Genomic DNA, 113,671 nt, shown 5'->3' on the forward strand with positions numbered 1-113,671 from the left:
GGAGCGCCGTTCCAGCTGCTCTACAACGAACTCGGTGTGGTCATCGGCACCACCTCCATGATGCTGCCCTACACCGTGCTGCTGCTGTACGGGGTCATGCGCGGGGTGGACCGCCGCCTGCTGGCGGCCGCGTCCAGCATGGGCGCCGGCCGGGTGACGATCTTCCGCCGGGTCTATCTGCCGCTGGTCGCCCCCGGCCTGGCCAGTGCCGGACTGCTCAGCTTCATCCTCTCGCTGGGCTACTACATCACCCCGGCCCTGATGGGCGGACCCAACCAGACCATGATCGCCACCCTCATCAACCAGCAGGTCACCAAGGAAAACCAGTGGAACGGAGCGGCCGCACAAGGCGTCATCCTGCTGCTGCTCACCTTCGCCGGACTGCTGCTGGTCAAGCTCGTGACCTCGCTGGGCGCCAGCCGTAGGAAGAGGAGCGCGTCATGATGGAGCTGCGCAAGACCCTCGCCGGGCGGATCGCCCTGACCGCCATCGCCACCGTGATCCTGCTGTTCCTGGCGCTGCCGATCGTCGTCATCCTGGTCACCTCCTTCAGCAACAACGCCTTCGCGGCGTTCCCGCCCGAGGCGTGGACGCTGAACTGGTACAAGGCACTGTTCGCCGACGGCAGCAAATGGCCGGCCGCCCTGTCGCTGAGTGCGTTCGTCGCGTGCCTGAGCACCGTGTTCTCCCTCATCATCGGCGTGACCGCGGCGACCGCCCTGACCCGCAGCGAACTCCCCCTGCGTTCGGCCGTCTACGCCCTGGTCCTCGGGCCGCTGGTCATCCCGCAGATCGTCACCGCGCTGGGCCTGTTCCTGCTCTTCGAGCCGGCCGCGATGCTGGGCAGCCCGATCGCGATCGCCCTCGGACACACCGTGCTGGCCTCGCCGATCGCGGTGCTCATCCTGATCGCGACCCTGCGCGGCATCGACGAACGCCTCGAGGACGCCGCCGCCAGCATGGGCGCCGGACGCCTGACCATCGCCCGGAAGATCACCTTCCCCCTCGCCGCTCCCGGCATGATCGCGGCGGCGATCTTCTCCTTCATCACCAGCTTCGACGAGTTCTACATCTCCCAGTTCCTCTCCTCCGTCGGCACCGTCACCCTGCCCGTGCAGGTCTACAACTCCCTCACCTTCGACATCGACCCCAGCGTGACCGCCGTCAGCGCCATCCTCATCGCCTTCGCCATCCTCGCCCTCGCCCTGGTGGCCCTGGTGCGCTGGCTCGGCTCCGGACGGCAGAACGCCCTGCTCTCCGTCGAAACCGCGACCGGGGTCGCCACCCCGGGAGGCGAGGCCGTATGACCGCCGCCACCGCTCAGCTGCACCTGCTGCTGCCTCTCACCTGCGCCTTGCGCCGGCACGGGCCGCGCTACCGCTGACGGCACCGTCGGCCGGGCCCCGAGTGGGTGCCCGGCCGGGCCCCCCGAAAACTTCCCCGCAGGAGACCCGCAATGAAGACGATCCCGTACTGGATAGATACCGCTGGGGCGTTTCCCGACCGGTCCGGCAAGCCGCTGACCGAGGACACCGACCTGGTGGTCGTCGGTGCCGGCCTGACGGGTCTGTCCACCGCTCTGCACTCCGCCCGCAAGGGCGCCCGTGTCACCCTCGTCGAGAAGGGCCAGATCGGTTCCGGGGCCTCGGCGCGCAACGGCGGCATGGCGAACCTGGGCTTCACCATCGGTGTGAACCAGGCCATCCGCCGGTACGGACTCGAGCGGGCCCGCGAGATCTACAACTCCTACGGCGAGGCCGTGGACACCGTTGAGCGGCTCGTGAACGAGGAGTCCATCGACTGCCAGTTCAACCGCGTCGGACGCCTGGGCGTGGCCTCCCGCCCCGCGCACTTCGAGAGCAAGAAGGCCCAGCAGCGCGACCTGGCCAAGTACTTCGGACACGAGACCACACTGGTCAGCAAGTCCGAGCTGCGTTCCGAGATCGGCTCCGACGCCTACCACGGCGGCCTGCTCGACCCGTTCAGCGCGGCCCTGCACGTCGGCCGCTTCGTGCGCGGGATGGCCGAGGCGTGCGAGCGCACCGGTGTCGAGATCCACGAGCGCAACGCGGCCATCGGGGTGCGGCGTACCGCCGCCGGCCGTTTCGAGGTCAGCACCGAGCGCGGTGTGATCCGCGCCGGGCAGGTCATGATGGCCACCGACGCCTACACCGACAAGAACTTCCCGTGGCTGCGCCGCCAGCAGGTCTGTCTGGGCAGCTTCATCATCGTGACCGAGCCGCTCGGTGAGCAGCTCGCCCGGGACATCATTCCCAAGGCCCGCCTCATCGTCGACTCCAACCAGGTCTGCCACTACTTCCGGCTCACCCCGGACAACCGGCTGCTGTTCGGCGGCCGTGCCCGCTTCGCACCGTCGGACCCCACCTCGGACAAGAAGAGCGGGGCCGTGCTGTTCCGTGAGATGTGCGAGATCTTCCCCCAGCTCTCCCGGACGAAGGTCGAGTACGTATGGGGCGGCTCCGTCGGCTTCGCCATGGACCGCATCGTGCACGCCGGGCAGACCGACGACGGCGTCTACTACTCCATGGGATACGCCGGCCACGGCGTGCAGATGGCCACGCACATGGGGCAGGTCATGGCCGAGGTGATGGACGGCCACCCCGAGGTCAGCCCGGTGCGCGACATCGCCCCGCCTCGCATCCCCCTCTACAACGGCACCGCCTGGTTCCTGCCCTTCGCGGGCGCCTACTACAAGACGCTGGACCGCATCCGCTGACCGTGCGGCAGCGAACCTCTGCGCATACAAGGAGACCTCGAGATGACTGTTGTCCATGACGTTCCCAAGCAGCTTTTCATCGGCGGTAGTTGGCAGGACGCGGAGTCCGGCCGGACGCTGTCCGTCGACAACCCGGCCACCGGGGAGGAACTGTGCCGCGTCGCCGACGCCTCACCCGCGGATGGCCGGCGTGCTGTCGAGGCGGCGGTCGCCGCGCAGGCCGACTGGGCCGCCACCCCGCCCCGCGTGCGCAGCGAGATCCTGCGCCGCGCCTACGACCTCATCATCGCGCGCACCGAGGACCTCGCGCTGCTGATGACGCTGGAGATGGGCAAGCCCCTGGCGGAGGCGCGGGCCGAAGTCGCCTACGGGGCCGAGTTCTTCCGCTGGTTCTCCGAGGAAGCCGTCCGTATCGACGGCGGCATGATGACCGCCCCGGACGGCAAGAACCGCCTCCTGGTCACCCGCCAGCCGGTCGGGCCCTGCCTGCTGATCACCCCGTGGAACTTCCCCCTGGCCATGGGCACCCGCAAGATCGGCCCCGCCATCGCCGCCGGCTGCACCATCGTCCTCAAACCCGCCCCCCAGACCCCCCTGACCAGCCTCGCCCTGGCCGCGATCCTGAAGGAAGCCGGTCTGCCCGACGGCGTCCTCAACATCGTCGTCACGACCGACGCCGCCGGTGTCGTCGAACCCCTGCTGCGCGGCGGGCAGATCCGCAAGCTCTCCTTCACCGGCTCCACCCAGGTCGGCCGCATCCTGCTGGCCCAGTGCGCCGACACCGTCATCCGCACCAGCATGGAACTGGGCGGCAACGCCCCCCTCATCGTCTTCGACGACGCCGACCTCGACGTCGCCGTCGAAGGCACCCTGGTCGCCAAGATGCGCAACATGGGCGAGTCCTGCTGCGCCGCCAACCGCATCTACGTCCACACCTCCATCGCCGAGGAGTTCGCCACCCGCCTCGCCACCCGCATGGCCGCCCTCAAGGTCGGCGACGGCACCGAACCCGGCACCGACGTCGGACCCCTCATCGACGCCGCCGGCCGCAGCAAGGCCCACGACGTGGTGCGCGACGCCGTCAAGCGCGGCGCCACCGTCCTCACCGGCGGCGAACTGCCCGAAGGCCCCGGCTGCTTCTACCCGCCCACCGTCCTCACGGGCATCTCCACCGACGCCGCCATCAACGACACCGAGGTCTTCGGCCCCGTCGCCGCCCTCCTCACCTTCGAGACCGAGGACGAGGCCATCACGGCCGCCAACGACACCGAATTCGGCCTGGCCGCCTACCTGTTCACCCAGAACCTCGACCGTGCCCTGCGCGTCGCCGAACGCCTCGAAAGCGGCATGATCGGCCTCAACACCGGCCTGGTCTCCAACCCCGCCGCCCCCTTCGGCGGCGTCAAGCAGTCCGGCCTCGGACGCGAAGGCGGACGTGTCGGCATCAGCGAGTTCCTCGAGTACAAGTACATCGCAGTTCCCGTCGGAGCATGACATGCCTGACCGACTCGTCGTCCTCTACCGGGGCAACCGGCCACCCGCCACCGGGCTCATCGAACGCCTCGCGGACACCGTCTACGCCACCGAGGAGGAACTGCCCTACCTCCTCCCCGGCGCCGACGCCCTCCTGGCCTGGGTCACCATCACCCCGGCCATCCGCGAGGCCTGGCCCGACAGCCCCGAGAAGGCACCCCGCTGGGTCCACGCGTCCTCCGCGGGCGTGGATTCCTTCCTCTTCCCCGCCCTGGTGGACGATCCGGGTGTCGTCCTCACCAATGCCCGCGGGGTGTACGACGAGCCGACCGCCGAGTATGTCCTCGGTCTGGTCCTCGCCCTCGCCAAGGACTTCCCCGGGACCTGGGAGCACCAGCGGCGTCGCGAGTGGCGTCCGCGCCTCAGTGACGGCATCACCGGACGCACGGTGCTGGTGTGGGGGACGGGGCCGATCGGCAGGGCCATCGCCCGGCTGCTGGGCGCCGTCGGGATGCGGGTCTGCGGCGCCGGCCGCAGGGCCCGCACGGACGATCCCGACTTCGGCACGGTCCACGGCTCGACGACCTTGACCTCGGCCCTGAGGGAGGCGGATTACGTCGTCCTGGCCGCGCCCCTCACCAACAGCACCCGGGGCATGGTCGACGCCTGCGTGCTGGCGGCCATGAAGCCGGGGGCACGGCTGATCAACGTGGGCCGGGGCGGACTCGTCGACGAGGAGGCGCTCATCGACCACCTGGCCGCCGGCCGGCTCGCCGGCGCCGCCCTCGACGTCTTCGGCCAGGAGCCGCTGCCGGCCGAATCACCCCTGTGGGACATGCCCGGCGTGATGATCTCCCCGCACACGGCGGGCGAGACCACCAGCGAGCGGGAGGCGCTCGTCGAGGTGTTCCTCGACAACCTCACCCGGCACGTCGAGGGCCGCCCTCTGCGCAACGTCGTGGACAAGCGGCGGGGCTACGTGGTCGACGAGACGCGCCCCGTCTGAAAGGCGAGTAGCAGGCCGGCTCGTGGACTCCACCGGCCGGGGCGCCTGCTACTCGCCTTTCCCGCGTCCCAGCGCGCTCCCCGTCACCGCCACCACGGACAGCACCACCAGCGCGGCGGCCGGGCCCAGCACTGTCCAGGGGGCCAGTTCGGCGTACGGCTGGTTCTCCGACAGGAGCCGGCCCCACTCGGGGGTGGGCGGTTGTTCACCCAGGCCGAGGAAGCCGAGGGAGGCCAGGACCAGGACGGTGGTCGGCAGCCGCAGCAGGGCGTTGCGCAGGAGGGCCGGCAGCACCGCGGGGAGCAGGTGGCGGCGCAGCAGGTGCAGCCGTCCCGCGCCGAGCGCGACGGACGCCGCGATGTGACCGCTCGCGCGTTCCTGTTCGAGCAGCGCGGCGGTCTGGGCGGCGTACGGGCTCCAGCCGACCACGCAGACCGCGCACGCCGCGCCCCACACCGACGGCCCGGTCACGCCCGCGATCAGCAGTCCGGTGAGGACGGCGGGCAGGGTCGACACGACCTCCGTGGGACCGGCGCTCGCCCGCGGTGCCATGCCCAGCAGGAGTCCGGTGACGGCGCTGACCGCCGTCACGGCGAGGGCGACACCGGCCGTGCGCAGCGCCCCGTGGCCCAGCCGGGCCAGCAGATCCCGGCCCAGCGCGTCCGTGCCCAGGGGATGTCCGAGGGACGGCGGCAGCAGCCGCGCCGCCGTGTCGACCTGCAAGGGGTCGCGCAGCAGACCCGCCGTGACGAGGGCGAGCAGGGCCACGGAACACGCGGCGGTGATCCAGCGCAGGGAACGCGGCGGGACGAGCGGGGGCCGGTGCAGGGCCGGCAGGGCGCCGTCGCGCAGGGGGCGTCCGAGGAGCGCGTGGCGCAGGGCCCGGATCAGGATGCCGGCGCTCACGCCGAGCAGGACCAGCGCCAGGGTCGCGGTCTGGAGCACCGGGAGGTCCTGCGCGACGGCGGCCTCCAGGGCGAGCCGGCCGAGCCCGGGGATGTCGAAGATCTTCTCCACCGCGACCGCACCGCCGACCAGGGCCACGACGGTCGGCAGCACCTGGGGCAGCATGCCGGGCAGGGTGCGGCGCAGCGCGTTGCGGGCGATGTGGCCGGGCGGCAGCCCGACGGCGTACGCCGTGCGCGCCCACGGTTCGTGGAAGGCGGCGGGCAGCGCCTGGTCGAGCAGCCCACCGAGCATGGCGCCCGAGGGGATGCCGAGGGCGAGCGAGGGCAGCACCATCGACTGCGGCCCCTCCCAGCCGCTGGACGGGAACCACCCCCACCAGACGCCGCACACGGTGGCCAGCACCGAGGCGAGCAGGAACTTCGGCAGCGCGGCCAGCACGGCGGCCGTGGCGCCCGCCCGGTCCCTGCGCAGCCGCCGCCGGGAGCCGAGGAAGACCGTACGGGCACAGACCAGCCCGGCCACCACAACCGTGACCGCGAGCGCGCCCAGCATCAGCGTCAGGGAGACCGACAGGGCGGTCCCCACCTGCGGCATGACCGGTTCGCCGGAGACCCATGAGACGCCCGCGTCCCCGCGCGGCAGGCCGCCCAGCCAGTGCGCGAGATGCGCGAGCGGCCCCTCGTCCAGTCCCAACTGCTCGCGTACGGCGGCCAGGTCCGCGGCTGTCGGGTTCTGGTCGGCGGAGCGGGCGCGCAGCACCGTGCGGGCCGGGTCGGCGCCGGTCAGCCACGGCAGCAGGGCCACCGCACCGAGCAGCACGGCTCCGGCGAGCACCCGGCCGGCCGCCGCCGGCCAGAGGGAGGGGCGGGCGCCGAGGGTGTGGGCGACGCTCATGCGTTACCCGACGCGGGTGTCGACGTCGACGAGAGAGCGCTCGCGCGGATCGAGGAGCACGCCCTCGACACCGGTGGCGATGCCCTGCACCGCCTGCTCGTGGACCAGCGGTACGACGGCGTCCGTGCGCAGGATCGCCGCCTCCGCCCGCATGACCTTCTCCTGGCGGCGCTCGGTGTCACGCTCCGCGGCGGCGGCCCGGATGGCCTTGTCCACCGCGGCGTCCTTCAGCCCGGCGATGTTGTAGACGCCGTCGCTGGTGAAGTCGCTGGCGAGGTAGTCGACCGCGTCACCGGTGTCGAGGAGCGTCACCCGGGAGAAGACGAGGGCGTCGTACTTCCCGGCGAGCAGGTCGGCCTCCATCTGCGTGTACTCGCGCACGTCCTGCTTCACGGTGAACCCGGCCTTCTCCAGCTGCTGCTGGAGCACGGTCGCGGCCTCGGGGAGCTCGGCCCGGTTGGTGTAGGTGGCCAGCCGCAGCGTCCTGCCCTTGGTCTCGGTCTTCACCTGCGCGGTGGTCGCCGCCTTGGCACGGCCGGTCACCTCCACGCGCTTGCCGGCGGCCCACGGCACGGCGGGTCCGAACAGGCCCTGCGCCGGGTCGGCGTAGCCGCCGAAGACGGAGTCGACGAGGGTGGAGCCGTCGACGGCCTCGCGGGCGGCCGCGCGCAGGCCGGCGTCGGTGAACAGGCCGCCGCCGGTGTTGAGGACGAGGCTGTCGGTGCGTACCGAGGGCACCTCGTGCAGCGTGTCCTTGTCGAGCAGCTTCGCCTGGGCGGTGGGGATCCACTCGGCGATGTCGGCCTCGCCGCCGCGCAGCGCGTTGGCGCGGGCGGTGCCGTCCGCGATCCAGCTGACGTCGATGCCGGGCGCCTTCGCCTTGCCGCCCCAGTAGCCGTCGAAGCGGTCGAGTCTCGCCTTGGTCTTGCCGCCGAGCCGGGTGATCTCGAAGGGGCCGGTGCCGGTGCCGACCGGGCTGACGGCGCCGTCCTCGCCGTACGCCTTCGCCGAAAGGATCGCCAGTGCGGGACTGGCCAGTCGCAGCGGCAGCACCGGGTCGGGCGACTTGGTGGTGAGGGTGACGGTGTCGGCGTCCTCGGCCTTGGCGGTGAGGGCCACGTCGCTGAGCACGCGGGGCCTGGGCTTGGCCGCGCTCGCGTGGTCGAGCGCGTTGACGACGGCCTTGGCGGTGAGCTCGGTGCCGTCCTGGAACCCGGCCTTGCGCAGTTCGAAGGTCCAGGTGGTGTCGTCGTCCTGCTTCCAGGACTTCGCGAGCGCGGGCTTGGCCGTGCCGTTGTCGTCGAGGGCGGTGAGGCCCTCGGCGACGGACAGCTTGCTCAGCACGGTGGCGTCGTTGCTGTACGGGGACAGCGCCTGCACCGGCGGCACGGCCAGCGCGACCCGCAGCCGCCCGCCCGGTCCCGCCCCGGAGCCGTCGTCGCTGTCGCCCGGCGCGAAGCAGCCGGCCAGCAGAGGCGTGAGAGCGAGCGCCGCTATGAGGCCGCGGGAGGTGGTGCGCATGTCAGTCCTGTCGTGCGGGGGCCGGGCAGGCCGCAGCGGCCCGGAGGGAGCTTGATCGGCGGCGACAGCATATAAGGAGAGCCTTACCAAACCTCGTATCGGGTGGGTGAAATCTCACGACCGGACGGCGCGGGGGCGAAGCCGACGGTGTCGACCGGGAGTTCGGACTGTGTCATCGTGGGCCCCGGGCGGAGGTGAGTCGCATGACCGGCGCGGACCCCGGGCTGTTCGGTCCAAGTTCGGTGACCTGGCAGATGCACGGCGACCCCATGATGTGGATCGCCGGCATCCGGGCGCTCTACCTCCAGGCCCTGCACCCCCGCGCGGTACGCGGCGTCATGCAGAACTCGGACTTCCGGCGTGACGCCTGGGGCCGCCTGATGCGCACCGCGAACTTCGTCGGCACCACGACCTACGGCACCACCGAGGCCGCCGAGCGGGCGGGCGCCCGCGTCCGGAAGATCCACAGCATGCTGAGGGCGACCGACCCGGACACCGGCGAGCGCTACGGCGTCGACGAACCCGGCCTGCTCCGCTGGGTGCACTGCGCCGAGATCGACTCCTACCTGGACGTCCTGCGCAGGTCCGGATTCCGGCTCACCGACGCCGAGGCCGACCGCTACATCGACGAACACCGGCAGAGCGCACGCCTGGTGGGCCTCGACCCCGACACCGTGCCCGCCGACCGGGCCGAACTGGCGGCGTACTTCGAGAAGGTGCGCCCCGAACTCGCCGCCGGGCCCGAGGCACGCGACGTGGACGACTTCCTGCTCCGCCCGCCGACGCATCCCCTCCTCGTACCGTTGCGCGAGGTGCTGTGGCGGCGCGTGGCACAACTGGCGTACGCCTCCCTGCCTCCGTACGCCCATGAGTTGTACGGCAGACCGGCCCCCGCACCCGCCACCGCCACCCGGCAACTGCGTCTCACCGGCCTCCTGCTGCGCCGCGTTCCCGCACGTGTGCGGTGGCAACTCCCGCCCAAACACATCCTGCGCGCCATGGCGAGGCTCGGCCCCAACGCGCGCCCGGCACCGTACAAACTCGGACGATAAGCCGCCATACTGGGTGGGCCAAGGAGGGGCGGGCGAACAGCTACCGGGGGGAGCGTCGCGCGAAATGGGGGAGACCAGGCTCATCCACGGCCGGTACCGGCTGCTCGACCTGATCGGGCGCGGCGGCATGGGCGAGGTGTGGCGGGCACGGGACGAGTCCCTCGGCCGGCACGTCGCGGTCAAGTGCCTCAAACCGCTGGGCCACAACCACGACCACGCGTTCACCCGCGTGCTGCGGGAGCGGTTCCGCCGGGAGGCCCGCGTGGCCGCCGCGCTCCAGCACCGCGGCATCACCGTCGTGCACGACTTCGGCGAGTCCGACGGCGTCCTCTACCTCGTCATGGAGCTGCTGGACGGCCGCAACCTCAGCCAGCTCCTGGAGGACAACAAGCAGCATCCGCTGCCCGTCGCCGACGTCGAGGAGATCGCCGAGCAGGTCGCCGCCGCCCTCGCCTACTGCCACGAGCAGGGCATCGTGCACCGCGACCTGAAGCCCGCCAACATCATGCGGATCGGCGACGGCACGGTGAAGATCTGCGACTTCGGCATAGCCCGGCTCGGCCACGACATCGGCTTCACCTCCCGGCTGACCGGCACCGGCATCGCCATGGGCACGCCGCACTACATGTCCCCGGAGCAGATCGGCGGCACCGAGGTCGACCAGCGCAGCGACCTGTACTCGTTCGGCTGCGTGCTGTACGAGATCGCCACCGGCGTACCGCCGTTCGACCTCGACGACGCCTGGGCGATCCTCCTCGGCCACCGCGACACCCCGCCCCGCCCACCGGGCGAGCACCGCCCCGAACTGCCCGGGTACCTCGAGCGAGTCATCCTGGACCTGCTCGCCAAGGAACCCGGTGAACGCCCAGGCGACGCCCGCGAGCTGGCCCGCCGGATCAGCGCGCACCGCGCCGCGCCCGCCTACGTGCCGACGGTCCTGGCGGCGCGGCCCGCTCCCGAGGCGCAGGCGCACGCGGGCCGGCTGCCGTCCTGGACCCGCGGCATGACCACGGGCCACAAGGCGGCCGGCACCGGACTGCGCGGCACGCCGCCCGACCCGGCGGCCGGACTGTCCGGCGAGTGGATCGCGCGGCCCGCCACCGGCCGCGCCGAGGAACCCGTCCCCGAGGAGCGGCCCGCCCCGGCCCCGGAGGTCCTGACCGCCCTGGCCGGCCGGCACAACGCCGGCCTGAGCCTCGGCAGACTCGGCCGCTGGGCGGAGGCGGGGGAGGTGCACCGGGCGGTCGCCGCCGAACGCGAGCACCTCCTCGGCCCCGACCACCCCGACACCCTCGCCAGCCGCTACGAGGTCGCCTTCACGCTCAGCCGCACCGGCCGCGCCCCGGACGCCCTGCGCGAGTACAAGCACGTCACCGAGGCCCGGATCCGCACGCTCGGCGCCGACCACCCCGACACGCTCGCGGCCCGCCAGGAGATGGCCTACGTCCTCGGCCAGCTCGGCCGCCCCTTCGACGCGCACCGGGTGTACACGTCCGTGCTCACCGCCCGGGAGCGCACGATGGGGCCCGACCATCCGGACACCCTGCGCTGCCGGCACAACCTGGCCTTCAACCTCAGCCGTCTGGGCCGCCTGGAGGACTCCTACCGCCTGGCCCGCGAGGTGGCCGCCGCCCGCGCCCGGGTGCTCGGCCCCGACCACCCCGACACCCTGGTCACCCGCTACGAAGTCGCCTACGCGCTCGGCCAGCTGGGCCGCTGGGCCGAGGCCCTGGAAACGTACCGCGAGGTCGCCGAGGCCCGCGGCCGTGCCCTCGGCCCCGACCACCCCGACACGCTCGCCGCCCGGCACGAGATCGGCATCAGCCTGGGCCGCCTCGGCCGCGGCGCGGAAGCCCTGGCCCTCTACAGCGCCCTGGCCGACGACCGCGCCCGGGCCCAGGGCCCCACCCACCCCGAGACCCTGCGCGCCCGCCACGGCCGCTGCGTCAACCTCGGCCGGCTCGGCCGCTGGGAGGAGGCCCTCGCCGAGTCCCGCGCCGTCAGCGCCGTCCGCGAGCGGGTCCTCGGCCCCGACCACCCCGACACCCTGGTCAGCCGCCGCGAGGTCGCCGTCGGCCTGGGCTGGCTGGGCCGCTGGTCCGACGCGCTCACCGAGTACCGCCGGGTCGCCGCGGCCCGCGAACGCGTCCTCGGCCCGGACCACCCCGACACCCTCGCCAGCCGCAACGACGAGGCACACTGCCTCCAGCAACTGGGCCGCGGTGAGGAGGCCGTGGCCCTGTACCGCAGGGTGGCGGCTCTGCGAGGACAGGGGGCGGTGGTGGGGCGGTGACGAGGTGCGTGCGGGGGTGATGGCCGTACGGGGAGCGGGCGTCGGGTGGGTGGTGACGGGGTGCCGTGCGGTGGCGTGTGCGGGAGAGTGCCCCGTCGGCTGAGTGGCGTCGGGTGCCGGGGGAGCGCCCCGTCGCCCAGGCGGTGACGGGCACGGGTGCGGCGTTGCCCCGCGGCGGCTGGGCGGTGACGGGCGGGGTGGGCTGGGCGTGGTGTGGACGGGATGGGGGCGCCGGCGCCCCGGACCGCTGCCCCCGGCTCGGGCTCCTCGACCGACTGGTCTGCCGGGCCCGTCCGGGGCGACGCGCGTACGCAGTCCGCTCCGGCGGGGCGCTTCGGCCGTGGGCCGGGCGGCTCCTCGCGGCGACGCGCGTCGGCATGCCGCCGGCGCGTGCGGCCGGGCGCCGTTCGTCTGGCCGATGCGGATCACCCCGTGTTACGAAGGACCATGACCGCACCCCTGGGACCCCGCGCACACCGGACGTACGACGCCGTCATCGTCGGCGGCGGCCACAACGGCCTGGTCGCCGCCGCCTACCTGGCCCGGGCCGGCCGTTCCGTGCTGGTGCTGGAGCGACTGGACCACACCGGCGGCGCGGCGGTGTCCACCCGGCCCTTCGCCGGGGTCGACGCCCGGCTGTCGCGCTACTCGTACCTGGTCAGCCTGCTGCCGAAGAAGATCGTGCGGGACCTCGGCCTGGACTTCCGGGTCCGCACCCGGACCATCTCCTCGTACACGCCCGCCGAACGCGACGGCCGCCCCACCGGCCTCCTCGTCGGCGGCGGCGAACGGCGGACCAGGGAGGCGTTCACCCGGCTCACCGGCTCCGACCGCGAGTACCGGGCCTGGCAGGAGTTCTACGGCATGACCGGCCGCGTCGCCCAGCGGGTCTTCCCGACCCTCACCGAGCCGCTGCCCACCCGCGAGGAACTGCGCCGCCGCCTCGACGACGAGGAAGCCTGGCGGATCCTGTTCGAGGAGCCGATCGGGGTCGCCGTCGAGGAGCGCTTCACGGACGACCTGGTGCGCGGCGTGGTCCTCACCGACGCGCTCATCGGCACCTTCGCCGACGCCCACGACCCCTCACTCAAGCAGAACCGCTGCTTCCTCTACCACGTGATCGGCGGCGGCACCGGCGACTGGGACGTACCGGTGGGCGGCATGGGCGCCCTCACCGACGCACTGGCCGACGCGGCACGCGCCGCGGGCGCGGTCCTCGCCACCGGCCACGAGGCGCTGCGCATCGCCACGGACGGTCAGACGTCCGAAGTCACCTACCGCACCGCCGACCGTGAGGGCACCGTCGCCGCCCGGCACGTCCTGGTCAACGCCTCTCCGCAGACTCTGGCGGAGCTGATCGGCGACACACCCCCGGCCCCCGCCGAGGGCGCCCAGCTGAAGGTGAACATGCTGCTCACGCGGCTGCCGCGACTGCGTGACAGCGCCATCGACCCACGCGAGGCGTTCGCCGGCACCTTCCACATCGCCGAGGGCTACGAGCAGCTGGCCACCGCCCACGCCCAGGCCGCCGCCGGTGACCTCCCGGCCGCGCCGCCCTCCGAGATCTACTGCCACTCCCTCACCGACCCGACCATCCTCGGCCCGGACCTGGCCGACCAGGGCTTCCAGACGCTCACCCTGTTCGGCCTGCACACCCCGGCCCGCCTGTTCGAGCGGGACAACGACACCGTCCGCGAGGAGCTGCTGAAGTCGACACTCGCCCAGCTCGACGCCCACCTGGCCGAACCCCTCGCCGACTGCCTGGCCACCGACGCGGACGGACGGCCCTGCATCGAGGCCAGGACCCCGCTCGACCTGGAGCGGGACCTCGGGCTGCCCGGGGGCAACATCTTCCACCGCGAACTGAGCTGGCCCCACGCCCAGGACGGCACCGGCCGCTGGGGCGTGGAGACCCGGCACCCGAACGTGCTGCTGTGCGGGGCCGGCGCAGTGCGCGGGGGCGGGGTCAGCGGGGTGCCGGGGCACAACGCGGCCATGGCGGTGCTCGAAAGCGGGAGCGACTGAAACACTGCCGCATCGCGGGGCACTCCGACAGACGAAGCGCCAGTGACCCGACCCGCTCAGTCGGCCGACGGCGTCCACCCCACCGCTTCGACGCGCGACGCGTCCGCCGGGCGTGCCTCGTCGAAGAGGACGCCGCCGGCCGCGTCCACGCGCAGCCCGTCCACGTAGGCCCCGCGGCCGACATACAGCCGGTCCGTCGCGTACCGCCACCGCAGGGCGAGCCGGCGCGCGGCGGGCAGGTCGGCGGTGAGCCCGTGCCAGACGCGGCCGGACCAGCCGGTCACCGAGCCGGACGGATGCGGCCGGGGATCTTCGTCCCGGCGGGAGGTCGTGAAGGGCACGGGCTGCCAGGTCGTGCCGCCGTCGGTCGTGGCCTGAAGGACCAGGACGTCGGCCGTGGGCTCGGTGTCCCACCACAGCGCGCAGCGCAGCCGCGCCCGGCCGGACGACGTGTCGAGCGTGGGCAGCGTGAGCGTCGCGGTGGCGGAGACGGCCATGCCGGAGAACCAGGCCCTGCGTCCCCGTGCCGGCCGGACCGGGACGGCCCGCGCCAGGTTGTTCGCGGCGGCCACCCGGGGAGCCGACCCGGATCGCCACTTGCGCACCGGATGCACCGAGTTGCCCAGGACGACGAGGAACGAGTCGGTCGTCGGGTCCAGCACCAGCGAGGTGCCTGTGAAGCCGGTGTGCCCGGCACTGCGCGGGGTGGCCATCGCGCCCATGTACCAGTGCTGGTAGAGCTCGAAGCCGAGACCGTGTTCGTCCCCGGGGAACGCGGTGTTGAAGTCGGTGAACATCAGCTCCACCGACTCGGGCGCCAGGATCCGCGCCCGTCCGTACACGCCGCCGTTGAGGAGCGTACGGCCGAGGACCGCGAGGTCCCACGCGTCGGTGAACACGCCCGCGTGGCCCGCGACCCCGCCCAGGCTGAAGGCGTTCTCGTCGTGCACCTCGCCCCACACCAGGCCCCGGTCCAGGCCGGACCACGGGGCACGCGCGTCCTCCGTGGCCGCGATCCCCGGCCGCCAGGAGGCGGGCGGGTTGTAGCGGGTGCGGCGCAGACCGAGCGGTGCCGTGATCTCCTCACGCAGGAGGACGTCCAGGGAGCGGCCCGTGATCCGCTCCAGCACGAGCTGGAGCGAGATGAGGTTCAGGTCCGAGTACAGGTACGCCGTGCCCGGCGCGCTGACCGGCGCCTCGTCCCAGATGAGCCGGAGCTTGTCCTCGTACGTGGGCGCGCTGTACAGCGGGATCCACGCCCGGAAGCCCGAGGTGTGCGTGAGGAGCTGACGGATCGTGATGTCCTGCTTGCCCGCGCGCCCGAAGTCCGGCAGGTACGAGGCGACCTTCGCCTCCAGCTCCAGCCCGCCCCGCTCCATCTGCTGCACGGCCAGGATCGACGTGAACAGCTTTGACACCGACGCCAGGTCGAAGACGGTGTCCTCGGCCATGGGGATCTGCTCGTCGGCCGGGAACTCGACGCCGGTGTCGGTCTTCTCGTCGTAGGCCCGGTAGCGCACCGCCATGCCGATGGGCCGGTGCAGGGCGACGGTGCCGCCCCGTCCGGCGAGCAGGACGGCGCCCGCGTACCAGGGGTGCTCGGGGGAGGGGCCGAGAAACGCCTCGGCGTCGGTGACGAGTTGCCGCAGATGGGCGGAGAGCAGCCCGGCGCGTGCGGCCGAGCCGTGCCGCAGCGTGGGACGCCCCGTGACCGGGGCGGCCTCGGCGGGTAACGGGGCGAGGGCCAGGGCGCCACCCAGGACCAGTGCACGTCTGCGCGTCAGCCCGCCGTTCGTCGTTGCTCTGTCTGCCGTGCCTTCGGTCACCGCGCATCCTCCCGCCGAACCGCCTTGGACGTCCCGGACAGTATGTCCCAGGGCACCGCCCATAAATCTGACGGGGCATCAGGAAACCCCTTCCCTCCTCCGGAAGAGTCCGGCATCCTGCGCCCATGCAGACGGAGCTGAGCCAGAAACTGGGAATCGAGCACGCCGTCTTCGGCTTCACGCCGTTCCCCGCCGTCGCCGCGGCCATCAGCCGGGCCGGCGGCTTCGGGGTGCTCGGCGCGGTCCGCTACACCGCCCCCGACGAGCTCAAACGTGACCTCGACTGGATCGAGGCGCACATCGACGGCCGCCCGTACGGACTGGACGTCGTCATGCCGGCCAAGAAGGTCGAGGGCGTCACCGAGGCGGATGTGGAGGCGATGATCCCCGAGGGGCACCGGCGGTTCGTCCGGGACACCCTCGCCCGACACGGCGTGCCCGAACTCGCCGAGGGCGAGGCGTCCGGCTGGCGCATCACCGGCTGGATGGAGCAGGTCGCCCGCACCCAGCTCGACGTCGCCTTCGAGTATCCGATCCGGCTCCTCGCCAACGCCCTCGGCTCCCCGCCCGCCGACGTCATCGCCCGCGCCCACGACCAGGACGTCCTCGTCGCCGCCCTCGCGGGCAGCGCCCGGCACGCCCGCAAGCACCAGGAGGCCGGGATCGACATCGTCGTCGCGCAGGGCTACGAGGCCGGCGGCCACACCGGCGAGATCGCCTCCATGGTGCTCACCCCCGAGGTCGTCGATGCCGTCGCCCCCCTGCCCGTGCTGGCCGCCGGCGGCATCGGCAGCGGACAGCAGGTGGCGGCCGCATTCACGCTCGGCGCGCAAGGTGTGTGGCTTGGCTCCATATGGCTGACCACCACGGAAGCGGACCTCCACTCGCCCGCCCTCACTCGCAAGCTGCTCGCGGCCGGCTCCGGCGACACCGTCCGCTCCCGCGCGCTGACCGGAAAACCCGCACGCCAGCTGCGCACCGAGTGGACTGATGCCTGGGACGACCCGGCCGGGCCCGGCCCGCTGCCCATGCCGCTGCAGGGCCTGCTGGTCGCCGAGGCCGTCTCGCGTATCCAGAAGTACGAGGTCGATCCCCTGCTCGGCACCCCGGTCGGGCAGATCGTCGGCCGGATGACCAGCGAACGCAGCGTCCAGGCCGTCTTCGACGACCTCACCCGCGGCTTCGAACAGGCCGTGGACCGCGTCAACCGCATCGCCGGAAGGAGCGGCCAGTGAGCAGCAGCGTTCCCGTGGGCTTCTGGGCCCAGGCCACCGCCGACCCCGACCGCGCCGTCCTGATCGCCCCCGACGGCCAGGAGTGGACCGCCGGCCGCCTGCACGCCGCCGCCAACCGGCTCGTCCACGGCCTGCGCGCGGCCGGGCTGGAACGCGGCGACACCTTCGCGGTGGTCCTGCCCAACGGCGTCGAGTTCCTCACCGCGTACCTGGCCGCCAGCCAGGCCGGGTTCTACCTCGTCCCCGTCAACCACCACCTGGTCGGACCGGAGATCGCCTGGATCGTCTCCGACTCCGGCGCCAAGGTCCTCCTCGCCCACGCACGCTACGCCGACGCGGCACGCCACGCCGCCGACGAGGCCGGCCTCCCGGCCACCCACCGGTACGCCGCGGGCCGGGTGGAGGGCTTCCGCCCGTACGCCGAACTCCTCGACGGACAGCCCGAGTCGGCGCCCGACGGCCGCACCCTCGGCTGGGTCATGAACTACACCTCCGGCACCACCGGCCGCCCCCGCGGCATCCGCCGCCCACTGCCCGGCAAACCGCCGGAGGAGGCGTACCTCGGCGGCTTCCTCGGCATCTTCGGCATCCGGCCGTTCGACGACAACGTGCACCTGGTGTGCTCGCCGCTCTACCACACGGCCGTCCTCCAGTTCGCGGGCGCGTCCCTGCACATCGGCCACCGGCTGGTCCTGATGGACAAGTGGACACCCGAGGAGATGCTCCGCCTCATCGCCCGCCACCGCTGCACCCACACCCACATGGTCCCCACCCAGTTCCACCGCCTGCTGGCCCTGCCCGACGAGGTGAAGGACCGCTACGACGTCTCCTCCATGCGGCACGCCATCCACGGCGCCGCGCCCTGCCCCGACCACGTGAAACGGGCCATGCTCGACTGGTGGGGCCCCTGTGTGGAGGAGTACTACGCGGCCAGCGAGGGCGGCGGCGCCTTCGCCACCGCCGAGGACTGGCTGAAGAAACCCGGCACCGTCGGCAAGGCCTGGCCCATCAGCGAACTGGCGATCTTCGACGACGACGGCAACCGGCTGCCGCCCGGCCAACTCGGCACCGTCTACATGAAGATGAACACCGGCGGCTTTTCCTACCACAAGGACGAGGCCAAGACCCGCAAGAACCGCATCGGCGACTTCTTCACCGTCGGCGACCTCGGCCACCTCGACGAGGACGGCTACCTCTTCCTGCGTGACCGCAAGATCGACCTGATCATCTCCGGCGGCGTCAACATCTACCCGGCGGAGATCGAGTCGGCCCTGCTCGCCCACCCCGCCGTCGCGGACGCCGCCGTCTTCGGCATCCCGCACGACGACTGGGGCGAGGAGGTCAAGGCCGTCGTCGAACCGGCCCCCGGGCACCGCCCGGGGCCCGCCCTCGCGGCCGACCTCCTCGACCACTGCGCGCACCGGCTCGCCGGCTACAAGCGGCCCCGAAGCGTCGACTTCATCCCCGAGATGCCCCGCGACCCCAACGGCAAGCTGTACAAGCGACGCCTGAGGGAGCCGTACTGGGAGGGCCGCACCCGGCCGGTGTGAGACGGCGGTCGCCGCTTGGGCCGCGCGAGCCGGCGGGCCCCGGGCCGGCCGGGTGTGACGAGACGAACGGGGTGCCGTCCCACCGGGAGCGGCACCCCGTCGGCCCTGGGGTCAGCGGGTCTCGCGGACCCGGACGACCTTCAGCTTCGGCGAGGCGAGGATGTCCTTCTCGCAGAAGCGCGACGTCACCCACTTCTCACCGGCGTACAGCCGGGTCTGGTCGGCGTAGTGCGGCGACTTGGGGTTCGACGACTGGGAGTACGTCAGTAGGGTGCGGGCCACCGGGCAGCGGCCGCCGTCCCAGCCCACCGCCTGGAGGTGACTGCTGCCGAACGGCACCTCGGTGTAGCCGCCCTGGGCCGCGTTCCACGTCGGTTCGAGCACGTTCCACACGCCGAGCCTGCCCGAGCCGCCGGGCATCGGAAGGCGCTCACCGTCGCGGACGACGAACTGGTGCGCGCCGAGGGGAGCGTCGAGCGCGATGCCCGCCGCGCGCAGTTCCGCCACCGTGTCGGCGAGGGCGACGGCGAAGCCGGGCGCGTCCGTGTTCAGCGTGTTCGGCGTCCGCACCGGGTCCGCCGCCGAGAACGGCACCTTCCACAACTCGCCCTGCGGCACCGCCTGTTCCAGCTTCCGCCAGAACCGGTCGAACAGCAGCGCTCCCCGGCTCCCGGTGTCCATGGTGCGGTCCCACTCCGTCAGCACGGCACACGCCTGCGACACGTCGACGGCCTTGCCGTCACTGCCCGTCGCCGTGCCGCCGGGCAGGGCGGCGCACGCCCGGGCCACGTCCGTCGCGGTGAGATCGCCCGCGGGCACCCGGTTGGCGAGCTGCTGCCGTTGCAGGTCGCGCACGGTCAGCCCGCCCCGGTCCGCCATCGCCGCCACGTCCTCGATCGCGCCGCGGGTGCGCAGGCCGAGCTGCGTGCCCACCGTGCCGAAGATCCGCTCGTATCCGGTGATCGGCCGGTCGGCGTTGGTCATCCACGCGGTGCCGTTGGAGTTCTCCACGTACGGCGCGTCCTTGAGTGTCGGCATCCGCGCCGGACCGAAGATGCCCGGGGCCACCGCGTCGGGATCGCTGCCGAGCGCGCAGTCGCCGCGCGAGCCGTCGAGGATCGCGATCCCGGACGCCGGATACGTGGTCCGGCCCAGCGCCGTCGAGCAGCGCTCCGCCAACGCGTCGGTGATACGCGGTAGGACCTGGGACTGGGTGAAGAGGGAATGGCCCGCGCGGTCGGCGGCGATCGTGTTCACCCAGGGGATGCCCTGGTGCCGGGCGAGCGACGCTTGGACGTCGTCCGTGCTCCGCGCCTTGCCGAAGCCGAGCGAGGTGTCGGTGAAGCGGAGGTTCGCGGCGTTCGGGTCGTGCAGGGCGTACGCCGTCGTGCTCGTCCACGGCAGCGGGACCTGAGAGTTGAGGGAGGTGACGACCGGGCCGTAGCGGGTCCACCACTGGGTGCGGGTCATCGGCGCGCCGTCCTTCACCGCGACCGTCACGGTCCGCTTCTTCATACGCTCCGGCTCGCCGTCCACGAGGTATGCCGTGGGGTCGGCCGGATCCAGCGTGAGCTGGTGGAGGTTGGCCGGCACACCCGTCGATACGGTGTGGCTCCACGCCACATGTGCGTTGAAGCCGATGGAGACCGCCGGGAGGCCGAGCAGCGAGCCACCCGAGACGTTCAGCTCGCCGGGGATCGTCTGCTGCGACTGCCAGAACCGGCGCCCGCCCTGCCACGGGTAGTGCGGGTTGCCCAGCAGCAGACCGCTGCCGCCGGCCGTGGTGTCGCCGCGGAACGCGACCGCGTTGGAGCCCATGCCGGGGTCGCCCCACAGCTCGTCGGCCGCCTTCGCCACCGCCTTCGCGTCCGGTGTGCGGGAGGACGGGGCGGGGGTGCCGGTGCCCGTCGGCGGCTGCGCGGACGTGATCGTGTCCACGAAGCGCCCCTCTCCGGAGATCGAGGCGATGGCGAGACCGCGGGCGGCCACGTCCAGCTCGGTGACCGGACGGACCCAGGCGGCCCCCGCACAGGCAGGGTCTGTGATCTTCTTCTGCTCCAGCCAGGCGTTGTAACCGGCCGCCCAGCCGCGCATCAGGTCCCGGACCTCACGGCTCGGGCCCACGGGCGCGGGCGCCGCGAGCAGCTTCTCCACCGTGCGCGTCTCACGGACCCCGTGGAAGTACAGGTCACTGGCGAGATTCGTCCTGGCCCCGGAGAGGGCGCCGTCGGCGGCCGTGCCGGCGCCGAAGTACCGCGAGCGCTCGCCCCGCAGGGTCACGAACCCGTCGGCGAGCGTGCAGACCTCGTCGGCGGCCTGGGCCCAGCCCGTACCGAAGCCCAGGCCGGCGTAGTTCTTCGCCTGGATGTGCGGGATGCCGTACTCGGTGTAGCGGATGACGGCGGACAGGCCGTCGCGGGACGGGTGCTGCTCCGCTCGTCCCGGGCCAGGGGCTGCGGCCGCGGGTAACGCGGACGCGGCCGTGAACAGGGCCGTGGCCCCGAGAACGAGTCGTCTCAGGCGGCTGCGCATCGTGCCCTCCAACATCAGTGAGGGAAAGGAGACTCGGGGGTACGGAGGTGCCGCGTGCGCACATCCGTACCATGATCTCGGACGCCTCCGGCGGCGTCAGGGTTGAGCCGGTCGGTCCTTGACCTGGCCCGGCGGTCAACCGAGGATCAGGTGTCATGACGACGCCCGGACACGGCAGCACGGTCGACGGAGTCCTGCGACGCAGCGCCCGGCGCACCCCGGCGCGCGTCGCGGTGGAGTACGGCGACCGCACCTGGACGTACGACGAACTGGACGGTGCCGTCTCCCGCGCGGCGAGCGTCCTCCTCGGTCAGGGGCTGTCCCCGGGCGACCGGGTGGGCGCGTACGGCCACAACTCCGATGCCTACCTGATCGCCTTCCTGGCCTGTGCCCGCGCGGGCCTGGTGCACGTCCCCGTCAACCAGAACCTGACCGGCGACGACCTGGCCTACATCGTCGCCCAGTCCGGCAGCTCCCTGGTCCTCTCCGACCCGGACCTCGCCGGGCAACTCCCCGATGATGTACGGACGTTGCCGCTGCGCGACGCCGACGACTCACTCCTCGCCCGGCTCACCGGGGCGCCCCCGTACGACGGCCCCGAGCCGCGCACCGAGGACTTGGTGCAACTGCTGTACACATCCGGGACGACCGCCCTGCCCAAGGGCGCGATGATGACGCACCGGGCCCTGGTGCACGAGTACCTGAGCGCGATCACCGCTCTCGACCTCAGCGCGGGCGACCGTCCCGCGCACGCGCTGCCCCTCTACCACTCGGCGCAGACGCACGTCTTTCTGCTGCCCTACCTCGCGGTCGGCGCGACGAACATCATCCTCGACGCGCCCGACGGCGACCTGCTCTTCGACCTGGTCGAAGCGGGCCGCGTGGACAGCCTGTTCGCCCCGCCCACCGTCTGGATCGCCCTGTCCAACCGCCCCGACTTCGCGACCCGCGACCTGAGCGGCCTGCGCAAGGCGTACTGCGGGGCCTCGATCATGCCGGTCCCCGTACTGGAACGGCTGCGCGAACGCCTGCCGGACCTGGCGTTCTACAACTGCTTCGGACAGAGCGAGATCGGCCCCCTGGCCACCGTCCTCGCGCCCGACGAACACAAGGGGCGCATGGACTCCTGCGGCCGCCCCGTGCTGTTCGTCGACGCGCGGGTCGTCGACGAGGACGGCAAGGACGTACCGGACGGCACCCCCGGCGAGATCGTCTACCGCTCTCCGCAACTGTGCGAGGGCTACTGGGACAAGCCCGAGGAGACCGCCGAGGCCTTCCGCGACGGCTGGTTCCGCTCCGGCGACCTTGCCGTACGGGACGCGCACGGCTACTACACGATCGTCGACCGGGTGAAGGACGTCATCAACTCCGGTGGCGTACTGGTCGCGTCACGCCAGGTCGAGGACGCCCTCTACACCCATCCGCAGGTCGCCGAGGCCGCGGTCGTCGGCCTGCCCGACGAACGCTGGATCGAGGCCGTCACGGCCGTCGTCGTCCCCCGCGGCGAGGTCACCGAGGCGGAACTCATCGCCCACACCCGCGAGAAGCTCACCCCCCTTCAAGGCCCCGAAGCGGGTGGTGTTCCTGGAGAGCCTCCCGCGCAACGCCAGCGGGAAGATCCTCAAGCGGGAGCTCAGGAAGAGCCTCGGAGGCGAGCCGGGCCTCGCGGCCCCGGACGGCTGACGCCGCGCGGCCCCTCCGCGAAACCCGTTGTGCCGAAGACCCCGAGAGCGTGAGGATCGACGCCATGCCGATCTTCACAGCCCCGGACGGAACCCGGCTCGCCTGTCACCTGCGTGGTACGGGGAAGCCGCTGGTCGTGCTGCCCGGCGGGCCCATGCGCGCCTCCGCCTATCTGGGGAACCTGGGCGGACTGGACGCCCACCGGCAGCTGGTCTTCCTCGACCTGCGCGGCACGGGGGAGTCCGAGGCACCGGCGGATCCGGCCACGTACCGCTGCGACCGGCTCGTGGAAGACGTCGAGGCGCTGCGCCGCCACCTGGGCCTGGAGCGGATGGATGTGCTCGCCCACTCGGCGGGCGGCAGCCTCGCCATGCTGTACGCGGCCCGGTACCCGGACCGGCTGGGACGGCTCGCGCTCATCACCGCCACCCCGTGGGCCCTGGGCCTGCCCGCGACGGCCGAGGACCGGCTGGCGGCGGCGCGGCTGCGCACGTCGGAACCTTGGTTCGCCGAGGCGTTCCCGGTGTTCGAGGCCTGGCTGTCCGGTACCGGTGACTTCGACCCCGTGTTCCTGCCGTTCTTCCACGGCCGTTGGGACCACACCGCCCGGGCCCACGCCGAACGCGAGGAGGACGAGACCAACGACGACGCGGCCGACCGCTACGGGGCGGACGGCGCCTACGACCCGGACGCGACACGGGCCGCGCTCGCCCGCGTCACCGCCCCGGTGCTCGTCCTCGCCGGTGAGGTGGACGGCGGCCCGTGTCCCGGGCTTGCCCGGCGTGCCGCCGACGTCTTCGAGGCGGCCGAGTTCGCGGTGCAGCCGGGCGCGGGACACTACCCGTGGCTCGACGACCCGCAGTGGTTCGTGCGACGCGTCGCAGACTTCTTCGGCGCACGGAACTGAGATCCTCTGCTGTCCGCAGAACGGGTCCGACCCGGGGCCCTCACCCCGCTAGCGTGCCCGGCATGGACACCGAACCGCGCACCGTACGGGCGAACGGCATCACCCAGGCCTACCGAGTCTGGGGGCCGGACGACGCGCCGCCCGTCGTCCTCCTGCACGCCCGCGGGGCCGACGGCGCCGACTGGGCGGAGATCGCCCCCGCGCTGGCCGCCGGACCCCGCCGGGTGTACGCCCCCGACCTGCGCGGGCACGGCCGCAGCGACTGGCCCGGCGGATACGCCTACGAGGCCATGCGCGACGACGTGCTCGCCTTCCTCGGCGCGCTCGGCATCGCCCGCGCCGACGTCGTGGGCCACTCGCTCGGCGGCGCCGTCGCCTGCCTGCTCTCCCAGCACAGCCCGGGGCTGGTGCGGCGGCTCGTCCTGGAGGACGTACCCGCGCCGTTTCCACTGGACCCGCCGCGCCCGCCCGCCGAACGTCCCGACGGGGACCTGCCCTACGACTGGGCGATGATCCTCGCCACCGACGCACAGCGCAACGCCCCGGATCCCCTGTGGTGGGACCACATGGGGCGGATCACCATGCCCACGCTGCTGATCGGGGGAGGGCCGACAAGCCTGATCCCCCAGGACCAGATCGGCGCCCTCGCCGAGCTGCTTCCCGATGCCCGGCGCGTCACCATCGACGCCGGGCATCTCGTGCACGAGGCGCGGCCCGAGGAGTTCCTCGTGGCCGTGACGGAGTTCCTCAGCCCTGGGGACCGTACGCCGTCATGAAACGGTCGCGGAAGGTGTCCATGCCCCACCGGGGCGCGTCCGGGGCCGGTTTGAGGCCGTCGGTCCAGCCCCAGTCGGCGACCCGGTCCAGGACCTTCTTGTCGTGCGCGACGATCGTGACCGGCACGTCCTTGCCGGTGTCCCCGGCGGTGACCGTCGGCACCGGCTGGTGGTCGCCGAGGAAGACCAGCACCGTGTCGTCGTCGCCGTAGCGCTCGACCCACTCGGTCAGGCTGCGGATCGAGTACTCGATGGCCTTGCGGTACTCGGCGCGCACCTTCTCCGGGTCCTTCCAGACCTCCGTGGGGTTGGTGCCCTCCTTCTTGATGCGGTGGAACACCGAACCGTCGCCGAGGTCGTCCCAGTCGATCATGTGGGCGATGGGGGACCACGGGTTGTGGCTGGAGGCCAGGATGATCTCCGCCATGATCGGCTCACGGTCCTTCTTGCCGTGCTCCAGGCGCTGGAAGGCCTCCATGCTGAACTGGTCGGGCACGGGCGTCCAGCTGAAGTACGGGCCCTGGTAGCCGAGGTGCTCGGAGTCGTAGATGTGGTCCAGCCCGAAGTACTTCCCCTCCGGCCAGGCGCGGCGCACGCCCGGCACGATGCCGACGGTCCGCCAGGCGCCCGTCTTCCCGAAGTACTTGGTCAGCGTCATGCGGTCGCTGGTGGTCAGGCTGCGGTACCGCTGCTGGTTCTTGATCCACAGACCGGACAGGAAGGTCGAGTGGGCGAGCCAGCTGCCCGCGCCCGTCACCGGCGACTGCAACCAGCCGCTGCGCGACTCGAACCCGGCCGCCTTCAACCGGCCCGTGCCCTCCTTCAGCACGGCGTCGGTCTGCTTCGCCATCGCCGGGTCGTCGATCGCGACGCGGCCGTAGCTCTCGATGAAGGTGAACAGGACGTCCTTGCCGCGCAGGCCCGTGAGCAACTGGTCCGGCGGCGTCTTCGCGAAGGCGTCCACCGCGGCCTGCTTCTGGAAGACCCGGGCGTCCTTCAGACCCGCGCGCACCTGGTCCACGCGGTTGCCGAGGAACTCCGCGTTGCCCTTGGTGGCGATCGGCACGGTGCCGACCTGCACGCCCAGGGTCATACAGGTGATCCACGCCGTGCCGAGGACCAGCGTCGTCCGGGCGGCGACGGGGCGGTGCCGGACCATCAGGTTCGTCAGCCGCACCACGGCGAGCGTCGTGAGGACCAGCACCGCGACGAGCAGCACGATCACCCCGATCACGGCCAGCACCTGGCCCGTACGGCCGAACGTCTCCCTCAGGAATTCCGTGCCGTTCCCGATCAGGATCCAGTCCAGGACCAGATCGAACGGCCGGGCCAGCACCTGGTAGAAGCCCATGTCGACGCACTTCAGCACCGTGACCAGCCCGAGGAACACGCCGGAGACGACCGCCATGATCCGCCGGGGCCTCGGCGGCAGCGCGAGCAGCAGACCGGCGAGCAGCACGCCCTCGGCGGGGATACGGAGGAACGAGGCGAACTCGATCCGCTCGATCCGGTTCGGCAGCAGCAGCGCGACGACCACGAGCACGCCGGCGAGCACGGTCGTCCCCACGGAGACGCCACGCGCGGCACGGGGGTAGCGCCGCCGCCATCCGAACCACCCGGGCCTGGTCGCGCCCGACACCCCGGCCGACCTGGCGTCGGCACCGCCGTTCGGGCCTGTCGTGCCGGTGCCGGTGTCCGGTTCTGCCGCGTCCGCCTGGGTGTCTGCGCCTGCCGGGGCTGTGTCGCTGCCGTCCGGTTCCGTCGTGCCGGTGTCGCCGTCTGGGCTTGCGGTGCCGGTGTCGGTGTCCGGTTCTGCCGCGTCCGCCTGGGTGTCTGCGCCTGCCGGGGCCGTGTCGCTGCCGTCCGGTTCCGCTGCGGCGCCGTCCGGCCCCGTCGTGCCCGTGTCGGTATCCGGTTCCGCCCCGCTCCCGGTCGTGCCCGATTGCTGTTGGGAGCGAGTGAAGAGCGACACCCGGTGGTCCTTCCGTGCGGTCTTGCTGGCATGGCAAGCAGAGCCCGGTGAACGAGCCTGCCACCACCAGTACGTCCGCACGCCACCTTGGGTTCAACCGGCCGGCCGGAGAATCAGCCGTCCGCGGCCACCGCCACCTCCCGCGCCCAGCGATAGTCCGCCTTGCCGCTCGGCGACCGCTGGACCGACTCCGTGATCACCAGCTGGCGCGGGATCTTGTACCCGGCCAGCCGGTCCCGGCAGTGGCTCTGGATGTCCCGCAGCGACGGGCGCGCCGCACCCTCCCGCAACTGCACCACCGCCGCCACATGGTGGCCCCACTGCGGGTCCGGCACCCCGGCCACCAGCGCGTCGTAGACGTCCGGGTGGGACTTGAGGGCCTGCTCGACCTCCTCCGGGTACACCTTCTCGCCGCCGGTGTTGATGCACTGCGAGCCACGGCCCAGGACGGTGACCACGCCCTCCTCGTCGACGGTGGCCATGTCGCCCAGCAGCACCCAGCGCTCGCCGTCCTTCTCGAAGAAGGTCGCGGTGGTCTTGGCCGGGTCGTTGTAGTAGCCGAGCGGCACATGTCCGCACTGGGCGATCCGGCCGACCTCCCCGGCCGCCACCGGTTCGTACGTGGCCGGGTCCACCACCTGCGTACGGGCGTTGACACGCACCCGGAAGCCCCGCTCGGGCCCCGAGTCCTCGGTCGCCGTCCCGTTGAAACCGGACTCCGACGAGCCGAAGTTGTTCAGCAGCATGGCGTTCGGCACCAGCTCCCGGAACTGCCGGCGCACCGTGTCCGACATGATCGCGCCGGACGACGACACACTGAACAGCGACGAGCGGTCGATGTGCCGCAGCGGGCCGCTCAGCGCGTCGATCAGCGGCCGCAGCATCGCGTCTCCCACCAGCGAGATGCTGCTGACCTTCTCCTTCTCCACCGTCCGCAGCACCTCCTCCGGCACGAACTTGCGGTGGATCACCACCCGCTGCCCGAAGTTGAAGCCGATGAACGCGGTGAGGGTGGAGGTGCCGTGCATCAGCGGCGCCGTGGGGAAGAAGGTGATCCCCGCCCCGCCGGCCGCGACCCGCTCGGCCAACTCCTCCGGCTTCTTCACCGGTTCACCGGTCGGCGCACCGCCGCCGAGCCCCGCGAAGAACAGATCCTCCTGCCGCCACATCACACCTTTGGGCATGCCGGTCGTACCGCCGGTGTAGATGATGAACTGGTCGTCGCCCGAGCGGGCCGGGAAACCCCGCTCGGGCGCCCCACCGGCCTCCGCATGGGCGAAGTCCACACAGGGCACCTCGGCGGCCCCCGGCGCCGCCGCCCCCACCCGGATCAGATGCCGCAGCTTCTCCGCCCGGGGCCGCGCGGCCGCCACCCGGTCCGTGAACTCCGCGTCGAAGACCAGCGCGACCAGATCCGCGTCCCGGTAGAGGTACACCAACTCCTCTTCCACGTACCGGTAGTTGACGTTGACCGGGACGATCCGTGCCTTCAGGCAGCCCAGTACGGTCTGGAGGTACTCCACGCCGTTGTAGAGGTGCAGCCCGAGGTGCTCACCGGGCCGTATCCCGCTGTCGAGCAGATGGTGGCCGACGCGATCGGCCGCCGCGTCCAGCTCCGCGTACGTCAGGCGGCGTTCCGCGCCCGTGCCCGGATGGTCGACGTACACCAGCGCCTCACGGTCGGGAACCACGTCGACGACCGACTCGAACAGGTCGGCAAGGTTGTACTCCACCGCTCCTCCTGACCCCGGGACGTGCCTGGCATCGGACGGTTCGCCGGTCATCAGAGCAAAGGGCGCTCCAACTGTGAAGGGCTCGGGCGAAGAAATCTGACTGCCTGTCAGAAAACCCTTGAAGTGCCTTCCTCCCTACTGCAACCTGTTCTCGTTCCACGAGAGGGGAGTTGGCCATGGGTGGGACCGAACACCTCACCGTGCGGCGCGAAGGCGCCACACTGGTGCTCACGCTCAACAGGCCCGAAGTTAGGAACGCGCTCTCGCTGCCGATGCTCGTCGGCCTCTACGACGGCTGGCTGGAAGCAGACGCCGACGACTCGGTCCGCTCGATCGTGTTCACCGGCGCGGGCGGCTCGTTCTGCTCGGGCATGGACCTCAAGGCGCTCGCCGGCGACGGCATGGCGGGCGAGGAGTACCGCGACCGGCTCAAGGCCGACCCCGACCTGCACTGGAAGGCGATGCTGCGCCACCACCGACCGCGCAAGCCGGTGATCGCGGCCGTCGAGGGCCACTGCGTCGCGGGCGGCACCGAGATGCTTCAGGGCACCGACATCCGCGTCGCCGGCGAGTCCGCGACCTTCGGCCTGTTCGAGGTGAGGCGCGGCCTGTTCCCCATCGGCGGCTCCACGGTCCGGCTGCCACGCCAGATCCCGCGCACCCACGCCCTGGAGATGCTCCTCACCGGCCGCCCCTACAGCGCCCGCGAGGCCGCCGCCGTCGGACTGATCGGCCATGTCGTCCCCGACGGCACGGCGCTCGCGAAGGCACTGGAGATCGCCGAGCGGATCAACTCCTGCGGCCCGCTCGCCGTCGAGGCCGTCAAGGCCTCCGTCTACGAGACGGCCGAGATGACCGAGTCCGACGGTCTCGCGGCCGAACTCACCCGGGGATGGCCCGTCTTCGACACCGCCGACGCCAAGGAGGGCGCCCGCGCCTTCGCGGAGAAGCGACCGCCCGTCTACAAGCGCGCGTAGGCGCTGCGCTGGCCTGGGCCGGTCGGAGGCTGCGGGCTGCATGCGGCTGGTCGCGCCCACACGGCGGAGCCGCACATGTCACCTTCCCGCGCCCCTGACCGGGCGCCCTGGCACCCCCGACCTCCCAAGGAGGCAAGCCCTCGATGCCCGAAGTCCTCAAAGCCCCGCTCGTCGTCGAGTTCCCCTTCACCCGCTCCCTCGGCCCCGTCCAGAGCGCCTTCCTGACCGGCCTGCGCGAGCGTGCCGTCCTGGGCGTGCGGGCGAGCGACGGCCGCGTTCTCGTCCCGCCCGCCGAGTACGACCCCGTCACCGCCGAGGAGATCCGCGACCTCGTCGAGGTCGCCCCGACCGGCACGGTCACCACCTGGGCCTGGAATCACGCCCCCCGCCGCGGTCAGCCCCTCGCCACCCCCTTCGCCTGGGCCCTGGTCCGCCTCGACGGCGCCGACACCGCCCTGCTGCACGCCCTCGACGCCCCGGGCCCCGACGCCGTGCACACCGGCATGCGCGTCCGCGTCCGCTGGGCGGCGGAACGCACCGGAGCCATCACGGACATCGCCTGCTTCGAGCCGTACGACGGCGACCCACCACAACTGACAGGAACCACCGGGCAGTTCGAGGAACCGGTGTCCGGCATCGTGGCCGCCGCCCGCCTCGACTACACCTACTCACCCGGCCGCGCCCAGACCGCCTACATCAACGCCCTCGGCGACCAGCGGACTGTCGGCGAGCGCTGCCCGGCCTGCCGGAAGGTCTACGTTCCGCCCCGGGGTGCCTGCCCCACATGTGGGGTGGCCACATCAGAACAGGTCGAGGTGGGGCCGCGCGGCACCGTGACCACGTTCTGCATCGTCAACATCAAGGCGAAGAACCTCGACATCGAGGTGCCCTACGTCTACGCCCACATCGCCCTCGACGGCGCGGACCTCGCCCTGCACGGCCGGATCGGCGGCATCCCGTACGACGAGGTCCGCATGGGCCTGCGCGTCGAGCCCGTCTGGACCGAGGGCGGCCGCCATCCCGACCACTACCGGCCCACGGGCGAACCGGACGCGGACTACGACACCTACAAGGAGCTGCTGTGACGAGCGCACCCGGGGGCCGCGAGATCGCCGTCGTCGCCTTCGCCCAGACCGTCCACCGGCGCACCAGCGACGAGCTCTCCGAGGTGGAGATGCTCATGCCGGTGCTGCACCAGGTCCTCGACCGGACCGGCATGAAGACCGCCGACATCGACTTCACCTGCTCCGGCTCCAGCGACTACCTCGCCGGCCGCGCCTTCTCCTTCACCCTCGCCCTCGACGGGGTCGGCGCCTGGCCGCCCGTCTCCGAGTCGCACGTCGAGATGGACGGGGCCTGGGCCCTGTACGAGGCCTGGACCAAACTCCTCACCGGCGACGCCGACACCGCCCTGGTCTACGCATACGGCAAGTCCTCGCCCGGCTCGGTCCGCGACGTCCTCACCCGCCAGCTCGACCCGTACTACCTCGCACCCCTGTGGCCCGACTCCGTCGCGCTCGCCGCCCTCCAGGCGCAGGCCCTCATCGACGCCGGCGACACCGACGAACCGGCGCTCGCGGCCGTCGCCGCCGGCAACCGGGAGGCGGCGGCCGCCAACCCGCACGCACAGCTCAAGGGGCCCGTCCCACAGGGCGACTACCTCGTACGCCCGCTGCGCACCGGCGACTGCCCGCCCATCGGCGACGGGGCCGCCGCCGTGATCCTCGCGGCGGGCGACCGGGCCCGCGACCTGTGCGCACGCCCCGCCTGGATCCGCGGCGTCGACCACCGCATCGAGGCCCACGGCCTCGGCGTGCGCGACCTGACCGACTCGCCCTCCACCCGCCTGGCCGCCGAGCGGGCCGGAGCCTTCGAACGGCCCGTCGACACCGCCGAACTGCACGCGCCCTTCACCGCCCAGGAGATCGTCCTGCGCAAGGCCCTCCGCCTCGACGACGGCGTCGTCGTCAATCCCTCCGGCGGCGCCCTCGCCGCCAACCCGGTCATGGCCGCCGGTCTCATCCGCATCGGCGAGGCCGCCGCCCGCATCCACCGCGGCGCGTCCGACCGCGCCCTCGCCCACGCCACCTCCGGCCCCTGCCTCCAGCAGAACCTGGTCGCCGTCCTCGAAGGGGAGCCCCGATGAGCAAGGAGCCCGTGGCCGTCGTAGGCATCGGCCAGACCAAGCACGTCGCGGCGCGCCGGGACGTCTCCCTCGCGGGACTGGTCCGGGAGGCGGCCCGCCGGGCCCTGGACGACGCCGAGCTGACCTGGGCCGACATCGACGCCGTCGTGATCGGCAAGGCGCCCGACTTCTTCGAGGGCGTCATGATGCCCGAGCTCTACCTCGCCGACGCCCTCGGCGCCGTCGGCAAGCCCATGCTCCGGGTGCACACGGCGGGCTCGGTCGGCGGCTCCACCGCCCTCGTCGCCGCGAACCTCGTCGCGGCCCGCGTCCACGGCACCGTCCTCACCCTCGCCTTCGAAAAGCAGTCCGAGTCGAACGCCATGTGGGGCCTGTCCCTGCCCATCCCCTTCCAGCAGCCCCTGCTCGCCGGAGCCGGCGGGTTCTTCGCCCCGCACATCCGCGCCTACATGCGGCGCAGCGGCGCCCCCGAGACGATCGGCGCCCTCGTCGCCTACAAGGACCGCCGCAACGCGCTGAAGAACCCCTACGCCCACCTGCACGAGCACGACATCACCCTCGACAAGGTCATGGCCTCGCCCATGCTGTGGGACCCGGTCCGCTACTCGGAGACCTGCCCCTCCTCCGACGGCGCCTGCGCCATGATCCTCACCGGCCGCGCCGGAGCCGCCCGGGCCCCGCGACCGCCCGCCTGGATGCTCGGCGGCGCGATGCGCAGCGAACCGACCCTCTTCGCCGGCAAGGACTTCGTCTCCCCGCAGGCCGGCCGGGACTGCGCGGCCGACGTCTACCGGCAGGCCGGCATCACCGACCCCCGCCGCGAGATCGACGGCGCCGAGATCTACGTCCCGTTCTCCTGGTACGAGCCGATGTGGCTGGAGAACCTCGGCTTCGCCGGCGAGGGCGAAGGATGGAAGCTCACCGAGGCGGGCGTGACCGAACTCGACGGGGACCTGCCCGTGAACATGTCGGGCGGTGTGCTGTCCACCAACCCCATCGGCGCCTCCGGCATGATCCGCTTCGCGGAGGCGGCGCTCCAGGTGCGTGGACAGGCCGGGGAACACCAGGTGGACGGCGCCCGCCGGGTCCTCGGACACGCCTACGGCGGCGGCTCGCAGTTCTTCTCCATGTGGCTGGTGGGAGCCGAGCCCCCGGACTCCTGAAAGGTCCCCCTCACGTGCCCTGTCGGCCGTGGGACGCGATCGCTAGGCTGGCCGCGGACGACGAACCGGGAGGAGCACGGACGTGGCCGAGACCACCACCCAGCAGCGCCCGCTCACGGGCTGGGACAAGCCGGAGCTGGACCTCACCAACGCACAGTGGCAGTCCAGCAGCCGGGGGCGGGGCGATGTCCAGATCGCCTTCGTCGAGGGCTTCATCGCCATGCGCAACAGTGCCCGCCCGGAGAGCCCCTCCCTGATCTTCACGCCCGCGGAGTGGGGCGCGTTCGTGTCGGGAGCGCGGGAAGGGGAGTTCGACCTCACCTGACGCCACGCCACGCCACCGCGACCGCGGCAACCGCGTGAACCGTCCCGGACCGGCCGTGGCCCCACGGCCGATCCGGGGGTGTTCCGCCCGCGTTTTCCGGACACGCGATCCGAGACTCCTCCCGGGACCCGCGCCTGAGCCAGGCTGGCCGCTTGAGGCACGGTCGTATCCCGGAAGGCGAGGAACCCATGAGCACCCTGCCGGTCATCGCGGCGGTCGACGGTTCGGACGGCAGCCTGCGCGCCCTGGAGTGGGCCCTCGACGCGGCCCGCCGGCGTTCGGCACCCCTGCGTGTCGTGCACGTACGCCAGTACGCCCACTGGGCGCAGCCCGAGGTGCTCGCGGCCGGAGGGCCGGACCCGCAGGAAGACCCGGTGCTCGACCGGGTCCGCGAACATGTGGAGAGCCTCTCCGCCCGGCCGGACACGCAGTACGTCGCACTGGAGGGCGCGCCCGGCGCCGTCCTGCCCGAACTGGGCTCTTCCGCCCAGCTGCTGGTCCTCGGCTCCCGGGGCCGCGGCGGCTTCGCCAGCCTGCTGCTCGGCTCCAACGGCATGGCCGCCGCCCGTGACGCCGAGTGCCCCGTCGTGGTGGTGCCCCGGCCCGGACGCGACGTCCCCGGCGAGGCGCCGTCCGGTCCCGGCCCGCGCGTGGTCGTGGGCCTGAAGGTGGACGGTCCCGACGAGGCCACACTGGAGTTCGCCTTCGCCGAGGCCGCCCGGCGCGGCGCCCGGCTCCAGGTGGTCGCCGCCTACCCGTGGCCCGCCCAGCCCTGGATGATGCCCGGCGACATGCCCCCGGCGATCGTCGACCAGGACGTCATCGAGGACGAGACCCGGGTCCTCGCCGAGGGCTTCCTCGCCCCGCACCGCGAACGGCACCCCGACGTCCGGGCCGAGACGCTCCCGGCGGCGGGCGACGCCGCCGGACACCTCGTGGCGGCGTCCCCGGGCGCCGACCTCGTCGTCGTGGGCCGTCACCGGCGGCACCTGCTGGCACCCGCCCGCATGATGGGCTCGGTCACCCACGCCGTCCTGCTGCACGCCGCGAGCCCCGTCGCGGTGGTCCCGCCGGCACCGCCGGAGGACTGACCCCGCGGTCATGGATACCGGCAGGCCTATCATCGGGATCATGCGGGAACCGATCAGCGGGGACGCCCGGCTCGCGCTGGACCTGGCCCTCACCATCCGGCACGACGGCAACGGCGGGGTCGCCGACGACCTGACCGACCCGGCAGGCCTGACCGCCTGGGTCCGGGCACACCCCGAGGTCCTGCCGGACGCCGGCCGTTTCACCGCCGGCGCCGCCCAGCTCGCCACCGTCCGGGACCTTCGGGCCGCCGTCCGCGCCCTCTTCGCCCACGCCGTGCGTCCCGGCACGCCGAGCCCTGCCGACGCGGCCCGCCTCCTGCCCGTACCCGAAGCCGTACGGCGCCTCAACGAAGCCGCCGCCCGCACCCCCACCGTGCCCGTACTGGACTGGCCCGAGGGCACCGGACCCGACGTCCGTCACCAGCCCGCACACGGCGGCGACGACCTGGCGTCCGCCCTCGCGCACGCCGTGATCGCGTTCCTCACCGGCCCCGACCGCGACCGGCTGCGGGCCTGCCACGCTCCCCGCTGCGTGCGGTACTTCCTCAAGGGCCACCCGCGCCAGGAGTGGTGCACACCGTCCTGCGGCAACCGCGCCAGGGTGGCCCGCCACCACCAACGGCACCGGACGCCGGCCTGATCCGGATCGGGTCGTCGCCCGAGCGGCGCTTCGCAGGCCGGGCCACGTACCATGGCGGCATGTCGTTCCTCCGCCGCCGCAGCGCCACGCCCGCCGGGCCCGACTTCGACGTACTGGCCATGGACCCGGGCGACTGGCCCGGCAACCTCGGTGCGGGACTGCTGCCCGCTCCCGACGGCACCTGCCAGGGCGTCTTCCTGCGTTACGACCTGTTCGGCGGCCGCGGCCCCGCGATGATCATCGGCAATCTGCCGGAGGGCTCCCCGGCCCGCGAGGTCCCCGAGGGGCAGGTCCCCTTCGAGGTGGGGCAGCTGCTGCTGGCACTGGAGAACGACGAGGAGGTCACCGTCGTCGGCACCGAGGACGTGCCGGTGATGCAGGGCGACAACCTCCTGATCGTGCGCCGCGTCAAGCTCTCCGAGGGCCGCATCTCCTGCGTGCAGTTCGACCGCAGCGACAACGTCCTGGTGACCATCGCCGCCTGGGACCGCCCCATCACGGACGACCTCTACGCCCTTCTCAAACCGCTGCCCGCGGAGCTGTTCCAGCAGGACTGAGCCGACGGGCGGCACCGCCGCACACACGAAGGGGCCGCTGTGGGCGGGCCCCGCCACACAGCGGCCCCTTCGTCCCCGTCAGCGAGTGCCGACCGCCGCGCGCACGGCCCGCCGGGCCATCTGGCAGTCGTCGTGCAGCCGCCGCAGCAGCAGCCGCTGCTCCTCGCCGGACGGCGCAGCACCAGGGTGGGCCGTACCCGGTGCCGCCGGGGTCGCGTCGTGCATCGAACGCTGCACGGCCGTCTCGTAGGTGCGGATCTCCCGGGTCAGCACCAGCATCAGGTTCACCAGGAAGGCATCCCTGGACGCCGGACCCGCCGACTGGGCGATCTGGCTGATCTGGCGACGGGCCACCGGTGCGTCCCCGAGCACCGACCACAGCGTCGCCAGGTCGTACCCCGGCAGATACCAGCCCGCGTGCTCCCAGTCCACCAGCACTGGACCGGCCGGTGACAGGAGGATGTTCGACAGCAGTGCGTCGCCGTGGCAGAACTGGCCCATGCTCTGCCGCCCGGCCGCCTGCGCGATGCCGTGCAGCAGCTTCTGGAGATCACCCAGGTCCCGGTCGGTGAGCAGGCCCAGCTCGTGGTACCGCGAGATCCGGGCCGCGTAGTCCAGCGGGGCGCCGAACGTGCCCGCCGGCGGCCGCCAGGCGTTCAGCCGGCAGAGCGCGCCGAGCGCCGCCCTGATGTCCGCCCGCGGCGGCGCCTCGGCCGGGTGCCGCTGGAGCGCCGCCACCCGCCCCGGCATCCGCTCGATCACCAGTGTGCAGTTGTCCGGGTCCGCCGCGATCAGTCTCGGCACCCGCACCGGAGGGCGGTGCCGGACGAACGAGCGGTACGCCGCTATCTCGTGGCGGATCCGCTCGGACCAGGCGGGGGAGTGGTCCAGTAAGCACTTGGCGACGGCCGAGCTGCGACCGGTCGTGCCGACCAGGAGCACGGACCGCCCGGTGCGGCGCAGGACCTGCACCGGGGCGAACTCCGGGCAGATGCGGTGCACCGCCGCGATCGCCGTGCGCAACTGCGCGCCCTGGGGGCCGGACAAGTCGAGTCTCCCGCTGAGCGGTTGGGTGCCGAGTACCGCGCCGCGCCGTGCCCTGCCCGCACCGAGCACGGGGGCCGCCGGCCGCGCGGGGGCGAGGTAGGGGCCGCTGTCCATGGGACGGGGGTGCAGCGACCGGGGCGGTGCGGACACGGAGGACGATGCTGCGTACATGGGCTGAACAGATCCCTTCGTGTGCCTGCGACGACAGCGCACCACCCGGCCCGGGCTCCCGGGATCACCCTGGGGAATGTCCCTGCGGCGACCGGGTCGGGGTGGCGCGTTCCTACCTGACACCCGATGACCAGTGGCACACCATCTGGCGCACCCTGGCGAACCCTGGCGAATAGTCGCCCGGCAAGTCTCCCCGGGCTACTGTCAACTCAGCCGAGAACCTGGGGGCTTGACGTGGGCGGACAACCCAACACCCGGCTCGCGGACCTGTTCGGCCTGGCCGGCTGGTCCAAGGGCGAACTCGCGAGGCTGGTCAACCGGAAGGCGGCGGCCATGGGCCACCCCCAGCTGGCGACCGACACCTCCCGGGTGCGGCGGTGGATCGACATGGGAGAGATCCCGCGCGATCCCGTGCCGCGGGTGCTGGCGGCTCTGTTCACCGAGCGTCTCGGCCGTGTCGTGACCATCGAGGACCTCGGTCTGGTCCGGCACGGGCGTACGGGGAAGCGGCAGGGCGGCGGGAGTGCGGAGTCTCCCGACGGAGTGCCGTGGGCGCCCGAGCGGACCGCCGCGGTCCTCACCGAATTCACGGGAATGGACCTCATGCTCAACCGACGCGGCTTGGTGGGCGCGGGCGCCGCGCTCGCCGCGGGATCCGCACTCAGCAGCGCCATGTACGACTGGCTGCACACCGACCCGGCCCTGGCTGCCGACGCTCCCGACCTCGACCATCCCCTGCACGCCGACCCCGCTGGGTTCGACCGTTACGAGGCCGCCCCCATCGGGTCGCAGGAGATCGAGGAACTGGAGCGCTCGGTCGAGGTGTTCCGCGCCTGGGACGCGGCCCGCGGCGGCGGGCTCCAGCGCAAGGCCGTGGTGGGCCAGCTCAACGAGGTGGGCGGCATGCTCGCCTACCGTCACCCACCCCATCTCCAGCGGCGCCTGTGGGGCGTCGCCGCCAACCTGGCCGTCCTCGCGGGCTGGATGTCGCACGACGTCGGCCTGGAGCCCACGGCCCAGAAGTACTTCGTCATCGCCGCGCACGCGGCCAGAGAGGGCGGGGACCGGCCCCGCGCGGGCGAGGCACTCTCCCGCGCGGCCCGCCAGATGGTCCACCTGGGCGAGCCGGACGAGGCCCTGGACCTGATGAAGCTCGCCACGTCCGGCTCAGGCGACGAGGTGCTGCCCCGTACCCGGGCGATGCTCTGCACCATCGAGGCCTGGGCACAGGCCTCCATGGGCAAGGGCCAGGCCATGCGCCGCACGCTGGGGCAGGCCGAGGACCTGTTCGTCTCCGACAAGGCCGACGTACCACCGCCGGACTGGATGCAGACCTTCAAGGAGGAGGACCTCTACGGCATGCAGGCCCTGGCCTACCGCACGCTCGCCGAGTTCGAGCCGGGCGCGGCCGCGCATGCCCAGCACTACGCGGAGAAGGCGCTCGCCCTGCGGGTCGACGGCCGGCAGCGGTCGAAGATCTTCGACTATCTGTCCATGGCCTCGGCGTGTTTCATCGCGGACGACCCCGAACAGGCCGACCGGTACGCGCGACTGGCGCTGGTGTCGATGGGCTCCAACTCCTCCCACCGCACCTGGGACCGGCTGCGCCAGATGTACCGGCTCACCGCCCAGTACTCCGGTTATCCGAAGATCCAACAGCTGCGGGAGGAGATCGAGCTCGCCCTGCCGAAGACGAAGGGCAGGGGCGGCAACCACGCACGGGCCTGAGTTTCCTACGACGTGACCCTGGCGACGAGCACGCAGGCGTTGTCCGCGCGCTCGCCCTCGCCGAACTCCTGGACCACCGTCCGCAGACAGTCCTCTGCGCCGGAGGTCCCGGCCAGCCGCGGCGCCAAGTCGAGGAGGAGGTTCGCGGCCGCCGTTCCGGTGTGCCCGGGTACCAGCCCGTCGGTGTGCAGGAGCAGCAGGTCGCCCACCTGAAGGGTCTCCTCGGCCTGCCCGTAGGCGGCGCCCGTGGTGGCGCCGAGCAGGACGCCGTCGGGTGCGTTCAGCACGCGCCCCGTCCCGTCGCGGAACAGCAGCGGGGCGGGGTGTCCGGCCTGCGCCCAGACCAGGGTGCGGGTCGCGGGGCGGTAGCGGCAGCAGACGGCGCTGCCGAGGGCCGGCTGCACGGTGGCGTCGAGTAACTGGTTCAGCCAGCCCATCAGCCGGCCGGGCGGGGCGCCGGCCATCGCCATGCCGCGAACGGCGCCGAGCAGCATCGTCATGTTCGACGTGACACCGACGCCGTGTCCGGTGAGGTCGCCGACGCTGAGGAGCGTCTCGCCGTCGGCCAGTTCGAGTGCGTCGTACCAGTCACCGCCGATCAGCGTGTGCGTGGACGCCGGCAGACGCCGAGCCGCGAGGTCGAGGGCCTCGGGACCCCGGTGCGGGAGCCGCAGGGAGCCGAGCCACGGGGGCAGCACGGCCTCCTGCAACTCGGCCGCGAGCCGCTGTTCGGTCCGCTCGTCCCGCTGCCGGTCGGTGAGCGAGTCACGGGTCTCGCTCACCACCCGCTGGCTGCGGCGCAGTTCACTGACGTCCCGCAGCACGGCCCACATCGAGGCGGTGCTGCCGTCGGCGTCGAGCACCGGTTCGCCCATCATGTGCACGGTCCGTACGTCGCCGCCCTGGCGCGCGATGCGGAACTCGCCGTCGATGGGGCGGGCGTCGACGAGGCAGTTCGTGACCATCGCCGTCAGCTTCGGCCGGTCCTCGTCGAGCACCAGGGCCGGCAGCTCGTCGAGGGTGAGCGGGGGAGCGGCGGGGTCGCGGCCCAGGATCCGGTACAGCTCCCCGGACCAACTGGCCTCGTCCGTCAGCAGGTTCCACTCGGCGCTGCCGACCCGGCTGAGCAGTGAACCGGGTGCGGGCGCGGCGGGTTCCGGGGCCGCTGGGGGCAGGGGTCCGTCCCGCAGCTGGGCCAGGTGCTCGTCGAGGTCGTTGAGCTGGTGCAGGGCCAGGTCGTACAGGGCGCGCTGCCAGCGTCCCCGGGGGTGGTCCGATTCCGCTCCCTCGGTGTCGCGCCGCACGGCGTCCACGTCGCCCTTGAGCCGCCGCGTCTGCGAGATCAGCGCGTCGACCGACCCGCGTCCGGGCGGCTGGGCGGCTGGGCGGTCCGCGGAGAGGTGGGACGGCATGACGCACTCCGATGCGGGGACGGTACGACCAAGGCGGACGGAGGGACCGGTTACGACTGTCGCACAGCCCGCCACGCCCTGTAAGGGATTCGGCGACACACGATACGGTGGTGCTTCTGGCATATGCCACAGTCTCACGGAGTTACTCCGAGGTAGGTGCGGAGTACGCCCTCCGGAGGATCAAGTCGTAGATTACACAGGGAGTTTGACGACCCGTCGGGACGCCGCGGCCCGGTTGCCGCGTGTGTTCGACGGCTCTGTGTTCGAGGACTTCAGTACCGCAGGACGCCGGCGATGCCCTCCGCCTCACCCAGGGCGCCGTCCGGGACGAAGCGGACGTCGGCTCCGGTCTCCAGGCACTGTTCGACGATCTCGTCCACGATGTCCTCGCGGGACCCGGTGCCGGCATCCTCGGCGAGGACCAGATGGTCCCCGGCGTCGCTGACCGTCACACGGTAGTTCTCCTCGACGGCCAGCAGCCGGACGCGCCCGTCCCGGGCACTCTGCCAGAGCTCGTCGACACCGGCGGCGAACTCCCGGCGCCCACGGGCCGTTTCGAGAGCGCGGGCCACCGCGTCCGTGTCCCTGCGGGCCTCCGCCTCGATCACCGGCCGGACGGCCTGCCACACGGAGTCGGGCGTCCCGTGCGCGAGGCCGCCGTGCGGGACGTGCACCGCCCCCTTGGTGACGCTGCCGACCTCGTCCAGCAGGGCGAGGGCGGCCGGCGGGCCGGTGACGTACAGCGGTCGCGGGTGCTCGCGCAGGACGGTGCTCATCGCGGTGTCGGTCTCGCGCAGGAACTGGCGCGTGCGCTCCTCCCGGAAGGCGCTCGGCAGGTCGCCGATCCGTTCCTGCCGTTCCGGGTCGAAGTTCTCCACGCGGCGGGTCAGCGGGAAGCCGTCGGCGCGTTGCTCGACGACGCGGTCGAGGCCGCCGTTCCACAGGGTCGCGCGGTCGGCGGAGAGGGACAGCACCCAGAACGGCCGCTCCGCTGTCTGGGCGGAGACGAGGTTGCGGGTGAGGAAGGTGTCCGAGAGCACCACGCGTTCGGGCACGGACCGGGCGAGCGACCACACCTGGTGCTCACCGGAGGCGGCGAAGATCGCCAGACCGTCCTCGGCGTGGGTCAGATCGACCTCGGACAGGGCCTGGTCGAGGTGGTGGGCGACCTCGGCCCGCCGTTCGCGGCCGACCGCCGGATCTGCCTCCAGCTGTCGCTTGGCCTCGGCCACCGCATTGCGCAGCCGGACCTGGTCCTGGGCCTTGTGGGGATCGCGCCGGTGGGTCGGCGTCAGCACGGAGACCGCGGGGTACGGGCGCGGGCGCCGCAGCTCGGCAAGGGTCGCGGGACTCAGAACGTGCTCCATGACAGAACGATAGAGCGGATTCACCCTTAGGGCATTCGGGGCAATCCGCATCCACCAGCCGGGGCGTCGCCGTCGGGGAGTTGGGGAAATCTTTGCCGCTGGCCGATTTCCGGCGGGGGTCTCCCGTTGTGCGGCGGGTCCGCGGATATCGCGCGTGCAAAGTGCGGCTGGATCTGAGGGGTGACCGGGGCCGCTCGCGCCGCGGGCGAGTTGACCTCGGGCCGCGGGCGTAACACGCTCGAAATCTAGATGGCCAATACAACTGATTTGCGGGAGGTACGTGTATGTGCGGCATCACCGGCTGGGTCTCCTTCGACCGCGAGCTGAGTGCCGAGACGGCGACCCTGGACGCGATGACCGAGACGATGGCCTGCCGCGGCCCGGACGACCGCGGCGTCTGGACCGAGGGACCCGCCGCCCTCGGACACCGCAGGCTCGCGATCATCGACCTGCCCGGCGGCCGCCAGCCCATGACAGCCGCCACCCCGCACGGCACCGTCGCCCTCGTCTACTCGGGCGAGGCCTACAACTTCACCGAACTGCGCGGCGAGCTCGCCGCCCGGGGCCACCGCTTCACCACCGACTCCGACACCGAGGTCGTCCTGCGGGGCTACCTCGAATGGGGCGACGCCGTCGCCGAGCGCCTCAACGGCATGTACGCCTTCGCCGTCTGGGACGGCCGCACCGGCCGGCTCCTGCTGATCCGCGACCGCATGGGCATCAAGCCCCTCTACTACCACCCCACTCCCGACGGCGTCCTGTTCGGCTCCGAGCCCAAGGCGATCCTCGCCAACCCGCTGGCCCGCCGACGCGTCGGCCTCGACGGCCTGCGCGAGCTGTTCACCATGGTCAAGACCCCGGGACACGCCGTGTGGGAGGGCATGCGCGAGGTCGAGCCCGGCACCGTCGTCACCGTCGACCGCACGGGCGTGCGCCACCGCACCTACTGGGAGCTGCGGACCCGCCCCCACACCGACGACCGCGACACCACCGTCGCCACCGTCCGCTCACTCCTCGACGACATCGTGCGCCGCCAGCTCGTCGCCGACGTGCCCCGCTGCACCCTGCTCTCTGGCGGCCTCGACTCCTCCGCCATGACGGCCCTCGCCGCCCGGCAGCTCGCCGAGCACGGCGAGCGGGTCCGCAGCTTCGCCGTCGACTTCGCGGGTCAGGCCGACAACTTCGTCGCCGACGACCTGCGCGCCACCCCCGACACACCCTTCGTGCACGACGTGGCCCGGGACGCCGGCACCGACCACCAGGACATCGTGCTGGACGCGGACGCCCTCGCCGACCCCGGCGTGCGGGAGAAGGTGATCAGGGCCCGTGACCTGCCGGCCGGTCTCGGCGACATGGACGCCTCGCTCTACCTGCTCTTCCGGGCCATCCGGGAACGGTCCACGGTGGCCCTGTCCGGCGAGTCCGCCGACGAGGTCTTCGGCGGCTACCAGCAGTTCTTCGACGAGGAGGCCCGCCGGGCCGACACCTTCCCCTGGCTGGTGAGCCTCGGCCGGCACTTCGGCGACGACGCCGACGTCCTGCGCCCGGAACTGGTCAAGGCCCTCGACCTGGAGTCGTACGTCGCCGACAGCTACCGCTCCGCCGTCGCCGGCGTCCGGCGCCTCGACGGCGAGAGCGACTTCGAGTTCCGGATGCGGCAGATCAGCCACCTGCACCTGACCCGGTTCGTACGGATCCTGCTCGACCGCAAGGACCGCGCCAGCATGGCCGTCGGCCTGGAGGTCCGGGTGCCGTTCTGCGACCACCGGCTCGTCGAGTACGTCTACAACGCGCCCTGGGCGCTGAAGTCCTTCGACGGCCGGGAGAAGAGCCTGCTCAGGGAGGCGACCGCAGACCTCATCCCCCGGTCCGTGTACGACCGGGTCAAGAGCCCCTACCCGTCCACGCAGGACCCGAAGTACGCGGTGGCCCTGCGCAACCAGGCGAAGGACCTGCTGGCGCGGCCGGACCACCCGGTCTTCGACCTCGTCGACCCCGAGCGGCTCCGGCAGGCCGCGCACCGCGACACGCCCGTGAGCAGCCAGGCCGCACGCCGGGGCCTGGAGCGGGCCCTCGACCTGGCGATGTGGCGGGACCTCTACGCGCCGGAGGTCTCACTCCGCTGACCGGGGGATCCGTGGCCGCACCGGCTCACCCGGTGTCGTTCTCGGAGCCGCAGGAGCTGCCGTCCGGCGGGAGCGTGCCGTACAGCAGGAACGCGTCGACCTTGCGGTGCACACAGGTGGAGGAGCCGTAGCCCGTGTGGCCCTCGCCCCGGTTGTCGAGCACCACGGCCGACGAGCCGAGCCGCTCGGCCGTCTCCACCGTCCAGCGGTACGGCGTGGCCGGGTCGCCCCGGGTGCCGACGAGCAGCATCCGCGGGGTGTCGAGGTCCTTGACCTCGTCACGGATGAAGTCGGTGCCCTTGGGGCGGCCGTAGCACATCAGCACCTGGGTGAGCCGGTACCGGCCGAAGACCGGCGACGCCCGCTCGTACCGGGCGCGCAGCCGGCCGAGGTCCCTGCCGATCTGCTCGGCGGCCGGGCGGTCGGGATCGTCCGCGCAGTTCACGGCCATCAGCGCCGCCGGCAGGTTGTCCAGGGGCACGTCCTGCGGGTCGGTGAGCCCGCCGTGCGCCGCCCGCCACGGCGGGTGGGCGACGCCCCCGGACGCGAAGGCCTCCATACGGCTGGTGTCGCCGTCCTCGAGCAGTTGCGCGACGGCCCGCTCCAGCGAGGGCCACAGCTCCCTGCTGAACAGCCCCTGCGCGAGCGCGCCCGCGAAGTCCTGGCCTGAGAACGCCTCGCCGAAGTCGGTCGGCACCGGATCCCGGTCGAGCGACTCGACCACCTTGACGACGTGCTCCCTGGCCTCCCGCGGGTTCTGCCCGAACGGGCAGGCGATGTCCTGCGTGCACCAGGCGAGGAAGTTCTCCAGCGCGGTCTGCTGTCCCTGTGCGGTCACCACGCCCTGCTCGGACAGCGGCTCGGTGAGCGTGTCGACGCCGTCCAGCACCATCCGGCCGACCTTGCCGGGGAACTGGGCCGCGTACACCGCGCCGAGCCGGCTGCCGTAGGAGAAGCCCAGGTAGTTGAGCTTGTCGTCGCCGAGCGAGTCGCGAATGACGTCCAGGTCGCGGGCGGCGTTCACCGTGCCGATGTGGCGCAGGACGGGGCCCGAGTGCTCGGTGCACTCGGCCGCCGCGTCGCGCAGCTTTTCGAGTGCGGCCTGCGGGTCGGCCAGGACCGTGTCGCCGTCCGCCCCGTCCAGGGGGTCGTCCGGGGCGTTGCCGCAGCTGACCGGCGAGGAGCGGCCGACGCCCCGGGGGTCGAAGCCGACCACGTCGTAGCCGTTCGTCAGGCCCATGAAGTCCTTGCCGGCCAGGGCGAGCTGGCCCACGCCCTGACCGCCCGGACCGCCGAAGTTCAGCAGCACCGAGCCCCGGGGCTTTCCCGTGGCCCGGTAACGGGCCAGGGCGAGATCGAGGGTCTCTTTCCCGGGCCGGGCGTAGTCGAGGGGGACGGTGACCTTGCCGCACTGGAGGTCCTTCGGCATGTCCTCGCCCTCGCATGCCGACCACGTGACCTTCTGGCCGTAGAAACGCGCCAGGTCCGGCGCGGGCTCGTCCGCGGCCGGCAGCCCCGCACCCAGCAGGGCCAGCCCGGCCGCACAGGGGAGTGCGCAGCGCCTCATCGAGGGGCGCGTGGACAGCTTGGCCAGCATCGATGCCTCCAGGGGCGCCCCACAGCGGACCGGGACCGGCGCCCTCGCCCACCATAAGCGGGCACCGGAAGCCGCGCCTGCGCACGAGCGGGCGGGGGGAGGAGTGCCTTGTCCTGCACGGCCGCGTCGCGGGACGGCAGGGAACCTATGAAACGGGTTACCCGAAACGGTGTGATCGCCGTCGCCGCCGCCTCGGGCGCGATGGTCCTGACCGTGCCCGCGTACGCCGGTTCCGGAGCGGAGGGTCCGGCGGCCGGTTCACCCGGTGTGGTCTCCGGCAACACCATCCAGCTGCCGGTGCCCAGGGTGTCGCGGTGGTCCTCGGTGGAGTCGTAATGCTCCGGAGGAGGTGCCCTCAGACCGCCTCCGCCACCCCCGTCAGCAGCACCATCCCGGAATCGCCGTAGTCCGGCAGGGTCGGGTCCGGGTCGATGTGGGTGACGTCCAGGTCGCGGGTCAGCGGGGTGAAGACCTCGGTCACGGTGGCCGGACTCACCGGGCAGCCGGGCCAGCGGGACGCCGGCCCGATGCGGTACGTCGGCATGTTCTCCATGAACGCGGCGATCACGTGGCCGCCCGGCTCGACGGTGCGGACGAACGTGCGGCAGAAGTCGGCGAACTCGGCGAAGTCCTCCGTCGCGCCCTCGGCGACGAAGTGCATGGAGGCGAGTTCGTACGAGCCGGCCGGCAGGGTCCGGACGTCGGCGTGCACGACGTTCACATGCGCCAGCGCCCCGGCCAGGGTCGCCGGCACATCGGGGTTGAGCCGCCGGCACAGCGCGTGGAAGGGGAGCCAGCTCGTGTCGAGGCGGTGGCAGATCTGGTCCTGGAGGTAGGCGACGTTGCTCGCGCCCGCCTCCACGGCGTCGATCCGGCGGCTCACGGCGGACGCGAGGATCAGCGGGTAGAGGTTGGGCCCAGCCCCGAACTCCACCGAGCGGGCGACGGCGCCGGGCCGGAAGCGACGGTAGAAGGCGCTGTGGTGCGCGATGACCGCCGCGTCCGCGGGGTGCACCTCGCGGTAGTTCTCGCGGAGGTAGTCGGCGACCGGCCAGCGGTCCCAGTCCACGTCGTCGTTGTGCGTCGTCATGGCCCTCTAGCCCTTCAGCCGCAGGGGGAAACGCTCGGACAGCCGGGTCAGGGTCCCGTTGAGGCGGTCGATGTCGTGGTCCGAGTTGAGCGCCGTGATCTGGATGCGGAAGCCGACCCGGTCGCGCGGCACGAGCGGATAGGCGGCGAGCGTCACATAGATGCCCTCCTCCCACAGGTAGGCGGCGACCGCGTCCAGATCCGCGGGATTGGCCAGCGGAACCTCCACGATGGGCAGCCGGTCCGTGTTGAGGGTGTTCACCCCGAGTCTCTCCAGGTGATCGAGCACCCGGACCGTCTTGCGGTACAGGTCGGCCCGGATGACGTCGCCCCGCCGCTCGTTGACGTCCAGCCCGGCCAGCGCGGTGGCCAGCGACGCCGTCGGGGACGGTCCCGAGTAGAGATAGGGGGCCGCGGCGGTCTTGAGGCGGTTCTTGAGCTCCGGCGGCAGCGCCAGGAACGCGAGCAGCGACGAGTACGCCTTGGAGAAACCGGCCACGAGCACGATCCCGTCGTACGACTCCCCGGTGTGCCGCACCACGCAGTTGCCGCGCATGCCGTACGGGCAGGACTCGTCCGGCCCGCGTTCCCCGATCACGCCGAAGCCGTGCGCGTCGTCGACGTACAGCGTCGCTCCTTCGGCCCGGCACACCGCGGCCAGCGCGGGCAGGTCGGGGATGTTGCCGCTCATGCTGTTGACACCGTCCAGGCACACCAGCCGGGGCGTGCCCGGCGGCACCCCGGCCAGCAGGGCGCGCAGCTCGTCGAGCCGCTCGGCATGGAAGCGGTGCAGGGTCGCGCCCTGTGCGCGCGCCACCACGCAGCCGTCGTAGACGGTCCGGTGCGCGGTCGCCTCCACGAAGACGTGCCCGTCCTCGGCCAGCGCCGGAATCACCGAGGAGTGCACCAGCGTCAAGGTCGGCAGCAGCAGCGTGTCCGGCGCGCCCAGCAGCGCGGCGAGCCGCTCCTCGATGTCGGGGTACAGCCGCGGACTGCCCAGCAGCCGCGACCAGCTGGGGTGCGTGCCCCACTCGCGTACCGCGGGATCGACGGCCTCCATGATCTCCGGGTCCCAGTCGAAGCCCAGGTAGTTGCAGGACGCGAAGTCGATCAGCCAGTGGTCGCCGCTGCGGATGTGCCGGCCGCGCACCTCGTCGAGGACCGCGTCACTCATCGGGCTGGTGCGCCGCAGATGCTCCAGGTCGGCCCAGCGTGCCTCCCGGCGTCCCCGGGCGCCGTCGAGAAGCGGCCGCCGCGGCCGGGGCGGCGCGAAGGGGCGGGTGCTCGGCTCGCGCAGCACGTGCGCGCTCTGCTCCACGGTCATGGGCTGGGCGAAGAGGTAGCCCTGCCCGAACCGGCAGCCCATCCCGGCCAGCAGGTCCCGCTGCGCGGTGTCCTCGATGCCCTCCGCGATGACCTGGAGGCCCAGGGTGTCGGCGATCCGCACGATGCCCTCGACCAGGGCGACCTGCTGGGCGTCGCGGGCGATGTCGTCGATGAACGATTTGTCGATCTTCAGCACGTCGATGGGGAAGTCCCGCAGATAGCGCAGCGAGGAGAAGCCGGTGCCGAAGTCGTCGACCGCGATGTGCACCCCGAGTTCCTTCAGCGTGTGCAGCACCGTCTGAAGGCGGTCGTCTCGGTGCAGCAGCACCGTCTCGGTCAGCTCCAGCTGCAAGGACCCGGGCTCCAGCCCGGGGGTGGTCAGCGCCTGGCCGACCTGCTCGACGAAGCCGGCGTCGCGGAACTGACGCGCGGAGACGTTCACACTGACGTACGGCGGCCGGGCGGGACCCGGCAGCCGTTGCAGGTCCGCGATGTCGCTGACCGCGTTCTGAAGCACCCACGAGCCCAGCGGGGCGATCTGCCCGGTCTCCTCGGCCAGGCTGATGAACTGGTCGGGGGTGATGGTCGGCTGCTGCTCCTGCGGCCAGCGGACCAGGGCCTCGAACCCGACGACCTCGCCTCCGGCGATGTCCACGACGGGCTGATAACGCAGCGCGAACGACTTGTCGGCGACCGCCTGGGCCAGCTGGGACTGGAGGTCGTGCCGCTCGACCATGCGGCTGCGCAGCAGCGGCCGGTAGCGGCGCCACTGACGCTTGCCCGCCGCCTTCGCCGCGTACAGCGCCAGGTCGGCGTGGCCCAGCAGGTCCTCGGCGTCCGTACTGTCGCGCGCGGTGGCCACGCCCACACTGGCGGACACCGTCACCGACTCGTCGTCGAGATCGAACGGCCGGCTCAGCGTCTGGATCACCTGGGCCGCCAGCAGCTCGGCGTCGAGCGGCTGCTTGGCGTCCTCCATCAGGACGGCGAACTCGTCGCCGCCGAGCCGCGCCGCGGTGTCGGTGCGTCGCAGCGTCCGGGACAGCCGGTTGCCGACGGTGATCAGCAGCTGGTCGCCCGCCCGGTGCCCCATCGTGTCGTTGACCAGTTTGAAGTCGTCCAGGTCGATGAAGAGCAGACAGGTCAGGGACGACTCGCGGCGGCCGCGCAGCAGGGCACGCTCGATGCGTTCCAGCAGCAGCATGCGGTTGGGCAGGCCGGTCAGCGGGTCGTGGAAGGCCCGCTGTGTCAGCTCCTGTTCCAGCCGCCGCTGCTCGGTCACGTCCCGCAGCGTCACCACCAGGCCGGAGACGGTCCGCTCGTCCCGGAAGTCGCTGCACCGCACCTCCACCTCGACCCGGCCGTCCTGGCGCCGCACCCACCAGTGGTCGTGTCCGGCCCGCGCTCCGCGCTCCCGTACGGCGGCCAGTTCCCGGGCGGCCCGCTCCCGGTCCCCGGGATCCACCAGGTACGGCAGCGGCATGCCGATGAGGTTGTCGGTGCCGAAGACGGACCGAGCGGACGGGCTGGCGTAGCGGATCGTGTCGTCGTCCTCGAGGATCAGGATGACGTCGGAGGCGTTGCGGACGAGGGTGCGGAAGTACGCCTCGTTCTCCCGCCGCACGACCTCCTGGCGCAGCGTGACCCGTTCCATGGCCAGGCCCGCGTGCGACGCCAGGATCTCCAGTGAGCCCCAGGTCTCGGTGAGCTGCTGTTCGGGGGCGGCGACCAGCAGGACTCCCGGGGCGGTCCCGGTCGGACGGTCGGGCTGGGTCATGGGGCAGACCAGGACGGAGGGCAGGCCGTCCAGTTCTGCGGCGATGCCGGGTTCGAGGGCGGCCGGGCTCACCAGGTAAGAGCCGCGCGCGCCGAGGTCGGCCGCGCGCTCCGTCGGCAGCAGCAGGGTCCGGTGCGCTACGTCCGGCCCCATCAGCAGATCGACCGCCGCACGGCAGGACTGGTCGACTTCCTCCTGCCGGAAGGCCGACACCAGCGAGGCGGCGGCCCCGCGCAGCGCGAGCTCTCGCGTCACCGCATGGCGATGGGCCACCACCATCCCCGCCAGCCGCAGGATCACCAGCAGGAACAGCACGCTGGAGAAGGCCGCGATCACGGCGGCGTCCCGGGTCTGCTTGCTCAGCCCCTCGTACAGCAGGATCGCCGGCGCGATGAACGTGGCCACGGTGAGCACGACCAGCCGCCGCGGCGGCGGCAGCAGGGACTCCCGCTGCGGCACGGACGCGGTCAGCGCGACCATCGAGGGGTGCAGGGCGGCCAGGCCCCAGGCGGTGTAGAAGGCGATCCAGCCGAGGTCCAGCAGGGTGCCGGTCTGCCACAGGTTGTTCAGCTGCAGGATCCCGTACGCGATGTCGAAGCCGAGCAGGGTCACCGTGCCCACGACCAGCAGCCGCACGGCTCGGTTGGGACCGTCGAGCGGACTCGGGGTCAGCAGCCGGGCCAGCAGGGCCAGTACGAGCACGTCGCCGAGGGGGTAGGCGATGCTGATGGCGCGCTGCTGCCAGGTCAGTCCTTGCACCACCGTCAGCGGCTGCACCAGGTACACCCACACCGGCAGCGCGAGGCCCGCGGTGATGATCAGCGCGTCGAGCAGGCTCGGCAGGTCGCGGTCGGCCCACCGGTGCCGGACGAGCCCCGACAGTCCGATCGCGAAGAGCGGGTAGGTGGCGAGATAGCAGGCGTCGGCGGGGGAGGGGAAGGGGTTGGAGGCGCCGAAGTACTCCTCCATCACGTTGTAGTACGTGTCGCCCGCGATGAAGGTGAGCAGCCCGCCGGCCAGGAACCACCACGGCCACTGGTGGGTGGGCCGGTGGACACGGATGCCGGTCACCACGGCGACGACGCCGGAGAGCCCGATGACGGCCCAGAGGGCGGGAGCCGCCGCCGGGACGGTCATGTACAGGATGGTGGCACCCGTGACGAGGGCGATCTGGGCCGCCATCAGCCGACGTGCTGACAGCAAGGACATGCGCCTCCCCCCGTCGGGGAGACCGAGGCGTAGGCCTGGTCTGTTGAATTCGATCGTAAGTTCGCTCGCGCGGCCCTGCATCTTGGGCGGCCGGCCCGCAACGCCCCGGCGGCGGCGAACTTCCCGGTGGGCCGGGACCCCCGGGTGCCTCAGTCGCGTCCACGGTGGAACCGCACGTGCAGCTCCCTCACCCGTTCCGTCAGCTCGGGCACCGGACCGTCCACGACCACACCCGGTGCGATCTCATGGACGGGGAGTGTCCGCACCGGCGGCGCCGGGACCCCCAACTCACCCAGCCAGGACGCGAGTTGTGCGGACGAGGCGACGTAGACGATGCGTCCCAGACCGACCCAGGCGTGCGCGGCCGCACACATCGGGCAGTGCTCGCCGGAGGTGTAGACCGTGGCCGCCGCCCGCTCCTCGGGGGTGAGCCGGGCCGCCGACCAGCGCGCCAGGGCGAACTCGGGATGCCGCGTGCGATCACCCGAGGCCACCCGGTTGTGGTCCTCGCCGAGGACCGTGCCGTCCCCGCCGACCAGGACCGAACCGAACGGCTCGTCCCCGGCTTCGAGCGCCTCGGCCGCGAGCTCCACGCAGCGGCGCAGATACGGCAGTTCCGCGTCCTTCACGACCATGGTGCCGGATCCTTCCTGATGACGACGTGATCAACAGGACTGTACGGCGGCGGGTACGTACGGCCGTACCGGATAATCGCGTTGCCCGGCTGCCCGGCGCGTGCTGGGGTAGGCCCATGACTCAGGTGGATCGCACCGCGCTGCTCGCCCTGTTCGACCGCGAGCTGCGCGAGGGGGCGCGGCCGGACGGCCCCGGCGTCCGCGTCGAGCGGACCGGCGACGTGGTGCGCCAGGTCGCCACGGCGCAGGGCTGGAACGGCGTCCTGTGGTCCGCCCTCGACGAGGCCGCGGCGGACGTGGCCATCGCCGGGCAGATCGCCCACTACACCGGGCTCGGCCTCGGCTTCGAGTGGAAGCTGTACGGGCACGACCGGCCGGCGGACCTGGGGCCGCGGCTGCGCGCGGCCGGGTTCCGGCCCGAACCCGAGGAGACGCTGATGATCGGCGAGATCGGCGAGCTGGTTCTCGACGCCGAACCGCCGCCGGGCGTCCGCGTGGAGCCGGTCACCGGCCCGACGGGCGTCGACCTCGTGGCCGACGTGCACGAGAAGGCGTTCGGTACGGACAGCTCCCGGCTGCGCGACGAGCTCCTCGCCCGGCTCTCGGCCGACCCGGACACCGTCGTCGCCGTCGTGGCCATGGCCGGCGACGAGCCGGTGAGCGCGGCCCGCATGGAACTCGTGCCCGGCACGCGGTTCGCCGGCCTGTGGGGCGGCGGCACCGTCGAGGGCTGGCGTGGCCGCGGCATCTACCGCGCCCTGGTGGCCCACCGGGCCCACGCCGCCGCGGCACGCGGCTACCGCTACCTCCAGGTCGACGCCTCCAGCCAGAGCCGCCCCATCCTGGAACGCCTGGGCTTCACACCGCTGACCACGACGACGCCGTACGTGTACACGCCGTAGCCGACGGGGCCTCCGCCACCCAGCCGCCATGGCGCGTACGGGCACACGCCGTAGCGGACCTGCCGGTCCCGCCCCGATGTCACATCAGGGCCCGTCCGATCCGTCGCAAGGGCATGACGACGATCCAGAAGAACCAGAGCATCCTCCTCGCCGGCGCGAGCGGCGTCCTCGGCCGGCACCTCACCCGCGCCCTGACCGAGGCGGGCCACAAGGTCACCGGACTCGGCCGCAGCCCGGACAACGGCGTCCGCGCCGACCTCATGGACCGCGACGCGACTCTGCGCGCCGTCGACGGACACCACTTCGACACCGTGATCCACGCCGCGACCGCCCTGCGCAAGCCCCCCATGCGCGACCGCGACATGTTCGCCACCGACGCGCTGCGCACCGAGGGCACGGCCCACCTCGTCGAAGCCGCCCAGGTCACCGGCGCCCGCCGCTTCGTCGTGGAGTCGATGGTCTTCGGCTACGGCTACGGGGACCACGGCGACCGCCCGGTCACCGAGGACGACCCCTTCGGCCCGCGCGGCAGTACCCCGCAGCGGGAGCGGCACATCACGGCCATGCGGACCAAGGAGCGGCTCGCCTTCGAGACGGCGGCGCTGGACGGCGTCGCGCTCCGCTTCGGCCTGTTCTACGGCCCCGGCGGCACCGACGCCCTGCTGCCCCTGCTGCGCAGGCGACAACTGCCCGTGCCGGCCGACCGCGGCCGGGTGCTGCCGTGGGTGGAACTCACCGACGCGGCCCGCGCGGTGGTCGCCGCGGTGGAACGCGGCCGGCCCGGGCAGGCGTACAACATCGCCGACCGCACCCCGCTCGGCTTCCGCGCCCACGTCGAGACCGTGGCCGGGGTGTTCGGACTGCCGAAGCCGATGACCGTGCCGCTGTGGCTGATGCGACCCATGTCGTACGCCCACACGATGATGTCGTCGCGGCTGGTGGTCTCCTGCGCCAAGGCGGAACGCGAGCTGGGGTGGACGCCGCGATACCCGTCCAGCCGTGACGGCCTCGCCGCGATGCGGTCGGCGGGCCGCTGATGCCGGGGGACGCACGGCGTGCCCGAAGGGCCGGGAGGCCACGGGGCGGACATGGAGAGGCCGGTCCGGAATGCGGACCGGCCTTCGGGTTTCCTTCCGGTGGGGCTACCGCCTCGTAGATGCCTTCACCGCGGTGGCGGTGCACGCCAGACCCAGAATCACGGCCAGCGCACCGATGACGACGTTGTTCCACACGACGCCGGCGTCCGGACTGTCGCCGACGACCCACGGCGAAATGATCATCCACACCCCGAGTGCGCACATGGCCCAGCTCAGGCCGTACATGCGCTCCGGAGCGCGAGTGAACCCGAGCGCCAGCAGGCCGATCGCGATGCCCATGATCAGGTTGTGGGTCACGAGCGGCGGCTGGCTGGTCGTGTAGTGGACTATCCACGGGGAGGCCGCGCAGTACAGACCGAGCAGGAACACCGGTCCGTCCACGAGCGCCACATCGCGACCACCGAGCACACGGGCGTACCGTTCCCGCATCTCGGAGGCATCCGGGTGGCTGGTGATGTCACCCCTGGTGTGCGAGACGTTGGCCATGACTCGTCTCCTTCGTCTTGCAGGGCGACCGCGTCTGGTGGGGTGTGCGGTTAGCGCCGACTAAGCACATTCTGCTCTTATTTTTTCCTTATGTGTAGAGCTTGGTAAAGGCTTGAACTTCTACCGGGCGGTACATGTCCGGGGGGATCCGGGGCAAGCGGATGTAGAGGACAGTGATCGATCGATGCCGCCGGCCGGCGGCGCGGGACAGGGGAGGGCAGCGGAGGTGTCTGCGGCCATCGGCGCGAAGGTGTTGGAGCGGTTCCCGGCGGGGTCTCCGCGCGGATCATGGCCGGCGGAGGAGTACGCGGCACGCCGCCGCGCCGAGGGTGAACCGGCCACCGTCGTGATGGACCTGGAGTCGGACGCGTTCCTCGTGGTGGTTCCGTCGGACGAGGACTGAGACGAGGACTGAACGGACCTCGGTGTCGACGAGTGCCTCCGGCATCCCGCGCCAACGATCAACCCGGGAGCCCGCGTTGGGCGTCATCCGCACCGAGGGGCAGCCCTGCCCCTCGGTGAACGGAAGGCGGACATCATGAGGCAGCGGGCTTCGCGCACCCTCTCATTCGGACTGGCCGTGGCGTTATGCGCCGGAGCGGCGGCACTCGCCCCGTCCGCACACGCGGCACAGTCGCCGCGCGGCCACGAGGCGACCCGGACGGCGCTGCGTGATCTCGTCGAGAAGGGCGGACTGCCCGGCGTGGCCGCCAAGGTCCAGGACCGCGAGGGGAGTTGGTTCGCCCAGGCCGGCCACGCCGACACCGCCACAGGGCGCGAACGTTCCCCCGGCGACCACTTCCGCGGGGCCAGCATCACCAAGACGTTCGTCGCGACCGTCCTGCTCCAGCTGGAGGCGGAAGGCAGGCTGAGCCTCGACGACACCGTCGAGCGATGGCTGCCGGGCCTGGTGCGGGGCAACGGCTACGACGGCGACGAGATCACGCTGCGGCAGCTCCTCAACCACACCAGCGGCATCGCCAACTACACCGACGACCCGGCGTTCCTCCACGACGCCGCCGGTCCCGGCTTCCCGGAGCACCGCTACGACACGCACACGCCCGAGGAGCTCGTGGCGATCGCGCTGAAGTACCCGCCGCTGCCCGACCCGGAGACCAAGCCGGTGTACTCCAACACCAACTTCGTCATCGCCGGGATGGTCGTCGAGAAAGTGACGGGCCGCTCGTACGCGCAGGAGATCACCCGCCGTGTCGTCCGGCCCCTGAAGTTGCGCGGCACATCCTTCCCCGGCACCTCACCCCACATGCCGAAACCCCACCCCGTCGGCTACTCGCGGCTGCATCAGGAGGCCCCGGACGCCCCGGTCCACGACGCCACCGAACACAACATGACCTGGCTGGGCGCGGCCGGCGACGTCATCTCCACCGGAGGCGACCTCAACCGCTTCCAACGAGCCCTGCTGAAGGGCGAGTTGCTGCCTCCGAAGCAGATGGAGGAGATGCTGGTCGAGGTGCCCGCGGGCGGCGGGCTCGGATACGGGCTCGGGGTCGAGTTCGCGCAGCTGTCCTGCGGTGTGAAGGTCGTGGGCAAGAGCGGCCGTACGAACGGCTCCCTGTCCGCGATGGTCGGCACGAAGGACGGGACACACCAGCTGACCTTCAACATCAACGGCGACTGGCTCCCGGACCCGTCGCTCTACACCGACGTGATCGAAGCGGAGTTCTGCGGCAGCATCCCGTCCCGCACGGCCAAGCCCCCGACGCCGCCCCGGCTGGGCCAGGGCCTGTCGTTTGGATCCTAGCCGGACGCCAGCGCGCCGAGGTGCGCCCGGCGTGACTCGGCCGTCTGGGCCTGCACCAGCAGGAACATCCCCTCGCGTGCCAGCCGCTGCGCCCGGCTGTCCAGGGCCATGGACCGGCCGCCGCCGGCCACGATCGCCGCGGTCGTGGCCGCCCGCAGCACGGCGAACGCCCGGGTCTTCAGCGCCAGCCGTTCCGCGACGCACTCGTGCGGTACGGGATGGTCGGCCAGGGCGTAGGCCTCCCGTCGCACTTCGTCGAGCCTGGCCCGCAGCGCCCGGGCCGGCTCCCGGCCGTCCGGGGTGTCCGCCACCAGGTCCAGCGCCGCGCTCGCCACCCCGAACACGGCCGGACTGGTGTTGGCGGCCCTGGGCAGGTCGATCAGGGCGAACTGCTCCTGCGGGGTGCGCAGCACGACGGCGTCCTGCGGCACCGACAGGCCGTCCAGCTCCAGGGAGACCGTACGGGCGGCGGTGAGGGCCGCGAGCCGCATCGGCGCCGACGGACGCATCCCCGGCTGTTCGCGGGCTTCGGCGACGACGAACAGCACCTCGGCCGTGTCCGTCATACCGGCCAGCAGCATCACGTCGTTCAGACCCCAGCCCGTGTACCAGGGCACCGTGCCCTCGAAGCGCCAGCCGCCCCGCTCGGGAATCGCCCGCACGGGTACGCGGGGGAAGGCGCGGACGTGCGCGTACGCGATGCCGGCCAGCGACTCGCCGGTCGCCAGCGGGCGCAGCAGCCTCTCCCGGGCCGGCGAGTCGTAGGCGGCGAGCAGCTTCACCGGCGTGTGGTGCTGTGTCTGCACGAACCATGTGGAGCAGCACGCCCCCGCCAGGATCTCCGCGACCTCCCGCGCCACGGCGACGGGCGCGTCCGCCCCGCCGTACTCCTTCGGCGCGCCCAGCCCGAGCAGCCCCGACCGTCGCACCGCCTCGATGTGGCCCGCCGGCACCCCCTCCTGGTCGACGCGCTCGGCGTGCGGGACGAGGAGATCGCGCGCCAGTCGCTGGGCGCGGGTGACGAGGGGGTGGGGCGGCGAGGCGAGGGGTGTGGCGCTCATGGGACTGATTCTCGCGGTCGCGCGGCGCGGGGGTGCCGCCCCCGGGCTGTGTCGTTCGCCCCAGCCCGTCAGGGATGCGCGCCGCGCAGATCCAGTTCCGTCAGCACGTCGAAGTCGAGCCCGTCGGCGCGTGCCAGGTAGATGCGCTGGCGGACATGGCTGTCCCGCAGGTGCAGCAGCCCGCGCGGGCCCTCGTACGACACCGCGCCGGCCGCCGCACCGATCGCCGACACGTCCAGCGTCCCGGCCCGCTTCAGCAGCGCGGCCAGCAACAGCACGCCCTCGTAGCAGGACTCGCCGAGACTGCCCAGGGCGGGTGCCTCGACGCCGTAGCGGGACGCGTACTGCCCGTGGAAGTCGAGGGTGTCGCGGTTGGCCAGCGAGGCGAAGAACCCGGCCGTGCTGTAGAGGTCCTCGGTGGCCGCCGGGCCGCTCGCCATCAGCATGTTCTCGTCCATCAGCGTGCTCAGCCGCAGACAGCGCGCGTGCAGGCCGTGCGCCGCGAACGCCCGGTTGAAGCGCACCGCGTCGCTGCCGACGAGCAGCATCAGCACCCCGTCGGCGTCGGAGCGCTCGATGCCGCGCAGCACCGGCTCGAAGTCGTCGGTGCCGAGCGGGAGATAGACCTCGCCGGCGACGGATCCGCCGGAGGCGTGCGCGTACCCGCGGGCCGCCCGTGCCGTCCGCCGCGGCCACACGTAGTCGTTGCCGACGACGAACCACCGCCGCACCCCGCGCTCGCGCGCCAGCAGGTCCATCGCGGGCCGCAGCTGGTCCCGCGGTGTCTCGCTCGTCAGGAACACGCCCGCCGTGTCCTCACCGCCCTCGTACAGCGCCGTGTACACGTACGGGACGCGGTGCGCGATCCGCGGTGCCAGTGCCTGGCGCACCGAGGAGATGTGCCAGCCCGTGACGCCCTGCACGACACCCAGATCCACCAGCGCCTCGACCTGGCGGGCGACGGCACGGGGCGCGCCGGAGCCGTCGACCGGCACCAGCTTCAGCTCCCTGCCGAGCACGCCGCCGTCCCGGTTGACCTCCTCGGCGGCCAGCCGCGCGCACAGTTCACAGGTGGGCCCGAAGATCCCGGCCGGCCCCTGCAACGGGAAGACGAGCGCCACACCGAGGACGGAGTCGTCGGCCGTGAACCACTCGGGCGCGGGGAGGTCGTGCCGGAACATGGCGTCATGATTCCGGCTCCCCCGTACGAACTCCAGTGCGTCTCCTAGGATGGACGCACTTCCTGTCGCAACAGGCCCTAGGAGCAGGATGCCCAGCCCGACCCCGCGCCGGCCCGACGAACTGGTGCACCTGCTGACGCGGGCCGAGCGGCTGTTGGCGCGGCGGTTGCAGGCCGTGCTGGAGGAGGAGGGCTGCTCGCTCGACGCGTGGCGGGTGCTGACGCTGCTGTCCGACGGCGAGGGGCACCACATGACGGCGATCGCCGAGGCCGCCTTTCTGCCGCCTCCGACGCTGACCAAACTGGTCGACCAACTCGTCGACCGGAACCTCGTCCACCGCCGGGTCGACCCGTTCGACCGCCGTCGCGTCCTCGCCCACCTCACCCCTCGCGGCCAGGAGTACGGGCAGCGGCTCGACCGCGCCGTGCGCGCCGGCTGGCCCCCGCTCGGCGAGGGCGACGACGAACTGCTGCGGTCCCTGCTGGACCGACTCGCCGCGACGCTGGCGGAGTCGGCACAGGTGTGAGCTGCTGAGCAGAGCCTGGCGCCCATGACTGGTCTACACCCTTGACTGGTACAGACCAACGCGGTTGAGTGTGCCCCGACCACCCCCCACCACGGCCGCTCCACGGCTGCGCTTCACCCTGCCTCGCCGGGTGCGGCCGTGTCCCGCAAAGGAGTTGATCCCGTGTCGAGACGCCGCGTCTGTGCCGTCCTGGCCGCCTTGGCCCTCGCCGGCACCGCGCCGGTGTTCCTGCCGGCCACCAGCGCCTCCGCCGCCGCCTGCTCCAGCTATCCCACCTGGGTGGCGGGCAAGTCCTACGCCGCCGGCGACATCGTCCGCTACACCGACGGCAAGGCCTACAGAGCCGAGCACGCCAACCCGGGCTACGACCCCACCATCAGCACCTGGTACTGGGAGCCCTACGCCTGCGACAGCGGCCCGGGCACGCCCGACGCGCGCTTCGTGGTGACCGAGGCGCAGTTCAACCAGATGTTCCCGAACCGGAATCCCTTCTACACCTACAGCGGACTGACGGCGGCCCTGAGCGCCTACCCCGGCTTCGCCACCACCGGCAGCGACACGGTGAAGAAGCAGGAGGCCGCCGCCTTCCTCGCCAACGTCGGCCACGAGACGGGCGGGCTGGTGCACGTCGTGGAGCAGAACACCGCCAACTACCCGCACTACTGCGACTGGAGCCGGCCCTACGGCTGCCCGGCCGGCCAGGCCGCCTACTACGGGCGCGGACCGATCCAGCTGAGCTGGAACTTCAACTACAAGGCCGCGGGCGACGCGCTCGGCATCGACCTGCTGAACAACCCCTGGCTGGTCCAGAACGACGCGGCAGTCGCCTGGAAGACGGCCCTGTGGTACTGGAACACCCAGACCGGCCCCGGCAGCATGACCCCGCACAACGCCATGGTGAACGGCGCCGGATTCGGCCAGACGATCCGCAGCATCAACGGCTCCCTGGAGTGCGACGGCAAGAACCCGGCGCAGGTGCAGAGCCGCGTGAGCAACTACCAGCGGTTCACGCAGATCCTCGGCACGTCACCGGGCGGAAACCTTTACTGCTGATCGCGAGCCGTGTGTGAGACTCCGTCGGTGAACTCACAGACGATCACCGCGGACGCCGCGGGCACCTGGAAACTCGGCGACCTGCCCGTCCACCGCCTCGGCTTCGGCGCGATGCGGCTGACGGGCAGTGCCGCCTTCCATCTCGGCACTCCGAGTGACCGCGACCGGTCGATCGCCGTCCTGCGTCAGGCGATCGACCTCGGCGTGAACCACATCGACACGGCCGCTTTCTACTTCTCGTCGCTGCGCTGTGCCAACGAACTCATCAACAGCGCGCTGGCGCCGTACCCCGACGACCTGGTCATCGTCACCAAGGTGGGCCCCTACCGGACCTACGACGGGCAGTGGGGCACCTCGGCCCGCCCCGAGGACCTGCGCGGGCACGTCGAGGAGAACCTGCGCCGGCTCGGCCGCGACCACCTGGACGTGGTCAACCTGCGCCGGATGCCGAAGTACGACTCGATCGCCGAGCACTTCGGCGCCCTCGCGGAACTGCGCGACGCCGGGCTGATACGCCACCTGGGCATCTCCAACGTCGAGCCCCGCCATCTCGCCGAGGCGCAGGCCATCGCGCCGGTCGTCTGCGTGCAGAACCGGTACGCCCTCGACCGGCCCGACCCTGTCACCGACGAACTGCTGCGGATCTGCGGCGAACAGGGCATCGCCTTCGTGCCGTTCTACGCCGTCGCCGGCGAGGGCGGCGAGCGTGGCGCCGTCACCGCCCACGACGAGGAGGTCCGCGCCGTGGCCCGGGCCCACGGCGCGAGCCCCGCACAGATCCGCATCGCCTGGACGCTGCACCAGGGCCCCCACGTGCTCGCCATCCCCGGCACGGGCAACCCCGGCCACCTCACGGAGAACGTGGCGGCGGGCGCGATCCGCCTCACGGCCGGTGAACTGGACCGGCTGAACGGGCTGCGACCGGCGGCCGGTTGACCGGTCAGACCACCCAGGCCCCGTCCCGCATGAGATGCCGGCGCGGCAACTCGTGCGCCTCGCACCAGGCTTGCGCCGCGCGCGGCCGCACCCGGAAGAACGCGTACGACGCGTGGTCCTCGCGCGGATCCCAGCCGGTCTTCGCGCGGAACGCCTCGGCCGCCGCCGACGGCACCCGGGGCGTCGTGAAGGTCTCCACGTCACCGTCGACGAGCACGACGTCCCGGGTGTCCCCGAAGGCCAGCCGGGCGCGCCGGCCGTCCCGCAGATTGCGGCCGGTGGGATTGGTCAGCCGAGTGCACAGCCACACGGCCTCGTCGTGCCATACGAACCACAGCGGCACCAGGCGCGGCACGCCCTCGGTGTCGGCCGTGGCGACCCAGATGTCGGTCTCCCGTTCCATACGCTCCAGGAGGTCCGCCTTGCGCTGCCCGGGCGTGCGGGACGGCTCGGTGATCTTCATGGCCGGGACGCTAGCGCGTGGCCGGGCGGAATGCCTCGGGCCGGGGGCGTAGGCCGCGGACCTAGGCCGTCGCACGACCCCAGGCTGTTTTGCCTCCCGCGAGTGTTACGTATAACCTCTCCCGTCAACCACCCGCTCCGAGAGGCTCTGATGCGACGTATCGCCCTGGTCACCCTCGTCGTCGACGACTACGACGAGGCGATCCGCTACTACACCGAGGCCCTCGGGTTCCGGCTCGCCGAGGACGCCCTGCGGCCCGACGGGTCGCGCTGGGTCGTCGTCGAACCCGGGAGCCCGGGCACGGGCAGCGGTCTGCTGCTCGCCCGTGCCGAGGGGGAGGCGCAGACCGGCCGGGTCGGGGACCAGACCGGCGGGCGGGTCGGGTTCTTCCTGCACACCGGCGACTTCGCCCGCGATCACGCCCGGATGACCGCCTCGGGCGTCACGTTCCTGGAGGAGCCGCGGCACGAGCCGTACGGAACCGTCGCCGTCTTCCAGGACCTGTACGGCAACCGCTGGGACCTGCTCCAGCCCGCCACCGACTAGCACTCCGATTCCTGCCGAGTACGCACTGCCGAGGAACACGCACATGACCGCGCCCCGCATCGACACCGACACCGACACCCTCCGCCGGCTGCCCAAGGCCGTCCTCCACGACCACCTCGACGGCGGCCTGCGCCCCGCGACGGTCGTGGAGCTCGCGGACGTGGTCGGCCACACCCTGCCCAGCACCGACCCCGACGAACTCGCCGCCTGGTACTACGACGCCGCCAACTCCGGGGACCTGGTGCGCTACATAGCGACCTTCGAGCACACCCTCGCCGTCATGCAGACCCGCGAGGGCCTGCTGCGCACGGCCGAGGAGTACGTGCTCGACCTCGCCGCGGACGGTGTCGTCTACGGCGAGGTGCGCTACGCACCGGAACTGATGGTCGCGGGCGGGCTGACCCTGCCCGAGGTCGTCGAGACCGTGCAGGAGGGGCTCGCGGCCGGCATGGCCAAGGCGGCGGCAGCCGGGACGCCCGTGCGGGTCGGCACGCTGCTGTGCGGGATGCGGATGTTCGACCGCAGCCGGGAGATCGCCGACCTGGTCGTCGCGTTCCGGGACGCGGGTGTCGTCGGCTTCGACATCGCCGGTGCCGAGGACGGCTTCCCGCCCGCCGACCACCTCGCGGCCTTCGAGCACCTGCGCCGCGAGAACGTGCCGTTCACCATTCATGCCGGGGAGGCGCACGGCCTGCCCAGCATCCACCAGGCCCTCCAGGTGTGCGGCGCCCAGCGCATCGGGCACGGGGTGCGCATCACCGACGACATCCCCGACCTCGCGTCGGGCAAGCTCGGCCGTCTCGCGGGCTGGGTGCGCGACCGGCGTGTCGCCCTGGAGATGTGCCCGACCTCCAACCTCCAGACCGGCGCGGCGACCTCCATCGCCGAGCACCCGATCACCGCGCTGAAGGACCTCGGCTTCCGCGTCACCCTGAACACCGACAACCGGCTCGTGTCGGGCACCACGATGACCCGCGAGATGTCCCTGCTGGTCGAGCAGGCGGGCTGGACCGTCGAGGACCTGCGCACGGTCACCGTGAACGCCCTGAAGAGCGCGTTCCTCCCGTTCGACGAGCGGAACGCGCTCCTGAGGGACGTCGTCCTGCCCGGCTACGAGGCCGCGCTCTGCAGCAGTCCCCTGAGGTAGGCGGCCTGCCCGATGTGCTGGAGATCGTCGGACAGGACGCTGACCAGCCGGACGCCCAGGGTGACCGGCGGGTCCCAGCGCTCGTCGACGACGCGCTCCAGATCCTTGGCCGCCAGGCCGCGCAGGGCTTCGAGGGTCTGGTCGTGCACGGCGTCGTAGTAGCCGGTCAGCATCTCGCCGGAGTCCACCCGGACCTTGGCGACCTTGGCCGGGCTGTGGCCGTAGCCCGTGTCGTGCCGGGACAGGCCGAGGCCGAAGCGCTTCTCCCAGTCCTGGGACAGCCACACCTGGTCGAGGCCGAAGGCGTCGGCGACGTGGTCGTCCTGGACACGGGTGAGGTGCCAGACCAGCCAGGCGATGGAGTTGGTGTCGGGGGAGGGGCGGGCGCTCAGCTCGTCGGGCCCGAGGCCCTCGACGGTGGCGTGGACTTCTTCCCGGATGCGGTTGTAGCCGTCGATGAGGATGTCCTTCGCATGCATGCCTCCACCATCGCGCATCACCGCGCCCGCTGCGCACCTGTGGTTCTCTGTGGCGAGCCCGCCGTCTCCGGCGGCGGGCTGGCGGTGTGCGGTGGCGTGCTCGCCGACTTCCGTGGCGGGCCGGCCGTCTGCGGTGGCGCGCCTGCCGTGTGCGGTGGTGTGTCCGTGGCCTCAGGTGACGCGCCCGCGACCCCCGGTGGGGCTCGCCGTCTCCCGTGGCGTGCTCGCCGTCTTCTGTGGCGTGCTCGCCGTCCGCGGTGTGCGGTGGCGTGACCGTGGCCTCAGGTGACGGCGCCCGCGATCCCCGGTGACGTGCCGCCGGCTTCCTATGTCATGCCGACGATCCCCGGAGTGCCCATGGCTTCCTCTGCCGTGCCGGTGTTCCCCGGCGACGCGCCCGTGGACTCCAGCAGCGCCATCAGCGCGCGGGCCGCCGGGCTCGTGGCCTGGCGGGGCGGTAGCAGGGCCACCGTCTCGTAGACCGCCTCGCCGGTTCCCTTCACCGGCAGTGCGGTCAGGGAGGCGCGTTTGTGTGCGAAGTGCCGGGGCACGACCGCGACGCCGAGGTTCTCGTCGACCAGGTCGAGAAGGGTGTGCACGTCGTTCACCTCCAGGGCCACGGTCCGCCGTACGCCCGCCGCGGCGAACACCGTGTCGGTGGTGCGGCGCGGCCCCCAGTCCGGGTGGAAGTCGACGAACACCTCCCCGCCCAGTTCCTCCGGCGTGACGGCCGCACCGGCGGCGGCGAGCCGGTGGCTGGAGTGGCACAGCAGCGTCATCGGCTCACTGCTCAGCGGCACCGACCGCAGCTGGTCGCTGTCCGCCTGCGTCCGCACGGCGAACGCCAGGTCGAGCCGCCCGGCCGCGACCTCCTCGGCCAGCGCGCCCGACCCGGCCTGCCGCAGGCAGATCTCCACGTCCGGATGCTGGTGCCGGAAGGCGGCGAGCAGCCCCGCGACATGCACCCCGGCGATGCACTGCTCACTGCCGAGCGCGAGCATGCCGCGCAGGACGCCCTGCACCGCCGCCACCGCCTCGTGGGCGGCGCGCACCTGCGCCAGGATCCGCTCCGCCTCACCGAGCAGCGCCCGTCCGGCCGGGGTGAGCGTCACCCGGCGGGTCGTGCGCACGAAGAGCGGCGTCTGGAGCTCCCGCTCCAGTGCCCGGATCGAGGCCGACAGGCCGGACTGGGAGACCAGGAGCCGCTCCGCCGCCCGGGTGAAGTGCTGGTCCTCGGCGACCGCGACGAAGTGCTGCAAGTGGCGCAGTTCCATGACTGAGAAGCGTAGCCGCTGAATTCCATCGGATTCTTCTGTTGGACGCATGGGAGCAGGTCACGACAGAGTGGATCCGGTTTCCTCCCGACCGAGCCAAGGAGTCGCGTTGTACACCGCACACCCCGACCGCTACGCGGACATGCCCTACCGGCGCACCGGACGCAGCGGCCTGAAGCTCCCCGCGCTCTCGCTCGGCCTGTGGCACAACTTCGGCCCGGACCGGCCGGTCGAGACCCAGCGGGCCATCCTGCGCCGCGCCTTCGACCTCGGTGTCACCCACTTCGACCTCGCCAACAACTACGGCCCGCCGCCCGGCGCAGCCGAGTCCGCGCTGGGCGAGTTCCTGAAGTCGGACTTCGCGGCCTACCGCGACGAGCTGGTCATCTCCACCAAGGCCGGCTATCTGATGTGGCCGGGCCCGTACGGTGAGTGGGGCTCGCGCAAGTACGTACTGTCCTCCCTGGACCAGAGCCTTACACGGATGGGCCTGGACTACGTCGACATCTTCTACTCGCACCGTCCCGACCCGGAGACTCCCCTGGAGGAGACGATGGGCGCCCTGCACTCGGCCGTGCAGCAGGGCAAGGCGCTGTACGTCGGCATCTCCAACTACTCCGCGGAGCAGACCCGCGAGGCCGCCCGCATCCTGGGCGAGCTGGGCACCCCGCTCCTCATCCACCAGCCGCGCTACTCGATGCTGGACCGCCGCCCCGAGGACGAGGGCCTGCTGGACGCCCTCGACGAGCTCCAGGTCGGCTCCATCGTCTTCTCCCCGCTGGAGCAGGGCCTGCTCTCCGCCCGCTACCTCGACGGCATCCCGGAGGGCTCCCGGGCCGCGAGCGACAGCCCCTTCCTGAACTCCGACGCGGTGACCGAGGACCTGGTGGGCCGGCTGCGCGAGCTGAACGGCATCGCCGAGTCGCGCGGCCAGACCCTGGCCCAGATGGCGCTCGCCTGGGTGCTGCGCGGCGGCCGGGTGACCTCCGCGCTGGTCGGTGCGAGCAGCCCGCAGCAGCTGGAGGACAGCGTCGGAGCCATCGGCAACCTTGCGTTCGACGCGGACGAGCTGGCCCGGATCGACGCGGTCGTCAAGCGGTAACCGCCCTCGCCTGCCCGGGGGCGGCGGCCGCCCCCGGTGACAGGTTCATCGCCAAAGCCGCTGGTCTCACACCCCGGCGGGCACCCGGTCGAGGAACCCGAGCACGGCCCTGATCCGGCCCTGCTCGTCCAGTGTGATCACATCCGACCCGGCCACCGGTGCCGAGCCGTCGGCCTCGCTCACCAGCTCCCACGAGAAACGCGCGGTCCGGTGGTGCCCGTCGACGGCACCGGCGAGCCGGAACACCAGCCCCGGGAACTGCTCGCGGGCCGCCGCGATCAGCGCCGCGATCTGCTCGTGGCCGCGGACATCGGCCAGGGGATCGGTGTAGCCACCGTCCTCGGTCCAGGCGGCGGCGACCGCCTTGGCCCGGGCCGCCGGGTCCTCGGCGTTCCAGGCCTCGAGATAGCGTGCGACGGCGTCCTCGTAACGGGTGGCGGGTGCGGACATGGCGATCAGCCTCCAAAGGATCGTGCGTGCTGGTCAGACCCCGGATCACCGCTCGCGGCGAACCGGCACGGACCACCCTGCCCGCACCCGGCGGGACCGTCGATTACCTCCGGAGTCATACCCCCTGGAGACTGCCCGCAGGGTTTCGGCCAACTCGGGCTGTGAATATGCCAGGAGACTGGCCGGAAAGACATGGTGACAGTGATTCAGTAGTGAACATACTGACCAGCGAGAGCGCTTCACTTCGAGCGACGGCGCCCTCACGCACAGCACGCGAGCCGCAGGACGGGCAAGGCCGGGCAGGCAGGCGGGCAGGGCGCGACGGGGGAGGGTCACGTGCACGACGAGTTTCTGTGCCATGTCACGGCGTACGGAGTCTGCGACGGCCGCCGCATCGGAGTCCCGCTGGGTACCTACCGGGCGCCGACCCTCGCCCTCGCCCTGTGGTGGCTGCGCGACCGCGCCTCCTGGATCGCCCAGCGCCTCGACCCCCAGCCCGACGCCGAGCACTTACCGCCGGGCGCGCTCGTGCCGGTCGCCGAGACCGTGCCCGACGTGCCCACCCTGCTGCGCGCCTGGTGCGCCGACCCGGGCCAACAGGAGCGGGTCGCCGAGGAGTTGGCGGCCGGACGGCTGGTGCGCATCGCCACCAGCGACGACACCACCGAGTACGAACTGCTCGCCGAGTCCGTGGACGCCCTGCGGATGCAGCGGACGGCCCCCGCTCTGGGTGTACCCGTGGCCTGAGTCGCTCGCCGAGTCATACAACAGGCAAATCGGTAGAATCTTGGTCATGGCGCAGTCGTCGGTAACACCAGAACTCGTCCTGGAGACCGAGACGGGCTCTACCGTGATGATCCCGGGCCGCGACTACCACGTCGGACGCGACCCTATGAGCGACATCGTCATCGACGACGACCGGGTCTCCTGGCACCACGCGGTACTGAGACCCGACGACGGGCACTGGACCATCGAGGACGAGAACAGCACCAACGGCACCTACGCCGACGGCCGCCGCATCCACGAGTGGGACGTCGGCCCCGGCAGCGTCATCCGCCTCGGCAACCCGGCCGACGGACCGCGCGTGGTCCTGACGGGCCGCCGCCCCGCACCAGCCCCGGAACGCCCCTCCGCCGTCTCCATGCCGGCCATGACGGGCACCTACCGGCAGCCCACGACCGTGCGGCCGCTGCCCGCCCGCACCGTCCGCATCGGCCGCGCCACCGACAACGACCTGGTCATCGACGACCTGGTGGTCTCCCGCCGGCACGCCGAACTGCGCGCCCTGCCCGACGGGACGTACGAGATCACCGACCTCGGCAGCCACAACGGCACGTACCTCAACGGCAGCCGCGTCACCAGCGCTCCCGTCGGTCAGGGCGACATCGTCGGCATCGGCCACTCGGCGTTCTGCCTCGTCGGCGACCAGCTCCAGGAGTACGTCGACACCGGTGAGGTCTCCCTCGACGTGCAGGACCTCGCGGTGAGCGTCGACCGGGGCCGCAAGACGCTGCTCGACCACGTGTCGTTCCCGGTGGGGGAGAAGTGCCTGCTCGCCGTCGTCGGCCCGAGCGGCGCCGGGAAGTCCACGCTCCTCAACGCCCTCACCGGACAGCGGCCCGCCGACCACGGCACCGTCCTCTACGACGGCCGCGACCTCTACCGCGACTACGCCGAGCTGCGCCAGCGCATCGGCCTCGTCCCGCAGGACGACATCCTGCACGCCCAGCTCACCGTCCGCAAAGCCCTCTCCTACGCCGCCGAGCTGCGCTTCCCGCAGGACACCGCCAAGGCCGAACGGCGCGCCCGAGTCGACGAGGTGATCCGTGAACTGGGCCTGGAACAGCGCGCCGACCAGCCCGTGCACAGCCTGTCCGGCGGCCAGCGCAAGCGCGTCAGTGTGGCCCTGGAGCTGCTGACGAAGCCGTCGCTGCTGTTCCTCGACGAACCGACCTCCGGACTCGACCCCGGCATGGACCGCTCGGTGATGCACATGCTGCGCGGCCTCGCCGACGACGGCCGGACCGTCATCGTGGTCACCCACAGCGTGCTCAGCCTCGACGTGTGCGACCGGCTCCTCGTGCTCGCGCCCGGCGGGAAGATCGCCTACTACGGGCCGCCCGAGGACGCCCTGGCCTACTTCGGTTTCGAGCAGTGGCCGGAGGCCTTCGAGGCCTTCGACCGGGACACCGACCGGGACTGGGCCGGGGACTACAGCACCTCGCCCTTCCACGGACGGTACGTCGCCGACGCCACCGCCCAGCCCCAGCTGCCCCGGTCCGGCCCCGTCGTCATCACCCCGCCGCCCCGGCCGCGCAGCCGGGCCGCCCAGCTCGGCACGCTGGTGCGGCGGTACACGTCCGCGCTCAGCGCCGACCGCACCTTCCTGATCATCATGATCGCCCTGCCGTTCGTGATGGGCATCATGGCGCGGGCCCTGGCGGGCGGCAAACTGACCCTCGACACGGCGATGAACGCCCTGCTCATCCTGTGCGTCGGCGCGGTGCTCACCGGGGCCGCCAACGCCGTGCGGGAACTCGTCAAGGAACGGGTGATCTACCAGCGGGAGCGGGCGGTGGGCCTGTCCAGATCGGCGTACCTGATGTCCAAGGTCGTCGTCCTGGGCGTCATCACCGTGCTCCAGGCGGTGGTGCTGACCCTGGTCGCCCTGCTCGGCGTGGACCTCAACGCACCCGGCGGCGAAGGCGTGCTGATGCCGCCCCTGGTGGAGATCACGGTCGCCGTCGCCCTGCTGGCGTTCACGGCGATGATGCTCGGCCTGTTCATCTCCGCGCTGGTGCGCAAGGAGGAGGTGACGATGCCGCTGCTCGTGCTCATCGCCATCGTCCAGGTCGTCTTCTGCGGTGCCCTGCTGAAGCTGGACGGTGTGCCCGGGCTCGAGCAACTGGGCTGGCTGGTGCCCGCGCGCTGGGCCCTGGCGGCGATGGCCGGCACCGTCGGGCTGGGCCGGATCGTGCCCGGCGACCTGACCAAGGATTCGCTCTTCGAGCACTCTGCGGGCACGTGGCTGCTCGACGTCGGGATGCTGCTCGTGCTGTCGGTGCTCTTCGGCTTCCTGGTGTCCCGGCTGCTGCGCCGCCACGAACCGGCCGTGATGCGGAAGTAGGCAGCGCCTGTGACGACTCCTGGATTCCGGCCCACGCACGTGGTCCCGCAGAACGGGATGCCCGCCTGGGAGGCTCCCGACCCGTCCCGGCCCACGGTGGACCTGGACCCCCTGCTGCCAGTGCAGTTGCTGGAGCGGCAGGGCGACTGGGGGCACGTGCTGTGCTTCAACGGCTGGTCGGCCTGGGTCGACGGCCGCCGCCTCGTCGCCGTACCGCAGGATCCCCCCGCCGCGGACGGGCCGCTCACCCGCAGCGCCGATCCGCGTCCGCTGCTGAGCCGGACGCAGGAGGCCCTGGCGCGCTACCGGTCCGCGGTCGAGGACCTCGCGGGCGGTTCGGACCGGGAGTCCTTCCACACCCGCACCCACGGACTGCGGATCGGCGTCGTCGTCGACGGCGAGTCCGTGTGGCTCTACGACGCAGCGCACGGGCACTGGGTGTACGCCGACGGCACCCGGGCGACCCCGTACGCGACGGACGAGACACCCCGCTCCGACCCCGAGCCCCACCCGGCCCCGGCGCGCACACCGACCCGGGTCGTCCCCGCGGAGGCCGTCGAGCAGCCACCCCGGACCGAACAACCGCCCCCTCCGCCCCACGTCGCACCACCGGATCCCCCTCGGGCGGCGTCTCACGAGTCGCCGGAGCCTGTGTCGCCGGGGGGCGCCCAGCCGCCCCGGGTTGTGTCGCCTGAGTCCGCGGAGCCGACGCGGGTTGTGTCGCCTGAGTCCGTTGGGCCGGGACGGGCCGTGTCTCCTGAGGCCGACGAACCGGCGGGTGTGTCGCCCGAGTCCGTCCGGCCGGAAGGGGTTGTGTCTCCCGAGGCCCCCGAGCCGACACGGGTTGTGTCTCCGGAGGCGCCCGAGCCGACACGGGTTGTGTCTCCGGAGGCGCCCGAGCCGACACGGGTTGTGTCTCCGGAGGCCCCCGAGCCGACACGGGTTGTGTCTTCTGAGGACCCCGATTCCACGCGGCTGGTGTCGCCGGAGACGTCCGAATCCCCTCGGGCTGTGCCTGCCGGGGCGTCGGAGCCGACGCGGTTCGTGTCTCCCGAGGCTCCCGATCCCACGCGGGTGGTGTCATCGGAGGTTCCTGAGCGCTCTCGGGCCGTGCCTCCCGCGGCTCCCGCGCCCACCCGGGCGGTGTCACCCGAGGCGCCTGAGCCCCCTCGGATCGGCTCTCCTGAGGTCCAAGAGCCGCCACGGAACGCGTCGCCCGAGGTCCAAGAGCCGCCACGGATCGCGTCTCCCGAGGCCCCCGAGCCCACACGCTCCGCGCCCCCAGAGGCCCCCGAGCCCACACGGACCGCGTCCCCCGAGACCCCCGAGCCCACAAGGGTCGTGTCTCCAGATGCGCCGGAACCGACGCGGGGCGTGTCCCCCGAGGCGCCGGCCACGCGGGTCGTGTCCCCGGAGGGGGACGGCGAGGCGGCTTTGGACGAGGAGGTCGAGGCGTCGCCCGCTCGGGGCGTGGGGGCCGAAGCCACCCGGATCGTGTCGCCCGAGGGTGACGTCCGTTGAACCGCGAGACGAGTCTGTTCTCGGGGCGGCCTTCCGAGCTGGTCGGGCAGCAGATCGCCGGGTACCGGATCGAGGAGGAGATCGGGCGCGGCGGCATGGCCGTGGTCTACCGGGCCCGGGACCTGCGCCTGGAGCGCACCGTCGCGCTCAAGCTGCTCGCCCCGGAACTCGCCCGCAACGACACCTTCCGGCGCCGCTTCACCTACGAGTCCCGGGCCGCCGCCGCGATCGACCACCCGCACATCGTGCCGGTCTTCGAGGCGGGCGAGACGGACGGCGTGCTGTACATCGCGATGCGGTTCGTCGCCGGCAGCGATCTGCGTCATCTCCTGGACCGGGAGGGCCCGTTGCCGCCCGCCACCGCCGTACGCGTCGCCGCCCAGGTCGCCTCCGCGCTCGACGCCGCTCACGAGCACGGGCTGGTGCACCGGGACGTCAAGCCCGGCAACATCCTGGTCTCCCGCGGCACCGACAGCGACCACCCCGAGCACGTGTACCTCACCGACTTCGGCCTGACGAAGAAGTCGCTGTCACTGACCGGCTTCACCACGGTCGGCCAGTTCGTCGGCACCCTCGACTACGTCGCCCCCGAGCAGATCTCCGGCAAGCCGGTCGACGCCCGCTGCGACGTGTACGGCTTCGCCTGTGTCGTCTTCGAGATCCTCGCCGGCCACCCGCCCTTCCTCCGGGACGACGACATGGCCCTGCTGTGGGCCCACCAGTACGACGACCCGCCGCCGCTGACCGAGTCCCGGCCCGACCTCCCGTCCCCGCTGGACGCGGTGTTCGCCAAGGCCCTGGCCAAACGCCCCGACGACCGCTACCCCTCCTGCCTCACGTTCGTCGCCGCCCTGCGCGCCGCGACGGCCGGGATCGGATCCGGCGCCGGTCCCGCCCCCGCGCGGATGGGCCGGCCGCCGGGGGAGGAGGGGCCGAAGCCACCCCCGCGCTGGGCCGAACCGGTCTTCGTGCAGCGGACGTAGAGCGGCGGGCGCGGGCAGCCCTGGGCCGGGCGTCAGCCGGCCCCCTCGGCGCGCACCTCACCCCGGCGCCGCACGTGCCGCGCCAGCAGCGCCCCGGCGAACCCGGTCACCAGCCCCCACGGGACGGCCAGGCCCACGGCCCCCCACAGCCGGGCTCTGAGGAACAGCCGGCCCGAGAGGCCGCCGCCCAGGTCACCGATGCCCAGCACGGACAGGCCGAAGTGCGCGGAGACGCGCCCGACCAGGCAGATCATGAACACCGCGAGCACGAGCGCCACCATCATGTGCACGGCGTGCTGCCAGGCCCGCACCCGGGCCGGTGACCGGGCCGCCATCACGAACGCGGCGGCGAGCAGCAGCACCACGTCGACGACCAGCAGCCACCACACCCTGCCGTCGTGCTCGGAGAGCGTCCGCAGGTTCAGCTCGGACACGTCCGGGGTGCGCAGCACCTCGTCGAGCACATGCGGCATCGGCAGCCCGAACGGCCCCTCCACCCGGCCGTTCCAGGTGGCGCCGAGTCCGATCGTCAGCGCCAGCCACACCAGGTTGGGCAAGCCGAGCAGGATCACGGCGAACGTCTCCGCCGTGTGCCCCCGTGTCGCCGCGACGACCAGGCCGGCGACCACGCCGACGGCGACGTAGGTGAGCAGCATCGCCACTATCGCGTAGGCGGCCGGCCGTACCGAGGCCTGGAAGCGCAGCAGCCCGGCCGGCAGCGGGGCGCCGCGCGACACCAGCAGGGCCAGCACCAGCACACCCGCCAGCCACACCACGCCGACGAACACGGACAGCGGTACGTCGGTGGTGAAACCGACCTTCGGCGAGGCGCCGAACAGATCACCCAGATCGCCCAGGTCGGCGTTCCCGAGGGAGATGTCGAACGTGTGGCGGGCGGCGAGGGCCAGACCGAGCAGCCCGAGCAGCCACAGGGCCCCGACCTTGGCGGCCCAGCCGGCCAGCTCCGCCGTACCGGCGACGGCGCGGTGCCGCAGGGGCCGCAGGAATCCCCAGGCGATCACCAGTGCCCCCGTGAGCGTGACGGACAGGGGGATGACGGTCAGGCCCGCCTGCGTGTCGGCGAGGTCGCCCGCGCTTCCGGAGAGCTTCACGGTGCCCCCGACGGCGGTGACCAGGGTCGCCGCGACGACCGGTGCGAACGCGCCGTCCGGGAGGTCCGTCGCCCCGGCCGCCCACAGGCCCAGCGCGGCCACCACCGCCATGGCGAGGAGCCCGCCCACCACCGTGACGAGGGCATGCGCCCAGCCGTGGCGGGCGACGGCCCGCTCGTCGGAGGTACGTGCCGGACCGGAGGAGGTGCGTGAACTCACGCTGTCACGCTAAGCAGCACCCGCGCCTGACGCCCGCCGGGAGGGCCGTCCGCGTCGGCTTGCGAGCCGTACGGGACTGGGGCACAAAAGAACTGGCAGTGCAAAAAGCGGCATAGGTCATGAGTTGTCGCTCGGCTGTGTGCAGGCCGCAGAGAACCCACGTGGGAAGAAGAGCTCGTGAGCGTCGAACCGCCGTCGTCCGGCCGCCCCACAGGACCCCCGTCGGGCCCGTTGTCGGGTCCCTCCCAGCCGCCGTCGGGAGGCGGGCCGCCCTCCGAGCCGCCGAGCGGGGGAGGGCAGGGGCCGGAGCCCCGCCGGCCCTGGTGGGGGTCGGTACCCCGCGTGGCGCTCATCGCCGCCGCCGTCGTGGCCGCCGTGGTCCTGGCCGTGGTGCTCAGCCGGCCCGACGGCGGCGGCACCGGCGCGTCCGACGGCGGTACCAGCACGTCCGAGGGCGAGGTCTTCCTCCAGCCCGCGGCTGACACCGGCCCGGAGCCGTTCACCGGGTCCACGGCGAAGGAGAGCTCGGCCGCACCCGTCTCACCCTCGCCCACCGAGCCGGCCACGCAGAACGCCGTCCAGGGCGTCCAGGGCGGAGCGCCCGGCCTGTACGGCGGCACCCGCCACGTCGCCAGCTGCGACGTGGAGAAGCAGATCACGTACTTCAAGGGCGCTCCGGACAAGCAGCGGGCATTCGCCTCCGTCGCCCACGTCGACCCGCCCGACGTCCCCGCCTACCTGCGCTCGCTCACGCCCGTGGTGCTGCGCATCGACACGCGCGTCACCAACCACGGCTACAGCGACGGCCGCGCGACCAGCTACCAGGCCGTTCTCCAGGCCGGCACGGCCGTCCTCGTCGACGACCGCGGCGTGCCCCGGGTGCGCTGCGCCTGCGGCAACCCGCTGTCCGCGCCGGTCGCGCAGCAGAGCGCGCCGAAGACGACCGGGAAGGCGTGGCCGGGGTACAAGCCGTCGAACGTCGTAGCGGTCACGCCCGCCCCCAAGCCGGTCGACGTGTTCGTCATGTGCGAGCCCGACGGCGAGTGGTTCAAGCGGCACAAGGGCGACACGGGCCAGCAGGACCGCAAGACCGAGAAGCCCGCCAAGCCCTCGCCGTCGGTGAGCGTCACCACGCCGACGTCGCCGCCGACCGACACGACCTCGACGGAGCCTCCCACGAGCAAACCGCCCTCCTCGGACACGGGGACGTCATCGCAGCCTCCCGGCTCGGACACGGGGACGTCGTCACAGCCGCCGCCTCCGCCCGGGGACAGCGCCGGGGGCGACACGACGAATCAGCCGCCCGCATCCTGACCGGCCGGACTCATCCGGCACGGACCACCAGGGCGTAGTCCCCGAGGCCGAGCAGGTGATCGGCCGGCAGGTCGCCGTGGGCGGTGCGGACGGCCTCGATGCGGCCGGTCTCCGGTTCGAACACGACGTCCTGGACGGTGCCGAGCCCGTCGCCCGTCTCGGTGAGGATCCTGACACCCGGCAGCTCGTGGTGCGGCGGGACCTCGGACGGGGCGGCGGCCGAGCGGACGAGCACGGCGTCCGGGCCGATGGCGTGCAGGGCGCCCCAGGCCAGCACGGACTCCTTGCGGGAGTGCCTGCGGCGCACCCGGACGTGCGTGACCACACCGGCCGGGGCGTCGACCGTCAGCGCTTTGAGGACGCCGATCTCCTCCGCCCCGGCCAGCGTCCGGACCGGCAGCCCCCGGGCCTGCGAGAACAGCATCACCGCGGTGTCCCCTCGTGCCCCTCGTGCCCGTCGTGGAAGGCGCCTACCCGGGCGGCGAAGGCCGGCAGGTCCTCGGCCACGTAGCGGACGGTGTCCGCCGGCATCACCAGCGTCCGGCCGGAGACCGCGAGCGTCTCGCCGCGCGGCATGTACAGCCGGTGCCTGCGACGCCCGGAGCCCTGCGTCAGGGCCTTGCCCGCGGCGATCAAGAAGCCCACGACCCGGCCGCTGGTGCCGCCCTCGACGACGACGTCGAGCACCGTGCCCACCTCGGTGCCCTCGTCGGTCAGCACCCTCGCGTGCAGCACCCGGCCCTGCTGGGCGGCCCGGCGTGCCACCGCCACGGGCGTGTCCGCCAGGGTACCGGCGTCCACGATCATGACCGCGTCATGGCCCAGGCAGTGCACGGCCGTCCAGGGCAGGCTCTGCTTCAACGGGCCCGACAGCAGTCCCCGGCCGCTGAGTGTGAAGCCGGTGACCCGGGCGGCGGCGGTGTCGAAGACGGTGTCCTTGACCTGGGCGACGGCGTCACCGCCCAGGGTGACCACCGGCAGGGTCGTCAGGCTCCGTGCCGCCCTCAGCTCGTTCATCGCACGACCTCCCGGTTCCTACCGGGTGCCCCGCGGACAGGGGACAATGCCCAGGGCACCGGACGGGCCGAATACCTGTCAGGACTGCGAAGCCCGGCTCGGGGTACGAGCACTGTGCAGAGCGTCCGGCCAGTCCGGCTTCCCGGAAGAGAAACGAATGATCGACCACCTGGACGGGGCAGTGATACCGACTGGTTTCGACGTGCCCGTGGAACCGCTGAGGCGGGCGGCACACTACACCGGCGAGCAGGGCTGCATCGCCGAGGCGCGGTCCTTCGCCGCGCTCTTCCTCGACCAGCTCAGGACCGAGTGGTGCGCGCGCATCGACGAGCGGGCCGGCGGGGCGGTGCAGCTCGTCGTGAGCGAGCTGGTCACCAACGCCGACCGGCACAGCAACGGGCCGTACATCCTCGAGCTCGTCGGTACGGACACCGCGGTGACGGTGTCGGTCTACGACAGCAGCTCCGCACTGCCCCGGATCTTCCCCCGCAACCCCGAGCGGGTCGGGCGGCACGGTCTGGAGATCGTCCACGCGCTCGCGGAGCAGGTCAGTGTGGAGCGGGTGCCGGTGGGCAAGCGGGTACGCGCCGTGCTGCCGCTCGCCGGCGAAACCGAGCACTGAGCCGTCCACCGACGGCCCCCCCACGGAGCCCGCACAGAGGCGGGTACCGTCCCACTCCCGCGCGTGGGGGACGGCACCCGCTGGTCGCCGGCCGCGTCAGGCGCAGCCCAGCTCGCCCAGCATGCCCTCGCGAAGGCGCGTGATGATCCGCTTGATCAGGCGGGAGACGTGCATCTGCGAGCAGCCCAGCCGCTCCCCGATCTCCGCCTGGGTGGCCTCCTCCACGAACCGCATGTGGAGGATCCGCCGGTCCCGCTCGCTGAGCTCCGCCATCAGCGGGGCGAGCGAGTGGAAGTCCTCGACGAGGCGCAGCCCGTCCTCCTCCACGCCGATGAAGTCGGCCAGGACCGCCTCGCCGCCCTCCGGGCCGTCGCCGGTGAGCGCGGCGTCCAGCGACGACGAGTTGTACCCGTTGGCGGCGATCTGCCCCTCGACGACCTCCTTCTCGGAGATGTTCATCAGGGTGGCCAGCTCGGTGACCGTGGGTTCGCGGTCCAGCCGGCTGGCGAGTTCCTCGCGGGCCTTGGCCAGCTCCACCCGCAGTTCCTGGAGCCGACGCGGCACGTGCACCGCCCACGTCGTGTCCCGGAAGAACCGCTTGATCTCACCGACGATGTACGGCAGCGCGAAGGAGGTGAACTCGACCTCGCGCGCCAGCTCGAACCGGTCGATGGCCTTGATCAGGCCGATCATCCCGGTCTGGACGATGTCCTCCATGTCGTCGCCGCGGCCCCGGAACCGGCCGGCCGCGAACCGCACGAGCGACATGTTCATCTCGATCAGCGTGTTGCGCGCGTACTGGTACTCGTGCGTGCCCTCTTCGAGTTCCGTCAGGCGCTGGAAGAACTGACGGGACAGCTCCCTGGCGTCCCGGGGAGCCACGGACCGCGGGTCCACGACTCCCGGCAGCGCTCCGTCACCCGTGCCGGCCTCCGCGTTCTCTTCGACGACCTGTGCCTGCGACCGGATCACGGCGGTCTCCATTACCTCTCCCATGAAGTCACGGTGGACATCTGCCTGGTCCCTCCGGGTTGCGGGTACCCGGTTCCGTGCTATACATGCGCGGCCGTTGCGGAACCGGGGCCGGGCATGGCCGAGGCCGGGCGGGCGGGGCGGTGGCCGACGGACCGTACGGCGGAGCCACGGTCTCCCAACGCCGCCCGGACCACGGCTCGTTCGGCGATTCCACCCAGAGCGGAACGCCGTCCCCTTCCCCTGGCGACCACGCCTCCTAGGCTGGAGAAGTGAGCAACCACGTGCCGAACGAAGCCCGCGTCATCCCCCTGCGCCCGTCCGGCGCTCGCCCCCAGGCCGCCCGCCCGGCCACCGCTCCGCCGCGCCACGGGCCGCCGACTCCCGCCGTGAAGGAGCCCCTGTGGCGCGACCTGGTCGGTGACGTGCTGCGGCGCGAACGCCTCGCGCAGGAGCGCACGTTGAAGGACGTCGCCGACGCGGCCCGGATCTCCATGCCGTACCTGTCGGAGGTGGAGCGCGGCCGCAAGGAGGCCTCCTCGGAGGTCCTCGCGGCCGCCGCCCACGCCCTCGGACTAGGCCTCGGGGACCTGCTGTCCAGGGCGCAGGGCGAACTGACCCGCGTCACCTCGCGGTACACGGGCGGCAGCCGCCGCGGGGCGTCCACCTCGTCGCTCGACGGACTGTGCATGGCCGCCTGACTTGGTGGGCCGGCCGGCGTCTCAGACCCGCACGAGACGCCGGCTGAGCACCTCGTCGGCCAGTCCGTAGCCCACCGCCTCCTGCGCGGTGAACACCTTGTCGCGGTCCATGTCGGCCCGCAGGGTCGCCACGTCGTGGTGGGTGTGCCGGGACAGCACCTCCTCCACCTGGGAGCGGATCCGCACCATCTCCTTGGCCTGCAGCGCCAGGTCGGAGACCATGCCGCGCTGCCCGCCGGTCGCCGGCTGGCCGAGCAGCACGCGCGCGTGCTCCAGCACGAACCGCCGCCCGGGGTCCCCGCCGGCCAGCAGCACGGCCGCGGTGGAGGCCGCCTGTCCGACGCAGCACGTCGAGATCGGCGTCCGCACGTACGACATCGTGTCGTAGATGGCCATCAGGGAGGTGAACGAGCCGCCGGGGGAGTTGATGTAGACGGAGATCTCACTCTCCGGCGCCGACGACTCCAGATGGAGGAGCTGCGCGATGACGACGTTGGCGACGCCGTCGTCGATCTCGGTGCCGAGGAAGATGATCCGCTCGTTGAGCAGCCGGCTGAAGACGTCGAAGGACCGCTCGCCCTGCGGGGTGCGCTCGATGACGTTCGGAATCGTGTAGCTCCCCATCACTGCAGCCCCATCCTGCGTCGCGTCGCGGCAGGGCGGACGTCCGCGAGGGATTCCACGACCTGGTCCACCATCCCGTACTCCCTGGCCTCCTCGGCCGTGAACCAGCGGTCCCGGTCGCCGTCCCGGGAGATCGTCTCCGGGCTCTGGCCGGTGTGCTCGGCGGTGATCCGCTCGATGGTCCGCTTGGTGAACTCCAGGTTCTCCGCCTGGATCTCGATGTCGGCGGTGGTGCCGCCGATGCCCGCCGACGGCTGGTGCATCATGATCCGCGCGTTCGGCAGGGCGTAGCGCTTGCCCGGCGCGCCGACGCTGAGCAGGAACTGGCCCATGCTGGCGGCGAAGCCCATCGCCAGCGTGGAGACGTCGTTCGGGATGAGCCGCATCGTGTCGTAGATGGCGAGCCCCGCGTGCACCGCCCCACCGGGGCTGTTGATGTACAGGCTGATGTCGGTGCGCGGGTCCTCGGCGGACAGGATCAGCAGCTGGGCGCAGACCCGGTTCGCGGAGACCTCGTCCACCTGAGTGCCCAGCAGCACGAGGCGCTGCGCGAGCAGTTGGGCGGCCAGGTGGTCGTCGAACCGGGTCGGAGGGGTGTCGCCCTCCTCCGCCCGCGGGGCGAGTGTCGTGAGTGGAGCCATCGGTTCTCCTCGTCGTGGCCAAGTCGTGTCAGAAGGCCCGCGGACGTGCCGCGGATGTGCCGTCGACTCCACTCTTGACCTCGGACGACGCCCGCCGACCGTTTCTCTGCCCTCGGCAGATCCGCTCCCGGCAGAGCCCGCGCCCGTACCGCCGGGGTCAGGCCTTCTCGCGCCGGCGAAAGACAACGCCCGCCCGGCCGATGAGTTTCCCGGCGTGGACCGGTCGATACAGATGACAGCGATGCACGCCCCAGGAGGTACTCATGGCATCCGACGGTTTCACCACGTGTCTCTGGTTCGACGGCCAGGCCGAGGAGGCCGCCCACTTCTACGTCTCGGTCTTCAAGAACTCCAGCATCGGAAAGTCCGCCCGCTACCCCGAGGGAGCGCCCCAGCCCGCCGGCAGCGTGATGACCGTCGAGTTCACGGCCAACGGCCACAGGTTCCTCGGACTCAACGGCGGCCCCGAGTTCAGGTTCACCGAGGCGGTCTCCTTCATGATCTTCTGCGAGAACCAGGAGGAGATCGACTACTACTGGACCAAGCTCACCGAGAATGGCGGCGAGCCCGGCCCCTGCGGCTGGCTCAAGGACCGGTTCGGCGTGTCCTGGCAGGTCGTCCCCGACCGGCTCGACGACATGATCACCGACCCGGACCCGGAGAAGGCGGCCCGGGTGACCCAGGCGTTCATGGCGATGAGCAAGTTCGACATCGCGGCCCTGGAGAAGGCCTACGCGGGCGAATGACCCGCCCCGGACAGGGGCGCGAACCCCCTACCGGGACTCGGCCAGGATCTCCCTGATCACATGCCGCGCGTTCTTTGCGACCGGCGGGTTCGTGTCCCAGTAGTACGGCAGCGCGATGACCGCGATCGACAGGGCCCAGCCCCGGCCGCGCGCCCACTCGGCCTCTTCCGCGCCCACGGCCTCGCGGAAGAGGCCGCGGACCCCGGCGGGCAGCAGGCACCAGGCGCCGATGAGGTCGACGGCGGGATCGCCCACCCCGACCGTGCCGTAGTCGATCACGGCCGTCAGCCGTCCGTCCCTGACCAGGAGGTTCCCGGCCATCAGATCACCGTGCGCCCAGACCGGTGGTCCGGCGTACTCCGGGACACGCAGGGCCCGCTCCCACAGGTCCGTCACCGCCGCCGTATCGATCCGCCCCTCGAGCTGCGCGAGTGCCTCCCGCACGAACCGGTCCCGGGCCGCCAGCGGCACACCCCGGTACCCGACCGGGCCGTCCGTCGCGTCGATCCGGCGCAGTGCGGTGACGTACGTCGCCAGGTCAGCGGCGAGCGGTCCGGGTTTCTCCAGCGTGCCGGGCACCGGGTTGCGGCCCTCCAGCCAGCGGTACACCGCCCAGGGCCAGGGGAAGCCGTCGCCGGGCTCGCTTTGCCCCAGCGGCTCGGGCGCGGCGACGGGCAGCCCGGGTGCCAGCCGGGGCAGCCAGCGCAGTTCGTGCGTGATGCCCTCGACGGCGCGGGGATGCCGGGGGAGGCGTACGACCTTGTCCGCACCGAGGCGGAACATGGCGTTCTCCGTCCCCGAGGACTCCAGGCGCCGCAGGGGCAGCCCTGCCCACCGCGGGAACCGGCCCGCGATCAGCCTGCCGACGAGCGCGACATCGACGTCCACTTCGTCCTCATGCATTCGCACCGCGCACATGGCGCCATTCGAGCGGTCAACTCGCCGACTGTCGAATGGTTTTCGCGATCTCCCGGGCGATGCGCAGGATGCCGGGGGAGCGGACCGGGCAGGGTTTCGGCGTGGATGTGGTGGGCGCCAGGCAGAAGTGCAGGTAGTCGTCGTCCCGGTGCAGGGCCGTCCGGCTGCGGGACGGCTGGGTGCAGTAGTCGGGATGCGCCCGCTCGTAGGCGGTGCACGGCAGGTACTGCGTCCAGGCGTAGCGGTCCGAGCCCGCACTCACCGCTCTCCCGGCGTCGGCGACGGCGCCGCCCGTCGTGGTGGCCAGCCGCTCGTACAGTCCGTTCACCCGGCGCACCCGGTCGGGCGTGATGGGATCCGGGCCCTGGAGCACCCACACGATCCGAGGCCGGTGGGAGCCGCCGGCCGTCGAAACCTGCTCGACGAGCCTGCGTGCGTCGGCCTCGTACCGCTTGAAGTACCGCTCCCGCGCACCGTCGTACGTGATCCCGTCCATGCACCAGGTGAAGTCCCAGGCGTTGCCCCAGAACTGCAGCACCACGAAGTCCGGACGCAGCGACCGCACCAGGGCGGCCGCCTTGTCCCGGGCCGGGACGAGGGACCGCTCGGCCGTGCCCTCCAGGTAGTCGCACAGGGTGGTGCCCGAGTAGGGGGCGCTCGTGTACGTCGCGCGCAGCTCCCGGCGCAGCTCCTGGCCGAGGACCTTCTGGTTCTCCATGGCGAGCGAGTCGCCGAGGTACAGCACGGTGGGCGGCTTCACGGGGGCCCGGGCACCGGGGGAGACGGGGGCCCGCCGATGCGTGGTCGCGGACACCTCCGGCGCGGACGGCGGGGGAGTCCCGGGCCCGGACGAGGGATCGCCGCACGCGCCCAGCAGCAGCCCCGCCACCAGCACACCCACGATCCACGGTCTGCGCATACGGCAACTCCCGCCCCGGCCCGGTGAAACGGCTCACCAGGCAAGCACAGCCGGACCCCGAGGGGAAGACACGTCACGTCACGTCGTTCACCAGCACCGCCGCCCCGTCGAACCGCCCGGCCTTGAGATCCGTGAGTGCCGCCACGGCCCGCGACAGGGGATACGGGTGCGTGGTCGCGCGCACGCCGTACCGCGCCGCGAGGGCCAGGAACGCGCGGCCGTCCTCACGCGTGTTGGAGGCGACGCTGCGCAACTCCTTCTCGTAGAAGAGCTCGGACTCGTAGTGCAGCGGCGGCGTGTCGGTGAGGTGGATGCCGGCGACGGCCAGGACGCCCCCGCGGTCCAGGGCGCGCAGGGCGACCGGGACCAGCTCGCCGGCGGGGGCGAACAGGATCGCGCTGTCCAGCGGCTCCGGCGGCCTCGCGTACGCGTCCTGCGCGGAGGCCGCGCCCAGCTCCAGCGCCAGCCGCCGGGCCGCCGCACCGCGCGTCATGACGTGCACGGTGGCGCCCTCGGCGAGCGCCACCTGCGCGCACAGATGGGCACTGCCCCCGAAGCCGTACAGGCCGAGCCGTCCCCCGGGCGGCAGCGCGGCCCGCCGCAGCGCCCGGTGGCCGATGATGCCCGCGCACAGGAGGGGAGCCAGGGCCACGTCCGGCACACCGTCCGGCAGCCGGTAGGCGAACGCCTCCGGCACCGTCGTGTACTGCGCGTAGCCGCCGTCGGCGTGCCAGCCCGTGTACGCGGAGCGGGGGCACAGGTTCTCCGCGCCGCGCGCGCAGTACGCGCAGCTGCCGTCGGTGCGGCGCAGCCAGGCCACACCGACCCGCTCGCCCGGTGTGAAGCCGTGCACCGCCGCGCCCGCCCCGGCCACCACCCCGACGACCTCATGACCGGGCGTGACGCCCACCCGGCGCACGGGCAGGTCGCCCTCCGCGACGTGCAGGTCGGTGCGGCACACACCGCAGGCGCGCACCCGCACCAGCAGCTCGTCGTCCGCCGGCACCGGCACCGGCTTCTCGACCAGCCGCAGGGCCCCCTCCTCGACCGGGCCCGGCCGTACCACCGACCACGCGCGCATCGTCCCGTCCGCCATGCCGCCGCTCCCCGTCCTCACGAAGGCCCATGGGGGTGTCCGCACCATCCAGTCTGCGCCGGGCCCGCCCGTTCGGCGCGCGAGCCCGTCCACGGGTGACTAGCGTGAGGAAACGGACTATCCACCCATTTGGAAGGGTCGCAGTCATGGCCGTGCAACCTGAAGGAACCCCGTGCTGGGCCGACGCGATGTTCGGCGACCTCGAAGGGGCCAAGAGCTTCTACGGAGAGGTCCTCGGCTGGACGTTCGCCGAGGCGTCGTCGGAGTTCGGCAACTACACCGAGGCCCACTCGAACGGCAAGGCGGTCGCCGCCGTCGTCCCGCCCATGCCCGGACAGGAGGGCCAGTCGCAGTGGTGCCTGTACTTCGCGGCCCAGGACGCCGCCGCCACGGCCGCCCGGATCCGTGACAACGGCGGCGAGGTGCTGATGGAGCCGATGCAGGTCGGCGACTTCGGCACGATGTGCCTGGCCCGCGACCCCGGCGGTGTCGTCTTCGGCGTCTGGCAGGCGGGCACCCACGAGGGCTTCGACACGACGGGCGAACCGGGTGCCTACACCTGGGCGGAGGTCTTCACCCGCGAGCCCGAGAAGTCCGACGCGTTCTTCCCCGCCGTCTTCTCCTACCGGCAGAAGCAGATGACGGACGACGCGATGGACTTCCGGATCTACGACCTCGGCGACCGCAGCGTGCTGGGCCGGATGGAGATGACGGACGACTTCCCGCCCGAGATGCCGCCGTACATCAACGTCTACTTCGCCGTCGAGGACTGCGACGACACGATCGCCAAGGCCACCAAGCTCGGCGGCGTCCTGCGGTTCGGGCCGATGGACACCCCGTTCGGCCGGTTCGCGGCCCTCAGCGACCCGCAGGGCGCCAACTTCTCGGTCATCGACCTCACCAGGAGCGAGGGCGACATGCCGAAGATGACCGACGTGAGCTGAGACCTCGGGCCGGACCGCTCACGCGGCCATGGCATGATCGAGCCCATGCCTGAACGTGTTGTGGCCGCGTGTGACGGGGCTTCGAAGGGAAATCCCGGACCCGCGGGCTGGGCCTGGGTCGTCGCCGACGCTTCCGAGAGCCCGGTGCGCTGGGAGGCCGGGCCGCTCGGCAAGGCCACCAACAACGTCGCGGAACTCACCGCGCTGGAGCGCCTGCTGACGGCGACCGACCCGGACGTGCCGCTGGAGATCCGGATGGACTCGCAGTACGCCATGAAGGCCGTCACCACCTGGCTGCCCGGCTGGAAGCGCAACGGCTGGAAGACGTCCGGCGGAAAGCCGGTCGCCAACCAGGACCTCGTCGTGCGCATCGACGAGCTTCTGGACGGCCGCTCGGTCGAGTTCCGCTACGTGCCCGCCCACCAGGTCGACGGCGACCGGCTCAACGACTTCGCGGACCGCGCCGCCAGCCAGGCCGCCACCGTCCAGGAGCCCGCGGGTAGCGGCCTCGGTTCCCCCGAGCCGCCGCCCGCCCCGGACACCCCGGCCAAGACCCCGCGTTCCCGCTCGCGCGGCGCGACCGGCACCGGGAAGGCGTCCGCCGCGAAGGGCTCCTCGCGCACGATCAAGGCGAAGTTCCCCGGCCGCTGCCAGTGCGGCCGTCCCTACGCGGCCGGTGAGTCCATCGCCAAGAACGACAGCGGCTGGGGCCACCCCGAGTGCCGCGCGGGAGCGACCGTCTGATCACGCGTCGAACGTGTAGTGCGTCGTGTGGTCCAGCAGATCCGCCGGGCTCGTGTCGTGCCACGGCCGCATCGTCTCGCCCAGGTCGATGACGTCCGGCGTGCCCGCGGCCGGCAGCCTCGGCCGGCGTCGGCAACGGGCGTCCCCCGGCGCCGAGGGAGCGCCGCAGGAACGTACGGCCGTCGTCCCGCACGGTGATCGGCCAGTTCCCCGAGGACGCGGAGAACGGCCCGTCCATGACCCGGCCGTCCCGTTCGCGCGCGGTGCCACCGAGGAAGTCGGGCGCCCACAGCGAGGCCCGCGGCGAACGGTCGACGCTCCAGTCCCAGTACGGCAGGGCCACCGACGCGTCCACCGACCGCAGCGCCCGCTCTGACTCGGCCGCCGCGCTTCAGCTCCAGGAGCGCGGCGACAAAACGCCGCTTCTCGTCGGCGGTCAGGGCGGACTGGTTCTTGCGGACGGTCATGTGCGGGTGCTCCAGGTGCCTCGCGGGGCGGGTCGGTTGGCGGGGAACGGCAGCAGTGGCGCGCCCTGGAGCTCGTCCACCGCGGCACGGGCGGCGGCGCGCGGGGTGGGCACCGGGTCGTAGTGGCTGACGACGCTGATCCAGGTTCCGTCGGCGTTGCGCATCACATGCAGTTCCACACCGTCGACGAAGACCGCGTGTCCCGCCCCGCGGTGGTGACCGGTCGCGGCGGCCGGCCCGCCCTGTATCCGGCGGCCCTTGCAGACCTCGTCGAAGGCCTCGGGGGAGTCGTGGTGCCCGGCGGCCGCGGCCGGGGTGCCGGCCGGCCGTGCCTCCGTTCCCGCGACCGTGGCGACGACGGCCGCGGCGGTGAGCGCACGGCGACGGCTGAGTTCCGGCATACGGACCTCCTGAGTTCGTCCGGGTGATGACCCCGCATGCCTATCGGCCCGTCCGGTACCGGGAGAAATCCACGCGAGCCGGTTGGCTGCGATTCGGGCAATTCGCCGTGTGCCGTGCAAGGTCGAACCAAGGTGATCTTGCTGCGGGGAGCGCCCGGACGGGCACGGAAGGGGAGGTTCTGGCCGAGAGGCGTGCCGTGGCGGATGTTTCTCCCCGCGCGGTCAGGTGCTGGTGGTGTGCGTCATGCCGGGAGACTGACGCGATTCGGCGGTCCGGCCGAGAACGCGACCCGGAGGGCTCGACCTGCGGCTGGGGCGTCACCTACTGGTGTGGACTGTACGACCGGCTCCACGAGCCGCTGTGCCGGTTCAAGTGCCGGCTGGGCCCGAAGGTCGCGCGGAGCGTGCACGCGCGGGCGCCGGCCGCCCGCGAGTAAGCACGCGCGCATGCGTTCCGCTCTTGGGTGAATGGCCATTCACCGGCTAAGGTGAATAGCCATTCACCCGCCGCCTCGACAGGCGCTGCCCGCTGGAGTGCCGATGGACCCGACCGCCGCGATACGCAAGCCGCCCGGTGCGAGCACTGTCCGGGACCGGCTCATCGTCCCGGTGCTCGCCTTCGGCGGCATCCTGATGGCCGTCATGCAGACCGTCGTCGTCCCGCTGCTGCCCGACCTGCCCCGGCTGACCGGCGCCTCGGCGGGCACGGTCTCCTGGATGGTCACGGCCACCCTGCTGTCCGGCGCCGTCCTCACTCCGGTCCTGGGCCGGGCCGGCGACATGTACGGCAAGCGGCGGGTGCTCATGTCCGCCCTCGCGCTGATGACCGCCGGCTCGGTCCTGTGCGCCCTGTCCTCCGACATCGGCGTGCTCATCGCCGCCCGCACCCTGTCAGGAGCCGCCGCCGCGGTCGTCCCGCTGTCCATCAGCATCCTTCGGGACGAACTGCCCCCGGAACGCCGGGGATCGGCCGTGGCGCTGATGAGCTCCACCGTCGGCATCGGCGCCGCGCTCGGCCTGCCGCTGGCCGCGGTGATCGTGCAGTACGCCGACTGGCACACCATGTTCTGGGTGACCAGCGCCCTCGGCGCCACGGGCGTGACGCTGGTGTGGTGGGCGGTGCGCGAGTCGCCCGTGCGGGAGCCCGGCCGGTTCGACGTGCCGGGCGCCCTGGGGCTGGCCGCCGGGCTGGTGTGTCTGCTGCTCGGGGTGTCCCAGGGCGGGCAGTGGGGCTGGGGCTCTGCGCGCGTCGTGGGCCTGTTCGCGGGTGCCGCCGTCGTGTTCGCCCTGTGGTGGTGGCAGCAGTTGCGGGCCGAGCAGCCGCTCGTGGACCTGCGGCTGGTTGCCCGGCCCCGGGTCGGGCTGTCCCATGTGGCGGCCCTGCTCGCCGGGTTCGCGTTCTACGCCAACACCCTGGTCACCGCCCAGCTCGTGCAGGCGCCGAAGGCCACCGGGTACGGGCTCGGGCTGTCCATCGTCGCCACCGGACTGTGCCTGCTGCCCAGCGGTGTCGTCATGCTGCTGCTGTCGCCCGTCTCCGCCCGGATCTCCGCCGCGCGCGGGCCGCGCGTCACGCTCGCCCTCGGGGCGGCGGTCATCGCCGCCGGGTACGCGGTCCGCATCGCCGACAGCCGCGACCTGTGGATGATCATCGCGGGCGCCACGGTCGTCGCGACCGGGACCACCCTGGCCTACTCGGCGCTGCCCACGCTCATCCTGCGTGCCGTGCCGGCCGGGCAGACCGCCTCCGCCAACGGCGTCAACGTCCTGATGCGGACGATCGGCCAGGCCGGCTCCAGCGCCGCCGTGGCCGCCGTCCTGGTGCACCACACCGGCCTGGTCGGCGGCGTGCCGGTGCCCACCCTGCACGGCTATCTGCTGGCGTTCGCGATGGCCGGCGCGGTCGCCCTGGTGGCCACGGCGGCGGCGCTGTGCATCCCCGGCGACACCGCGCAGGACGCCACCGACGGGCCCCGGCCTGCCGGGGCCCGCACCAGGGGCGCGCGGGACCGGGCGATGGAGGGAGCATGAGTGCCGTGAGCACTCCACCCGTCACACCCACGCCCACGCCGGCGCGCAGGGACGCCGAGGCGTCCAAGGCGGCCATCCTGAAGGCGGCCCGCCACCTGCTGGCCCGGCACGCGCACGCCGACATCACGCTCAAGGCGGTCGCCGACCGCGCCGGGGTGAGCCCGCCGCTGATCCTGAAGTACTTCGGCAACAAGGACACGCTGTTCGCCCGGGTCATGTCCTTCGAGACCGACGCCGCCGCGCTGCTGGCCGCGCCCGTCGAGGAACTCGGACCGCACATGGTCCGGCACGTCCTGCTCAGCCAGACCCAGCAGGGCGCCGACCCGTTGCTGCGGATCGTGTTCGCGCCCCTGCACGGCGAGCAGGGCGACATCCTGCGCGCCAACTTCCGCACCCAGGTGACCGACCTGCTCACCGCCCGCCTCTCGGGCCCCGACGCCGGCCTGCGCGCCGAACTGGCCGTCGCGGCCCTGCTCGGGCTGGGCGTGATGTACGGCATCGCCCGTGGCACCGAGGTACGGGCGAGCACCGTCGACGCCCTGGTGGAGCGCTACGCGCCCGCCGTGCAGGCACACCTCACGCCTTAGGGGTCCTTGCCCGTCACCCCTGGGCGCCCTGCCCGAACAGCCGGTCCAGGAAGGCGTTGCCGTACACGCTGTGCGGGTCCAGCCGGTGCAGTACCGCGTCCGCCTCGGCCCACTCGGCCGTGCCGACCGCGGCCGGCACCACCGTGCCCAGCACCTCCTCGTCGTCCCACACCCCGTCGTCCGTGTACGCCCACCCCTTGGACCACTCCACCCGGGTGAGGGCGGACCCGCCGTCGAACGCGCGCAGCAGGAACCGTTCGATCTCGCGCAGGAACGCCTCCGCGTCCGGCGTGCCCGGCAGCGTCAGGATGTCCAGCCACACGGCCGTGTCCCACTCGGGGTGGACCGCGCGCGGCCGGAGCGCCGACAGCAGCGGCGGGCGGGCCCCGGCCAGCCCGCAGTCGCCGGGGTCGTCCAGTCCGGTCACCCGGATCTCCACCGACCCGTTGACGGGGAAGCTGCCCCGGGCCGCGTACGCCGTCAGCCGCTCGCGGTAGAACGCGGCGAACCCGGCCACGACCCGCTGCACCTGGTCCCTGGACGTGAGCACGGCATAGCCGTTCGCGTGGACCCGCAGGGTGGTCGGCTTCAGATACAGCAGGGTGTTCTTGGACGGCCCCCAGAGGTCGCCGGAGAGCGTCGCCACCAGCCCGAGGGCGGCCGCGTCGTACTGGGCGGTGCCCAGCAGCGGCGCCAGATACCAGGCTGCCTCGGACGTCATCCGGCCCACCAGGTCCGCCACCGGGGCCGGGATGGTGTCGGAGAACGGGTAGTTGTACGGCCGCCTCACGTGCCGTGAGGTCAGCGGCCGGGTGGGGGAGACGCTCCACACCTTCAGCCAGGGGTGTTCGGTGAAGGCGAACCAGATCGCCTCGGCCCGCCCGGCTTCCTCCAGGAAGCTCGCGAACGTGCGGCGGCCGTTGCCTGAGCCGGGCGCGGCGAACAGTTCGCCGGCCGGGATGTCCGTACGGCTCACGCACCGCAGCGCGGTGTCCGCGCCCACCCGCAGCACCACCTCGGTCACCAGGGACCGTCCGAGATGGGTCAGCAGCGCGGCGCAGTCCGCCTCGTCACGGTGGAACGTGCGCAGCGCGTACGCGCCGGCCCGGGAGTCCCACACCACGGCCGTCAGGGACAGGATCAGATTGCTCAGCGAGCCGTACGTGTGCCCCGGCGGGCGGCGTTCGTCCCGTGCGGGAACGGCGGTGCCGTGCGCGTCGACCGCCAGGGCGCCGCCCAGGGTGAGGACACCGGGGGCGGGAGCCGCCGTGACCCCGAGGCCGTGCTCCTCCAGGAAGGTGAGCAGCGCCTCCATGGTCACGCCGGTGCCGGCGCGCACGGCGGTCGGCGAGTCCAGGGCGAGGCCGGTCAGGTGAGGCGCGGTGTCGACGAGGAGGACCGGCGCACCGGACGGCATCCCCTCCGTCACCGTCAGGGGCGACCAGCCGTGCGAGGCGCCCCGGGCCCGCACCCGCCACCCCTGCCGCCAGGCCCAGTTGACGACCTCGACCACCTGGCCGGGGCTTGCCGGCGCACAGGCCCACAGGCCGTCGGCGGTGATCTCGCCGACCCAGTTCCGGTACGCCGAGCGGTACAGCGCGACGTCCGCCGGGAAGTCCGGAACCTCCGCCGCGGCGACGGCCGGATCCGCCGGGAGGCCCGGTACGACGGCCAGCGCGGCCGCGGTGAGGAGGAAACCCCGGCGCGACCAACGCGCCTCGTCCAACGGAAAGTTGCTCACTGAACCAGTTGTCACGTCGAGCCACGCTAGGTGCCCGTTGACACATGACATATCCCTGTCGACTCTATTCACTCGTGTGAGTGAATCGGGCAGCGGTGGGGCCCGGAGCGAGTTGTTCCGCGCACGGCCGTGACGGATGACAGACTGACGCCCATGGACGAGCGCACATTCGACAGGTCGGGTCAGCACGCCTCCGTGGTCGGTCTCGGTACGTGGCAGCTGGGGGCCGACTGGGGAGACGTCGACGACAAGGAAGCCCTCGCGGTGCTGGAGGCGGCGGCCGAGGCCGGGGTGACCTTCTTCGACACCGCCGACGTGTACGGCGACGGCCGCAGCGAGCAGACCATCGCCGCCTTTCTCGGCGGCCGACCGGACCTGCACGTGATGGTCGCCACCAAGATGGGCCGCCGGGTCGACCAGATCCCCGAGAACTACGTGCTCGACAACTTCCGCGCCTGGAACGACCGCTCCCGGCGCAACCTCGGCGTCGACCGCATCGACCTGGTGCAGCTGCACTGCCCGCCGACGCCCGTCTACTCCACGGACGAGGTGTTCGACGCCCTCGACACCCTGGTCGAGGAGGAGCGGATCGCCGCGTACGGCGTCAGCGTCGAGACCTGTGCGGAGGCGCTGACCGCGATCGCCCGGCCGAACGTGGCGAGCGTGCAGATCATCCTCAACCCGTTCCGCATGAAGCCCCTGCGCGAAGTGCTCCCGGCCGCCCGCGAGGCGGGCGTCGGCATCATCGCCCGCGTCCCGCTGGCCTCCGGCCTGCTGTCGGGCAAGTACACCCGGGACACGGTCTTCCCGGAGAACGACCATCGCACCTACAACCGGCACGGCGAGTCCTTCGACGTGGGCGAGACCTTCTCCGGCGTCGACTACGCCACCGGCGTCGAGGCCGCCACCGAGTTCGCCGCGCTCGCCCCGCAGGGGTACACCCCGGCCCAGCTGGCCCTGCGGTGGATCATCGACCAGCCCGGCGTCACCACCGTGATCCCCGGCGCCCGCTCGCCCGAGCAGGCTCGTGCCAACGCGGCCGCCGCCCGCCTGCCGGAACTGCCCGGCGAGACGCTGACGGCGATCCGCGACCTCTACGACCGGCGGATCAGGGACCAGGTGGAATCCCGCTGGTGAGGCGCGCCCTCAGGGCACCAGGAGCAGCTGCCTCTCCTGCTCCTGGTCGCCGGAGGCGGCACCGTCGTCGCGGGCTGTGAAGGCCCGGGTTAGCGTGTCGCTCGCCCGCCGCACCGCCTCCGGGGCGCCCTGCACCGTGACGGTCACCGGGGCGGACAGGCGCTCGGCGCTCGCTCCGGAGCTCCCGGCGGGATCCGCGCCCCCGCCGTCGTCGAAGGTCGCCATGTGCACGGTCGCGTTCTCGTCGGCGGGCAGCTCGTCCGGTGTCCCGAACGTGCCTTCCAGGGCCCGGACGACCGCTCGTGCGTCGTCGGCGCCCCCGCCGCTGAGCGTGACGGTGAGCTGCGTACCGGACATGCGTCCACGACCTCCTCGGGCTGTGCGTCAGTCGCCGTCCGTGTAACCGTCCGCTGATCGCTCAAACCGCCGTGCGGGCCGGGACGACGGCCGCTTACGGGGAACCCGCGTGAGAGAAGCACCCACGTCTCACACCGGGGAGGCACAGTGGCGGACACGGCAGACGGGGCGCACAGGCGCCGGGGGCGCAACGAGACGGAGGAGGAGCGAGCGGACCGGATGTGGCAGGAGCTCATCCAGGAGGTCCGCGTGGCCCAGACGGGCGTGCAGATCCTGTTCGGCTTCCTGCTCACCGTCGTGTTCACCAACAAGTACGACAACCTGACCGACACGGACCAGCTGATCTACCTCGTGACGGTCGTCCTCGGCGCGTGCGCGACCGGGGCGCTCATCGGGCCGGTCTCCCTGCACCGCATCGTCTCCGGGCGGCGCGTCAAGCCCCAGGCGGTGCGGCTGGCCTCCCGGCTGACCCTGATCGGCCTCGTGCTGCTGCTCGCCACGATGACCGCCTCGCTGCTGCTCATCCTGCGCGTGGCGACGCACGACGGCTTCGTGCCCTTCCTCGTCGCCGCCGTGGTCGGCTGGTACCTGCTGTGCTGGTTCGCCCTGCCTCTGTGGACCCGGCGCCGCGACACGCCCAAGATCAGCTCCCGGCGATGACATCCGCCAGGAAGTCGTCGACGCGGACCTCCTCGCTGCCCGGCGGGACCATCTCGTGGGTCTCCCGCAGGAACGCCGCGAACGCCGGGGCCCACGCGAACACCACCGCGTGGTGCCGGCCGCCGTCGGGGCGGGCGTCCCCGAGGAACTCCAGGCGCAGCTCCTGCCACATGCCGTGCGACTCGGGACGCATCCGCACGTCCCCCAGGCCCACCGGACGCCGCAGCCCCTCGCCGAGCATCTCGCGGTCCAGCTGCCAGCGGGCGAGGACACGGCCGTCGTGACTGAAGACGACGGTGACGGCGAACGGGTCCGCGGCGTCGTAGCTCAGGTGGGCGAGCACGGAGAAGCGGTTCGTGTCACCCGCCTGGAGCTGCACCACCAGGGTCTTGTGCGCGAAGGAGTTCACGAGAGGGCCTCCGGGAAGAACCAACCGACGTAGAGCCCTCTAGTACCCCCCACACGCACAAGATGCTCAGCCCTCCGGGTGATTCCCCCGGGCACCGCGCAGGGAGTCGATGCACACGGCCACGGCCCGCTGGAGTTCTTCCAGACGCTCGACCATGTCGTCCTCGTAGAACTCCCCGGCGTCGTCGAAGGTCAGTTCCTCGAACACCTTGGTCGCCTTCTGGAGGCTGCTGTAGAACTTCGTGCGCCGCTCCCGCACCCGCAGCCCCGGGTCGGTCTCGACGGTCTCGACGACGAGGGACTTCATGGTGTCGTACGCCTCGGTGGCCCACTCGCCGGCGTCCTCGCCCTCGTCCAGCTCGTCGATGAGCGACAGGTGCCGCTCGGCCTCCTGACGGAGGCCGGCCGGCGCGTCCACGGTCTGCCCCGCGGGTGTCTTCATCTGTCCCGACTCGGCGATCTGGCGCACGTATCCGATCCGGTCGGCCGCCCTGCTCTCGCCGGCGACGGCCTTCTTCAGCTCGTCGGTGCGCACGACGTCACGGGCCAGCTCCGACTGGAGTTCGGGGTCCTCCCGGACGCGGTCCAGCAGGGCCTGGCGGGCCGCGCGGGCGGTGGCGGGGTCGGCGAGGATCGCGGCGCGCAGCGCGGTGGGGTTCTCCGCGACCTCCAGCGCCTTCGTGGGCCGGATGCCCTCGGCCTCGGCGGCCTCGGCGATGGCGGTGCCGCGCTCGGAGGTGGCGCCGGAGCGGGAGACGTAGTAGCTCAGCCACACGTCGGCGTCCGGCAGTTCCACCTCCTGACCGGGCGTCAGCGCCTCGAAGTGCGGCACCAGCCCGTCGTCGGCCGCCCGGTCCCACGCCTTGTAGTAGCGCATGACACGCTCCGGGGAGCACCCGGCGAGCTCCGCGAACTCCTTCGCCGACACCTTCGGCGTCTCGTCCGGGCCCTGCCCGCCGGGCCGCACGCTGCGCGCCACCTTCAGCCCGAAGGCCCACCCTCCGGTCCGGGCGTAGGCCCCGAACTCCCGCGCGTCCCGCGCGATCGGCTCGGAGACGGACGCGGGGGAGGTTTCGGGCGGGGTGGTCACCAGGGTCACGGACGACTCTCCTGAACAGGCTGGCCGGTTGGGTAGGTGCAGGTCGGCAGCCTATACGTGTCCATGGCCCGGGCCGGCCCGGACGGGGGCGGACCTCAGCCGAACGCGTCGCGCAGGGCCGGCAGCAGGGTCTTCTCCGACCAGTCCAGATACGCAGGCTGCGACTCGCCGCCGATCTGGACCAGGGCGACCTCGGTGAAACCGGCCTCGGCGTAAGGGCGCACGGCCTCGACGAACGCGTCCGGGTCGTCACCGCACGGGATGGAGTCCGCGACGTCGTCGGGCGTGACGAACCGGGTCGCCGCCTCGAAGGAATCCGGGTGCGGCAGCTCCGAGTTGACCTTCCAGCCGCTGCCGAACCAGCGGAACTGGGAGTGCGCCCGCTTGATCGCCGTGTCGCGGTCGGGGTCGTAGCAGACCGGCAGCTGGCCCACGCGGGGCTTGCCCTCGCCGCCGTGCCGGTCGAACGCCTCCAGCAGACCCGCCTTGGGCTCCGTGGCGATCACCAGATCGCCCAGCCGGCCCGCGAGTTCGCACGACTGCTCCCCGGAGACGGCGATGCCGAGGGGCGGCGCCGTCTCCGGCAGGTCCCACAGCCGGGCCGACTCCACGTCGAAGTGCGTGCCGCGGTGGTTGACGTGACCGCCCTTGAAGAGGGCGCGGATGATCCCCACGGCCTCCTCGAACATCTCGTGCCGTACGTCGACGGACGGCCAGCCGCCGCCCACCACGTGCTCGTTGAGGTTCTCGCCGGAGCCGAGCCCCAGCCGGAACCGTCCCTCGGACAGCAACTGGACCGTCGCCGCCTTCTGCGCCACCACCGCCGGGTGGTAGCGGAACGTCGGGCACGTCACGTAGGTCATCAGCGGAATACGTGACGTGGCCTGGGCGGCCGCACTGAGCACCGCCCACGCGTAGGGCGAGTGACCCTGCGAGCGCAGCCATGGAAAGTAGTGGTCGGAGGTCACCGAGAAGTCGAAGCCCACCTCCTCGGCCCGCACCACATGGTCGACGAGCTCTCGGGGGCCGGCCTGCTCGGTCATCATCGTGTATCCGATTTGCACCATAACCGGCGGGTCCCCTGACAGCAGGCGTGAAAACTGCTCGATCAAGGTCCGCCGACGGGGCAGGATGCCCCCATGAGTGCCTCCAGCCTGCCTGCGGACAGCCCGGCCGCCCAGGGCGTCGACGCGTCCGGTGTCCTAGCCTTCCTCGACGCCCTCGAAGCGCATCCGGAGATCGAGCCGCACAGCCTGATGATCCTGCGGCACGGCCGGCTCGTCGCCTCCGGCTGGTGGGCGCCGTACACCCCCGACCGCCCCCACCTGCTGTACTCCCTCAGTAAGAGTTTCACCGGAACGGCCGCCGCCCTGGCCGAGGCCGAGGGCCTGCTCGACTTCGACGCGCCGGTGATCTCCTACTTCCCGGAGTTCGAGGCCGAGATCACCGACCCGCGCAGCCGGGCCATGCTCGTCCGGCACGTGGCGTCCATGGCGAGCGGCCACGAGCGGGAGACAGTCGATGAGGTCTTCGCGCTGGACCGGGAGGAGCCCGTGCGCGGGTTCCTGCTGCTGCCGCCGGACCGCGACCCCGGCACCGTCTTCGCCTACAACCAGCCCGCCACCTACACCCTCGCCGCGATCGTCCAGCGGGTGACCGGGCAGCCGCTCACCGACTATCTGCGCCCCCGGCTGCTCGATCCGCTGGGCATCGGCGAGGTGTTCTGGCAGCGGGGCCGGGCCGGCCGCCAACTCGGCTTCAGCGGTCTGCACGCCACCACCGACGCCATCGCTCGGCTCGGCGAGCTGTACCTGCGCGACGGGGTCTGGGAGGGCGAGCGGCTGCTGCCCGAAGGATGGGTGGCCCGGGCCACGCGTCCGCACATACCCACCGCCGGAGCCATGGGAGACGAGGACCGGCAGGACTGGGACCGGGGGTACGGATACCAGTTCTGGATGTCCCGGCACGGCTACCGGGGCGACGGCGCCTACGGCCAGTTCTGCATCGTGCTGCCCGAGCAGGACGCCGTGATCGCGATGACCGCGGCGACCGAACGGATGCAGGACGTCCTGAACCTGGTCTGGCAGCACCTGCTGCCCTGCTTCGGTCCCGAGCCGCTGCCCGGCCGCGAGAGCGGCGACGAGGCCCTGCGGGAGCGCCTCGCCGGGCTCGCGCTGCCGCCCGCCCCGGGCAGGCCGGCGCCGCCGGAAGGGGCGGAGCAATGGGCGGCCGCGGAGTTCACGTCCTCCTCCGGGAAGGACGGTCCGGCGCTGTCGGCCGGGCTCGCGCGGGACGCCGACGGCTGGACGCTCCGGCTCGCCGAGGGCGAGCACCGGCTGGACCTGCGGATCGCAGGGGAGAGCTGGACGGTGGCGGAGAAGCCGCTCCCGACCGCGGTGAGCGGCGGCTGGACGGACGCCGGCACGCTGGCCGTGGAGGTGTCGTTCCTGGAGACCCCGCACCGACTGGCGCTGACCTGTACCCTCGCGGACCGCACGCTCACCGCGAGCTGGCGCACCCCGCCGCTCCGCCCCGGCCCGCTCACCTCCCTGCGCGCCCCGCGCGGCTCAGGCTGAGCCCGGCCGGAAGGTCTTCAGGATGGTCCGCAACGCCTCCTGGTTCGCCTTCGCCTCCCAGTCGGCGTCCGGTGTCGTCCAGCGCAGCGAGAAGCTCCGGCCCCCGCCCAGCAGGAAACCCCGGCCGAAGGTGTGCACCCGGGTGCCGTCGGCGTCCGCCGTCCACTCCATGTCGGCGGCCTCGCGCCCCTGGTACGTCGTCGCCCGGATCTCGCCGATGCGCCGGTAGTCGCCGGACCGCTCCAGGTTGGGTTCGACGTCGTCGCGCCACACGGCCACGGGGTCCGGGCCCACCTGTTCGCTGTAGGTGACGGCCAGCGTGCGGTGGTCACCGTCGGCACCGAAGGTCACGCGGTACCGCAGATCGCCCTGGCGGTCTGTGTCCAGCCGCTCCCAGCCCTCGGGGAGCGCGACGGAGAAGCCCTCCGGCGCGTGGTAGGTGTGGAAACCGGGCGGCAGGGCCGTGGCCGGGGCGGACGGCGTCGGCGTGGGTGTGGGCGTGGGGTCGGGGGACGACGCAGAGGGCGTGGGGGAGGGAGAGCCGGTCCTGGTGGGCGGCCCGGAGGGGTCGGGGCTGTTGCCGCCGGTGCCCTCGCCCGGCGAGGTGGCGGAGACCGGTGGCCGGGCCGGCGAGTCCGCCGCGTCGCTGCCGGTGTCGCTGCCGGGCAGCCCCTGGGTCGCGGCCAGCACGGCCGCCGCGACGGTGACCACGGCCAGGGCGGTACCGGCGACCATGGTCCGTCTGCTCCACGCCTGGCCCCCCGGCCGCATCGCGGCGTACGTGCCGCGCAGCCGCGGCCCGGGCGCCGCCCCCAGGGCCGCCTCGGGGTCCTCGCTGAGCGCCCGGGTCAGGGCCTCCCGGACCACCGGGCGGGTCAGCCGTTCCCGCGCGTCCTTGCGGAGCAGCCCCTGCACGACCTGGGTGAGCGGCCCGGCGCGCACCGGCGTACGCAGCGGCAGCCGGTCCACGCCCTTCAGGGTGTTCTCCGGCCGGCCCCGGTCCCGGAAGGGCGGCCGGCCCTCGACCATCGTGTAGAGGATCGCGCCGAGCGCCCACAGATCGGCTACGGGCCCGATGTGCTGGTCGCGGGCCTGTTCCGGGGAGGCGAACGCGGGTGCCGTGAGCCGGGGCGCGAGGGTCGCTCCGACCAGGCCGTACCCGGTGACGACCACCGAATGGTCCTCGCGCACGAACACCTGGCCGGGGCTGAGCTCGCCGTGCGTGATGCCCTCGGCATGCGCGGCGTCCAGCACGTCGAGCAGCTCCAGGCCGATGCGGGCGGCCCGCACGTAGTTGAACGTGCCCTGCTCCGAGAGGAGCTCGCCGAGCGGGCTGCCGTCGATCCACTCGTTGACGGTCCACAGGGTGCCGGCCTCCTCGACGGCGTCGACCACCGTGGCGATCCGGCCGGGGCACAGCAGCGCCATGCGCTCGGAGGTGCGCAGCAGGCGGCCGGCGGCCCGCCGTTCGCTCTCGCGGGCGTCGTCCGGAAGCCCGATCTGCGTGACGAGACACGGCCGGGAGACCTCGCCGGCACCGAGGTCCTCGGCGTACCAGCAGATGCGGTTGGTCTCGCGCTGGATGATCTCGAGCAGCCGGTACCGGCCGCCGATCAACTGGTGTGTGGAGACGTGCGCCCTGCCCATGGCCATCCCTCGCTGGAAACCTGGCTCTCACCTTTTCCAGAAGTACGGGGGACGAGCCGCGCTGCGTTCAACCGGATCGCAACTCCGCCCCCATTCTTGTCTTTTATTCAAGAGAGGCGATCAAGTGTGCGAGAGGGAACGGTCTTTCGCGGGCTCGGGAGCGGCTCACCTCGGCCGCCCGGGGGCAGCCGGGGTGGCGCCGCGGGTGCGGAGAATTCGCCCCCGCGCCCCGCGGATTCCCGAATCCCCGGCCGGCCTGCTGGTAACCGACGGTTAATACGAAGGTGTCCAACGGCTGAACTCGACACCCCTCGGACGAATTCGGCGACGGATTATCCGGGGCGGCCGGCTCAGCCGTCGCGCCGTACCAGGAAGCCGAGCAGTGACCGCAGTTCACCGCGGGCCCTCGCCTCCAGAGGCACCCCGGCGAGCGCCGTCTCGACGGCGGCGACATGGCGCCGGGCCTCCGCCATGGCCGCCGCCCGGCCGCCCGCCCGCTCGATCAGCTCCGCCGCGGCACCGGGGTCGTCGCCCGTCTCCAGGAGCGCGGCGAGCCGGCCGCCGTGCGGGGAGCCGAGCGCGACCAGCACCGGGAGGGTCTTCTTCCCCTCCCGCAGATCGCCGTGGACGGGTTTGCCGGTGACCTCGGGATGGCCCCAGATGCCCAGCACGTCGTCGACGATCTGGAAGGCGATCCCGAGGTGCCGGCCGGCCTGGTCGAGCGCGCCGGCCGTCTCCGGGGCGGCGCCGCCCAGCACGGCGCCCAGCGCCGCCGCGCAGCCCAGCAGCGAGCCCGTCTTGTGCTCCGCCATCGCCCGGTACTCGTCCGGCCGGACCCGCTCCGGCCCCGTCCAGGGGCGGTCGGCGAACAGCAGGTCGTCCGCCTGCCCGCGTACCAGGTCGCCGAGTGCGACGGACAGCGTCCGCACGGCCCCGGCTCCGCCGGGCTGCGCGGCCAGGGTCTCGACGGCGAGCGCGAACAGGGCGTCGCCCGCGAGGACCGCGGGACCCGTGCCGTAGGCCTTCCACACGGCCGGGCGACGGCGCCGGTCCGCGTCGCCGTCCATGATGTCGTCGTGCAGCAGGGAGAAGGCGTGCACCAGCTCCACCGCGACGGCCGCGGCCACCCCGTCCCGCCCGGACGCGCCGGCCGCCTCGGCGCCGAGTACGGCGAGCGCCTGCCGTACGCCCTTGCCGCCCGGGGCGACGGCCGGGGCACCGCCCACCTCGCACCAGCCGAAGGAGTACGCGGCCATCTCGCCGACCCAGGGGTGCAGCCGGCCGACGGCTTCGGCGAGGGCGGGGCGTACGAGGGTGCGGCAGCGGTGGAGGATGTGGTGAGGGTCGGGGCTGACCTCGTCGTGCTGTCGTTCGTCGTGCGTGACCGTGTCCTGCCGTGCCGCCTCTACCGCCGTGGAGGACACCGTCACCGTGTCACCTCCGCCGGCCTCGCCGAGGCGATCCCGGTGGCCGGTATGCCGAGTTCGTCATACGCGCGCGCCACCATCTCGCGGGCGTGCCGGAGGCCGATCCGCTCCAGCGTGCCGGCGAGTTCGGCCAGTTCGGCCGCCGTCTCGGCCTGGTCGCGGCCGAGCCGGGCCAGGGACTTGGCGAGGCCCAGCCGGGACAGCGCCTGACCGCGCGGCTCGCTCATCTCGCGGAACTCCGCCAGGGCCTGCTCGTACAGGGTGCGCGCCTCGGCGTAACGCCCGGCACGGTACAGGACGTTGCCGCGCATCTTGTGGTTGTAGGCCAGTGCGCTGGACAGCCGCATCGCGCGGCACGTGGCCTCCGCCTCGCTCAGCAGCTCCAGGGCCCGCTCGGTGTCCCCGTCCCGCACCGACACGACGTCGGCCAGGCCGCGCAACGCCCAGGCGTGACCGCGCCGGTCGTCGGCGCGCGCGGCGATCTCGGCGGACTCCTCGAACAGGGCGTACGCGGTGTCGTAGTCCCCGGTGTTGCGGTGCATCTGCGCGATGCCCTCCAGCGCCCACACCGTGTGCCGCGCCTCCCCGCGCCGCCGTGCCTCGGCGAGCAACTGCTCGTGCAGCCGGCCGACGGCCTCGTAGTCGCCCTGGATGCGGCCGGTCTCGGCCAGGCCCGCCAGCGAATAGCCTCGTACGACGATGTCCCCGCCGCGTTCGCCCAGGTCCGCCGCGAGCTGGAGGAGCCGGCGGGCCAGCCGGAACGCCCCGCGCTGCCGGGCCAGCGTGCCGCCGCTCCACAGCGCCCAGGCCATCGCCGCCACGTCCGAGGCCCGACGGGCGGCCCGGTAACTCGCCTTCCACGCCCGGTCCGCGTCCTCGACCCTGCCCAGCCGGCGGTGCGCTTCGGCCACCGCGAGTCCGGAACGCGCCGCCTCCCCGGGCTTCCCGGCGCGCTCGGCCGCCCTCAACTGCTCGGTGCCGGCGGCCAGGACGTCGGTCAGTGATGAGTTGACGGACAGGGTGGTGAGCGCGCCCTGGTACTCCGGGGCGAATGCCTTGCCGTACATCGATGCCTTTCGTCCATATGCGCGCTATGTATACACAGAGCGTATACATAGCGTGTATAGATGAGTGGGAACCTGCCCCGGCCACAAGGCCAGGGCATCACCTGTTGTGGATCAAGACGCCGACCGCACGGCCGGGGTTGCCTGTGAGGCGCAGATCACCGTAGGGGACCTCAGTGCTGGCCGGTTTTCTGCGGAGTCGCCTCGCTCGGCCGCACGACGACGTATCCCTCGCCCCGGAGCACCAGTTGGACGGCCTCGCCGGAGCCGCCGCGCAGCATCGAGCCGATGGACTGGGAGCGGTGCAGCGAGGTCTGCAGACCCGCCGTCCAGCCGACGATCGCGTCGGTGTCGACGTACACCGGATACTGCGGTGAGACCGGGATGACCAGCGGGTTGCCCTCACAGATCAGTCCGAGCCTGCCGTGCCCGGTGAAGACGCTGTTGAACAGGCCGCCGCCGGTGATGCCGGCGCCTTTCACGGTCGCGATGCGGTAGGACAACGTGGCGTCGAAGCACAGGACGTTGCGGCCGTTGACCGTGAACTCGTCGCCGGGTTCGACGTCGACGACGAAGCAGTTCTGCGCTTCGTGGGCGAACCAGGCCTCGCCCTCCCCTCGCACCGCCATCAGCGGAAGTCCCTCCCCGGTGACCGCGCGCTTGAGCATGCCGCCCACGCCCTGGCCCTTGCGCTCGAACTGGAGACTGCCGCGGTAGGCGATCATCGCGCCCTGCCGGGCGAGCATCTCGCCGTTCACCGTGTAGCGAAGGCACTTGGCGTTCTCGACCGTCATGCCCGGTGCGACGGCCGGCTGCGCCATGTGCTTGCTGGAAAAGAGGTCACCCTTCATACGCGCATCCTCACCCGGAGCGTTGCCCTCCGCCAAGGTCAGGGCGAGCGACGCCAAGGGCGCGCGGGGGCGCGCTGTCAGCCACCGAAGAGCTGCGTCCAGTACGTGCCCGCGCGGCCGCCCCCGGCGAAGCCGACGCCGAGGTGCGTGAAGCCGGGTTTGAGGATGTTGGCCCGGTGGCCGGGGCTGTTCATCCAGCCCTCCACGACCTCGGCGGGGGAGCGCTGGCCGCAGGCTATGTTCTCGCCGATGGAACGCCGGGTGGAGCCCGCGGCGGCGGCCCGGTCCCAGGGCCGGCTGCCGTCGGGCGCGGTGTGCGCGTAGAAGTCGCGGGCCACCATGTCCGCGCTGTGCGCCTGGGCGGCGGCGGTGAGCCAAGGGTCGGCGGCCAGGGGCGGGAGTCCGGCCCGAGCGCGCTCCCGGTTGGTGAGGTCGGTGACGGCCGCCGCCGCGCCGGCCAGCCCGTCCGGCGTGAGGGGCCTGGCCCAGAGCGCGGTCCAGTAGGTGTCGCCGGTGGGTCCGTCGTGCACGTGGGCCACTCCGGTGTGGGTGAACGCCGGGTCGTGCAGGGTGCGGTCCGGACCGTCCGTGCGCAGGCAGTACGCGACGAACTCGGCGGTGGTGCGCGGCCCGGACACCAGGTGCTCGCCGACCGTGAGATACGCGTACCCGGCGCCGATGACCCGCTGGTAGACAAAGACGCCGTCCCGGCTCTCGACGCCGAGGCGCCCGGACGCGGCCATGGCCACCGCGTGGGCCCGCGCCGCGGACACGAGCCGCGGGTCGAGCGAGACCGGTGGTGAACCGACTGCGGTGCGGGCGGAGTTGACCAGGGCAGCGAAGCCGTCCGGGTCGGGGGCGGGCTGTGCGGCACCGGGAGGACCCGGGGGGCCGCTCCCGGCCGGGCGCCGCGCCACCGGGGCCGCCGTCGGCGCGGGGGTGGTCGCGTGGGACGGTCGCCGAGCCCCGCCGTCGAGCGGTCCCGGCCCGCCGGCCCCCGCCGAGCCGGGCCCGGGCGGGTCGTCCACGACGTCGACGCCGAAGTCCCGGGCGAGTCCCGCCAGTCCGTCGGCGTACCCCTGGCCCAGGGCGCGCAGCTTCCAGCGGTCGCCGCGCCGGTAGAGCTCCGCGAGCAGCAGCACCGTCTCCTGCCGGGGACGCGGCGGGGTGAACCGGGCGAGCGGGCGGCCTGCCGCGTCGGCGACGTGCAGCGTGGGGGAGGGCAGGCCGCCGAGGGCGGTTCCGGGCTCGGCGGGGCTGACGGCGACGGTGACCCGGGTGGCGCCGGTACGCAGCCTCGCCGGTTCCACCGTGAGCGCGTCACCCCGCAGCGCCGCTCCCGGCGCGGCCGGCTGGTTGTAGAAGACGAAGTCGCCGTCGCCCCGCACCTTTCCGCCGTCGTCCGTGACAAGCGCGGACACGTCGAACGGGCCGGGCACCCGGACGGTCACCGCCCCGCCCGGAAGCGGCAGATTGCCACCGGGGACCAACTCGTCCATCACACCCCCCTGCTGTCGTCGCACCGGCCCTCCGCGGGAGCGCCGATGCCCCGACAACGGCTGTGGCGGCCCGGGGGTTCCACGGCACCGCCTGCGACCTCTTCGGCACCCACGAGGGGGAGCAGGGCCGGGGCATCGTCCGGACCGACACGAACCCGGCACCCTGGCACGGCGTCGCAGGCCGCACCACTACCGTGTCGTAAGCCGGGACGGCACGGAGTGCCCGGCTCGCTCCCGGTGGCTGCGCGACGCCGCCGCGGGAACCCGCCCCCGACACCGCCCGTGCACACAGGCCGAAGGAGCGCCCCCGATGCCCCGCACCGCACGCCCCCGCGGCCGCACCGCCCCGGCCGCCCTCTGTCTGTGCCTCGCGCTGGGCTGCGGTTCCGGCGGGACACCCCAGGGGGGCGAGCCGTCCCCGCCGGCCGGCGCCCCGACGGCCGCCGGGGACGACGTGGTCACCTGGGCCTCCTCCGCCGACCGCGTCGGCGCGGCGGTCGACGGCCGCGGCTACCGGCTGGTCGTGCACACCAGCGTCGGCGGTACCGGTTTGAGGGTGCGGCTGTCCAACGCCTTCGGGAACCAGCCGGTGACGTTCGGCAGCGTCCACGCGGGCCTCCAGCGCCACGGGGCCGCCCTCGTCCCCGGCAGCAACCGGCGCCTGACCTTCGGCGGAGCCCGCTCCGTCACGGTCCCCGCCGGCGGCATCGTCTACAGCGACCCGCTGCCCGTGCGCGTCCCCGCCGCGAGCGATCTCGCCGTCAGCCTCTACGTGCCCCGGGCGGGCGGAGTGCTCACCGGGCACTGGCTGGCGATGCAGACGTCGTACACCACCGACGGCGATCACACCGCGGAGGAGAGCGCCGCCCACTGGGCGCAGCGGACCGGCTCCTGGTTCTACCTCGACGCCGTCACCGTGCGGCCCCGCCCCGCCGCGGGCGCCGTGGCCGCCCTCGGCGACTCGATCACCGACGGCTGGCACTCCACGACCGGCCTCAACCGCCGCTGGCCGGACCACCTCGCCCGCCGGCTGCGCGCGTCGCCCACGACGGACGTCGAGGCAGTGGCCAACGCGGGCATCGCCGGCAACAAGGTCCTCGCCGCCGGCCCCGGACAGAGCGCCCTGAACCGTCTGTCGCGGGACGTGCTCACACTGCCGGGCCTGCGCACGGTCTTCCTCTTCCAGGGCGTCAACGACATCAAGGCCGAGCCCGGCGCCACGGCCGACCAGCTCATCGCCGGATACCGCAGGCTCGCCGACCGGGTGCACGCGGCCGGCACATGCGTCGTCGCCGCCACGATCGCCCCCTACAAGGGCTGGCCGGAATGGGACCCCGCCGGGGAGGCCGTGCGCCGGAAGGTCAACACCTTCCTGCGCACCAGCGGGGAGTTCGACGCGGTCACCGACTTCGACCGCGTCCTGCGCAGCCCCCACGACCCCGAGCGGATCCGCCCCGCCTTCGACGGCGGCGACCATCTGCACCCCAACGACAGGGGGATGCGGGCGATGGCCGACGCCGTCGACCTGGAGAGCCTCGACTGCCGGAGCCGGTAGCCCCGCTCGGGGTCAACAGCGGCCCGTGCGGAAGGCCGGCCGGTCAGCCGGACGCCGACGGCTCGGGAGCGATCAGACCCTCCCGGTAGGCGATCGCCACCGCCTCGCCGCGACTCGACGCGCCCAGCTTCGCCAGGATGTTGGAGACGTGGACGCTCGCCGTCTTGCCGCTGATGAACAGTTCCTCACCGATCTGCCGGTTGCTGCGGCCGAGCGCGAGCAGCCGCAGCACCTCCCGCTCGCGCGCGGTGAGCATGCCGACCCGGTCGCCGGTGGCCGGTGTGCCGGACAGCCGGCCGCGCCGGACCAGGGCGTCGACCTGCTCCCGCAGCGGCGCGGCGCCGAGGCCGTCGGCTGTCTCCCGGACCGCTCGGGCCTGCGCCACCGCCTCGTCGCGACGCCCGGCCGCCACCAGGGCCTCGGCATACCGCAGCCGGCAGCGCGCCTGCTCGTAGACGTCGCCGTAGCCGAACGCCGTCACCGCCTCCGACCAGGCCGCCGCGTCCGGCCCCGACACCACCCGGATCCACTCCGCCTCCGCCCGGGCCAGCCATGCCTGCCCCTCGGGACCCTGAGGAGTGCCGTCGTCGGCGGGGGCGGCGGTGGCCCGCGCCAGTTCCACCAGTTCGGTCGCGGTGTCCGTCCAGCGGCGGATCCCCGCCTCGTCGCCGGTCAGCCGCAGCCCGCCGGCCGCGTCGGCCACCGCGGACAGCGCCAGGGCGGCGAGCCGGACCGTGACACCCGGGCGGGGGACCGCTTCGTCGGCGAGGGCCGTGACCGTGGACCGCATCCACCGCACCGCGTCCTCGGGGTCGCTGCGCAGCCCCGCCGCGTCGGTGAGCACGATGCCCGCGACCAGGGCGGCCATCCAGTCGAAGGGCCCCTCCAGCAGGGCACGCGCCCGGTCGGCGGCCGTCATGTCGCCCCGCGCCAGGGCGACGTACAGCGCGGGACCGACCGTGTACCCGCCGGCGGCCGGCAGCACCTCGGCATCGGCGGCCGCCGCCCGCACACACTCGTCCCAGCGGCCCAGCACCTGCAGCACCAACAGCCGCAGATACCGCATCTCCAGCGGATACGGCGACGACAGCAGCCCGGCCCGCCGGGCCCGGTCCAGGCCCTCCGTCAGCCAGTGCACGCACTCCGCCAGGGCACCGGACTCGTAGCAGCCCATCGCCAGGTTGAACAGGGCACGCAGCTCCACGGCCGCGTTGCCCGAACTCCGCGCCAGCTCCCGGGCCTTCAGCAACCGCTCCCGGCCCTCGGAGCCGCGCCGCCCGCTTCCGTCGAAGACGGCCAGGGAGACCAGCAGGTCCGCCTGGGCGTCGGTCACCCGCAGCTCCTCGGCCACGCGCAGAGCCCGCCGGGCCACCCGCAGCGCGGTCTCGTTCTCCCCGACGTGGCGCGCGGCCATGGCATGCGTGGACGCCGCCCACACCCACGTGGGCGACGGAGGGTCCTCGGGGATCATCGCCAGGGCCTCGCTGCTGTAGGCGAACGCCGCCGTCAGGCTGTCCACGCTCAGCAGGTTCCCGGCGAGGGTGTAGCGGACCCGGGCGGCGAGTTCGGAGTCGGCGTCCTGCCCCAGCTCCGACAGCGCGGACCGCGAGAGGGAGACCGCCCGGTGCAGCTCCCCGGCGTGCGCGGCCGCCGCCGAGGCCCGCAGCGTCAGCGTCACCCGGTCGGTGCCCGCGCCCTTGGGCCGTGCCTTTGCACCCACCGCCGGCCACAGGTCGAGGGCCGCTTCCAGATGCCGGTGCTCCTCGGCCGGCGCACCGACCCGCTGGGCATGATCGGCGGCCTCCAGGGAGGCGGCCAGCGCCTCGGCGAGGTCGTGGCTCTCACGGTAGTGGTGCGCACGCTCGGCGGCGCTCTCCGCGGACCGGCCCTGCGCACCGAGCAGCCGGGCGAACGCGCCGTGCAGCCGCGCCCGCTCCCCGGGGAGCAGATCGGCGTAGACGGCCTCACGGGCGAGGGCGTGCCGGAAGGAGTACGTGTCGTCGTCCCCGGCGACCAGCAACTGCCGCCCCACCGCCTCCCGCAGCGCCGACTCCAGCTCCTCCTCGGGCAGCCCGACCGCCTGCCGCAGCAACTCGTGCTCCACCCGGCGCCCGGCGACGGCCGCGGTCCGCAGCACTTGCTGCGCGGTGTCCGACAGCTGCTCGAAACGGATCAGCAGCACCTCGGCCAGCCCGCTGGGCACCCCGCCGGACTCCGTGTCGGTCGCCGCGAGCAACTCCTCCGCGTAGAAGGCGTTCCCCTCGGCCCGCTCCACGATCCGCCGCACCGTGGCGTCCGCCAGTGGACGCCGTTCGAGGTGGCGTACCAGCCGGGCCACGTCGGAATCGCCCAGCGGCCGCAGCTCCAGCCGCTCCACGGCGGGCAGCCGTATCAGCTCAGCCAGCAGCGGCCGCAGCGGGTGGCGCCGGTGCAGGTCGTCCGCCCGGTACGAGGCGAACACCGCAAGCCGGTGCCGCAGGACGCCCCGGGCGAGGAGGAACCGCAGCAGATCGCGCGACGACTGGTCGGCCCAGTGCAGATCCTCCAGCACCAGCAGCAGCGGCGCCTGGTCCGCCACCTCGGCCAGCAGCCCCGCCATCCCCTCGAACAGCCGCAACCGCCCGTCGACGTCCCGCGCGGAATCGGTCCCGGCCCCCAGCAGCCGCTCGACGACCGGGTGAGCGGCCAGGGCATCGGAGAACCGCTCGTCGGCGGCGAGCACGCCCAGGATCTCGGTGAACGGCAGATACGGCAGCCCGACGTCACCGAGATCCACACAGTGCCCGGTGACCACGGTCATGCCGGCGTCGGCGGCCAGCCCACCGACCTCGTCCAGCAGCCGGGTCTTGCCCACCCCGGCATCCCCGGCGACCAGCACGGCCCGCGCCTCACCGGCACGAGCGCGTTCCAGCACGCCTGAGAGCCGGTCGAGTTCGGCTTCCCTCCCGACAACGGGCGTGACAGACGAAGCCTGCGGCACAGGACCAACCTTCTCTTTTCAGGGGCGCGGGGCAAACAGCAACCCCGAGCTCTCAGGCCCGCAAAACCCTCGCCCAATCATCCGGCACCCGCCCCGCGGGCCCCGGCACCGGCTGATCCGCAGGATGACTCACCGGCGCGGCCAGTTCCGGCCCCGCCTCGTACAACTCGTTCGTCGAGTAGTCCCAGTACCAGCCCTCACCCGGCTCGAAGCTCTGGACCAGCGGATGCCCCGACTCCCTGAAATGGGCCGTCGCGTGCTGCGAGGGCGAACTGTCACAACACCCCACGTGCCCGCACCGCGCACACCGCCGCAGGTGGAACCACCAGCCGCCTGCCGCCTCGCACTCCGCGCACCCGCTGCCGCTCGGCGGCACACTCGGGTCGATCGCGTTCTTGGCACTCATGCCGACTCCTCCTCGACCGCTGTCAGCGGAAGCAGTACCTGGAACCGCGTGTCCCCCGGCTCCGACTGCACCTGGATCGTCCCGTGGTGCTTGTCGACCACGATCCGCCAGGAGATGTCGAGCCCGAGCCCGGTCCCCTCACCCACCGGCTTCGTCGTGAAGAACGGGTCGAAGATCCGCCCCCGGTCCTGTGCCGGGATGCCGACGCCGGTGTCCCGGAACTCCACCAGCAGCCGGTCGTGGTCCCGGGCGGTCCGCACGGTCAGCGTCCCTTCGCCGCCCGCGCTGCGCATCGCCGAGACCGCGTTGTCGACCAGGTTCGTCCACACCTGGTTGAGCTCCGCCGGGTACGCGGGGATCGTCGGCAGCGTCCGGTCGTACTCCTTGACGACCTTGATCTGCCGGCCGATCTTGCCCGACAGCATCAGCAGCGTGCTGTCGAGGAGTTCGTGCACATCGGCGTATCGGAAGGGCGCCCGGTCGAGCTGGGAGTACTGCTTGGCCGCGTCGACGAGATGCGAGATGCGGCTGGTCGAGTCATTGATCTCGTCCATCAGCAGCTCGGTCTCGACCGTGTAGTTGAGCCATCCGATCGCGCTCGGCAGGATCTCCTCGGCCACCGCCGCCGCGACCTGGTCCAGCCAGTCCTCGTCGAGGCCGGCCTGGACGAAGGCGGGCGCGATCCGCCAGCCGTCCGGGATGCCGTGGTCGTCGAGCCAGTCGGTGAGCGCGTCCTCCCGGTCGGAGGCCTCCAGCGGACTGAGCGCGGGGGCCTTGGCGACGCGTTCGGCGGTGCGTTCCTGGATGTCGATGAGGTTCGCCATGACTTCGGGGGAGTAGGAACCCTGGGCGATGACCGCCAGTTTGTGCCGCATCTTGCCCACCCGCTCCCGCAGCGTCGCGGTCGCCCGTACGGCCGCCGCCGCGGGGTTGTTGAGCTCGTGGGTGAGGCCGGCGGACAACGAGCCGAGCGCCAGCAGCCGTTCGCGCTGCCCGATGGCCTGCTGGGTGTTCTTCGTGCCGAAGAAGAGCCCCTCCAGCAGATGCACCGCCATCGGGAACCAGTCCTGCATGATGCCGGCGAAGGTGTCGGCGGGCAGCACGAAGAACCGCGTCGGCTCGGTGACGCGCATGGAGTTGTTGTAGACCTGCGGCACCCGGTCGCCCAGATACGCCTGCATGGACCCCGCGTACACCCCGCGCTGGGAGGTCCGGGTCACCTCCACGTCGTCGCCGCCGACCCGGCGGTACAGCACGACCGTGCCCTCCAGCAGCACGTAGAAGCAGGTGGCGGGGTCTCCCTCGGTGTAGACGGGGCCGGGCTCGAACGTCTCCACCCGCCCCTCGCTGCACAGCCGCCCCAGCTGCTCGGGCGTGAGCTTCTCGAACAGGAACAGCGAGCCGATCTCCTGCGGGACGCACGGCGCGGGCCGGCCGCTCACGACTGCTCCAGATAACGGTGGACGAGCATGACGGCCATGGCTCCCTCTCCGACGGCGGACGCGACCCGCTTGGCGGACTCGGAGCGGGCGTCCCCCGCCACGAACACGCCGGGCACATTGGTCTCCAGGTGGTACGGCGGCCGGTCCAGCTCCCAGCCCTCCGGCGGGCGGCCGTCGGGGGTCAGGTCGGGCCCGGAGAGGATGAACCCGCGCTCGTCGCGCAGCACCGTGCCGTCGAGCCAGTCGGTCAGGGGGGCGGCGCCGATGAACACGAACATCCACTGCGCGTCGACCTGTTCGGTCTCGCCGGTGTCCACGTCCCGCAGCGTCAGCCGCTCCAGGCGGCCGTCGCCGTGCGCTTGCTCGACGACCGTGCGGGCGCGTACCTGGATGTTGGGGGACTCCTCGATCTGCTGGATCAGGTAGTGCGACATCGACGCCGTCAGCGACGCGCCGCGCACCAGCAGCGTCACCGACTTGGCACCCCGTGACAGGTACATCGCCGCCTGCCCGGCGGAGTTGGCGCCGCCGACGATGTACACGTCCTGTCCCTGGCAGGCGGGGGCCTCCGTCAGGGCGGACCCGTAGTAGACCCCGCATCCGGTCAGGTCGTCGCAGCCGGGCGCCGACAACTGCCGGTAGGAGACGCCGGTCGCCAGGATCACGCTGTGCGCGGCGACCGCCGAGCCGTCCGAGAACCGTACGATCCGGGCGGCGCCGTTGACCTCCAGCGCCGTCACCTCGCGCGCCGTGAGGATCTCGGCGCCGAACTTCGTCGCCTGCCGCCGGGCCCGGTCGGTGAGCTGGGCTCCCGACACGCCGTCGGGGAAGCCGAGGTAGTTCTCGATCCGGGAGCTCTGCCCTGCCTGCCCACCGGTCGCCGACCGCTCCACCAGCACGGTCCGCAGTCCCTCGGAGGCGCCGTAGACCGCCGCGCCGAGACCGGCCGGGCCTCCGCCGATCACGACCAGGTCGTAGAAGTCGGCCGTCGGCGTCGTCGCCAGCCCGACCCGGGCGGCGAGGTCCACGGCCTCCGGCTCGATCAGCGGTGTCCCGTCCGGCGTGATCACCACCGGCAGCCGCATCCCGTCCGCACCGGCCGCGGCCAGCAGCCGCCGCCCCTCCGGCTCGTCGGAGGAGTACCAGCGGTACGGCACCTGGTTGCGGGCCAGGAACTCCCGCACGTCCGAGGAGCGCGCCGACCAGCGGTGCCCGACGACCTTGGTATGGGGCACGGGCCGGTGGTCGCTGGAGCGCCATGCCCGGAGCAGATCGTCCAGGACCGGGTAGAGCTTCTCCTCGGGCGGGTCCCACGGCTTGAGCAGATAGTGGTCGAGGTCGACGACGTTGATCGCGTCGATCGCCGCGTTCGTGTCCGCGTACGCCGTCAGCAGCACCCGTCGCGCACCCGGATAGACGTCCAGGGCCTGTTCGAGAAACTCGATGCCGTTCATCTGCGGCATCCGGTAGTCGGCCAGGATCACGGCCACGAGATCGCCGCGCAGCTTCAGCTCCCGCAGCGCGTCGAGCGCGGACGCGCCGGACTCCGCGCGCACGATCCGGTACGACGCGCCGTACCGCCGCCTCAGGTCCCGGGCCACGGCCCGGGAGACCCCCGGGTCGTCGTCCACGGTCATGATGACGGTCCGCGCCGCGTCGGCGGCCTGTGCCATACGTCCCCCACACCGGGCGGTCGACTCACGGCACGGCGCCCCGGGCACCGCGCCGACCTCCGCCCATCGTATGTTCGATCGCCGAGCCGCGCTCCGATACGGAGATCAGCCCCGGCGGGCCGCCGGCACGCAGAACTCGTTGCCCTCCGGGTCGGCCGGCGTCACCTGCTCCCACTCCAAGGTCATGCGGGCAGGGTAGTGAAGACTGATCAGCATCGCAGTGACATTTTCACAAGGAGGCAGCCGGATGACACGCCCGATCACCGCAGGGGTCGACGGATCGCAGGAGAGCCTCGCGGCCCTCGCCTGGGCGGCCCGCGAGGCGGTGCGGCGCGACCGGCCGCTGCGGGTGGTGCACGCCTGGCGGTTCCAGCGGCACGAGGCGCTCGAAGCGGGGATCACCGGGGACGCGGACAGCCAGGCGCAGTGGGCGCACAGCGCGCTGACCGAGGCGGTCGGGACCGTCACCGAACGGCACCCGGACCTGGAGGTGACCACCGACGTCGTGGAGGGCCCGGTCGTCGACACCCTGGTCGCCGCCGCTGCCGGCGCCGAGCTGCTGGTGCTCGGCTCGCGCGGGCACGGGCCGGTCGTGGGTTTCCTGCTCGGCTCGGTCGGCCAGCAGGTCATCGCCGAGGCCACCCGGCCCGTCGTGCTCGTCCGGGCCGGTGACCAGCCCTCGGCCGAGGCCGCCGGGCGGGAGATCGTGGTGGGCCAGCAGGGCGACGAGGAGGACAGCGCCGACCTGCTGCGGTTCGCGTTCGAGACGGCGGCCGTGCGCGGGGCGACCGTGCGGGTCGTACGGGCCTGGACCCTGCCGCCCGTCTTCGCCTACAGCCCCGGCTCGCTGAAGCTCCTCGACGAGGCCGGGGGACTGGAGCCGTACGAGAAGAGGGCCCTGGCCGCCGCGGTGCGGCCGTGGCGGGAGCGGTTCCCCGGCGTGCCGGTGGAGGAGCACGTGGAGATGGGCAGCGCCGGCCAGGTGCTGCTGTCGGTGGCCGGGACGGCCCAGCTGATGGTCGTCGGCCGACGGGCCCACCGTACGGCCGTCGGCGCCCGCATCGGCTCGGTGGCGCACGGGGTGCTGCACCACGCGGACTGCCCGGTCGCCGTGGTCCCGCACGCGTGAGCGCGCGGGCGGCTCAGTCCGCCGTCGGCTGGAGCGTCTTGCGGGCCTTGGGGAGGATGTTCTTGATGTAGTCCTCGACCGCCGTGTCGATGCCGATGTCGTGCTGGGCCCGCTCGGACAGGTACCAGCGGTGTTCGAGGAGCTGGTGGTAGATCTCCGCCGGGTCCATGGAGCCGCGCAGGTCGGGCGGCACCGCCCGCACGGTCGGCCGGAACACCTCCCGCACCCAGCGGTGGGCCAGGACCTCCGGACGGGCGCCCAGGGGATCGCCCGGGGCGTAGTCGTCCTGGGTCGCCATCCAGCTCTCCAGGTCGTTCAGCAGCCGCCGGGCCTGGTTCTCCTCGGCGTCGAGCCCGGTCAGGCGCAGCAGCTGGCGCTGGTGGTGGCCCGCGTCGACGACCTTGGGCACGAAGGTGACCGAGTCGCCGTTCGAGGCGTGCTCGATCTGCATCTCGGCGACGTCGAAGCCGAGGTCGTTCAGCCGGCGGATCCGGCGTTCGATGTAGTGGTGCTTGCCGGCCGGGTAGACGGAGGTGCGGGTCAGCTCGTCCCACAGGCCGCGGTAGCGGGCGCAGATCTCCATGCCGAACTCGACCGGGTCCACCGACGGGTGCAGCGCCCCGGACGCCTCCAGGTCCAGCAGCTCCCCGCTGATGTTCACACGGGCCAGGTCCAGGTCGTACTCGCGCTGCCCGGAGCTGAGCTGCGGATGCAGGTCACCGGTCTCGGCGTCCACCAGATACGCGGCGTAGGCGCCCGCGTCGCGCCGGAAGAGGGTGTTGGACAGCGAGCAGTCGCCCCAGGCGAACCCGGCCAGGTGCAGCCGCACCAGGAGCACGGCGAGCGCGTCCATCAGCCGGTGCATGGTGGCCGGGCGCATGGTCGTCTCGAACATCGAGCGGTACGGCATCGAGCCGCCCAGGTGCCGGGTGATCAGCACGCTCTCCAGCGGGGTGCCGTCCGCGGCGGTGCGGCCGGTGACCACGGCCAGCGGGTCCACCGCCGGGATGCCGATCCGGTCCAGGTCGCGCAACAGCCCGTACTCGCGCTGCGCGGGCCGCTCGGCCAGCTCCTTGACGGCGATCACCTCGTCGCCGGCCCGGGAGTAGCGCACCACGTGCCGGGAGATGCCGCGCGGCAGCGGCACGAGGTACTCCTGCGGCCACTCCTCCAGGGGAACATCCCACGGCAGTTCCAGCAGAAGCGCGGGATGCTCCGGGTTGGTCGCGCTGATCTGAAGTGCCATGCGCCGGGTGTCCTTGTCTCGCCGCTGATCGTCACCTCAGATTAGAGGGCGCGTTCCCGGGCCCGCTCGGCGGCGTCCCGCAACGGACCGCGGTGGACCGGGCCGTGCCCGGGCAGCAGCAGCTCGCCCTCCAGCTCCGCCAGGACGTCCAGGGAGGCCACGGCACGCGGGCGCTCGTGGTGGAACATGTCCGGCAGCAGCTGCGGCCCCTCGACCCGCGAGGTGGCGTGCCCGCTGACCAGGGCGTCCCCGGAGATCAGCGCTCCGGTGCCCGGTACGTGGTAGGCGCAGTGCCCGTCGGTGTGGCCGGGCGTGTGCACCGGCACGGGCCGCCCGGGCAGGTCCAGGGGGCCCGCCGCCGGGAACGGCTCGGGGGCGGTGACGGGGTTGTGGATCGTGCCGCCGGCGCGCAGCGCGTGCACGGCCCACGGCAGCACCCCGGGGCGCCAGCCGTTCCTCAGTACCGTCCCGAGGGACACCTGGTGCAGGAACTCCCGGCGCGCGTGCGGCACTTCGGCCTCGTGCAGGTACACGGGCGTGCCGTACGTGGCACGCAGGTACTCGGCGGAACCCAGGTGGTCGTTGTGCGCGTGTGTGATCAGCACGGCCGCCACCGCCTCCGGGGAACTGCCCACCTCGGCGAGGGAGGCGAGGAGCTGTTCCCGGTCGCCGGGGTAACCCGTGTCGACCAGGGTGACGGCGTCCCCCTCCGTGAGGATCACCCAGTTGGTGTGGGAGCCGTGCACCAGGTAGGTGCCGTCCGCGACGTGGTGTACGTCTGTCCGCATGATCGCCCCGTGTCGAGTGGTCCCGGTCCGTCGAGAGAAGGAAAGCAGACCCCACATCGGGCGGAACCGCCGGGTCCACCCCAACGGGCCCGTGTGACCGGGGGGTTCGCGGGTTCACTGCACGCCGTGCGGCCGGAACTGGATGCTGATGCGCGGCTCCGTCGCGCGCGTGCTCTTGGGTATGGAGTGCTCCCAGGTGCGCTGGCAGGAGCCGCCCATCACGATCAGATCGCCGTGGCCCAGCGGCCGGCGCACGGTGTCGCGCCCGCCCCGCATCGGCCGCAGCAGCAGGTCCCGGGGTGCTCCCACGGACAGGATCGCGACCATCGTGTCCTCGCGCGCCCCGCGGCCGATCCGGTCGCCGTGCCAGGCCACGCTGTCCCGGCCGTCGCGGTAGTAGCACAGCCCGGCCGTGGTGAACGGCTCGCCCAGTTCCTCGCCGTAGTGGGCGCTCAGGGCGTCGCGCGCCTCGGTCAGGACCGGGTGCGGCAACGGGTCCTCGGCGCCGTAGAACGCGAGCAGCCGGGGGACGTCGACGACGTGGTCGTACATCGTGCGCCGCTCCGCCCGCCACGGCACCTCGGCGGCCAGCTGTTCGAACAGCGCGTCGGAACCGCTCAGCCACCCGGGCAGGACGTCGAGCCAGGCGCCGAAACCGAGGTGCGTACGGCTGATCCCGTCGAGAGGCCCGAGGCGCAGCTCGTCGGTCTGGTCGAAGAGGGAGCCCTGGAGGTGCATGGACTCAGAATACCCCGTAATCGAATGCGTGTTCCATAAAATTCCTTGCTCTTCGGGCCTGCCAGGCCTTTCGATACATCGATGTATCGAATACATTTCCGTATCGAAAGGAGGGCGGGACATGGCCGTGGAAGGACCGACCGGGCGGGTGACCAGGCGCAGGGTCCGCACCCGCGCCAACCTCCTGGACGCGGCGTTCTCCGTGTTCGCGGCCAAGGGCTTCGGGCACGTCTCCATCGAGGAGATCTGCGAGGCCGCCGGGTACAGCAGGGGCGCCTTCTACTCCAACTTCTCCAGCCTCGACGAGCTGTTCTTCGCCCTCTACCAGGAGCGGGCCGACCTCATCGCGGAGCAGGTCTCCGGGGCCCTCGCCCTCGACGGGCCCGGCCTCGACGTGCCCGCCGCCGTGGACCGCGTCACCGACGTGCTGCTCCTGGACCGGGACTGGCTCCTGGTGAAGACGGACTTCCTGGTGCACGCCGCCCGCGACCCGGACGTCGCGCGGAGCCTGCTGGAGCACCGCGCGCGGCTGCGGCAGGCCGTCGCCGACCGGCTCGCCCGCGCCCGCGG

97 protein-coding genes and 3 pseudogenes (1 of these 100 cut by a window edge) are annotated in these 113,671 nt (G+C 72.6%); 52 read left to right on the plus strand and 48 right to left on the minus strand.

Features of this window, described 5'->3' with window-relative positions; translation table 11 throughout:
• The 5 genes from ACFZDA_RS35510 to ACFZDA_RS35530 form a co-directional block, all read left to right on the plus strand.
• Positions 1-444: ABC transporter permease subunit (locus ACFZDA_RS35510; RefSeq protein ID WP_391089619.1), on the plus strand; the 444-nt coding region annotated here is incomplete at its 5' end.
• A complete protein-coding gene (locus ACFZDA_RS35515) occupies positions 441-1,307 on the plus strand; it encodes an ABC transporter permease subunit (RefSeq protein WP_391089621.1) in 867 nt (288 codons plus the stop codon). The genes ACFZDA_RS35510 and ACFZDA_RS35515, both read left to right, overlap by 4 nt.
• 149 nt (positions 1,308-1,456) lie before the next feature.
• Positions 1,457-2,737, plus strand: a complete 1,281-nt coding sequence (locus ACFZDA_RS35520; RefSeq protein WP_391089623.1) for an FAD-dependent oxidoreductase — start codon at positions 1,457-1,459, stop codon at positions 2,735-2,737.
• A 42-nt stretch (positions 2,738-2,779) separates the two neighbouring features.
• Entirely contained in the window at positions 2,780-4,231 is a 1,452-nt protein-coding gene (locus ACFZDA_RS35525; protein WP_391089625.1) for an aldehyde dehydrogenase family protein, read from the plus strand.
• 1 nt (position 4,232) lies between these two features.
• Positions 4,233-5,216: an NAD(P)-dependent oxidoreductase gene (locus tag ACFZDA_RS35530; protein ID WP_391089627.1), complete on the plus strand. Its 984-nt coding sequence runs from the start codon at positions 4,233-4,235 to the stop codon at positions 5,214-5,216.
• A gap of 48 nt (positions 5,217-5,264) precedes the next feature.
• Here ACFZDA_RS35530 and ACFZDA_RS35535 read toward each other — a convergent pair whose 3' ends face one another.
• Together ACFZDA_RS35535 and ACFZDA_RS35540 are read right to left on the minus strand one after the other, a co-directional pair.
• Positions 5,265-7,019, minus strand: a complete 1,755-nt coding sequence (locus tag ACFZDA_RS35535; RefSeq protein ID WP_391089629.1) for an ABC transporter permease subunit — start codon at positions 7,017-7,019, stop codon at positions 5,265-5,267.
• A gap of 3 nt (positions 7,020-7,022) precedes the next feature.
• The gene (locus ACFZDA_RS35540) at positions 7,023-8,540 is read right to left on the minus strand and encodes an ABC transporter substrate-binding protein (protein ID WP_391089631.1); all 1,518 of its coding nucleotides are present in this window, start codon (positions 8,538-8,540) and stop codon (positions 7,023-7,025) included.
• Positions 8,541-8,743: 203 nt separating this feature from the next.
• Between ACFZDA_RS35540 and ACFZDA_RS35545 the strand changes: the two genes are divergently transcribed.
• The 3 genes from ACFZDA_RS35545 (at position 8,744) to ACFZDA_RS35555 (ending at position 13,910) form a co-directional block, all read left to right on the plus strand.
• The gene (locus tag ACFZDA_RS35545) at positions 8,744-9,592 is read left to right on the plus strand and encodes an oxygenase MpaB family protein (RefSeq protein ID WP_391089633.1); all 849 of its coding nucleotides are present in this window, start codon (positions 8,744-8,746) and stop codon (positions 9,590-9,592) included.
• A 64-nt stretch (positions 9,593-9,656) separates the two neighbouring features.
• Positions 9,657-11,885, plus strand: coding sequence for a tetratricopeptide repeat protein (locus ACFZDA_RS35550; protein ID WP_391089634.1), 2,229 nt, complete (start codon positions 9,657-9,659; stop codon positions 11,883-11,885).
• 447 nt (positions 11,886-12,332) lie between these two features.
• Positions 12,333-13,910: an FAD-dependent oxidoreductase gene (locus ACFZDA_RS35555; RefSeq protein ID WP_391089636.1), complete on the plus strand. Its 1,578-nt coding sequence runs from the start codon at positions 12,333-12,335 to the stop codon at positions 13,908-13,910.
• A 56-nt stretch (positions 13,911-13,966) separates the two neighbouring features.
• On the opposite strand, the gene ACFZDA_RS35560 is transcribed toward ACFZDA_RS35555, so the two are convergent.
• The gene (locus ACFZDA_RS35560) at positions 13,967-15,799 is read right to left on the minus strand and encodes a serine hydrolase (protein WP_391089638.1); all 1,833 of its coding nucleotides are present in this window, start codon (positions 15,797-15,799) and stop codon (positions 13,967-13,969) included.
• Between the two features lie 62 nt (positions 15,800-15,861).
• Here ACFZDA_RS35560 and ACFZDA_RS35565 point away from each other — a divergent pair, with 62 nt between their 5' ends.
• Together ACFZDA_RS35565 and ACFZDA_RS35570 are read left to right on the plus strand one after the other, a co-directional pair.
• On the plus strand, positions 15,862-16,971 hold the full coding sequence (locus ACFZDA_RS35565; protein WP_391089639.1) for a nitronate monooxygenase: 1,110 nt from the start codon (positions 15,862-15,864) through the stop codon (positions 16,969-16,971).
• Positions 16,968-18,521, plus strand: a complete 1,554-nt coding sequence (locus ACFZDA_RS35570) for an AMP-binding protein (protein WP_391089641.1) — start codon at positions 16,968-16,970, stop codon at positions 18,519-18,521. Before ACFZDA_RS35565 ends, ACFZDA_RS35570 begins: the two co-directional genes overlap by 4 nt.
• Before the next feature lie 111 nt (positions 18,522-18,632).
• On the opposite strand, the gene ACFZDA_RS35575 is transcribed toward ACFZDA_RS35570, so the two are convergent.
• The gene (locus tag ACFZDA_RS35575; protein WP_391089643.1) at positions 18,633-21,053 is read right to left on the minus strand and encodes a penicillin acylase family protein; all 2,421 of its coding nucleotides are present in this window, start codon (positions 21,051-21,053) and stop codon (positions 18,633-18,635) included.
• Positions 21,054-21,208: 155 nt separating this feature from the next.
• Between ACFZDA_RS35575 and ACFZDA_RS35580 the strand changes: the two are divergent.
• The 3 genes and pseudogenes from ACFZDA_RS35580 to ACFZDA_RS35590 all read left to right on the plus strand — a co-directional run bounded on the left by ACFZDA_RS35580 (position 21,209) and on the right by ACFZDA_RS35590 (position 24,419).
• Positions 21,209-22,736 (plus strand): annotated as a pseudogene (locus ACFZDA_RS35580) (acyl-CoA synthetase).
• A gap of 64 nt (positions 22,737-22,800) precedes the next feature.
• The gene (locus ACFZDA_RS35585) at positions 22,801-23,643 is read left to right on the plus strand and encodes an alpha/beta fold hydrolase (protein ID WP_391089645.1); all 843 of its coding nucleotides are present in this window, start codon (positions 22,801-22,803) and stop codon (positions 23,641-23,643) included.
• A gap of 62 nt (positions 23,644-23,705) precedes the next feature.
• On the plus strand, positions 23,706-24,419 hold the full coding sequence (locus ACFZDA_RS35590) for an alpha/beta fold hydrolase (RefSeq protein WP_391089647.1): 714 nt from the start codon (positions 23,706-23,708) through the stop codon (positions 24,417-24,419).
• Here the strand turns inward: ACFZDA_RS35590 and ACFZDA_RS35595 are convergent.
• Together ACFZDA_RS35595 and ACFZDA_RS35600 are read right to left on the minus strand one after the other, a co-directional pair.
• Complete coding sequence (locus tag ACFZDA_RS35595) at positions 24,391-26,391, minus strand: sulfatase (protein ID WP_391089649.1); 2,001 nt, start codon at positions 26,389-26,391, stop codon at positions 24,391-24,393. The two genes, ACFZDA_RS35590 and ACFZDA_RS35595, sit on opposite strands and share 29 nt — an antisense overlap.
• 113 nt (positions 26,392-26,504) lie before the next feature.
• Positions 26,505-28,124: an AMP-binding protein gene (locus tag ACFZDA_RS35600; RefSeq protein WP_391089651.1), complete on the minus strand. Its 1,620-nt coding sequence runs from the start codon at positions 28,122-28,124 to the stop codon at positions 26,505-26,507.
• A 176-nt stretch (positions 28,125-28,300) separates the two neighbouring features.
• Between ACFZDA_RS35600 and ACFZDA_RS35605 the strand changes: the two genes are divergently transcribed.
• The 8 genes from ACFZDA_RS35605 to ACFZDA_RS35640 all read left to right on the plus strand — a co-directional run bounded on the left by ACFZDA_RS35605 (position 28,301) and on the right by ACFZDA_RS35640 (position 35,023).
• The gene (locus ACFZDA_RS35605) at positions 28,301-29,101 is read left to right on the plus strand and encodes a crotonase/enoyl-CoA hydratase family protein (RefSeq protein ID WP_391089653.1); all 801 of its coding nucleotides are present in this window, start codon (positions 28,301-28,303) and stop codon (positions 29,099-29,101) included.
• Positions 29,102-29,244: 143 nt separating this feature from the next.
• Positions 29,245-30,186, plus strand: a complete 942-nt coding sequence (locus ACFZDA_RS35610; RefSeq protein ID WP_391089655.1) for an OB-fold domain-containing protein — start codon at positions 29,245-29,247, stop codon at positions 30,184-30,186.
• On the plus strand, positions 30,183-31,247 hold the full coding sequence (locus tag ACFZDA_RS35615) for a thiolase domain-containing protein (RefSeq protein ID WP_391089657.1): 1,065 nt from the start codon (positions 30,183-30,185) through the stop codon (positions 31,245-31,247). The genes ACFZDA_RS35610 and ACFZDA_RS35615 overlap by 4 nt, the downstream gene beginning before the upstream one ends.
• A complete protein-coding gene (locus ACFZDA_RS35620) occupies positions 31,244-32,410 on the plus strand; it encodes a thiolase domain-containing protein (protein ID WP_391089659.1) in 1,167 nt (388 codons plus the stop codon). The genes ACFZDA_RS35615 and ACFZDA_RS35620 overlap by 4 nt, the downstream gene beginning before the upstream one ends.
• A gap of 82 nt (positions 32,411-32,492) precedes the next feature.
• On the plus strand, positions 32,493-32,735 hold the full coding sequence (locus tag ACFZDA_RS35625) for a DUF397 domain-containing protein (protein ID WP_010033039.1): 243 nt from the start codon (positions 32,493-32,495) through the stop codon (positions 32,733-32,735).
• A gap of 188 nt (positions 32,736-32,923) precedes the next feature.
• Positions 32,924-33,826 carry a universal stress protein gene (locus ACFZDA_RS35630; protein WP_391089661.1) on the plus strand — a complete coding sequence of 301 codons (903 nt, stop codon included), beginning with the start codon at positions 32,924-32,926 and terminating at the stop codon, positions 33,824-33,826.
• 40 nt (positions 33,827-33,866) lie between these two features.
• On the plus strand, positions 33,867-34,466 hold the full coding sequence (locus ACFZDA_RS35635; RefSeq protein WP_391089663.1) for an ABATE domain-containing protein: 600 nt from the start codon (positions 33,867-33,869) through the stop codon (positions 34,464-34,466).
• A gap of 59 nt (positions 34,467-34,525) precedes the next feature.
• Positions 34,526-35,023, plus strand: coding sequence for a hypothetical protein (locus ACFZDA_RS35640; RefSeq protein WP_086562455.1), 498 nt, complete (start codon positions 34,526-34,528; stop codon positions 35,021-35,023).
• Positions 35,024-35,101: 78 nt separating this feature from the next.
• Here the strand turns inward: ACFZDA_RS35640 and ACFZDA_RS35645 are convergent, their stop codons facing one another.
• Entirely contained in the window at positions 35,102-36,241 is a 1,140-nt protein-coding gene (locus ACFZDA_RS35645) for a phosphotransferase (RefSeq protein WP_391089667.1), read from the minus strand.
• A 234-nt stretch (positions 36,242-36,475) separates the two neighbouring features.
• Between ACFZDA_RS35645 and ACFZDA_RS35650 the strand changes: the two genes are divergently transcribed.
• Positions 36,476-37,969, plus strand: a complete 1,494-nt coding sequence (locus tag ACFZDA_RS35650; protein ID WP_391089668.1) for a hypothetical protein — start codon at positions 36,476-36,478, stop codon at positions 37,967-37,969.
• Between the two features lie 5 nt (positions 37,970-37,974).
• Here ACFZDA_RS35650 and ACFZDA_RS35655 read toward each other — a convergent pair whose 3' ends face one another.
• Complete coding sequence (locus tag ACFZDA_RS35655) at positions 37,975-39,381, minus strand: SpoIIE family protein phosphatase (protein WP_391089670.1); 1,407 nt, start codon at positions 39,379-39,381, stop codon at positions 37,975-37,977.
• A gap of 272 nt (positions 39,382-39,653) precedes the next feature.
• Complete coding sequence (locus ACFZDA_RS35660) at positions 39,654-40,748, minus strand: chemotaxis protein (protein WP_391089672.1); 1,095 nt, start codon at positions 40,746-40,748, stop codon at positions 39,654-39,656.
• A gap of 284 nt (positions 40,749-41,032) precedes the next feature.
• Here ACFZDA_RS35660 and asnB point away from each other — a divergent pair, with 284 nt between their 5' ends.
• A complete protein-coding gene (gene asnB / locus ACFZDA_RS35665; RefSeq protein WP_391089674.1) occupies positions 41,033-42,874 on the plus strand; it encodes an asparagine synthase (glutamine-hydrolyzing) in 1,842 nt (613 codons plus the stop codon).
• 25 nt (positions 42,875-42,899) lie between these two features.
• On the opposite strand, the gene ACFZDA_RS35670 is transcribed toward asnB, so the two are convergent.
• A complete protein-coding gene (locus ACFZDA_RS35670) occupies positions 42,900-44,471 on the minus strand; it encodes an alpha/beta fold hydrolase (protein WP_391089676.1) in 1,572 nt (523 codons plus the stop codon).
• Positions 44,472-44,642: 171 nt separating this feature from the next.
• On the opposite strand from ACFZDA_RS35670, the gene ACFZDA_RS35675 reads away from it, so the two are divergent.
• Positions 44,643-44,807 carry a chaplin family protein gene (locus ACFZDA_RS35675; RefSeq protein ID WP_391089678.1) on the plus strand — a complete coding sequence of 55 codons (165 nt, stop codon included), beginning with the start codon at positions 44,643-44,645 and terminating at the stop codon, positions 44,805-44,807.
• Between the two features lie 19 nt (positions 44,808-44,826).
• Here ACFZDA_RS35675 and ACFZDA_RS35680 read toward each other — a convergent pair whose 3' ends face one another.
• The 3 genes from ACFZDA_RS35680 to ACFZDA_RS35690 form a co-directional block, all read right to left on the minus strand.
• The gene (locus ACFZDA_RS35680) at positions 44,827-45,561 is read right to left on the minus strand and encodes a class I SAM-dependent methyltransferase (RefSeq protein WP_391089680.1); all 735 of its coding nucleotides are present in this window, start codon (positions 45,559-45,561) and stop codon (positions 44,827-44,829) included.
• A gap of 6 nt (positions 45,562-45,567) precedes the next feature.
• Positions 45,568-49,872 carry an aminotransferase class I/II-fold pyridoxal phosphate-dependent enzyme gene (locus ACFZDA_RS35685; protein WP_391089682.1) on the minus strand — a complete coding sequence of 1,435 codons (4,305 nt, stop codon included), beginning with the start codon at positions 49,870-49,872 and terminating at the stop codon, positions 45,568-45,570.
• A 149-nt stretch (positions 49,873-50,021) separates the two neighbouring features.
• On the minus strand, positions 50,022-50,507 hold the full coding sequence (locus ACFZDA_RS35690) for a deaminase (protein WP_391089684.1): 486 nt from the start codon (positions 50,505-50,507) through the stop codon (positions 50,022-50,024).
• Positions 50,508-50,623: 116 nt separating this feature from the next.
• Here ACFZDA_RS35690 and ACFZDA_RS35695 point away from each other — a divergent pair, with 116 nt between their 5' ends.
• Positions 50,624-51,409: a GNAT family N-acetyltransferase gene (locus tag ACFZDA_RS35695; RefSeq protein WP_391089686.1), complete on the plus strand. Its 786-nt coding sequence runs from the start codon at positions 50,624-50,626 to the stop codon at positions 51,407-51,409.
• Between the two features lie 113 nt (positions 51,410-51,522).
• Positions 51,523-52,446, plus strand: a complete 924-nt coding sequence (locus ACFZDA_RS35700) for an NAD-dependent epimerase/dehydratase family protein (protein ID WP_391089688.1) — start codon at positions 51,523-51,525, stop codon at positions 52,444-52,446.
• A gap of 105 nt (positions 52,447-52,551) precedes the next feature.
• Here the strand turns inward: ACFZDA_RS35700 and ACFZDA_RS35705 are convergent, their stop codons facing one another.
• Complete coding sequence (locus ACFZDA_RS35705; RefSeq protein ID WP_391089690.1) at positions 52,552-52,992, minus strand: SPW repeat protein; 441 nt, start codon at positions 52,990-52,992, stop codon at positions 52,552-52,554.
• 184 nt (positions 52,993-53,176) lie between these two features.
• On the opposite strand from ACFZDA_RS35705, the gene ACFZDA_RS35710 reads away from it, so the two are divergent.
• Both ACFZDA_RS35710 and ACFZDA_RS35715 read left to right on the plus strand, forming a co-directional pair.
• The gene (locus ACFZDA_RS35710; protein WP_391089692.1) at positions 53,177-53,395 is read left to right on the plus strand and encodes a hypothetical protein; all 219 of its coding nucleotides are present in this window, start codon (positions 53,177-53,179) and stop codon (positions 53,393-53,395) included.
• Positions 53,396-53,530: 135 nt separating this feature from the next.
• A complete protein-coding gene (locus ACFZDA_RS35715; protein WP_391089694.1) occupies positions 53,531-54,754 on the plus strand; it encodes a serine hydrolase in 1,224 nt (407 codons plus the stop codon).
• Here the strand turns inward: ACFZDA_RS35715 and ACFZDA_RS35720 are convergent.
• Complete coding sequence (locus tag ACFZDA_RS35720; protein WP_391089696.1) at positions 54,751-55,815, minus strand: acyl-CoA dehydrogenase family protein; 1,065 nt, start codon at positions 55,813-55,815, stop codon at positions 54,751-54,753. The genes ACFZDA_RS35715 and ACFZDA_RS35720 overlap by 4 nt on opposite strands.
• A gap of 68 nt (positions 55,816-55,883) precedes the next feature.
• Positions 55,884-56,996 carry an ABC transporter substrate-binding protein gene (locus ACFZDA_RS35725; RefSeq protein ID WP_391089698.1) on the minus strand — a complete coding sequence of 371 codons (1,113 nt, stop codon included), beginning with the start codon at positions 56,994-56,996 and terminating at the stop codon, positions 55,884-55,886.
• 88 nt (positions 56,997-57,084) lie between these two features.
• Between ACFZDA_RS35725 and ACFZDA_RS35730 the strand changes: the two genes are divergently transcribed.
• The 3 genes from ACFZDA_RS35730 to ACFZDA_RS35740 all read left to right on the plus strand — a co-directional run bounded on the left by ACFZDA_RS35730 (position 57,085) and on the right by ACFZDA_RS35740 (position 59,511).
• Positions 57,085-57,522, plus strand: coding sequence for a MarR family transcriptional regulator (locus ACFZDA_RS35730; RefSeq protein WP_391089700.1), 438 nt, complete (start codon positions 57,085-57,087; stop codon positions 57,520-57,522).
• A gap of 162 nt (positions 57,523-57,684) precedes the next feature.
• Complete coding sequence (locus tag ACFZDA_RS35735) at positions 57,685-58,575, plus strand: glycoside hydrolase family 19 protein (RefSeq protein WP_391089702.1); 891 nt, start codon at positions 57,685-57,687, stop codon at positions 58,573-58,575.
• A gap of 27 nt (positions 58,576-58,602) precedes the next feature.
• Positions 58,603-59,511 (plus strand): oxidoreductase, encoded by a 909-nt coding sequence (locus ACFZDA_RS35740; protein WP_391089704.1) that lies wholly within the window; start codon positions 58,603-58,605, stop codon positions 59,509-59,511.
• A gap of 4 nt (positions 59,512-59,515) precedes the next feature.
• Here the strand turns inward: ACFZDA_RS35740 and ACFZDA_RS35745 are convergent, their stop codons facing one another.
• Positions 59,516-59,974, minus strand: coding sequence for a pyridoxamine 5'-phosphate oxidase family protein (locus ACFZDA_RS35745; protein ID WP_391089705.1), 459 nt, complete (start codon positions 59,972-59,974; stop codon positions 59,516-59,518).
• 150 nt (positions 59,975-60,124) lie between these two features.
• Between ACFZDA_RS35745 and ACFZDA_RS35750 the strand changes: the two genes are divergently transcribed.
• Positions 60,125-60,520 carry a VOC family protein gene (locus tag ACFZDA_RS35750; protein WP_391089707.1) on the plus strand — a complete coding sequence of 132 codons (396 nt, stop codon included), beginning with the start codon at positions 60,125-60,127 and terminating at the stop codon, positions 60,518-60,520.
• 43 nt (positions 60,521-60,563) lie between these two features.
• The gene (locus ACFZDA_RS35755) at positions 60,564-61,667 is read left to right on the plus strand and encodes an adenosine deaminase (protein WP_391089709.1); all 1,104 of its coding nucleotides are present in this window, start codon (positions 60,564-60,566) and stop codon (positions 61,665-61,667) included.
• Here ACFZDA_RS35755 and ACFZDA_RS35760 read toward each other — a convergent pair.
• Positions 61,631-62,146 carry a DUF664 domain-containing protein gene (locus tag ACFZDA_RS35760; RefSeq protein WP_391089711.1) on the minus strand — a complete coding sequence of 172 codons (516 nt, stop codon included), beginning with the start codon at positions 62,144-62,146 and terminating at the stop codon, positions 61,631-61,633. The genes ACFZDA_RS35755 and ACFZDA_RS35760 overlap by 37 nt on opposite strands.
• 326 nt (positions 62,147-62,472) lie before the next feature.
• Positions 62,473-63,420 carry a LysR substrate-binding domain-containing protein gene (locus tag ACFZDA_RS35765; protein ID WP_391089713.1) on the minus strand — a complete coding sequence of 316 codons (948 nt, stop codon included), beginning with the start codon at positions 63,418-63,420 and terminating at the stop codon, positions 62,473-62,475.
• A 109-nt stretch (positions 63,421-63,529) separates the two neighbouring features.
• Here ACFZDA_RS35765 and mgrA point away from each other — a divergent pair, with 109 nt between their 5' ends.
• Positions 63,530-64,522: an L-glyceraldehyde 3-phosphate reductase gene (gene mgrA / locus ACFZDA_RS35770; RefSeq protein ID WP_391089715.1), complete on the plus strand. Its 993-nt coding sequence runs from the start codon at positions 63,530-63,532 to the stop codon at positions 64,520-64,522.
• Positions 64,523-64,588: 66 nt separating this feature from the next.
• On the opposite strand, the gene ACFZDA_RS35775 is transcribed toward mgrA, so the two are convergent.
• Positions 64,589-64,972 (minus strand): nuclear transport factor 2 family protein, encoded by a 384-nt coding sequence (locus ACFZDA_RS35775; RefSeq protein ID WP_391089717.1) that lies wholly within the window; start codon positions 64,970-64,972, stop codon positions 64,589-64,591.
• A 336-nt stretch (positions 64,973-65,308) separates the two neighbouring features.
• Here ACFZDA_RS35775 and ACFZDA_RS35780 point away from each other — a divergent pair, with 336 nt between their 5' ends.
• From ACFZDA_RS35780 to ACFZDA_RS35795, 4 genes and pseudogenes are all read left to right on the plus strand, one after another.
• A complete protein-coding gene (locus tag ACFZDA_RS35780) occupies positions 65,309-65,719 on the plus strand; it encodes a hypothetical protein (protein WP_391089719.1) in 411 nt (136 codons plus the stop codon).
• Positions 65,720-65,765: 46 nt separating this feature from the next.
• Positions 65,766-68,099 (plus strand): FHA domain-containing protein, encoded by a 2,334-nt coding sequence (locus ACFZDA_RS35785; protein ID WP_391089720.1) that lies wholly within the window; start codon positions 65,766-65,768, stop codon positions 68,097-68,099.
• Positions 68,100-68,108: 9 nt separating this feature from the next.
• Positions 68,109-68,642 (plus strand): annotated as a pseudogene (locus ACFZDA_RS35790) (hypothetical protein); the annotation flags it as partial.
• Between the two features lie 974 nt (positions 68,643-69,616).
• Positions 69,617-70,603: a protein kinase gene (locus ACFZDA_RS35795; protein WP_391089722.1), complete on the plus strand. Its 987-nt coding sequence runs from the start codon at positions 69,617-69,619 to the stop codon at positions 70,601-70,603.
• A gap of 32 nt (positions 70,604-70,635) precedes the next feature.
• On the opposite strand, the gene ACFZDA_RS35800 is transcribed toward ACFZDA_RS35795, so the two are convergent.
• Positions 70,636-71,934: a streptophobe family protein gene (locus ACFZDA_RS35800; RefSeq protein WP_391089724.1), complete on the minus strand. Its 1,299-nt coding sequence runs from the start codon at positions 71,932-71,934 to the stop codon at positions 70,636-70,638.
• Positions 71,935-72,111: 177 nt separating this feature from the next.
• Between ACFZDA_RS35800 and ACFZDA_RS35805 the strand changes: the two genes are divergently transcribed.
• Positions 72,112-73,248: a DUF6777 domain-containing protein gene (locus ACFZDA_RS35805; protein ID WP_391089726.1), complete on the plus strand. Its 1,137-nt coding sequence runs from the start codon at positions 72,112-72,114 to the stop codon at positions 73,246-73,248.
• Between the two features lie 10 nt (positions 73,249-73,258).
• Here the strand turns inward: ACFZDA_RS35805 and ACFZDA_RS35810 are convergent, their stop codons facing one another.
• The gene (locus ACFZDA_RS35810) at positions 73,259-73,675 is read right to left on the minus strand and encodes a PRC-barrel domain-containing protein (protein WP_391089728.1); all 417 of its coding nucleotides are present in this window, start codon (positions 73,673-73,675) and stop codon (positions 73,259-73,261) included.
• The gene (locus tag ACFZDA_RS35815; protein ID WP_391089730.1) at positions 73,672-74,265 is read right to left on the minus strand and encodes a PRC-barrel domain-containing protein; all 594 of its coding nucleotides are present in this window, start codon (positions 74,263-74,265) and stop codon (positions 73,672-73,674) included. The genes ACFZDA_RS35810 and ACFZDA_RS35815 overlap by 4 nt, the downstream gene beginning before the upstream one ends.
• 157 nt (positions 74,266-74,422) lie before the next feature.
• Here ACFZDA_RS35815 and ACFZDA_RS35820 point away from each other — a divergent pair, with 157 nt between their 5' ends.
• Positions 74,423-74,887 carry an ATP-binding protein gene (locus ACFZDA_RS35820; protein ID WP_391089732.1) on the plus strand — a complete coding sequence of 155 codons (465 nt, stop codon included), beginning with the start codon at positions 74,423-74,425 and terminating at the stop codon, positions 74,885-74,887.
• Between the two features lie 96 nt (positions 74,888-74,983).
• Here the strand turns inward: ACFZDA_RS35820 and ACFZDA_RS35825 are convergent, their stop codons facing one another.
• Positions 74,984-75,871 (minus strand): SigB/SigF/SigG family RNA polymerase sigma factor, encoded by an 888-nt coding sequence (locus ACFZDA_RS35825; RefSeq protein WP_391089844.1) that lies wholly within the window; start codon positions 75,869-75,871, stop codon positions 74,984-74,986.
• Positions 75,872-76,131: 260 nt separating this feature from the next.
• Here ACFZDA_RS35825 and ACFZDA_RS35830 point away from each other — a divergent pair, with 260 nt between their 5' ends.
• Positions 76,132-76,560 (plus strand): helix-turn-helix domain-containing protein, encoded by a 429-nt coding sequence (locus ACFZDA_RS35830; RefSeq protein ID WP_391089733.1) that lies wholly within the window; start codon positions 76,132-76,134, stop codon positions 76,558-76,560.
• 21 nt (positions 76,561-76,581) lie between these two features.
• On the opposite strand, the gene ACFZDA_RS35835 is transcribed toward ACFZDA_RS35830, so the two are convergent.
• Together ACFZDA_RS35835 and ACFZDA_RS35840 are read right to left on the minus strand one after the other, a co-directional pair.
• Complete coding sequence (locus ACFZDA_RS35835; RefSeq protein ID WP_010033129.1) at positions 76,582-77,184, minus strand: ClpP family protease; 603 nt, start codon at positions 77,182-77,184, stop codon at positions 76,582-76,584.
• Entirely contained in the window at positions 77,184-77,825 is a 642-nt protein-coding gene (locus tag ACFZDA_RS35840) for an ATP-dependent Clp protease proteolytic subunit (RefSeq protein ID WP_391089735.1), read from the minus strand. The genes ACFZDA_RS35835 and ACFZDA_RS35840 overlap by 1 nt, the downstream gene beginning before the upstream one ends.
• A gap of 263 nt (positions 77,826-78,088) precedes the next feature.
• Between ACFZDA_RS35840 and ACFZDA_RS35845 the strand changes: the two genes are divergently transcribed.
• Positions 78,089-78,571 (plus strand): VOC family protein, encoded by a 483-nt coding sequence (locus tag ACFZDA_RS35845; RefSeq protein ID WP_391089737.1) that lies wholly within the window; start codon positions 78,089-78,091, stop codon positions 78,569-78,571.
• A gap of 27 nt (positions 78,572-78,598) precedes the next feature.
• On the opposite strand, the gene ACFZDA_RS35850 is transcribed toward ACFZDA_RS35845, so the two are convergent.
• The 3 genes from ACFZDA_RS35850 to ACFZDA_RS35860 all read right to left on the minus strand — a co-directional run bounded on the left by ACFZDA_RS35850 (position 78,599) and on the right by ACFZDA_RS35860 (position 81,489).
• Positions 78,599-79,474, minus strand: a complete 876-nt coding sequence (locus ACFZDA_RS35850; protein ID WP_391089739.1) for a phosphotransferase — start codon at positions 79,472-79,474, stop codon at positions 78,599-78,601.
• Between the two features lie 31 nt (positions 79,475-79,505).
• Positions 79,506-80,408, minus strand: coding sequence for an SGNH/GDSL hydrolase family protein (locus ACFZDA_RS35855; RefSeq protein WP_391089741.1), 903 nt, complete (start codon positions 80,406-80,408; stop codon positions 79,506-79,508).
• A 73-nt stretch (positions 80,409-80,481) separates the two neighbouring features.
• A complete protein-coding gene (locus ACFZDA_RS35860) occupies positions 80,482-81,489 on the minus strand; it encodes a zinc-binding alcohol dehydrogenase family protein (protein ID WP_391089846.1) in 1,008 nt (335 codons plus the stop codon).
• 161 nt (positions 81,490-81,650) lie between these two features.
• Between ACFZDA_RS35860 and ACFZDA_RS35865 the strand changes: the two genes are divergently transcribed.
• Entirely contained in the window at positions 81,651-82,448 is a 798-nt protein-coding gene (locus tag ACFZDA_RS35865; RefSeq protein WP_391089742.1) for a VOC family protein, read from the plus strand.
• Positions 82,449-82,481: 33 nt separating this feature from the next.
• Positions 82,482-83,192 carry an RNase H family protein gene (locus tag ACFZDA_RS35870; RefSeq protein ID WP_391089744.1) on the plus strand — a complete coding sequence of 237 codons (711 nt, stop codon included), beginning with the start codon at positions 82,482-82,484 and terminating at the stop codon, positions 83,190-83,192.
• Here the strand turns inward: ACFZDA_RS35870 and ACFZDA_RS35875 are convergent.
• A pseudogene (locus tag ACFZDA_RS35875) lies at positions 83,193-83,659 on the minus strand (tyrosinase family protein). It lies immediately after the preceding gene.
• Positions 83,656-84,060, minus strand: a complete 405-nt coding sequence (locus ACFZDA_RS35880; RefSeq protein ID WP_391089745.1) for a tyrosinase family oxidase copper chaperone — start codon at positions 84,058-84,060, stop codon at positions 83,656-83,658. The pseudogene ACFZDA_RS35875 and the gene ACFZDA_RS35880 overlap by 4 nt, the downstream one beginning before the upstream one ends.
• Before the next feature lie 540 nt (positions 84,061-84,600).
• On the opposite strand from ACFZDA_RS35880, the gene ACFZDA_RS35885 reads away from it, so the two are divergent.
• Together ACFZDA_RS35885 and ACFZDA_RS35890 are read left to right on the plus strand one after the other, a co-directional pair.
• Positions 84,601-86,091: an MFS transporter gene (locus ACFZDA_RS35885; RefSeq protein ID WP_391089747.1), complete on the plus strand. Its 1,491-nt coding sequence runs from the start codon at positions 84,601-84,603 to the stop codon at positions 86,089-86,091.
• Complete coding sequence (locus ACFZDA_RS35890) at positions 86,088-86,678, plus strand: TetR family transcriptional regulator (RefSeq protein ID WP_391089748.1); 591 nt, start codon at positions 86,088-86,090, stop codon at positions 86,676-86,678. The genes ACFZDA_RS35885 and ACFZDA_RS35890 overlap by 4 nt, the downstream gene beginning before the upstream one ends.
• Before the next feature lie 13 nt (positions 86,679-86,691).
• On the opposite strand, the gene ACFZDA_RS35895 is transcribed toward ACFZDA_RS35890, so the two are convergent.
• On the minus strand, positions 86,692-88,419 hold the full coding sequence (locus ACFZDA_RS35895) for a cholesterol oxidase substrate-binding domain-containing protein (RefSeq protein WP_391089750.1): 1,728 nt from the start codon (positions 88,417-88,419) through the stop codon (positions 86,692-86,694).
• 153 nt (positions 88,420-88,572) lie between these two features.
• Between ACFZDA_RS35895 and ACFZDA_RS35900 the strand changes: the two genes are divergently transcribed.
• Positions 88,573-89,556 (plus strand): aldo/keto reductase, encoded by a 984-nt coding sequence (locus tag ACFZDA_RS35900; protein ID WP_391089752.1) that lies wholly within the window; start codon positions 88,573-88,575, stop codon positions 89,554-89,556.
• Positions 89,557-89,565: 9 nt separating this feature from the next.
• Here ACFZDA_RS35900 and ACFZDA_RS35905 read toward each other — a convergent pair whose 3' ends face one another.
• A complete protein-coding gene (locus ACFZDA_RS35905; protein WP_391089753.1) occupies positions 89,566-89,913 on the minus strand; it encodes a hypothetical protein in 348 nt (115 codons plus the stop codon).
• A 147-nt stretch (positions 89,914-90,060) separates the two neighbouring features.
• On the opposite strand from ACFZDA_RS35905, the gene ACFZDA_RS35910 reads away from it, so the two are divergent.
• Entirely contained in the window at positions 90,061-90,573 is a 513-nt protein-coding gene (locus ACFZDA_RS35910; RefSeq protein WP_391089755.1) for a DUF6328 family protein, read from the plus strand.
• Here the strand turns inward: ACFZDA_RS35910 and ACFZDA_RS35915 are convergent.
• The 3 genes from ACFZDA_RS35915 to ACFZDA_RS35925 all read right to left on the minus strand — a co-directional run bounded on the left by ACFZDA_RS35915 (position 90,557) and on the right by ACFZDA_RS35925 (position 93,147).
• On the minus strand, positions 90,557-90,982 hold the full coding sequence (locus ACFZDA_RS35915) for an SsgA family sporulation/cell division regulator (RefSeq protein WP_391089757.1): 426 nt from the start codon (positions 90,980-90,982) through the stop codon (positions 90,557-90,559). The genes ACFZDA_RS35910 and ACFZDA_RS35915 overlap by 17 nt on opposite strands.
• 66 nt (positions 90,983-91,048) lie before the next feature.
• Positions 91,049-92,080 (minus strand): hypothetical protein, encoded by a 1,032-nt coding sequence (locus tag ACFZDA_RS35920; protein WP_391089759.1) that lies wholly within the window; start codon positions 92,078-92,080, stop codon positions 91,049-91,051.
• Positions 92,081-92,175: 95 nt separating this feature from the next.
• The gene (locus tag ACFZDA_RS35925; RefSeq protein WP_391089761.1) at positions 92,176-93,147 is read right to left on the minus strand and encodes a TIGR03557 family F420-dependent LLM class oxidoreductase; all 972 of its coding nucleotides are present in this window, start codon (positions 93,145-93,147) and stop codon (positions 92,176-92,178) included.
• Between the two features lie 72 nt (positions 93,148-93,219).
• Between ACFZDA_RS35925 and ACFZDA_RS35930 the strand changes: the two genes are divergently transcribed.
• Positions 93,220-94,656: a serine hydrolase gene (locus ACFZDA_RS35930; protein WP_391089763.1), complete on the plus strand. Its 1,437-nt coding sequence runs from the start codon at positions 93,220-93,222 to the stop codon at positions 94,654-94,656.
• On the opposite strand, the gene ACFZDA_RS35935 is transcribed toward ACFZDA_RS35930, so the two are convergent.
• The 5 genes from ACFZDA_RS35935 to ACFZDA_RS35955 form a co-directional block, all read right to left on the minus strand.
• Positions 94,648-96,303 carry a serine/threonine protein kinase gene (locus ACFZDA_RS35935; RefSeq protein ID WP_391089765.1) on the minus strand — a complete coding sequence of 552 codons (1,656 nt, stop codon included), beginning with the start codon at positions 96,301-96,303 and terminating at the stop codon, positions 94,648-94,650. The genes ACFZDA_RS35930 and ACFZDA_RS35935 overlap by 9 nt on opposite strands.
• A gap of 350 nt (positions 96,304-96,653) precedes the next feature.
• Positions 96,654-97,733 (minus strand): polyprenyl synthetase family protein, encoded by a 1,080-nt coding sequence (locus ACFZDA_RS35940; protein ID WP_391089767.1) that lies wholly within the window; start codon positions 97,731-97,733, stop codon positions 96,654-96,656.
• The gene (locus ACFZDA_RS35945) at positions 97,730-98,797 is read right to left on the minus strand and encodes a tetratricopeptide repeat protein (RefSeq protein ID WP_391089768.1); all 1,068 of its coding nucleotides are present in this window, start codon (positions 98,795-98,797) and stop codon (positions 97,730-97,732) included. The genes ACFZDA_RS35940 and ACFZDA_RS35945 overlap by 4 nt, the downstream gene beginning before the upstream one ends.
• A gap of 170 nt (positions 98,798-98,967) precedes the next feature.
• A complete protein-coding gene (locus tag ACFZDA_RS35950) occupies positions 98,968-99,645 on the minus strand; it encodes an AIM24 family protein (protein ID WP_391089771.1) in 678 nt (225 codons plus the stop codon).
• Between the two features lie 77 nt (positions 99,646-99,722).
• Positions 99,723-101,144: a CAP domain-containing protein gene (locus ACFZDA_RS35955; RefSeq protein WP_391089772.1), complete on the minus strand. Its 1,422-nt coding sequence runs from the start codon at positions 101,142-101,144 to the stop codon at positions 99,723-99,725.
• A gap of 310 nt (positions 101,145-101,454) precedes the next feature.
• On the opposite strand from ACFZDA_RS35955, the gene ACFZDA_RS35960 reads away from it, so the two are divergent.
• Entirely contained in the window at positions 101,455-102,699 is a 1,245-nt protein-coding gene (locus ACFZDA_RS35960) for a GDSL-type esterase/lipase family protein (protein WP_391089773.1), read from the plus strand.
• A gap of 43 nt (positions 102,700-102,742) precedes the next feature.
• On the opposite strand, the gene ACFZDA_RS35965 is transcribed toward ACFZDA_RS35960, so the two are convergent.
• The 4 genes from ACFZDA_RS35965 to ACFZDA_RS35980 are packed head-to-tail and all read right to left on the minus strand — an operon-like array spanning position 102,743 to position 109,200.
• Entirely contained in the window at positions 102,743-105,679 is a 2,937-nt protein-coding gene (locus tag ACFZDA_RS35965) for an AAA family ATPase (RefSeq protein WP_391089775.1), read from the minus strand.
• Positions 105,680-105,731: 52 nt separating this feature from the next.
• Positions 105,732-106,085 (minus strand): UBP-type zinc finger domain-containing protein, encoded by a 354-nt coding sequence (locus ACFZDA_RS35970; RefSeq protein ID WP_391089777.1) that lies wholly within the window; start codon positions 106,083-106,085, stop codon positions 105,732-105,734.
• Entirely contained in the window at positions 106,082-107,527 is a 1,446-nt protein-coding gene (locus ACFZDA_RS35975) for an ATP-binding protein (protein WP_391089779.1), read from the minus strand. Before ACFZDA_RS35975 ends, ACFZDA_RS35970 begins: the two co-directional genes overlap by 4 nt.
• Positions 107,524-109,200 carry an FAD-dependent oxidoreductase gene (locus ACFZDA_RS35980; protein ID WP_391089781.1) on the minus strand — a complete coding sequence of 559 codons (1,677 nt, stop codon included), beginning with the start codon at positions 109,198-109,200 and terminating at the stop codon, positions 107,524-107,526. The genes ACFZDA_RS35975 and ACFZDA_RS35980 overlap by 4 nt, the downstream gene beginning before the upstream one ends.
• Before the next feature lie 247 nt (positions 109,201-109,447).
• Here ACFZDA_RS35980 and ACFZDA_RS35985 point away from each other — a divergent pair, with 247 nt between their 5' ends.
• On the plus strand, positions 109,448-110,329 hold the full coding sequence (locus ACFZDA_RS35985) for a universal stress protein (protein WP_391089782.1): 882 nt from the start codon (positions 109,448-109,450) through the stop codon (positions 110,327-110,329).
• 13 nt (positions 110,330-110,342) lie between these two features.
• On the opposite strand, the gene ACFZDA_RS35990 is transcribed toward ACFZDA_RS35985, so the two are convergent.
• From ACFZDA_RS35990 to ACFZDA_RS36000, 3 genes are all read right to left on the minus strand, one after another.
• Positions 110,343-111,575: a DUF4032 domain-containing protein gene (locus tag ACFZDA_RS35990; protein ID WP_391089784.1), complete on the minus strand. Its 1,233-nt coding sequence runs from the start codon at positions 111,573-111,575 to the stop codon at positions 110,343-110,345.
• Positions 111,576-111,616: 41 nt separating this feature from the next.
• Positions 111,617-112,363, minus strand: coding sequence for an MBL fold metallo-hydrolase (locus tag ACFZDA_RS35995; protein WP_391089786.1), 747 nt, complete (start codon positions 112,361-112,363; stop codon positions 111,617-111,619).
• Between the two features lie 114 nt (positions 112,364-112,477).
• Complete coding sequence (locus ACFZDA_RS36000; protein ID WP_391089788.1) at positions 112,478-113,101, minus strand: alpha-ketoglutarate-dependent dioxygenase AlkB; 624 nt, start codon at positions 113,099-113,101, stop codon at positions 112,478-112,480.
• A 121-nt stretch (positions 113,102-113,222) separates the two neighbouring features.
• Between ACFZDA_RS36000 and ACFZDA_RS36005 the strand changes: the two genes are divergently transcribed.
• Positions 113,223-113,671, plus strand: partial view of a TetR family transcriptional regulator gene (locus tag ACFZDA_RS36005; protein ID WP_391089790.1) — the 5' portion only. It continues 190 nt past the right edge of the window; the window shows 449 of its 639 coding nt (coding positions 1-449); the start codon lies at positions 113,223-113,225; its stop codon lies beyond the right edge, outside the window.

The organism is Streptomyces sp. NPDC007991, assembly GCF_042958445.1.
Taxonomy (GTDB): Bacteria; Actinomycetota; Actinomycetes; order Streptomycetales; family Streptomycetaceae; genus Streptomyces.

Coding starts and splice junctions, on each gene's coding strand:
- ACFZDA_RS35515 (WP_391089621.1), top strand. CDS start 441: ATGATGGAGCTGCGCAAGACCCTCGCCGGGCGGATCGCCCTGACCGCC.
- ACFZDA_RS35520 (WP_391089623.1), top strand. CDS start 1,457: ATGAAGACGATCCCGTACTGGATAGATACCGCTGGGGCGTTTCCCGAC.
- ACFZDA_RS35525 (WP_391089625.1), top strand. CDS start 2,780: ATGACTGTTGTCCATGACGTTCCCAAGCAGCTTTTCATCGGCGGTAGT.
- ACFZDA_RS35530 (WP_391089627.1), top strand. CDS start 4,233: ATGCCTGACCGACTCGTCGTCCTCTACCGGGGCAACCGGCCACCCGCC.
- ACFZDA_RS35535 (WP_391089629.1), bottom strand. CDS start 7,019: ATGAGCGTCGCCCACACCCTCGGCGCCCGCCCCTCCCTCTGGCCGGCG.
- ACFZDA_RS35540 (WP_391089631.1), bottom strand. CDS start 8,540: ATGCGCACCACCTCCCGCGGCCTCATAGCGGCGCTCGCTCTCACGCCT.
- ACFZDA_RS35545 (WP_391089633.1), top strand. CDS start 8,744: ATGACCGGCGCGGACCCCGGGCTGTTCGGTCCAAGTTCGGTGACCTGG.
- ACFZDA_RS35550 (WP_391089634.1), top strand. CDS start 9,657: ATGGGGGAGACCAGGCTCATCCACGGCCGGTACCGGCTGCTCGACCTG.
- ACFZDA_RS35555 (WP_391089636.1), top strand. CDS start 12,333: ATGACCGCACCCCTGGGACCCCGCGCACACCGGACGTACGACGCCGTC.
- ACFZDA_RS35560 (WP_391089638.1), bottom strand. CDS start 15,799: ATGGGCGGTGCCCTGGGACATACTGTCCGGGACGTCCAAGGCGGTTCG.
- ACFZDA_RS35565 (WP_391089639.1), top strand. CDS start 15,862: ATGCAGACGGAGCTGAGCCAGAAACTGGGAATCGAGCACGCCGTCTTC.
- ACFZDA_RS35575 (WP_391089643.1), bottom strand. CDS start 21,053: ATGCGCAGCCGCCTGAGACGACTCGTTCTCGGGGCCACGGCCCTGTTC.
- ACFZDA_RS35585 (WP_391089645.1), top strand. CDS start 22,801: ATGCCGATCTTCACAGCCCCGGACGGAACCCGGCTCGCCTGTCACCTG.
- ACFZDA_RS35590 (WP_391089647.1), top strand. CDS start 23,706: ATGGACACCGAACCGCGCACCGTACGGGCGAACGGCATCACCCAGGCC.
- ACFZDA_RS35605 (WP_391089653.1), top strand. CDS start 28,301: ATGGGTGGGACCGAACACCTCACCGTGCGGCGCGAAGGCGCCACACTG.
- ACFZDA_RS35610 (WP_391089655.1), top strand. CDS start 29,245: ATGCCCGAAGTCCTCAAAGCCCCGCTCGTCGTCGAGTTCCCCTTCACC.
- ACFZDA_RS35620 (WP_391089659.1), top strand. CDS start 31,244: ATGAGCAAGGAGCCCGTGGCCGTCGTAGGCATCGGCCAGACCAAGCAC.
- ACFZDA_RS35630 (WP_391089661.1), top strand. CDS start 32,924: ATGAGCACCCTGCCGGTCATCGCGGCGGTCGACGGTTCGGACGGCAGC.
- ACFZDA_RS35635 (WP_391089663.1), top strand. CDS start 33,867: ATGCGGGAACCGATCAGCGGGGACGCCCGGCTCGCGCTGGACCTGGCC.
- ACFZDA_RS35640 (WP_086562455.1), top strand. CDS start 34,526: ATGTCGTTCCTCCGCCGCCGCAGCGCCACGCCCGCCGGGCCCGACTTC.
- ACFZDA_RS35645 (WP_391089667.1), bottom strand. CDS start 36,241: ATGTACGCAGCATCGTCCTCCGTGTCCGCACCGCCCCGGTCGCTGCAC.
- ACFZDA_RS35655 (WP_391089670.1), bottom strand. CDS start 39,381: ATGCCGTCCCACCTCTCCGCGGACCGCCCAGCCGCCCAGCCGCCCGGA.
- ACFZDA_RS35660 (WP_391089672.1), bottom strand. CDS start 40,748: ATGGAGCACGTTCTGAGTCCCGCGACCCTTGCCGAGCTGCGGCGCCCG.
- asnB (WP_391089674.1), top strand. CDS start 41,033: ATGTGCGGCATCACCGGCTGGGTCTCCTTCGACCGCGAGCTGAGTGCC.
- ACFZDA_RS35670 (WP_391089676.1), bottom strand. CDS start 44,471: ATGCTGGCCAAGCTGTCCACGCGCCCCTCGATGAGGCGCTGCGCACTC.
- ACFZDA_RS35680 (WP_391089680.1), bottom strand. CDS start 45,561: ATGACGACGCACAACGACGACGTGGACTGGGACCGCTGGCCGGTCGCC.
- ACFZDA_RS35685 (WP_391089682.1), bottom strand. CDS start 49,872: ATGTCCTTGCTGTCAGCACGTCGGCTGATGGCGGCCCAGATCGCCCTC.
- ACFZDA_RS35690 (WP_391089684.1), bottom strand. CDS start 50,507: ATGGTCGTGAAGGACGCGGAACTGCCGTATCTGCGCCGCTGCGTGGAG.
- ACFZDA_RS35695 (WP_391089686.1), top strand. CDS start 50,624: ATGACTCAGGTGGATCGCACCGCGCTGCTCGCCCTGTTCGACCGCGAG.
- ACFZDA_RS35700 (WP_391089688.1), top strand. CDS start 51,523: ATGACGACGATCCAGAAGAACCAGAGCATCCTCCTCGCCGGCGCGAGC.
- ACFZDA_RS35705 (WP_391089690.1), bottom strand. CDS start 52,992: ATGGCCAACGTCTCGCACACCAGGGGTGACATCACCAGCCACCCGGAT.
- ACFZDA_RS35710 (WP_391089692.1), top strand. CDS start 53,177: ATGCCGCCGGCCGGCGGCGCGGGACAGGGGAGGGCAGCGGAGGTGTCT.
- ACFZDA_RS35715 (WP_391089694.1), top strand. CDS start 53,531: ATGAGGCAGCGGGCTTCGCGCACCCTCTCATTCGGACTGGCCGTGGCG.
- ACFZDA_RS35720 (WP_391089696.1), bottom strand. CDS start 55,815: ATGAGCGCCACACCCCTCGCCTCGCCGCCCCACCCCCTCGTCACCCGC.
- ACFZDA_RS35725 (WP_391089698.1), bottom strand. CDS start 56,996: ATGTTCCGGCACGACCTCCCCGCGCCCGAGTGGTTCACGGCCGACGAC.
- ACFZDA_RS35730 (WP_391089700.1), top strand. CDS start 57,085: ATGCCCAGCCCGACCCCGCGCCGGCCCGACGAACTGGTGCACCTGCTG.
- ACFZDA_RS35745 (WP_391089705.1), bottom strand. CDS start 59,974: ATGAAGATCACCGAGCCGTCCCGCACGCCCGGGCAGCGCAAGGCGGAC.
- ACFZDA_RS35750 (WP_391089707.1), top strand. CDS start 60,125: ATGCGACGTATCGCCCTGGTCACCCTCGTCGTCGACGACTACGACGAG.
- ACFZDA_RS35755 (WP_391089709.1), top strand. CDS start 60,564: ATGACCGCGCCCCGCATCGACACCGACACCGACACCCTCCGCCGGCTG.
- ACFZDA_RS35760 (WP_391089711.1), bottom strand. CDS start 62,146: ATGCATGCGAAGGACATCCTCATCGACGGCTACAACCGCATCCGGGAA.
- ACFZDA_RS35765 (WP_391089713.1), bottom strand. CDS start 63,420: ATGGAACTGCGCCACTTGCAGCACTTCGTCGCGGTCGCCGAGGACCAG.
- ACFZDA_RS35775 (WP_391089717.1), bottom strand. CDS start 64,972: ATGTCCGCACCCGCCACCCGTTACGAGGACGCCGTCGCACGCTATCTC.
- ACFZDA_RS35785 (WP_391089720.1), top strand. CDS start 65,766: ATGGCGCAGTCGTCGGTAACACCAGAACTCGTCCTGGAGACCGAGACG.
- ACFZDA_RS35815 (WP_391089730.1), bottom strand. CDS start 74,265: ATGAACGAGCTGAGGGCGGCACGGAGCCTGACGACCCTGCCGGTGGTC.
- ACFZDA_RS35820 (WP_391089732.1), top strand. CDS start 74,423: ATGATCGACCACCTGGACGGGGCAGTGATACCGACTGGTTTCGACGTG.
- ACFZDA_RS35825 (WP_391089844.1), bottom strand. CDS start 75,871: ATGGAGACCGCCGTGATCCGGTCGCAGGCACAGGTCGTCGAAGAGAAC.
- ACFZDA_RS35835 (WP_010033129.1), bottom strand. CDS start 77,184: ATGGGGAGCTACACGATTCCGAACGTCATCGAGCGCACCCCGCAGGGC.
- ACFZDA_RS35840 (WP_391089735.1), bottom strand. CDS start 77,825: ATGGCTCCACTCACGACACTCGCCCCGCGGGCGGAGGAGGGCGACACC.
- ACFZDA_RS35845 (WP_391089737.1), top strand. CDS start 78,089: ATGGCATCCGACGGTTTCACCACGTGTCTCTGGTTCGACGGCCAGGCC.
- ACFZDA_RS35850 (WP_391089739.1), bottom strand. CDS start 79,474: ATGCATGAGGACGAAGTGGACGTCGATGTCGCGCTCGTCGGCAGGCTG.
- ACFZDA_RS35855 (WP_391089741.1), bottom strand. CDS start 80,408: ATGCGCAGACCGTGGATCGTGGGTGTGCTGGTGGCGGGGCTGCTGCTG.
- ACFZDA_RS35860 (WP_391089846.1), bottom strand. CDS start 81,489: ATGCGCGCGTGGTCGGTGGTACGGCCGGGCCCGGTCGAGGAGGGGGCC.
- ACFZDA_RS35865 (WP_391089742.1), top strand. CDS start 81,651: ATGGCCGTGCAACCTGAAGGAACCCCGTGCTGGGCCGACGCGATGTTC.
- ACFZDA_RS35870 (WP_391089744.1), top strand. CDS start 82,482: ATGATCGAGCCCATGCCTGAACGTGTTGTGGCCGCGTGTGACGGGGCT.
- ACFZDA_RS35880 (WP_391089745.1), bottom strand. CDS start 84,060: ATGCCGGAACTCAGCCGTCGCCGTGCGCTCACCGCCGCGGCCGTCGTC.
- ACFZDA_RS35885 (WP_391089747.1), top strand. CDS start 84,601: ATGGACCCGACCGCCGCGATACGCAAGCCGCCCGGTGCGAGCACTGTC.
- ACFZDA_RS35890 (WP_391089748.1), top strand. CDS start 86,088: ATGAGTGCCGTGAGCACTCCACCCGTCACACCCACGCCCACGCCGGCG.
- ACFZDA_RS35900 (WP_391089752.1), top strand. CDS start 88,573: ATGGACGAGCGCACATTCGACAGGTCGGGTCAGCACGCCTCCGTGGTC.
- ACFZDA_RS35905 (WP_391089753.1), bottom strand. CDS start 89,913: ATGTCCGGTACGCAGCTCACCGTCACGCTCAGCGGCGGGGGCGCCGAC.
- ACFZDA_RS35925 (WP_391089761.1), bottom strand. CDS start 93,147: ATGGTGCAAATCGGATACACGATGATGACCGAGCAGGCCGGCCCCCGA.
- ACFZDA_RS35930 (WP_391089763.1), top strand. CDS start 93,220: ATGAGTGCCTCCAGCCTGCCTGCGGACAGCCCGGCCGCCCAGGGCGTC.
- ACFZDA_RS35935 (WP_391089765.1), bottom strand. CDS start 96,303: ATGGGCAGGGCGCACGTCTCCACACACCAGTTGATCGGCGGCCGGTAC.
- ACFZDA_RS35945 (WP_391089768.1), bottom strand. CDS start 98,797: ATGTACGGCAAGGCATTCGCCCCGGAGTACCAGGGCGCGCTCACCACC.
- ACFZDA_RS35950 (WP_391089771.1), bottom strand. CDS start 99,645: ATGAAGGGTGACCTCTTTTCCAGCAAGCACATGGCGCAGCCGGCCGTC.
- ACFZDA_RS35955 (WP_391089772.1), bottom strand. CDS start 101,144: ATGGACGAGTTGGTCCCCGGTGGCAATCTGCCGCTTCCGGGCGGGGCG.
- ACFZDA_RS35960 (WP_391089773.1), top strand. CDS start 101,455: ATGCCCCGCACCGCACGCCCCCGCGGCCGCACCGCCCCGGCCGCCCTC.
- ACFZDA_RS35970 (WP_391089777.1), bottom strand. CDS start 106,085: ATGAGTGCCAAGAACGCGATCGACCCGAGTGTGCCGCCGAGCGGCAGC.
- ACFZDA_RS35980 (WP_391089781.1), bottom strand. CDS start 109,200: ATGGCACAGGCCGCCGACGCGGCGCGGACCGTCATCATGACCGTGGAC.
- ACFZDA_RS35985 (WP_391089782.1), top strand. CDS start 109,448: ATGACACGCCCGATCACCGCAGGGGTCGACGGATCGCAGGAGAGCCTC.
- ACFZDA_RS35990 (WP_391089784.1), bottom strand. CDS start 111,575: ATGGCACTTCAGATCAGCGCGACCAACCCGGAGCATCCCGCGCTTCTG.
- ACFZDA_RS35995 (WP_391089786.1), bottom strand. CDS start 112,363: ATGCGGACAGACGTACACCACGTCGCGGACGGCACCTACCTGGTGCAC.
- ACFZDA_RS36000 (WP_391089788.1), bottom strand. CDS start 113,101: ATGCACCTCCAGGGCTCCCTCTTCGACCAGACCGACGAGCTGCGCCTC.